We start from the raw sequence: 96,166 nt of genomic DNA on the forward strand, positions 1-96,166 counted from the left end.
TAGGCTCAGGACCTATTAATTTATTGAACTGAGCGAGAGGTTGTGATTCACAGGCTTACCGATGGAGGGTAGGCCTGTGAGTGAGGTATTTTTGTTGTCTGAGCGCCAGATGGAGCGGATTGAGCCGTTTTTTCCTCTGGCGCACGGAGTGCCACGCGTGGATGACCGGCGTGTTCTGAGCGGGATCGTTTATGTCCTCCGCAACGGCCTTCAGTGGAAGGATGCTCCGAAAGCGTATGGTCCACACAAGACTTTATACAACCGCTTTATCCGGTGGAGCCGCCTGGGTGTTTTTGACAGGATCTTTGTCGCCCTGACAGAACAGGCTGGCCGTTCGAAGCGTCTGATGATCGATGCAACACATCTCAAGGCACACCGGACATCGGCGTCCCTGCTCAAAAAGGGGCTTTTCCCCGCCATATCGGACGGACAAAAGGTGGCCTGAACTCAAAACTTCATGCCGTCTGCGATGATCAGGGCCGACCTGTCCGCCTTCATCTGACTGCTGGACAGGTCAGTGACTTCAGAGGCGCAGACATGCTTCTGGCAGACCTCCCCGATGAGACAGAAGAAGTCATCGGTGACAGAGGCTACGATAGCAAGCAGATCAGGTTATCGCTTGCAGACCGGAACATCACAGCCTGTATTCCGCCGAAGAAGAACCGGAAATCAAAGCCACCTTACAATTGGCATCTATATAAAAAGCGCCATCTGATCGAAAACATGTTCGCAAAGCTGAAAGACTGGCGACGTGTTGCGACCCGATATGACCGCTGCGCTCATACATTCATGTCCGCAATCCACATCGCAGCAAGCGTCATCTTCTACCTCAAAGAATGAGTCCTGAGCCTAGATTATCCATCATCCGGGCGAAGATTGCGGGTGCGTTTCAGAACCTGTGGGTCATTCTATATGAAATTCTTCCTCAGCCGGACGGAAATCGCATTTCCAACAATCTGAACAAGAATTGTCAGCACAACAAGAATACTCACCACCCATAACATCATGACTGTATTAAATCGTTGATATCCATAGCGAATTGCGAGATCACCTAGTCCGCCCGCGCCCACGACGCCCGCCATGGCAGAGGCGCTGATGAGTGTGACCAGCGTGACGGTCAGACCAGAGACCAACCCCGGCAGAGCCTCGGGAATAAGAACCGAGCGCACGACTTTCGCCCGTGTCGCACCCATCGCGCGAACCGCGTCAATCAGTTCCGGAGACACCTCTCTCAATGAAACTTCCGCAATCCGCGCGAAATATGGGATCGCGGTAATGGACAGTGGGACGATGGCCGCAGCAGTCCCAAGAGCCGTTCCCATGACAAAGCGCGTAAAAGGGATCAGGACAACAAGAAGAATAATGAACGGCACTGCTCTTGTCAGATCAACCACAACTCCAAGGAGCCGACCGATGAGGCGAACGGGCCATAGTCCTCCCGGCCTCGTGATGGTGAGCAGAACAGCAAGAGGCAGTCCAAAGAGAACGGCAATTGCAGCAGACGCAAAAACCATTTCGAGTGTCGCCAGCGTGGCTTTGAAAAACAGATCAAAAACCTGATGATGCATATTCGGCGGCCTCCATTTCCTCTGCATTATCCGACACACGACTGATGAAGGACCGTGTTAAGGCGTGTTTCGCCTCCCCTCTATTCAGTAATTCATTTGAAATATCTTCAACAATACGCCCCTGATCGAGAACAAGCACTCGGTGAGCCAAACGGCGGATAACATCCATTTCATGCGTAATAAGAATAATCGTGACGCCAAGCTCTTGATTAATGGTTTCAAGAAGGGCGAGAATTGACGTCGTCGCTTCAGGGTCTAGCGCCGACGTTGCTTCGTCACACAACAAAATAGCTGGATGACCCGCCAGCGCCCTTGCAATCCCAACCCTCTGCTTTTGCCCGCCAGAAAGCTGCGAAGGGTGCTTTGTCTCATGCCCTTCAAGGCCGACCAGATGGATCAGCTCCTGAATACGATGTTGCCGCTCTTTTTTGGGAACTCCCAAAATTTCCAGACCAAGAGAAATATTGCCGGCCACAGTCCGGGACTGGAGAAGATTGAACCCCTGAAAAACAAGGCCGATCCGTTGTCGAAGAGCAAGCAGTTCACGTTCTTTAAGAACGCTAAGATTTTTTCCTTCAACGAGAACGTGGCCTGAATCCAGGGTTTCTGCGCCATTCAGGCAGCGAAGCAAGGTCGTCTTCCCTGCTCCCGAACGCCCGATGAGCCCCACAATTTCACCGCGATGAACAGAAAAGCTGATATTTTCCAGCGCATAATGGCCGTTGAAGATCTTGGATAGACCTTCAACTTTCAACATCTCATTCGCTTCAGCCACGCCTGTATTCTGCATTACCATCATATTCAAAGAGAAAGATCAGCCCGAAGATAGTAAAAACCACCCTCTTCAGACAACTGTTGACTGAGTGTATCGTAAAGATTGTTGTTATAATCTGCCGTATAGGACGGCACACGGCTGGGATGGGCGTTTCCGACATTGTTGCCGCCCAGCGCCAGATGAAGTTGAGGAAGAACCTGATAGCCGACTTCAAGATTGGTCACAAAGCGGGGACGGTTGATCTGATGGTAAAAATCCGTTGTCGAAAACGCATTGCTTCCCGAAACGAATGTCAGGTTGGACGTTGTATGCCCATAACGGATTTCGTGAACGGCAACCGTCCATTTTCCCTGACGCCAGATCCCTCCAAAAATCAGCTTGTTGGACGGGTTTTCCGTTGACATCAAACTGATCTGCTGGGCGTTCAGAACCGGAGCGCCTTCCCCGGTCCGCGCAATGTTTTTGACATTGGTATGATTGAAATTGACGGCTGCATCCCAGTCCACTTTTCCATAACGCCCGAAGTCCGAAGAATAACGTGCCGTAATATCAAGGCCGGTTGTCCGGGTACTGGCACCATTTGTAAAGTAGTTTGTACTGACCGCAGATTCATCGCCGGAAAAACCGGACGTATCCACGCCTGCTGCCGCATAAGCTTCTACCGCCCTAGCACCCGAAGCATAGCCTCCGTCAACGATCCGATGCTTGATATAAATTGTATAGCCGTCAACATTGATATGAAGACGGGGCAGCGGGTTCAGGATCATACCCGCACTGAAGTTGGTGGATGTTTCCGGTCTGAGGCCAGGCGAGCCCAAAGCGCGCGCAGCGGGTGAGTTGGCGGCAATCTGTCCGGTTGCATAGTTCGGACTGGAGATGAAAGCCGCAAAATTCTGTTCCGCAAGGGTCGGAGCACGAAAGCCGGTGCTGGCGGTACCGCGAAATCCAATGAAGCGGTTGATATCATATCGCGTGGAGATTTTTCCCGTCCGCGCATTTCCGACATCGTCATAGTGCTCAAACCGTCCGGCAAGATCTACCCGCCAGCGTTTGACGATCTGCGTCGAGAAATCAACATAGGCGGCTGCGACGTGCCTGGCTGCGTTAACGGCATCCTGAGGCGTTTCGCCCTGATATCCCTGCGCACCGCTCAGGTAATACGACAGCGGTTCTCCTGAGCCTATGGAATAGGTATCACGGCGATATTCACCACCAAAGGCGATATTCAAAGGGCTGTACAGAAACGGAAGATCTACGCCACGTCGAATATCGAGGTTGTTCGTCCATTGCTGGTTGGAATAACTGCCAAGATAGAAACGCGACGGGGAATATCCTGTCTCTTTATAAGCGTCCGCGTTCGCAGAATTATAATCCCCCAACGTATCGTGATCTCCACCGATCGTAGAACTCAGATCCCAGTCAAAACCGTAAAGTCTTTTTCCTCGAAACCCGAGCGTGAAGCCATAATCATTCTCAGGCATTGTTTCGACGGGTTCAAACCCGTTCGGATACATGCCCAAAAGCCCGTCAGCCGCAGTAGTGCTCGGAGCACGCAGAAAAGCCCATCGCTCGGCATCGCGGTGCGTGAATGTTCCAAAACCATAAAGCTCTATGGCATCCGTTAAATGATATCCGAAATTCGTTTCGATGGACTCACGCGTTACCTGAGGCTGGCCCGTTGCCAGATCGTTGTTTTTGCCCGTCCGGGGGTCAATCCCGGTTCTCTGTGTGCGGTCCTGATGCTTGAATTCCGCACTGAGGTTCAGGAAACCCCGATTGCCCAGCTTGAAGCCTGCATTCAGGTTTTCACCAGTCGTAAAACCATCTCCCGCAGCATAACCGCCATTGACAGCCTGAAGATGGATACCGTGATTGTTGGATTTCAGAATAACGTTGATCACGCCTGCGATGGCATCCGATCCATACTGCGCAGCCGCACCGTCCTGCAGGATCTCGATGTGATCGACGGCAGAAATCGGGATCATATCCAGATCGACAGGGGTCGTTCCCTGCTGTGACGAGGCATCTACCGCGATGGCGGCTGTCGTATGCCGTCTTTTGCCATTCACCAGCACCAGAGTCTGATCGGCATTCAATCCCCGCAGGCTCAGTGCATCAATGACCGATCCCTGATCCGAACCGTTGACCTCACGGCTGATGGAAGGAGAAAGCTGGACCAGCGCCTCCCGGATATCCGTCATGCCCGTTGCCCGAAGCTGGTTTCCCCCGATGATTGTAATGGGGCTGATGCTGCGGGCCGCCGTCTGAGAAGGGTCCCGGGTGCCTGTCACGATGACCTGCTCCGGTTCGTCAGCCACAGCCTGTTCTGTCCTGACGACAGGCACGGTTTTTTTGACAACAGTCTCTTTTCTGGACTGTTTTTTCACGCCGGAACTATCCTGAGCCGATGTGTTTTCGGCCGCAACGGCCCCCGAAAAGGTCCCGGAAAACGAAAGGCCAACAAGAAGTGGCGCCAGGACATAACCACTACGCATAAACGTTCTTTCAAGGAAATTTGTCTTTTGTTGATTATTTCATAGTGTTTTTTGAGTCAAACAACATATTGATGTGGATTTAATATATATCGCGTTTTATGGAGGACTATATGAGGACGCATGCCCCTGAAACCTGTCGCAAAACAGGTCCCAGAGGCAAAAATTCAGAGCCGAAAGTGGTTACGTGTATGACGCAGAACACTCTTTCTCTTCCGACCATCGACCTGTCCCTATGGCAGGACCATCAGACGCCAGACGAGTTTTTCCTTGAATCTCTGCGCAACGCTGCCCACGAATACGGTTTCTTCTACCTGAAAGGGCATGGGATTCCGGCGGATCTGAATGCTGCTCTCATGGCGCAGGCACAGGAATTTTTCTCTCTGCCGATGGAGCAGAAAGAACAAATTTCCATGGTGAATTCTCCACATTTCAGAGGGTATAATCACGCCGGCAGAGAAATCACACGCGGCAAGGCAGACTGGCGCGAGCAACTCGATATCGGTCCTGAAAGAGGCATTGTGGAAGATCTGCGGGGCAAACCGGCTTATCTGCGCCTACAGGGCCCCAACCAGTGGCCAGCAACACTTCCACAGCTCAAAACGACTGTTCTGTCATGGCAGGAGCAGGTTCTGGATGTTCTCAGGCGCCTGCTCGAAGCGCTTGCGCTCTCTCTGGGGCAGGCGGCAAATGCCTTTCATCCCGTCGTCAGCAAAACGCCTTACCAGCTTTTGAAACTCATCCATTATCCCGGCCAGCATGGCGGCGGAGAAAGGCAGGGCGTGGGCGCTCATAAAGACAGCGACCTCCTCTCGCTCATCCTTCAGGACAATGAAGGCGGGCTGGAAGTGGAACTGGCAAACGGTGAGTGGCTTCAGGCCCCCCCACAGCCGGAGACGTTCATCGTCAACATCGGCGAATTGCTGGAAGTCGCCACAAGCGGATATTTCAAAGCTGCGATCCATCGTGTCGTCAGCCCGAACTCAGGACGGGACAGGTTGTCCGCAGCCTTTTTCCTCGGCGCACAACTCGACGCCACGATGCCAGCCCTCCCGCTGCCGGACGCCTTGGCAAACTCCAGCGCCGGGATCACGCAGGATCCCGACAACCCCCTCTTTTCCCAGATCGGACAGAACACACTCAAAGGGCGGCTGCGCTCTCATCCCGATGTTGCGGCCCGACATCACAGTGATCTTTTCTCTGCCGTTCCCTCGAAAGTCCTGCACCATGCTTAATCGCCCTGTCAGCCAGACACAGCCCATATCCGGTATTTCTCTGGGGCGTCGCAGACTGCTCACGCTCCTCGCTGCCACATCTCTCATTGGAGCATCCGCAAAAGCACAGTCGAAGCCTGTACGGGTCGGGATCCTGTCCGGAGAAGACGAGGATATCTGGCGTATTGTTCAGGAAAATGCCCGCGCGACGGGCCTGACCATCGAAGTCGTCACCTTTTCCGAAGGCAATCCGATCAACGCGGCCCTTGCAGCAGGAGATCTGGACGCCAACGCATTTCAACACGGTCCTTACCTTCAGGCCCAGAATACCGCGCTGGGATCTCATATCGTGCCTGTTGGAAATACCTACTTCGCACCGATCGGCTTCTATTCGAAAAAATGGAAAACACTTTCCACAATCCCTGACGGTGCAACGATCGGTGTTCCCGCCGACCCTACGAACGAGGGACGTGCGCTTAAACTCCTGCAATCTCTTGGATTATTGAAGATTTCACCTGATGCGGGCGAGATGCCAACCGCACTCGATATCTCCGAAAATCCGAAAAACCTGACGATCAAGGAACTGGATGATCCTATTCTGGCACGGTCTCTGCCAGACCTTGATGCTGGCGTCGTAATTACGGAATGGGCCTACAAAGCCGGGATCGACCTCAAATCGGAGCGTCTGGCGCGTGAGAGTATGGACAACAATCCCTACATCAATTTTATCGCCGTAAACGCGCCCGACGCCCATGTCACCTGGGTTCAGCCACTGGTGAGCGCTTTTCAAAAACCCAATGTCCGCGCCAAGCTGCTTGAAGCCTATCATGGGGCCATCATTCCCGCGTGGACGTAATGTCCTTCATCCCGTCCTGACTTTAGATGCACACGCTGGCCGACCTGCCCCTTCATCTGACTGACGATAGAGAACCGTTGATCAGAGCTGCCGGACAAACAGCTCTGATCAACGGTTTCTTCACTCACGCCTCCTCTATTTCAGGCATCAAAGTTATGTGGCAGGACGACCAGATCCCGCACCATGACACCCTTTGAACGGGTCAGAATAAAAATCAGCGCTTCGGCAACTTCCTTGGCTTCCATTAAGGCCCCAGCCTTGATGTTGGCTTCAAGCCGTGCCTGATCCCAGTCTTTCAGCAAAGGCGTGACAACCGGGCCAGGCTGGATGGCTCCTACACGAATCCCATACTTCGCAACCTGACGGCGCACTGTGTGAACAAAGGCCTGCACAGCATGTTTCGAGGCGGTGTAGATGGGTTCAGCCATAATAGGGATTATGCCCGCAATTGAACTGGTCATGACGATATCGCCACTTTCCTGCTTCATCATCTGCGGCAGAACGGCGCGGACCGAGCGGAAGGCTGCATTAATGTTCAGGTGGAGCATGGGGTCCCAGCTGTCAGGATCACCTTCCCAGACATTGCCGCCCACATAAGCGCCAGCATTGGCGTGGAAAATATCAATCCTGCCCTGCTCCTGAACGATCTGTGCAATCGCAGCATCTACAGTTTTGTAGTCAAAAAGATCGACGATAATTGCACGAGCCTGGCTGCCGAGTTCTGCCGTTTTATCTTCGAGCGCTGTGGCGTCACGGTCCAGAAGATAGACCACTGCCCCCGCTTCGATGAGATAGCGGGCACATTCGAGACCGATGCCTGAAGCTGCCCCGGTGATGGCGGCAATTTTGCCCTGAAGAGACTGTGTCATATGCCCTATCCTGTGATGCTGTCTCAGCGTGCGGACGCCGTGCCGCGCTGACGACTGATGAAAATTGCGAGAAGGATGATGGCGCCTTTGATGACGTTCTGAACGTAAGGGGAGACTTCAAGCAGGTTCAGCCCGTTGTTCAGAACACCCAGCAACATGGCGCCAATCAGGGTTCCGATGATGGAACCACGGCCGCCGGAAATTGAGGTGCCACCCAGCACCACGGCTGCGATGGCATCGAGTTCAAAGCCGACGCCTGCGTTCGGCTGACCGCTCATGAGACGGGAGGAGAGAACAACACCAGCCAGAGCGGCGGTGAAGCCTCCGATCAGATAAACGATGATTTTATATTTACGGGAATCAATGCCGGAGAGGCGCACAGCCTCTTCATTGCCGCCTATGGCATAAATATAGCGACCGATCGGCATGCGCTGGAGCAACAGATAGGCCAGCGCATAGACCACGAGCATGATGAGAATGGGCGTCTGGATTCCCAAAACCTTCCCGCGCCCGATAAATGCAAACCAGTCCGGAAGGCCCGAGATGGGATAACCGTTGGTGTAGATCAACCCCAACCCACGGGCGATGCTCATTGATGCCAGAGTGACGATAATCGGCGGCATTCCGAGACGGGCGATGCAAACTCCGTTTCCTGCCCCGAAAAGCGCCCCGACACCCAGCCCGGCAAGAATGGCCAGCCCGGCGTTCAGGCCAGAAACCAACAGGCCAGCCGTGATGGTTCCCGCCAACGCCATGACCGCTCCTACGGAGAGGTCAATGCCGCCCGTAAGAATGGCAAAAGTCATACCCACAGAAATGATGGCGTTGATCGAGACCTGTCTGGCAACGTTTTCGAGATTGCCGAAGGACAGAAAGCGGCTGTTGAGCGCGATCATGCAGGCCACGACCACGAACAGCCCAACCGCCGGGAGAAACGCCGTTGACCGTGCGAATTTCGATGCTCTGTAGCGCTCAAGCAGAGAGTGCATCGACTGCGAACTTTTTAACGCTTGCTGTTGCATGACGCATTACCTCTTCCGAACTGATGGCATCCCCCTCCAGAACCGTCGTAATGACGCCATGGCTGAAAACGGCCACGCGGTCACACATGCCGACAATCTCCGGAAGCTCGGATGAGATCATGATGATGGCGTATCCCTCTGCCGTGAGGTTCCGCATGAGTGTATAGATTTCCGCCTTGGCCCCGACATCGATGCCACGCGTGGGTTCATCGAAGATCAGGATTCTGCTCCGGCGGTTCAGCCAGCGCGCGATTACAACCTTCTGCTGATTGCCACCACTAAGGCTCACCACAGTTGTCTCGTCCGAAGGCGCTTTGATGCGGACGGCAGACATCAGTTCCTGTGTCTTGCGCTTCTCCCGCGCAGTGTCGATCGTGCCGATTGGGCGGGTATATTGCGCCAGGTTATTGATAGAGATGTTGTCCCGGATGCTGAAGCCGAGGATCAGACCCTCGGTTTTTCGGCTTTCGGGCAGAATTCCGATACCGTGACGCAGAGCCTGTGCAGGATTCCCCATGGACACTTCCCTGCCCTCAATCCGCACCGTTTTTCCGGGACATGGCAGTGCGCCGATCAACGCCAGAGCCGTCTCCGTTCGGCCCGAACCGACGAGCCCGGCAAAACCGAGGATTTCACCTTCTCGCAGATAGAAACTGTTGGGGTGTCCGTTACTGACGAAGCGGATATTTTCAGCTTCCAGAATTCGCTCGGCAATATGCAGTGCGGGCTTGGGCGGAAACGTATTTTCAATTTTCCGACCGACCATCCGCTCAACCAGATGATCCATCGTGCACTCGGACGTTTTCAAAACACCCACACGCGCACCATCGCGCAGCACCGTAATGCGGTCGCAGATTTCAAAAATCTCTTCGAGATGATGCGACACGAAGAAAATGCCGATACCCTGATCCCGAAGCTGCCGCATGACGTTGAAGAGCAGCTCGGCTTCTGTCGGCGTCAGGGTCGCGGTTGGTTCGTCGAGGATGAGAACCTGTACATCCAGTGACAGAGCTTTCGCGATTTCCACAAACTGCTGTTCAGCCACGCTGAGACGCGCGACGGGAACGTCAAACCGTGTTCTGACCCCGAGCCGTTCGAAAATTCCCTGCGCGATGCGTGTCATTTCGTTTTTGCGGGAAAATCCGAGGGCGTTCCGCATTTCGCGTCCGAGGAAAATATTATCCACGGCATCAAGTTCAGGAATCAGGCTGAATTCCTGAAAAACAATCCCGATGCCTGCGCTGATGGCATCCTTGTAGCTGGAGAAATGGCATTCTTTTCCGTTGAGAAAGATTTGCCCTTCATCCTGAGACTGAATCCCGCCCATAATCTTGATGATCGTGGACTTTCCAGCGCCGTTCTCCCCCAGAAGAGCATGGATTTCTCCCTGCTCAAGACTGAGGCTGACATTCCGCAATGCCCGGACTCCCGGAAAGCTCTTGGAGATCCCTTCAAGGGCCAGAAGAGGCTCTGACGATATCTGACTGGTCTGTGTCATGATGTTCTCTCCGGAATCCAGCACGTCCCTGGAATTTACCAGCTGAACGTTTTAGCTTTCGTCGCGTCGATCAGTTCGACATCGACGGGCAGAACCTTCGGCACTTCCGCACCCCATTTCTTTGCGAGCGCGAGCGCGAGTGCCAGACGAATTTCCTGCCGGGGGAACTGCGCCGCCGTGGCAATGAAATGGGAACCGGGCTTGCTGATGGCCTTCATGGCTTCCGGATTGCCATCAACGCTAACCAGCTTCACGTCCGATCCATTGGATTCGATGGCCGACAGCACGCCGAGGGACCCATTGTCATTGACGCTGAAAATTCCCTTCAGATCCGGGTTGGCCTGAAGCATGTTCTCCGCCACCGTCAGGGCCTGATCACGCTCCTGCTTGCCGTTCTGGACACTGATAATCTTGATGTCAGAATGCTTGGCAATAGCGTCCCTGCAGCCTTTGACACGCTCCAGAATTGGCACGACCGGAATGCCGTCAATAATGCCGATATTGCCGGTCTTGATCGTCATGGCGAGATACTCGCAGGCCTTGAAGCCAGCATCGTAATTCTTGGAACCGACGAACGCATCCAACGGACCGCCAGCCTGAGCATCCACCGAAACAATCGGGATCTTCTTGTCATGAACGGTCTTTACGACGGACGTAACGCCCACGGTATCGGTTGGGTTAATGATGATGATCTGTGCGCCCTGCTGGATCATGTCCTCAATGTCACTCACCTGCTTGGACACGTCATGATGCGCATCACTGATGATGACGTTGGCGCCGATTGTGGCAGCGGCCTCCTGCAATGCGTCCTTCATGGTGACGAAGTACGGGTTGTTCATTTCCTGAAAAGAAACACCAATTTTCAACGGCGTTCCGGCTGCGGCAGCCGGCTGTGACAGGGTTGTCCCGCCAAGAGTGAGAGACAGAATGGTCAGCGGAAGCGTCTTGATCTTCATGTTACACCTGTTGATCTACCTGCCCGGTGCTGGCCATTTCCTGCACAGGGCCTTGTCAAAGCCGTAAAGTTATCTGTCTCTATTTGAGAACGCGGCGACCTAAAGGGCCGTGTATCCGCCATCGACAAATATTTCCTGTCCGTTGACCATGTTCGATGCATCGGAGGCGAGATACAGAACTGTATCCGCGACATCTTCCGGTGTTGCGACACGACCAGCGGGGATTTTTTCCAGCAGCTTTTCCAGCTTGTTGCCGACGCTCCAGACACGTTCGCCCATGGGCGTCCAGACGACTGTGGGGCAGATGGCATTGGCCTGGATGTTGTGAGCGGCCCACTCCGCCGTCATGACCTTGGTAAGACCATTCAAGCCGGCTTTTGAGGCGACGTAAGCACCATGGTCGATCAGCGCGACAGAACTGGCTTGGGAACTGATGTTGATGATCTTCCCACGTTTGCGTTCGATCATGCCTGGCGCAAACGCACGGGCGAGAAGCCAGGGTGCACGCAGATTGATGGCCTGCACGGTGTCCCACTCCTCGACGGTCTGGTCCACCAGAGGGCGGGGAAAACTGACGCCAGCATTGTTGACGACAATATCCACACCACCCCATGCAGCCCTCACCGTCTGGACTACGGTATCAGGGGCAATCGGATCCCCAAGATCCGCAACAACCGTAAGGCAGCGACGACCATGCCCTTCCACGATCCGGCGTGTTTGAGCCATATCAGCTTCAGAGCGTGCAACGGCGATAATATCGGCCCCGGCAGCACTCAGAACCTCGCAGATCGTGACGCCAAGCCCGCGGGACGCACCCGTGACAAGCGCTTTGCGCCCATCGAGGGAAAATCGTTGTGGAAGTGTTGGCATAGTCTGTTTTCCCCTGTCGATCAGTTCAAAAAATCTGCGGCGTCTGTCGGCGAAAAAGCCGTCATTTCACGGGAATGGCGACGGTATTCGCGTGGAGTGCAGCCCCGCAGACGCAGGAAAATACGGTTGAAATTGGAAAGGTTGTTAAAGCCGGAAGCCGCACCGATTTCGGTGATCGAAAGCCTGGAACTGGCCAGCAGATGGCACGCATGACACACCCGCAACCGATGCAGGAAAGACATAAACGTATCTCCTGTTGCGGCCCGGAACTGGCGCGAGAATGTTGAGGCACAAAGTCCCAGATTCTGTGCCAGATGGTCATGGCGAATTTCGGACGGGTCCATGGCCATGAGGGATGTGATGACGCTGCTCATGCGCTGCATTTCCGGACTATCGAGCCCCTTGCTCTCACCTTTGAGCGACAGTGTTCTGAAAGGTGCAGACGTCAATGTGACGAGAAGATCCAGACAGGCAGCCAACCTCCCAGCGCCTTGGAAAGTGCCAATCGCCTCAAGCTTCTCTCCCAGACCAAGTGCTTCTGGGCCAGTGAACTCGACACCAAGAGTGGATGCCTGAAGCAGATTTCTCAGTCCACCCAGTTCCGGGCAAAGCGTCATCAGAGAGTCGATCCATTTAGCGCTAAACTGAAGGACGACATCGCGTCCTGTGAGCACTTCACCCGGCTTTAAAGGACTGAACCACCCATGCGGCAGATCCGGCCCGACCAGAACAAGCTGGCGTGGTCCGAAACTCCCGATATGGTCTCCGATGATCGCACGACCTTCGCTCTGTGTGATCAGGTGCAGTTCGTATTCCGGATGATGGTTCCAACGGGCCAGCGGGCCGGGATAGTCATGCTGATGCCAGCGAAAACTGGTGTTAGGGTCCGCATGGATCATCTCGTAAACAGGACGCGTATTTCCTTCACTGACCGGCGGTTTTATTGTCAGGGAGCTGATCGTTCCAAGCGCTGATACACGGCTGGAAATCGGAGCCAACGGCCTCTGTCTGGATATTTTCTGTGTTACGGACATGATGGCACCGCTTCTCAGAGAGCAATCTGGAGTTTGACGTCGCTTGGTCGAGCCTCGGCAGCCCGCTCAAACGCGGCAATCCCCTGATCGAAAGGGAATGTTTCCGACACAAGCGGTTTGAGATTGATCTTTCCCGCACTGATGAGCCGAATGGCACGCTCATAAACATTCGCGTAGCGGAACACCGTTTCCATACGGATTTCCTTGGCCTGCGCCGCTACGATGTCGAACGGAACCTTCTGCAGAGGCATACCGACGAAAACAATACTTCCGCCAGGCCGCACACATGCCAGAGCATCGTCATAAGCGCCGGCAAACCCGCTCGCTTCGAAAACAACATCCACGCCCCAGTCAGATCCACAGATGGCATCCACAACATCACGCGACTTTTCGTCACGAACGTTGATGGGCCTGATACCGTCATACTGTCCGGCAATAGCAAGCTTGGCGGGTGCCAGATCCGTGACGAAAACCTGCCCCGCCCCGGAGGCAAGTGCGGCCAATGCGGTCATGATCCCGATAGGGCCACACCCGGTCACAAGACAGATATCACCAGGCTTGATGGCAGCCTTGACCGAAGCCTGTACGCCAACTGCAAGCGGTTCGATCATCGCACCTTCAGCGAAGCTCACATTGTCCGGCAGTTTGAAGGTGAAGGCGGCTGGATGCACGACGGAATGCGTCAGACAGCCGTGAACGGGCGGCGTCGCCCAGAAGCGGACGGCGGGATCTACGTTGTACTGACCCATCAGCGTTGCGCGGGACTGTGGGTCTGGAATGCCGGGCTCCATGCATACCCGGTCACCAACTTTCAGCGATCTGACATGGCTTCCGACTTCCGTTATCGTCCCAGAAGCCTCATGTCCCAGCACCATGGGTTCACGAACAACGAAGGGTCCGATGGCGCCATGTGTATAGTAATGCACATCGCTGCCGCAGATACCGACCGTATGAATGGCAATCCGGACGTCATTTGCGCCAAGTTCCGATGGAAGGTGAATCTCGCGCAGGGAGAGTTCACCTTTCTTTTCGAGCACCAGTGCCTGAGCCATACCCAACCGTCTCCTGCCACACATTCCAACATCAAATGTGATTAAGAGCAGGGATTATATGTTATATATAACAACGTATAGGGTATTTTTTCTTAAAAAGTGATACTTTTTTGATTGGTATAATTGCGGAGGTTAGATCCCCCATCACCAAAACTTTTTATAAAATATTGATATAACTATATTTTATTGAAAATTTTCTATGAAAATCAGGGAATATGCCTCTCTGTAGATTGGAATTTTTCATGTTATAGGTAACAGAAATATGAGGTCTGGGATGCTCCAAAAGCTCCCGATAAAAGGCTCAATCAGTGGCTTGCTCAGTGCCGCATTGAGCATTTCATAAATGACCCGATATTCACATACACAGCATAAAGACTGTGCGACGCAGCCATAAAAAGGCGGTTACGGCGCTGGCCGCCAAAACACAGATTGGCACACCGCTCGGGCAGCGGAAGAAAAGCCCGGGCTTCGCCGTTCTTTCCAAAGACCTTGACGCCATTTCCCTCAGATCCGCCCCACCCACACCAGAGATTTCCAGCGTCATCGCAGCGTAGGCCATCACCCATCCCCTGCGCAGCATCGATCAGAATATGACGATCAGTCACCCGATCCCTGCTCTCATTCAACTGACACGCCCAGATCAGATTTGGAGAAGCCCCGGTATCGATCACATAGAGAATGCTGCCATCGGGAGAAAATGCCAGCCCGTTGGGGTTGAGAAATCCATCGTCAATGAGCTGAATCTCTCCCCTTGGCCCGACCCGGTAAAGGGATGTTGGCAGTTCCTGCTCGCCCCGCCCTCCCCCTTCATAGGCGGATTTGAGCCCATAATCCGGGTCGGTGAACCAGATGGCACCATCTGCGGCGACCACCACATCATTCGGAGAATTAAGCTGGCACCCGCTGAATCTGTCAGCAATGACGGTCATCGTGCCGTCATGCTCTGTCCGCGTGACGCGTCGGGTCTCATGCTCGCAGGTAATCAGCCGCCCCACAAGATCGCGGGTATTGCCATTGGCAAAGCCGGAGGGGCCACGAAACACCGAAACCTGACCGGTCTCTTCCGTCCAGCGCAGGATACGGTTGTTGGGAATATCGCTCCACAGCAGGAAGCGCCCGTCTCCAAACCAGACAGGCCCCTCCCCCCAGGCCATTCCCGTTGCAAGACGTTCCGTATCAGAGTTCGGCAAAAAGCAATCGAACGTCGGATCGTACAGAACAGGCGCATAGTCCACGCGCGAGAGATAATCTTTCTGAGCGGGAACCGCCCCCGAAAACAGTGAGGAATTCATCCGACCACGCGCTCCTCTTCGCCTTCCATCTTTGCGCCAGGAAGAACCGCAGGCCGATAGGCCACAATACCCGCGACCAGAACCGTACCAACCAGAACACTTCCAATAATAGCGGCGGGCAACCCGTAGATCACACCCAGCATTGGCACCAGAAAGCCTGCCACACCCTGCCCCAAAGCCGCGACTGCGTAGCTTGTGCCCATCCCGAGCGACCGCGTCTCGGAGGGGAAGCGCTGTGACAGATAATGCGGAATAAGAGCAAAAATGCTGTTTCCAAACATGCCGACGCCAAACGCTCCAGCCAGCATGACCGTCATGTTATGTGCCGAAATAAACGGCCAGATCCCGAGCGTCGTCAGAGCGAAATACAGCATGAACACCATTCGGTCTCCCAAGCGGGATGCCAGAACTCCGCATAGCGGTTTCCCCAGCAGGGAGCCGATGCAATACGCCGCGATGAACGGAAAAACATCAGCCGGAGACATATGACGGTCTGAGCGCAGGAATGTCGGATAAAAGCTGTACATCGCAGCATTCTGGAACTGAACAAAGGCCATGAAAATCAGAGCCTGAAGCGCTGCTCCATCAAGGCGGAAACCAAACTTCCGCCGCTGGACCTGTTGCTTCGGCATGGACTGAAGCTTGAGCCAGACCGGGCTTTCCGGCACGCCCCGACGAATGAAAATCGCCAGAAGTGCGGGTACGACCCCGATCAGGAACAGCGCCCTCCATCCCCAGATCGGGAGAATAATGGCCTGCGCCGCAGCAGCGGCGAAGAAGCCGCATTCATATCCCGACATCATCAACGACGACGCCAGAGAACGCGCACGCGGCGGCACACTTTCCATGAGAAGGGCTGCAGAAGCGGTCCATTCGCCGCCAAAACCGATCCCGAACATGAACTGGACCACCAGCATGGCCAGATACGTCCATGTCATGGCCGTTGCGCCGGAAAATACCGCAAACCAGATCACACCGATCATAAAGGTCAGCTTGCGACCATACCGGTCCGACAGCCAGCCCCAGCCGGTATTACCCACCACACGCCCGACACTCTGGGCTGTAATGATAATTCCCATGGCCGTCAGGCTGACACCCAGATCCTTTCCGATATCCGGCAGGCAGAGCAAAAGCGCCACCTGATCGAAGGCATCAAGAAACCAGCCCAGAAACGCCGCCAGCGTGACCCGCCAGTATGGACGCAGAAGCTGGAACGCACTCACGTTCTGGTCGGACGCCGAAACGGATTGGGACAGAATGTGCTCATGAGACACGATATTGGTCCTCTTTCGAAACATGCCGGCCTGTCGGCCGCACATTCTGTGTGTTCAAAAAAACGAAAAAAGCAGATGCGAACAGGCTCAGGTCCAGCCGCCATCCACAACAAATTTCTGCCCCGTGCACATCCGGCTGTCATCGGCGGCCAGAAACAGCGCCAGACTGGCAACATCCTCTGGCTGTATCCGGTCAGAAATGCACTGGTTGCGGTCAATCGCCGCTTCCCCTTCGGCATCCAGCCAGAGCGCCTTCTGCTTGTCCGTCATGACCCATCCCGGCACCAGAGCATTGACGCGGATACGCGACGGCCCCAGTTCACGCGCCAGCGCGTTGACCAGTCCATGCACAGCGGCCTTGCAGGTCGCATAGATGGGATATCCTGCGTTCTTCTGCATCCAGCCCGTTGAGCCGAAGCAGATGATTGACCCCCGGCTCTTCTGCACCATGACGGGTGCGACTGTCTGGGCCGCAAAGAACTGCGACTTGATGTTGATATCCGTCAGGCGCTGCCACAGGACTTCGTCCGCTTCTTCCAGCGTGTGTCGACGGTCGTTCGCAGCATTGGCAATCAGAACATCGACCGTTCCAACATACTCCTGCGCTTCCGCAAAAGCTGATCTTGACCGCTCAACATTCGTAACATCGCATGGCACAAAAACGGGAGGAAACGGCGCACCTGCCAGTTCCACAGCCAGTGCTTTACCAGCGGTTTCATCGATATCGAAAAAAGCGACCTTTGCGCCCTGCCGGACAAATGCCCTGACCATGACCGCTCCGATCCCGGTCGCACCGCCCGTAATCAGGACGGCACGGTCGCGCAGACTGGGATAGATCGCCAGATTGTCTGTGAATGTCATGACAGCCGCATCCTGCGTCATGATTTTACCACTCTGCCACAGAGCCGTCGGCATGGCGCCAGACAGGATTTCTCCAGCGATGTCCTTCAGCAGCTTTGGCCTTCACATACTCCTCGTTGATTTCAATCCCCAGACCGGGGCCATCAGGAATGGCGACATGTCCATCCACATACGAGAACACTGAAGGATCGACGATATAATCCAGCAGGTCATTGCTCTTGTTGTAATGAATACCGAGGCTCTGTTCCTGAATGAACGCGTTATAGCTAATGGCATCTAGCTGAAGATTGGCTGCCAGAGCGATCGGCCCGAGCGGACAATGCAAAGCGACAGCCACGTCATAAGCCTCTGCCATGGCAGCGATTTTCCGCGTTTCCGTAATGCCCCCGGAATGAGAGGGATCAGGCTGGATGATATCGACGCAGCCCTGCTCCAGAATGCGCTTAAAATCCCAGCGCGAAAACAGACGCTCACCTAGCGCAATGGGTATGGACGTCTGGGCGGCAATTTCCGGTAGAGCCTCGAAATTCTCGCTCAGAACAGGCTCTTCAATGAACATCAGGTCGAAGGGCTGAAGTTCCCGTGCCAGGACCTTGGCCATCGGCTTATGCACACGCCCGTGGAAATCCACACCAATCCCGACATACGGCCCGACCGCCTCACGAATGGCCGCGACCCGGGCAATCGCTTCATCCACTTTCTGATGGCTGTCGATGAACTGGAGCTCTTCCGTGCCATTCATTTTCACAGCCGTAAAACCGCGATCCACAACCTCTTTGGCAGCGCGTGCGGTATCAGCCGGACGGTCTCCGCCAATCCATGAGTAGACACGAATGCGGTCACGACACTTTCCGCCCAGAAGCTGCCAGACCGGCATATTGAACGCCCGCCCCTTCAGATCCCAGAGCGCCTGATCAATCCCGGCAATGGCGCTCATATGGATCGCGCCACCCCGATAGAAGCCCGCACGATACATGACATTCCAGTGGTCTTCGATCAGGAACGGGTCTTTCCCAATAAGGTAATCGGACAGTTCCTCGACCATGGCCGCCACAGTCGCAGCCCGGCCTTCGACGACGGGTTCGCCCCAGCCAAAGATGCCTTCATCCGTCTCGATTTTCAGAAACAGCCAGCGCGGCGGAACCATATAGGTCTTGAGTGCCGTAATCTTCATGGTGATGTCCTGTCGTGAATTCGGAAATGATGGATTCAGTGGTTGGACGATGCGGGAAGCGCATCGATGAAGGCTCGGGCATTGGCCGCGATTGTGTCCGCGCTGTCGCCCTTGCGATACAGGGCCGATCCCAGCCCAAATCCGGCCGCACCGACGCTGAAATATTCCTGCATCGTCTCAGGCCGGATGCCACCGACAGGAATAAAGGCCGTACCTGCGGGGAACACGCTTTTCCATGCGGCAAGAACATGCGGGCCAAGCTGTTCGGCAGGAAACATTTTCAGCGCATCTGCCCCTGCAGCCAGAGCCGCAAATCCCTCCGTAGGCGTGCAAACTCCCGGCGTGCAGATCAGGCCATGAGCCTTGGCTTCCCGAATAACGGCGACGTCTGCATGTGGCATGACAATCAGTTTGCCATTGTGACGCGCCACATCTCGCACCGCTTCCGGAGATGTGACGGTCCCGGCGCCAATCAAAGCCCGATCGCCAAATGTCTCCTGAAGCAGCGCAATGCTGCGGAAAGGATCAGGCGAGTTAAGCGGGACTTCAATAATGGTGAAGCCCGCATCCACCAGAGCCTGTCCTGCCCCAAGCGCCTCCTCCGGACGGAGCCCGCGAAGGATGGCGATCAGGGGACAGCGCTTCAAAGCATGAGTGAACATATTCATGCACCTACTCCTGAAAATGGCTGGGATCTGGCTCCACCCGGAACCAGTCCTGCCAGATGAGCAATTTTCATCAATCCCGCTGGCGCTGTATTCCCGAGGACCTCGGGTTCAGGCTGACCCAGCAGACGAAAAGCCCTGAGATACCGCGCGCAGAGAGCATCATCGCCGACCAGAACGGTTCTGTGCGACGCCCCTCTCTTGAGACGGGGGCCGGCATAGACCTCGTTCCCGATCAGCAGGCCCGACAGATAATCGGGCACGGCAGCAGGCGAGAGCCGCCCGGCCAAAACGCGGCTCCGTGCAGAAAACAGCAGGGATGAAACACTGTCTTCAGACGCCCCGGTTCGGACACCGTCTTCGAAAGCCATGATGGATTCAGCATCAGACGGCCTTTCTGGAGCGCTAAACCTTCCGAGGATGCTGTGTGCCTTCAGCACAGCGTAGAGTTCGCCCGTCATGAACGTTCGAAACCCGACGATCCGCCCCTGATGGATCTGTGCCCATTTCGAATGGGTGCCGGGAAGAACGATCGTCACGTCATCAGCCAGATCAGAACGAAGGGCGAGAACACCCAGAATCTGCGTTTCCTCGCCGCGCATGACGTCGGGAACTACCCCATCATCCCGAATACCCGGAATGATCGAAAGCACCCCCTGCCCTGTCTGAACCGGCTTGAGGGACGTCGCCAGTGCATCAGGAGAAACAGGACAGGAAAGATAGGGCGCTTCCGCCCATCCATTCGCACTTCCAACCATCCCGCAGGCGATTGCCGGGGGCAGAACGGGAAGACTCCATAAACCCAGAAGGGTTTGAAGAACCGCGGAAAATCCGCCTTCCGGCAGATTCAGAATTCCGTGTTTGCTTTGATACTCCTGCAGGATCTGACCGCTCTCCGTCATCAGCCAGGCCCGGAGAGAAGACGTGCCCCAGTCCAGCGCAAGGAGGGCCGGAAGTCCGGCGAAAGGCCCACTCATATGACGCCACCCTTCCAGCCAAGATGACGGGAAACCGTCTCGGCAGCTTTTTGCACCACCGGAACCAGCTCCGCCATCCGTTTGAGGGGAAGATAGGGCGTTGCACTGGCCACACTGATGGCCGCGACGATATCCCCTGTGACATCACGAACAGGCACAGCAACACAGTTGATGCCCAGTTCATTATCCTCAAGGTCAAAGACACAGCGGTTCGCACGGTAATGCCGCATCCGATCCAGCCAGCTTTTGAACTGAAGCGGATCAGCGCCGGAAACATCGTACAAATGCCTCCACGATGCCTCATCATCATCCATGATAAGGGCGCGACCAACTCCTGTGAGCGCCAAAGGCATGCTCTGCCCGACGCGGGAGCGCATTTCCAACCCTCTCTGCCCGTCAACCTTATCGAGATACAGAACACGGTCTCCCATCCTGATCCCGAGATGGACCGTATCCTGTGTTGCAGCTCCGAGAGATTGAAGAACGGGACGCGCCAGAACCAGAACTGGATGTTCCTGCCGGGCCAGTGCGCCCAGTTCAGCCACTTTAGGTCCAAGCTGATAAGCGCCCGAATGATCCTGAGAAAGCCAGTGCATCTGAACGAGCGCTGACGCCAGCCGATGTGTCGTGCTGCGCGTACACCCCAGGCGATCAACCAGCGCATTCAGCGTATCGCATCCTTCACCGACAGCGCGTAGCAGGGACAGGCCCCGGCCCAAGGCCTGAGTACCTTCAGGCCACTCTGACGCTCCGTCAGGAGACATATCCACTCTGCTGCTGTTGCTATCGGATCTGGTCATACTTTCGCATATACATCCCATAATATGGGATTGAAACCACATATCGGACGATTCGAAACATTTTTATGTGATATTAGATGATTGTGTAACGACACTACATCCCAAGTGATATCTTGCCACCTTGTCCGCACGGCAAGGCCTCAGACACGAAACGCTCAATAAGAAGGCAGACATTGCGCGCCAGAGGGGTTTTCTTCCCATGACTGGCCATCCCGATTTCCGAAAACGTCTCTCCCAAATCCAATGGAATTCGGACAATTTCAGACGGCGCGGTGTAAGTGGCATTGGCAGGAACAATCGCAACGCCGAGCCCTGCCAGAGATGCCAGATGAATGGCTGTTGTGAACTCATGAAAATATTTGATTTCAAGCGGAACCAGACCGTTCTGATAAAAACTGCTGAGCAAAGCGTCATGAAAACCCGGTGCATTTTCGCGCTCCAGCATCAGAAGCGTTTCCGAACTCAGGTCGGACGCAATCAATGAGGCACGCTTTGCCAAGGGATGGTAAGCAGGCAAAACAGCAAAAAACTGCTCTTTCCCAATGGAGCAAATATCAACCTCCAGATGCTGAAGAGGCAGACGTACAAATCCAATATCCAGTCGATGTTCTGCAATCGCCTCAATCTGACGGACCGAATTCATTTCCATCAGATCAAACTGGATAAAGGGGTACCGCTCCGCAAAATGTCGGAAAAGCGTTCCACCAAACATGGGAATAATGGAGGAGACAAAGCCAAGACGGATACTTCCAACAGTCCCGGCAGAAATATGTTTGGTTGATTTCTGTGCTTCATCAAGGATCGAGAGAATACGCCGGGCCTCTGTCAAAAAATTCTGCCCGGCGAGAGTCATAAAAACGTGATTTCGTGACCGATCTACAAGCTGGACACCGATTTCTTCTTCCAGATGTTTGATATGACCACTCAAAGCGGGCTGGACAATGTTCAGCCTTGCCGCTGCACGGCCAAAATGCAGCGTTTCGCCGAGTGTCGAGAATGAACGGAGATGTTTGAGTTCCATGATATGAGTTCCTGATCATGCCCTGTGATCAGTTTCATCGTGAAATAGAATTGGAAGTTTGCCTCGGAACCGGAAAGAACTTCGTGATCACCCGCTCGGTGGAGTAGGAAAACGTGTGACGAGGTCTCTCATGCCCATTGATCTTTCCAGAACACGTCCGTCCGGTCGCTGGTTGCGCATCATGCCGATCGTGTTCGTAACCTACAGCCTTGCTTACCTTGATCGCACAAATTACGGTTTCGGGGCGGCAGCAGGCCTTAACGAGGCTTTGCAGATTTCGCCCAATCGTGCGGCCTGGCTCGCATCGCTTTTCTTCCTGGGATATTTTTCATTTCAGGTTCCCGCTGCGGCTTATGCGCGCCGGCATAGCCCAACAAGAATGATCTTTTTCTGTATTCTGGGTTGGGGCGTTCTGGCGTCTCTGACCGGATTAATCAATAATTTCTGGTTGTTGGCTCTGGATCGCTTTCTTCTGGGTAGTATGGAAAGCCTGATCATTCCAGCAATGCTGATTCTGCTTACGGAATGGTTCACCCGCAGTGAACGCTCTCGTGCGAACACTTATCTTATTCTTGGAAACCCGGTGACCGTCCTGTGGATGTCCGCGATCACCGGATATCTCATTTCGCAATATGGGTGGAGAAACGTCTTCATCATTGAAGGAATTCCTTCCGTTCTCTGGGCATTTGTCTGGATCCTGACGATGTCTGACCATCCAGCACAGGCAAAATGGCTGACAGTTGAAGAGCGCGAAGCTCTTGCGCAACAACTCGCCATTGAACAGCGCGAAATTCCGGAGCGTCACGCAAGCATATGGTCGGTCCTCACAGACGGACGTGTGCTTAACTTGAGCGCTCAACTTCTTTTATGGAGCGTGACTGCTTATGGTTTCATCATGTGGTTGCCCGATATTATCCATAGTGGCGGCTCAAGCATGGGAAATACCGGACTGCTGGCAGCCGGACCCTATGCAGCCTCCGTAGTTCTGATGATCGTCGTCTCGTATATTTCAGATCACTATCAGATCCGCAAAAATATTGTCTGGCCGCTTCTGGTTGTTTCGGCGCTGTGCTTCTTCGGCAGCTATTGGCTGGCCGAATACAGTTTCACCCTTGCCTATCTCTGCATGGTTCTTGGATGCGCCACGATGCAGGCGCCACTTGGGCCGTTTTTTGCCATCGCTCCGGATATTCTCCCCCGCGAAGCCGCCGGGATTGCGATGGGCGTCATCAACAGCGCAGGTGCGTTGGGCGGCTTTCTCGGTTCCTGGATCATCGGATACATTCAGGCGCGAACCCATAGCGTCAGCCTCAGCTTCGCTTTCATGTCTGCATTCATTCTGGCGGCAGCCATTTTAATGGCTTTTTTCAAAAGCCATCCCACCCAGAAAAATCAACGGTCTCCCGAGCTCTCCGGAGCGCACCCGGGTGTTTCCGCTACCTGAATCTGATTATTTCGTCCTCTTTGTAAGGAAAAGACAATGCTGCTCAGACGCTCACAGATTAATTCGAGCATCGATCTGGCAATCGATACCTTTCGCAAACATAGCATCAGCCTCCCTGACTTTGCCTACTGGTCTGCAAAGGACTGGGCCACAAAGGGCCATGAAGCGAATGAGATCCGTGACTGCATGCTGGGATGGGATGTAACGGATTTTGGACAGGGTGACTTTACCCGGATCGGCCGTACCCTGTTCACTCTTAGAAATGGTTCGCTTCGCCGTCCGGGTTACACGAAGAGTTATGCTGAAAAACTGATCCTCGACCCAGAAGGACAACGCTCGCCCGCACATTTTCATCGTACGAAAATGGAAGACATCATCAATCGTGCAGGCGGCGTTATTTTAGTGCAGCTCACAAAAGCAGGCGCAGACAACAAGCCTGCGCAGGAAAGTTTCCCCATCCATGTTGACGGTATTGTCCGTCAGCTCAATCCGGGTGACCTCGTCCGGCTCGAGCCGGGACAGAGCGTCTGTATTCCTCCCCGGACAATCCATCAGTTCTGGGGCGAAGATGGAAGTGGTCTCACGGTCAGCGGTGAGGTTTCGTCTCTCTGTGACGACCATGAAGACAATTTCTTTCTTGAGCCCTCGGCGCGTTTTCCAGAAATAGATGAAGACGAGGAACGGCGTTACTTTCTCTGCAACGAATATCCTGACATTTCCTGAAATATATCACAGGAGAAACGAAGATTTCTTTTCTCCTGTTCTTCAAGATTGACGATGCAGCGTTTGGCCTAACGCCTGTACTCAGGCGGAAATAGTATCAAGATCGTCTTTCAGCGCTTGTGGGTCCAACATTCCTTGCCGACCGATAAAGACAAGCCGGGTATCTGGATCAGACAGAGCTTTCTCGGGCGCTAATCCAATGGTAATTCGCGCTCCCGTCATCTGCAAAAGCAACGCACGCTGCGGAGCTGTAGCGAGATACAGGATCCCTTTCGCCCGAAGCAAAACCGCAGCATGGCGGTCAATTACAGTGCGGAAGCCTGTCAGGTTCACCGGAGAGTTTCGCCGCCATGCAAGACTGATGAAGTCGTCATTCACGTCATCCTCAGCCCGGAAAAAAGATTTTTCTGTTTTCCCTTCGAGAGGACGAAAAAGAGCCTCATGAGTCAGGAGACTGTCCGCACAAGACAGAACGGGTGCCCCGCCATGAAGCGCCTGAAGTTTTGCTTCTGCTTCCTGAATAGCATCCTTCCCAAGGTTGTCCGTATGGGACAGGACGGTCATGTCCGAAGAAAGGATCTGCTCTTTCCACAAAAGATCTCTTGTGATCCCGCTTTGCGCAATCACATCAAGTGCATTGACGACACAGATCACGCCTTCCAGAGCCGCATACTGCCACAAAATAGGATCTGCCAGCGCCCTGCGCATTTCCTGAAGCTTCGAAACCCCACTGCATTCGATAAAAATCGCCTCAGGCACGGGCCTGCGAGACAGAAGCATCTTCAGCGTGGAGAACAGATCCGACTGCACAGAGCAGCAGATGCAGCCGTTCTTCAGCGTCAGAACATCGCTATCCCGCCGCTCCACCAGTAATCCGTCAATATCAATCGCCCCAAAATCATTGACCAGAATGGCCAGACGACGACGTTTCTGCGTTTTGAGCAGCCGATTGAGCAGAGTAGTTTTCCCCGCACCCAGAAAACCTCCGACCACATATATCGGGACTGCCGCAGCCTGTTCCAGACCAGAGCCCTGCCTCATAGTACCCCGACATGCTTACGAACCGGCTGCCCCGGAAAAGCGTCCCGGTTGAGTTCGCCCTCCGAAATCACGCTCTGACCATTGACCAGCAGATGATTTACGCCTTCCGAAGGGCGATTCATGGCTGCGAAATCTGCACGATCCGTTATCGTCCTGAGGTCAAAAACGACAATATCGGCATCACATCCTTCCTGTAAACGCCCCTTCCGCGCCATTTGCGGGCAGACCGTCTCCAGAATCCGTGCTGGCCCAAGCGAACAGCGACGCATGGCTTCACAGAGTGAAACCTTGTGGCGCTCCCGCAGATACTCTCGCAAAAAGCGGGAAAAAGTCCCTGACGAACGGGGATGAGACACGGCCTCCTCCGGAAGAGGCCAGCTTTTGCCCTCGTAAACGGAGCCATCCGGCAGCGTCCAGGGCATGGCATCGGATGCGATCACGCCTCCCGGGTAGAGAACGGATACATCCAGCAGGTCCTGCGCCACCGGGTCACTCTCCACGTCAAGAAAATGCCAGAGCACAAGCGTATCGGGCCGCTCCCGCTGTACGTCCAGAATTTCCTGCCGACTTTTAAACCGATGGCCGTCATCGACTTTCTGGATTGACGTGTATGCACTGCCGGTTCGCTCCCTGAACGCGGCCTCTCCAAACAGGGGCGATCCTATGACGGTAGAGCCTGTCCCATAGGGATAGGCCTCAACGGTAATATTCAGTCCCTGCTTCTGTGCAGTGGAAACAAGCTCGGCCGCTCGGCGGATATCCAGCAGACTCGTGCTGTTAAAGTGACAGATATGCATATGCGCACCTGTCGCGCCCGCATATCCGATCAGACGGGTATAGGCCTCGATGGAACTGCGCGGGTCAATGTTCGAAGAATAGGCAATGTGGGTATAGGTCGGAGCCTCATGCCGCTTTGCGAGCGAGCACAGCTCCACAAGCTCCTTTGCACCGCCTCCGGGCACATAGGCATGCGGGATCCCGATGCCCAGACCGCCTTCCTCCAGCCCCTGTTCGACGAGCGACAGAATAGTCCTCAGTTCCGCAACGCTCGCCGTATTCTCGCTCCATCGGGGGTCGTCATAACATTTCCCCATGAACGAAAGAGACGGATCTACTGGCCGACCGATCATTGCGCTGATCCGCGCGAAGGCCCACGCAACCGAGGCGCCATAATTCAGAACCCGGCCACGCTCCTGCTGGCGAGCATACCAGTCAGAAACCGGTAGAATACCGACCTCCAGTTCCAAAGAGGTCGTCACTCCGTCAAACGCCTGCATGCGATCGGACGCAATACATTGCCCGTGGGCGTGAAGATCAATGAAGCCAGGGGCCACCACGAGCCCTGTCGCATCGATTTCACGCTTAGCCATGCCGGAAACAGCACCAACATGGTGAATAACGCCGTCCCGCACCGCTACATCCCCGATCTGCTCCAGACCTGTTTCAGGATCAACCAGCAGACCGTTACGGATCACGAGATCGAACAAATACTCAACCTCTCACACGATCCGGCCCCTCTCAGTGAGACAGGTCCGGAATTATGACCAGAAGATCTTCCAGAGCGGGCGCAATGCTGGCCACCGGTGTACGTTCATTCAGACCATGCATGAAGGAATCCGAGTTCTTGATGAAAATCGGGCTGATCCCGTAACTTGGTACACCGTGAGAGCGGAACCACATGCTATCACTCGCGCCGGACGACAGCGCCGGGAAGACGGCTACTCCCGGGTAGGCAACCTGCATCCCGTGCTCGATGGCCTTGACCACATCCGGACGCATAGGAGAGGCCGCAGTCTGGACCGATCCCTCCGTTGCGTCCTCAATCTTCATGGACGGGTCCTGCGCGGCCTTGCGCAGTTCTTCCATAATGGCAGCGCGCGGATGGCCCGGGAAAATCCGGCAGTTGATATTCGCCGTCACTTTCTGTGGCAAAGCATTGAGCGCATGACCGCCATCGATCATGGTCACAACGCAGGTCGTCCCGATCCGGCCAATGTAAGATGGATCCGAAGAAAGGGTAAGGATGGCCTTTTCATCCACAGGATTCTTCGCAAAAGCTTTCATGGCCGCAGCCATTTCAGGCTTCTGCCAGCGGGCGGCATTCTGGAAATAGCTACGGCTCAGCTCGTTCACCTCTGGTTTGAAACGATATTGCTGAATGCGCAGAAGGTCTGCCGCAAGTTCGTCAATCGCATTGACCGGTCGCGGTTCAGAGGAATGACCCCCTGGATTGGTCACGGTCAGGCGGAAATCTGCATAATTCTTTTCCGCTCCTTCCCAGGTGAAATAATCCGGCTTGCCCGTTTTCTCACTGAGTGTCCCGTTTGCGCCATCCATGTTCAGAACCAGCTCGGCATTGGAGAGCTTGTCCGCAATGATGGCGCCCGTCGCCATCGTCGTTTCCTCATCCCCGGAAAACTCAAGGATGATATCCCGTCGCGGCTTGTAACCTTCGCGTTTGAGTTCCAGAAGCGCAGCAATGGCCAGCGTGTCATCCAGCTTCATGTCCGTTGAGCCCCGGCCCAGAAGATAGCCGTTTTCAATCTGTGGCTTGAACGGATCATGTGTCCAGTCTGAGGCCTTGGCTTCGACGACATCCATATGTCCCGAAATCACCAGCGGCTTGAGGGACGGGTCCTGACCGGGCCAGCGGGCGATCAGATAGGCCGTATCCTTGTAAGGGGTGATGGTAATGTCCGATGGCGCAAAGCCGCCCTTGATCAGCGCATCACGGAACAATGCGGCCACGTCCGGCGTCTGGTTGCCCGGCCCTGCCACTGAGCGCAAAGCAATGGATTTTTCAGCCAGATCCAGAGCCTGATCGGCTGCGGCCTGATGGATGGTGGTATGATTTTCAGGTGCACCCACCGCCTGCTCGAGCGTCAGATCGCCAGCCAGCAGCAGGAAGCCGCTTTTCAGCACGGCCTTGCCAATCCGCTTCCGGGAAAGCTGCGTCCGTTTGATTACGTTCATGCTCTACTCCTGTTGATTGCCTGAAAATTCAAAGTCGAAACCACAATCCGGCGACATTTTAAAATCGCGCCAGACACATCATTTCGTGGGAAATTTTTTATCTTTTGCATCGCTTCTGGATGCAATTACGTCCACTTCGACAAGCCAGTGAGGATTACTCAGATGCGGAACTTCAATGACGGTTCGTGCAGGAAAAGCGCTTCGGAACCGGGCCCGATAGGCCTGCATCATGCCGTCGAAATCCATATGTCCCAGCCGTGGATCAGCGACCAGATAGACATGCATCTGCACGATATCCTGAAGCGTCATCCCGTAATGTTTCAGGGCCGCCGAGATCTGATCCAATGCACTTTGCATCTGCTCAGCGGTTGTGGTGCCGGATATCCTATCCGCCGCAGGACCCAACCCTGAAACATAAACCGTTGCTGATCCGGCCGGGACCTGGACAGCCGTCGAAATCGGAAAATCATCTTTCGGATCAGAATAACGCTGAACGGACTGCGCAGACGCGCCCTGTCCGCATGCAGTGACCCCGGCAACAAGCAGACCGAACTGACCCCATCGGCGCCAGCCGCCTCGTGACATATCAGCAGGAAGACGTGCGGGAGACATCACCGACGCTACTCCTTCGAGATACGAATGCATAAAACAGAGTGGTCACAATCAGACTGACCAGCCAGGAAACATCCACCTTGTGAACATAAGGAACCAAAAACCCAGTAAAGAATTCATTCTTGAGGAAAGGGATTTCAACCAGAACACCCAGAACATAACTTCCAACAGCGGCCCAGTTTACATAACCATAGATGCCGCCGTCTTTCTGAAAGAACGACTCAACATCATAATCGCCATGACGCAAAATATAGTAATCATACAGATTGATCGCAGTCCACGGCACCATGACGGCCATGAGTATATCCAGAAAAGCGGCATAGGACTTCATGAAGCTGTCCGCCATTCCCAGTGCGAAGAAAAGAGACAATCCAAGCAGCGCGCATGTCAGTATCACCCGGCTTCTTAATGCGGCGCGCCATTCGGGCAGAAAAGTCTGAATGATCGTGATACTCGACAGCGCCCCGCAATAGACACTCATCGCATTGGCCAGGGCGATCGATACGGACAGAACGACCAGAACCGGCCCCCCCCACGTTCCCGCCAGATGTCCCAAGGACTGCACAACGCTCTCCCCGGGCCACTGCAGAACCAGAAAGGCCCCCAGAACCATCGGCAAAATCGTCCCCAGGACCGTGCCCCCGTAACTCGCCCAGAATGTGTTCCTGACGGACAGGCTATCCTCAGGCAGATACCGTGAAGAGTCTGAAACATAAGGCGCGTAGGCGATCTGCCAGAGCGCCGAGATCGAAAACATGCCGAAGAAACCAGCGATCGAGCCGTGCATTTCCGTCAGAAGTGTGACCGGCATATGCCAGAACCCCACGATCAGACAGTACATGACCGCAATTCCAGACAGCCACGTCACGACCTTCGAACAGGCATGGATGGCACCATACCCCAAAATACACGGGACAAGACTGATAAACGCCAGCAGAAGAACTGCGGGAATGCGCCCGAGCAGAGGGAGTGCGTCGTCCAGCGCTTCGCCGCCGACGACACAGTTCGAGGCCGCAAAGCCGATATACATCAGCACGACCAGAACGATAATGGGCACTGCCCCCCAGACACCAAACTGCCCCCGGCTCTGCACCATCTGCGGCACACCGAGCACTGGCCCCTGCGCGGCATGAAGTGCCATGAAAACCGCGCCGACCAGATTACCCGCTATAACCGCCACAATCGCCCAGATCAGGGACAGATCGAAAATCTTTGGCCCTAACGCCCCTGTCACGATGGTCAGGAGCGTCATGTTCGTACTGAACCAGACCGTAAACAGGTCGCGAACACGTCCATGCCGGTGTTCCGTCGGAATCCGGTAGATCGTATGGACTTCGACGGACGGGTTGAACTCAGCCCTGCGACCCTGTGTTATCATCAGAATTCAGCCTTGAGCGTGCCATAATACTGGCGCGGCGCGCCAACGAGAAACGACTGATAATCACCAGACATCGGAATTCCTGTCTCTCCCATCGTAGAAATATATTTCGTGTTCGTCAGGTTATAGACATTGAACTCGAACGTCAGGTTCTGCACGAAATTCAGGCTCTTGGAATATTTTCCAAGATTGCCGAAGCGATACCGGGCCCCCAGCGTTTCAATCCAGTAAGAGGGAATTTTCATATCGCCTGTATAGCTATAATTGCGCGTACCGAGGAACTGGGTATCGAGATGTGCTGAAAAATTCTGCCACTCGTAAGCCAGGCTGGCTTTGTACATGAAGCGCGGATAGGCAACGATCTGCTGGCCTTTGATGTGATAGGTCGTTCCGGTTTCGGTAACGTTATTGTCATAGGTCGCATGATTGTAACTGATACTGTTATACAGCGAGAGTCCCTTGACGGGCATCACTGTGAGCCCGGCATCCACACCGTTCATGGTCACGCCGCCGACGTTTGCAACCGTGGAAACGGGATTGACGATCGAACCCGACGTCACCTGCTGCAAACGATTGTGAAAATTCGTTCTATAGGCATATACCGACGCCAGTGCATATTTGTGCGTGAAGCGATACCCGACGGCAAAATTCCAGTCGGTTTCAGGCTTCAGCCCCCCATGCTGCAACAGCTGGTTATAAGCAGACTGCGAGACGGAAAAGGGCGAGGCCCCTTCTTTGAACGCCTGAACAGGATAGGATTTTACGTTTTCGGCAATATCGAAAAACAGCTCGTGATGCTTCAGGAAATGCCAGTCCCCGCTGAAATGCGGCAGGAACGCCCGGGCGGTCGTGATGCTGCCACCTGCAATCTGCCCAACGCCCGTATAACTCTCGTCATTGGCGTATTGTCCGCCTCTCACGGTCTGCAGAAGTGACTTGAAACCAAAATGCAGGGAAAGATTGGGAAGGACATGGTAAGTGTCCTGCACAAAAGCCGTAAAGCTGTTCGAATTAAAGTTCTGTCCCCATAGCGTGGCATATGGATCGGGAAGTTCTCCCACCGAATTAACAGGTTTGGCCTTTCCGGATTCCACATCCGAAAGCAATGGCTCCTCGTAAGCGAAACGCCCGACATCAGTATGAAAGTTTTCGTACCAGACGCCGCCACTGATATCATTATGTGCGATTTCATAATGAAGCGCAGAGGTAAAACCAAAACGTTGAGAGTGGGTTACGGTCGCCTGATCAATCAGCGGCGCGCCATTCGGGGAAGAAACATACGGGTTCGCCCATGTTCCACGCAAATACTGACCATGCCCGTATACGACACTTTCCCACCTCAGACGATCTGTCAGAGCCAGATTGGCCTTCAGGCCCCCAAGATAATCACGCTCGACCAGTGCGCCATCGTAATAGGAGGCATCCCACGGATCGGACATCTTCGAATAACCCGGCGGCAATGCCCCTCCCGGAAGACCATTTGCCGAAAGCGCGGACAAATACGCTTTCCTGTAAGCATTGGGAGTTCCATAGAAATTATCGATCCTGTATCCGCCGTTCTTCAGCATATCGAAGGACATATCCTGATACAGGTAACTCTGCGTCAGGTTATAATCAAAGAAAGACGAAATACTGCTCCGCTCACCAATAGGCTGAACGAATTTTGCATTAACCTGCTGCCCAAACTGGTCGCCGCCACCTTTCCATTTGTCCTGCGCGTTCCGCATGTAAGAGACGTAAAATCGCGTTCCGCTCTTGTTCAGATCGCCGCTATCCATTCTCAGGAACGTATGAAAACCGTTATTTGAACCAAATGTCTGGGATGCAAGGCCACCCGCTTTGCGCTTGGGATCGGAAGAAATATATTCGACGGAACCACCCAAATTACTTGTACTGGCGACAGATTCAGCTCCGGCCCCCATAGAAACATCCAGACGTCCAACATTCTCAGCCGAAATAGCATTGACGGCATTGAGACCATTAAACGTATGGAACTCCTGATCGCCCAGCGGGATGCCATCCAGCGTCATGCCGATCTGATTTTGCAGAAAACCGTGCATATAAAACTGGGTAGACCAGGTATCCACACCTTGCGGATCGTCAGACTGGAACATTATACCCGGCTGACGTGCCAGAATCTTGAGTGGGTTGGTGCCAGGCACAGCATCTGCCAATGCTGCCGCTGATACCGTTGTAACGGCACCACGAGGAACATGCCGGGCCGTCACCTGCATATTCTCGCTTTCCAGTGCCTCGCGCGCAGTGACGCGACGGGCCCGTACCGTCTTCGGGCGAGCAGGAACCGCCTGTGGTGTCTTGCCTGCATTATGATGGGTCGCAGTATGGGCCTGCGTCTTGGAAACGGCCGCCTGAGCTGAACAACAGGAAAATGCAGTCGTCGCGAGCACCCAGACAAGAAATGAAGATGCCCCCTTTCGTGCCTTGTCCGACTGGAGCCTCACTCCTGAAACGGGAAAACAACAGGTTTCATGGTCCGGTAATGGAATGTTATTTTTAGACATCATCTTCCCGTACTTTCCCAAAGCAGTCGTTGAGGAGACACGATCAGCCGCTGACAGGCCACAAAGAGAACTGAGAGGCATGTCGCCTTTTCAGATTAGACCATGTCATTCCAAAAAAGGGTTGTCTATGTCTATTCTGGTATCGAACCGATTTTTTACTCCCCATGCTGTAGCCGACACCATTCAGACGACTCAGACCACCCTCTGAAAAATCCAGTTAAATCTCATTAAATCAATATTTTAATCCTCCTCCACCTCTTCAGAAGCAGCGCTCCCTCCCCCCTCTGAAAAAGCTATACAAAAGATCAGAAAAACAGCCTTATGATCCTTTCCAGCTCTGGATATCCCAAAGAATCTATGGTTGTCTTTACAAGATAGACAATACCCCCCTTTCTTCCCGTGGAGCTATCGCATGACTGCCGCTTCTGACTGCCGGACATCTTCCCTCTCCCTGGCCCGGACTGAAGTCCGTCACCTCCCAGTCTATAATGCCGGCCTATCGGAAGAGGCTGTCAGGGTAAAATACGGGGTTTCCCGGATTACCAAGCTGGGGAGCAACGAAAACCCTTATGGGCCGTCACCTGCCGCTCTGGGCCACTGGGCCGAAATTGCATCCAGCCTGTTCCGCTATCCGGATGCTTCCGCGGAGGGGCTGCGGGAAGAGCTGTCACGACAGACCGGAATCGACACAAACCGGATTGTTATCGGAAACGGATCCGAACAGATTATCCGTATGATCTGCGAAGCCTTCCTGTCCCCCGCAGATCGCCTCGTCACGGTTCTGCCCTCCTTCGGGCTGCATCTGATCTGGCCACAAATGATGGGAGCCCGGGCAGAGGCGATCCCAATGACGCCAGAGGCCCGTTTCGATCTTCCTGCCCTGCATCAGGCCGTGACATCTGCTCCCCTCAAAGTCCTGATGTTCTCAAACCCCTCCAATCCCGTCGGCTGCATGATGACAGGCGACGCCATGCAGGCACTGATCGACGCCTGCCCGGCGGACACGCTGATTGTCATTGATGAAGCGTACTGGGAATATGCGCGCTCCAGCCAGGATTATGCCGATAGTCTGTCCATTCTCGAAAAACAGTCCCGCCCATGGATGGTTCTGAGAACCTTCTCGAAGGCTTACGGTCTGGCCGGGCTGCGCGTTGGTTACGCGCTAATGTCTGATCCCGAACTTACGGCCGTCATGACGCGGGTCCGCGATCCGTTCAACAGCAATAGTGCAGCGCTGGAAATGGCCCGGTTGAGCCTGCTCGATCAGGACCACATGCTCAGGACGGTAGATGCAACCCTCACCGAAGGTCGTGCCCTGAAATCGGCTCTGGAAAAGCGCGGCTATTTCGTCGCACAGTCCTTCGCTAACTTCCTGTTCTTCGACGCACGCGAATCTGCTTCAAATCTGGCAGGGCGTCTTCTCAAACACGGGATTATCGTCAAACCCTGGAAGGAAACAGGCTACGAGAACTGGATCCGGGTCAGCATTGCGCGCTCTGAAGACAGTCATGCCTTCCTGCAGGCCTTCGACCATGTCCGCAAACCCTTACATTCTTCTGCAGCCTGAAAAGGAAAGCGCCATGATCGGTTCTTCCGCCGCTGAACGCGCCGCCCGGCGTCTCGCCCCTCTTTTCGGAGATCGCCTGACGGCCAACGCGACGGTCCGGGAGCATCACGCCCATGGAGAAGGGTGGCGTCACCCGGATCAAACCCTCCTGCCGGCTTATGTTCTGTTCGCCCGCACCACGCAGGACGTGTCGGACGCCTTGAAAATCTGTCATGAGGAAAATGTTCCTGTCATTCCCTTCGGCGGTGGAACCTCTCTTGAAGGACAACTCACGCCTGTTCCGGAGTGCATCAGTCTCGATCTTTCCATGATGACGGACATCCTCGATGTCTCGACCGAAAACCTGACATGTCGCGTTCAGGCTGGTGTGACGCGGCAGGATCTGAACCTCCATTTACGGACACAGGGCCTCTTCTTCCCGGTCGATCCCGGCGGAGAGGCAACCTTTGGTGGAATGTGCGCCACCCGGGCCTCCGGAACCGGTGCCATGCGTTATGGCACCATGCGGGCGAATGTCCTGGGCCTGACGGCCGTTCTGGCCGATGGGCGCATCCTTCATACAGGCGGTGCCGTCCGCAAGGCTGCCACGGGCTATGATCTGACCGGCCTGCTCATCGGGTCGGAAGGCACGCTGGCCGTGATTACGGAAGTGCAGGCGCAACTCCATCCCATCCCCGAAGCCGTAGGCGCTGCGGTCTGCCAGTTTCCAACACTGGCCAGCGCCGTGGAAACGGCCGTTCTTGTCATCCAGTGCGGTCTGACCGTCGGACGGATGGAACTGCTCGACGACGTCCAGATGGATGCCTGCATTCAGTATTCCCATCTTGAGGGCTATGAGGCCCTCCCCACCATGTTCTTCGAACTGACAGGTTCACCCGCCAGTGTTGCGGAACAGGAAGCCGTGCTGCGAGATCTTGTGGAGGGTCAGGGCGGACAGTCTTTCCGCTGGGCCACCGCTACTGAAGAACGTAACAGTCTCTGGAAAGCACGCCATGATGCTTTCTGGGCCTGTATGGCGTATCGCCCCGGTTACAAAGGCATCACAACCGACGCCATTGTCCCCATTGCCGCCCTGACGGAACTCATGACAGGCGCCAGATCCGATATTGACGCTTCCGGCCTGCTAGCCCCCATTGTCGGCCATGTCGGTGACGGCAATTTCCACACTGTCATTCTGATCCCGCCCAATGACGCGGATGCCGAAAAACGTGCCCTCGAACTGGACCATAAAATCATCCGCCGTGCCCTCTCACTCGGCGGTTCCGCAAGTGGCGAGCACGGAATCGGTCTCGCAAAGCAGCTCTTTATGACAGAAGAACACGACCCCGCAGCCCTCTCCGTCATGCGCGCCATTAAAACCGCTCTGGACCCGAAGAATATTCTCAACCCCGGAAAACTCGTTCCCGCAGACGCCCCATGACCTCGCGCCACATCCGTCTGAACAGCGTCCCAGGCACCCTTTGGAAAAACGGCGCCGGCACAACCCGATTGCTGATTGAACGGCCTGAATGGCGACTGAGCGTCGCCACCATAAGCCAGGCTGCGCCATTCTCCAGCTTTCCGGGTCTGTTCAGACAAATGGGACTCCTGGCGGGAAATGGCGTCCGTCTTCTTCACGCGTCCGACATGCCGCCTCTTGTTTTAGGCCAACTCGGTGACCGCATCCAGTTCGACGGAGGCTTGCCGCTGACGGGTACACCTCTTGACGGTCCGGTCGAGGTTCTGAACCTCATGCGCCCTGCAGACAGAAACGGTCCGAACCTGATCACGATCACACCAGAAAATCCCCCGGCGGGGAGCCTGCGGGGTTTTATCCCCGTCACGGGAGAGTGGAACGTCCTGACGCACCAGCAGCACGACACACTCGCTCCTGGCGACATTTTTCTTAGCGAAACTCCGTTTGAACTGGCCATCCTGAAACCGGGTCAGATCGCCTACGGTATCAGCTAACAGGCCGAAGCATCGCCCTGCCCTGAGACCGAAGCGACGCAACATCAGCCATCCCGCCCAGACGCAGGACATCGCGGATCTCGTCGCCCAGCCCGTTCACCAGACTGCGAACCCCTCTCTCGCCCCCCGCGGCCAGCGCCCAGGCCCAAGGGCGCCCGATCCCTACGGCCTGAGCACCCAGCGCCAAAGCGGTGACAACATCCCCACCCCAGCGAACACCTCCGTCCAGAATGATCTCCGTCTCGCCCTTCAGGGCTTCGGCAACATCCGGCAGGACGGAAAGCGATGACGGGGCCGGGTCCATCTGCCGTCCCCCATGATTGGAGATGATGACCGTCTGCGCGCCCGCTTTCTGACAGGCCAGCGCATCGCCCGCATCCATAATTCCCTTGACAGCAAGATGCCCCGGCCAGACAGACCGCAGCCACTCCAGATCCTTCCAGGTCAGGGTTGGATCAATCTGGGACGCCGCATTTCTTGCCTGTTCCATCAGCGTGTTCCCCATGCCGTAGGGCGCCAGATTGCCGATTTTCGGCATCCCGTTCCTCAGCATCCCCGCTGCCCAGCGCGGATGCGTGGCCATGGACAGGATATGCCGCAGGGACGGACGCGTCAGATTGCGAAAGCCATTGCGGATGTCGCGCAGCCGGAGCGGCGTGATCGGCGTATCAACCGTCAGGATGATGGTCCGGATGCCGCAGTCCTCCGCCCTACGCAGCATGTCGCGGGTAATCCCCCGGTCGCGAAAGACATAAATCTGTGCCGCGAGCGTTACCCCCGGCACCCGGGAGAGCGTCTCCAGCGACTGGATGGCGAATGTGGACACTGCCATCGGCAAACCCGCCGAAGCCGCGACCCGTGCAGCCCGGAGTTCAGCGTCCGGACACATGAGGCCGCCAAATCCCAGCGGTGCGAACATGAAGGGAAGCCGGTGCGTGCTTCCCAGAAAAGGCGTGGACAGATCGCAGGCTGAAACATCAACCAGACATTTCGGAACAACCGCCCAGCGGTCAAAGGCGAGACGATTGGTGCGGACGGTACGCTCCGAATGAGAACCGCCATTTACGTAATCACGAAAAATACGGGGAAGAACCCTATCAGCCCGACGATGCAGCGCCGCGATGCCATGATGGTTCATCCCCGTTATTCTCCCGATCTGATCAGTCTTCAAAAACAGGCAGGGGGATACCCGACCCGACACAGTCTTTCAGAGCGCCGTCGATAATAAGCGTACGGGCCGCTTCCATATCCGGCGTAAACAGGCGGTCCTGCGCAAAGAAAGGCACAGTTTTCCGCAATGTCTTCGCGACGGCAAGCAGTGGCGAAGACGTTTCAAGGGGGGCCAGGAAATCAAGCCCCTGTACAGCCGCCAGATATTCAACCGCAATGATTGTCCGGACATTATCCACGATGTCGCCGACACGACGCGCGGCAAACGTCGCCATGGAGACGTGATCCTCCTGATTGGCCGACGTCGGCAGACTGTCCACGCTCGCCGGATGCGCCAGCGTCTTGTTTTCGGACGCCAGAGCCGCAGCCGTGACCTGTGCGATCATGAAGCCCGAATTCAACCCGCTGTCCTGCACCAGAAATGGCGGAAGGCCACTCATCTGCGCATCGACCAGCAGCGCCAGACGCCGCTCTGCAATCGCGCCCACCTCTGACACGGCAATCGCCATGAGATCCGCAACTATGGCCACAGGCTCGGCATGGAAATTACCACCCGAAATCATTTCGTCCGTATCAGGGAAATGGATCGGGTTGTCCGAAACCGCATTCGCCTCGATCACCAGAACCCGCGCTGCCTGACGCAGATTGTCCAGACACGCTCCCATGACCTGAGGCTGACACCGCAGGCAGTATGGGTCCTGAACGCGCTCGTCATCTTCAAGATGCGACGCGCGGATGGCAGAGCCTTGCATCAGCGAACGATAAACGGCAGCGCACTCGATCTGTCCCCTCTGTCCGCGCAGTTCATGCAAACGCGGATCGAACGGAGCATCCGTGCCGCGCGCCGCATCAAGCGTCAGGCCGCCTGTAATGAGAGCCGCGTGAAACAGACGCTCGGCATCCAGAAGCGCTGCAATCGCCAGCGCCGTAGAGGCCTGCGTGCCATTCAGAAGAGCCAGACCTTCCTTGGCTCCCAGAACCAGAGGTTCAAGTCCGGCAGCTTTCAGAGCCTCATCACCCTTCAGGCGCTGCCCCTCATAAAATGCCTCACCTTCGCCGATCACCACGGCCGACATATGCGCCAGCGGAGCCAGATCGCCCGAAGCCCCGACCGATCCCTTTTCCGGAATGACGGGCACGACCCCCCGGTTCAGCATGTCCAGCAGAAGCTGCACGATCTGCGGACGCACACCCGAATAGCCGCGCGCCAGTCCATTGGCCTTGAGCAGCAGAATGAGCCGGACCACACGCTCCGGCATCGGCTGGCCGATCCCCGCAGCATGGCTCAGCACCAGATTGCGCTGAAGATCCCGCAGGCGATCATCAGGAATACGGGTCTTCGCGAGTTTTCCGAAACCCGTATTCACCCCATAAACTGGCTCGCCACGCCCGACGATACGCTCCACGGATTCCGCTGCACGTTGCAGAACCTCGAAGGTCGCATCGTCAAGGCGAACATCCATCTGCCCGAAATAGAAGCCCCGCAGATCGCTAAGCGTGATCTTGCCAGGCGTGAGTGTAAAAATGCTGGTCGTCATGATGGTCTCAGGCTCCGCGCGTGATCATGGGAAGGTCGAGGCCCTTCTCGCGGGCACAATCTGTTGCAATATCGTAACCGGCATCCGCATGCCGCATGACCCCCGTAGCCGGGTCGTTCCACAACACCCGTTCCAGACGCCGCGCCGCATCGGGCGTACCGTCCGCCACAATCACCATACCGGAATGCTGGGAGAAGCCCATGCCGACGCCGCCACCATGGTGCAGCGACACCCAGGTCGCGCCCGATGCCGTGTTCAGAAGTGCATTCAGCAGCGGCCAGTCGGACACGGCATCCGAGCCGTCCCGCATGCTCTCGGTCTCACGGTTCGGACTGGCCACCGAACCACTGTCCAGATGATCACGACCGATCACGATCGGGCCCTTGAGTTCGCCACTGGCAACCATTTCGTTGAACGCCAGCCCGAGGCGATGACGGTCCCCCAGACCAACCCAGCAGATACGCGAAGGCAGTCCCTGAAAGTGGATCTTTTCCCGTGCCATATCGAGCCAGTTGTGAAGATGCTTATCGTCTGGCAGCAGCTCTTTGACCTTCTGGTCCGTCTTGAAAATGTCTTCCGGATCTCCCGAAAGCGCAGCCCAGCGAAACGGACCGATACCCCGACAGAACAGTGGGCGGATATAGGCCGGCACGAAGCCCGGGAAGGCGAAGGCGTCTTCCAGACCCTCATCAAAAGCCATCTGACGGATGTTGTTGCCGTAATCGAAGGTCGGAATACCCTGACGGTGGAATGCCACCATGGCTTCAACCTGAAGCCGCATGGACTCCCGCGCTGCCTTCTCGACTGCCGCCGGATTAGTAATCCGCATCTTTTCGGCTTGCTCCAGAGACCACCCCGCCGGCAGATAGCCATTCAGCGGGTCATGGGCGGAGGTCTGATCCGTCACGCCATCCGGACGAATGCCGCGCCGCACCAGTTCGGGGAAGACTTCCGCGGCATTTCCGAGAAGCCCCACGGAAACCGCCTCACCTTTCGCACAGGCATCCTGAATGATGGCCAGAGCCTCATCAAGCGTATCGACCTGACGATCCAGATAGCCCGTTTCCAGACGCTTGCGGATACGGGACGGTTCACATTCAACCGCCAGCATGGACGCACCGGCCATGACAGCCGCCAGAGGCTGGGCACCACTCATGCCGCCCAGACCGCCCGTCAGGATCCAACGTCCTTTCAGGCTGCCGCCATAATACTGGCGTCCCATTTCCACGAAGGTCTCGTATGTTCCCTGAACGATACCCTGCGAGCCGATATAGATCCACGATCCCGCCGTCATCTGCCCATACATCATGAGCCCGGCCCGATCGAGTTCGTTGAACTTCTCCCAGGTGGCCCAGTGCGGCACGAGATTGGAATTCGCGATCAGCACACGCGGGGCATCCGCATGCGTCCGGAACACACCAACCGGCTTACCGGACTGCACCAGAAGCGTCTGGTCATCTTCCAGATCGCGCAGCGCCTCGACAATCCTGTCGTAGCAGTCCCAGTTTCGGGCAGCCCGACCGATGCCGCCATAAACAACGAGTTCGGATGGCTTTTCCGCGACCTCGGGATCCAGATTGTTCATCAGCATTCTGAGGGCCGCCTCTGTTTGCCAGCTTTTTGCCGAACGCTCAGGGCCAATCGGGGCGCGGATGGCACGATCATTCGAAAGGCGGTTGCCGGGATCACTCATGGGCTTCATCCTGTATGAACTTGTATATACCAATACTCAAATCGCTCTGCGGAATTGTCAATCCATTTATGAAATGACATCGGGATTTATTTTCCCGAATGTGCCGTCTCCGGCCTCCAGCACAACGCAGTTTCAAGCAGACTGTCGATCATCCGGGACAGGCGCACCGCTTTCTCCAGATCAATCGGCCACGGCGCCTCTTCGCTCCGCAAATAAGTGGACTGCGCAATTTCGAGCTGGATCGCATGGATTCCATGCTCAGGCTGCCCATAATGTCGCGTCGTGTATCCGCCCTTGAAACGGCCATTGACGACGTGGCTGTACCCCACATTCGCAGCCAACCGTTTCTCCAGAAGCGTCTGGAGTTCCCCGCCACAGGACTGCCCGCTATTGGTCCCCAAATTCAGATCCGGAAGCGCACCCTCAAACAGCCGGGGAATCGTGGACTTGATGGAATGCCCGTCCCACAGAACCGCCCATCCCCATTTCTGGCGCAATCTTTCAAGCTCTTGCGCAACAGCATCATGGTAGGGGCGCCAGTACGTTTCCCGGCGCTCGGCGATCTCACTTTCGTCAGGTGCCTGCCCAGCCCTATAAATGGGCTGCCCGTCAAATGTCAGCGCTGGCACAAGCCCCGTGCTTGGGCGTCCCGGATAAAGTGCCGCATCATCCGCGCCCCGGTTCAGATCCACCACATAACGGGAATGATTGGCCTTCAACACGCCCAGGCCCTTCGACAAGGCGCCTGCATAAAGATGCTCCATATACCAGTCGGTATCGGGCAACTGACGCCCGCGCTCTGTCATACGCCGCTCCATGCCAGGGGCCAGATGAGAGCCGGAATGAGGGAAGGTCACGAGCACCGGCATGGTCCCGCGAACAAAGGAAAAAATATCCGTCATGGTCAGGATTTCCTTATGGAATCAGAGATCGAGAAGAACCCGCACGGTACGTCGGAACGCTGCAGTCACGGCGTCATGGTTCAGGTGTCGTCCATCGCGCACGCGCCACTGGCCGCCACACAGCACATCTTTCACGGGGGGCTGGCGTGATCCAAAAACAGCAGCATCAAGAACGGCATCGTCCTGAAGATACGGCAGCGGCAACAGCTCCTCGTCCAGCACGCAGAGATCAGCCCGCGCTCCGACAACCAGCCCCCAGGACTCCAACCCACAGGCACGACGTCCGCCATCCAGCGCCTGCCGATATAGCCATCCCCCCGTAGATCCCAGCGCCTCGGCCGGGAGAGCCGCGCATCGCGTCTGCGTAAAAAGTCTCTGACCGTATTCCAGAGTCCGCAACTCTTCCCAGGGGCTGATCAGCACATTGCTGTCGCTCCCGATTCCGAAACGGCCTCCCGCATTCATATAAGATGCCAGCGGGAACAGACCGTCTCCCAGATTGGCTTCCGTAATCGGACAGAGCCCCGCCACAGCTCCGGAACGCGCCATATCCACAACTTCGGAAGATGACAAATGGGTCGCATGAACCAGACACCACCGCTCACCCACATCCGCCTGAGACAAAAGATATTCCACAGGCCGCGCGCCGACGGAGGCAATGCACTCCTCCACTTCCTTCTGCTGCTCGGCCACATGGATATGCACCGGCCCTGTCTGCGCAGACAGAAGATCTGCAACCGTCTTCAGATTGACCGCACGCAGCGAATGCAGTCCCAGCCCTACAGAGAGTAGCGGCGTTTCCGACCAAGCCGACCGGGTCTCGCTGATGATCTTCTCAATGAGTTCAGGCGTCGTCGCGAAACGCTCCTGCGCCTCCTGCAAAGGACGACCATCAAAGCCGCCGCGCTCATAAAGCGTCGGCAAAAGCGTCAGGCCAATCCCAACCGCATGCGCCGCCTCCCCTAACCGCAAAGACATTTCCGCCACCTGCCCATAGGACGCGCCACCCTGCGCATGATGCAGATAGTGAAACTCCGCGACCTGCGTATATCCAGCCGTCAGCATTTCCATATACAGGTAGCTTGCAATATCCTGCATCTGCTCGGGCGAAATGCGATGGGCAAGCTGATACATCAGCCGGCGCCAGGTCCAGAACGTATCCGCCGGATTCTGACGGCTTTCAGCCAACCCTGCCATACCGCGTTGAAACGCGTGAGAGTGGAGGCTCAGCTGTGACGGAACAACAATCGCTTTGCGTATAGCCCGGTCAGGCATCTCGACGTCCGGGAGGATTGCATCAAACCGTCCGGCAGAAGAAACAGAAATCCTTACATTTCTGCGCCAGCCGTCCGGCAGAAGCGCTTGCTCAGCAAACAGTTCCATAACCTCAACATTCCTTCCCTCAGCACACGGAAAGTCTTTGCTTTTTCCATTGGTTGCATGATGATAATGGAATTATAAGACTTGTATATACCACCACAGCGGATTTGATGCCGCAAGGAAGAAAGCGAATGTGGGATACGCTCTGGACAGACATTCATGTCGCAACTGCCGATCCGGCACTGATGTCGGAAAAGGACGGTTATGGCTGCATCCACAACGCGGCCATCGGTATTGAAAACGGACGGATCTGCTGGATCGGGGCCACCCGCGACCTTCCTGAAGCTCCACAGGCTCTGGCACATGATATCCGTTCGGGACATGGCCTCTGGATGACGCCCGGCCTTGTGGATGCCCACACCCATGTCATTTACGCTGGCGATCGCAGTCTGGAATTTGCGGAACGTCTCAATGGCGTCTCATACGCAGAAATCGCGCGCAAGGGCGGCGGTATTCTCTCGACGGTCAACGCAACCCGCAGCGTATCTGAAAACGAACTCTTCGACGTAACGGCCCGCCGCGTACGCCGCATGATTACCGAAGGCACGACGACCGTCGAAATGAAGTCTGGCTACGGCCTTACTTTGGAAGACGAACTTAAACAGCTCCGCGTTGCCCGTGCCATCGGCAACGCTCTGCCTATACGCGTTCACGCAACCTTCCTCGGCGCACATGCCCTGCCACCGGAATTCAGGAACCGGCAGGACGATTATGTCTCCCATCTCATCACGGACATTCTCCCTCAGGCCGTGGAAGAAAAGCTGATCGACAGCATTGACGGTTTTTGTGAAAACATTGCTTTCACCACCGATCAGATCGAACGCCTCTTCATGGCGGCACATGAGCTGGGAATTCCCGTCCGTCTCCATTCCGAGCAGCTCTCGAACAGTGGGGGAACAAGGCTGGCTGCCCGCTACGGCGCTCTTTCGACCGACCATCTGGAATATGTCTTGGAAGACGATGTCATGGAACTCGCCAAAGCCAGCACGGTCGCCATGCTGCTCCCCGGAGCTTTCTACTTCATCCGGGAGACGCGCATACCACCCGTGGACCTGTTCCGAAAACACAATGTTCCGATGGGACTTGCTACGGATTGCAATCCCGGAACCTCTCCAAGCGTCAGTCTCACCGGTATCATGAACATGGCCTGCACCCTCTTCCGCATGACCCCGGAAGAGGCGTTGTCCGCCGTGACCCGGATCGGCAGTCAGGCGCTCGGCCTTCAGAACATCACCGGCACGCTCACAACAGGAAAGGCCGCGGATATGCTTCTATGGGATATCGCCGGGCCACACGAACTTTCATACTGGATCGGAGGCAGAAGACCGCTTCATCGAATTTTTGACGGTAAACTGGACCCTGTGATATAAAATTACATAACCTTATCCATACAACCTCTTGTCTTAATTACAGTTTCGCCAGGATGTTTTTGGGATTGCCGCTCTCTAGCTGAAGGACAGCCCGCGACATGAAGATAGACGTCTCCCGGGAACGATCTCCTGCCCGTTACGAGCAGGTCAAAATTTATATTACCGAGCGTATTCAGGACGGAGAGTGGAAAGAGGGTCAAAAGCTTCCTTCCGAGAGCGAACTGGTCGAACTCCTCGGCGTCTCCCGCATGACGGTCCATCGGGCACTTCGCGAACTCATGACCGAAGGAATCGTGGTCCGTGCGCAAGGTGTGGGAACATTTGTCTCACGCCCTGCGCCGAAGGCCGATCTGTTGGAACTTCACGATATCGCCGATGACATTCTGAGTTCAGGCCATGTCCACACTGCCCAGGTCATCACACTGGAAGCCATCCGTGCTGACATTGATCTCGCATTTTCCTTCGATATGCGGCCAGGGAGCAAGCTGTTTCACTCGGTGATCGTCCATTTCGAAGATGATATCCCGCTTCAGGTAGAAGAGCGTTTCGTCTCCCCTGCATTCGCACCTGAATACCTTCAGCAGGATTTCACCCTCACCCATCCCCACCGACATCTTTATCATATTTCCGGCCCTGATGAGATTGAGCACATTGTCTTCGCTGTCGCCCCCAGTCAGGAATTGCAGTCCCTGCTGGACATCCCCCCTCACGCCCCCTGCCTCCAGCTTGTACGGCGCACATGGGTCAAAGGCCGCGTCGTCATGAAAGGCATCTTCACCTATCCAGGGAGTCGATACAGCTTGGGCGGCCGACGCAAATCTTCCTCAGACGATTTTTAGGATCCCGATTAGCAGTGAATGCTTGATCAATCAGGCTTCTACCGTACCTGCACCGTCATTGCTCAGAACCAGAGGCGCCGTGGCTTTATTAAAAAGACCTCGACGAATTTGCCCCGAAAGTTGATTGACTGTCGCGGCATGCATTTTGATCAAAGTATAACCTAGCCGAGGCAAAGGTTTAGGACGCTCCTCAATAACCATTGAGGGGGCTGTTCCAAAAGACGTGCAAACCAAAGACTTCATTATGCTTTCCTCGTTCTGAAAAACGTTCGATGGTGACAGGCGGATTGCTGTTGATCGGTTTAGTAATTTTTGAACCGTTCTCTCTTGCAGACGTATTCTCTCAACGAGAGTTCCTTACAAAATCACTCTGCTTTTCTATGGGTCGCCAGGTAGAAGGCGCTCAGAATGACAATCAAAGCGCTCATCCAGAAATTGGCTCTCAATCCGAAATGATCGACTATTGCGCCTCCAAGACTTGAACCGACCGCAATGGCAACCTGCGCGGTAAAGGTGAACATGGCGGCCGCAGCTTCTGAATGGTCAGTCTCGATACTGCGATGCCAGGTATTGAGACACAGGGGCAGTGCTCCCCACGCGACGGCCCAGAGAAGAATGAGTACCGTTTCAAATTTTGGAAAGATCAGCAGCACCGGCAGGAGCAAAAAGGGTATTGCCAGCGATATTTTTGAAGCAAAAAGCGTCGCCTTGAGATTGTTTTCCAAAAAGCGGCTGGCCACGAGGTTGGAAGCAAACCCGATAGCACCATAAGCCAATAACAAGAACGTCACAGCCCCTGAAGGAATACCTGCTTCATGGATAAGAGGGGTCAGGTAAGTATACGCTGCAAAATGGGCCGCAAAAACGGCAGCAATCATAACGATACTTTTCCGCGCTTCAGGCAGCCTGACGAATGCTTTGAAGTCCGTAAGCCGCACATGGCTTTCCGCTGGAACAGCTGGAAGCATTCTCCACTGCATGAGTAAAGCGGCAATGGCGATGATTGCGGCGGCCACGAATGCACCGCGCCAGGATGAGTACTCGGCGACCAGAGATCCCATGGGAACCCCAAGAATCATGGCTGCCGTAACCCCTGCGAAAACAGCCGCGGCTGCCTGATGCGCTTTGTCCTTGGCAACGAGTTCTACTGCAACAGAGAGGCCCATGGCCCAGAATGCGCCCAGACTGATCCCGACCAGTGCGCGACTGAGCAGCATCACGGCAAATGTCGGTGCCATGGTGGCAATCAGACAACCTGCGAGCAGAATAAGGGAGAGCCATAAAATAATCCTGCGACGATCTGTGCGTCCGGAAAACAGCATAACTCCAGGAGCAGAAAGTGCTGCCATCATTCCAGGAACTGTCATGGTAAGCCCCGCCGTTCCCGGACTTACAGAAAATGTTCTCGAAATATCAGGCAGGATACCGACAGGAAGAAATTCGGTGGTGACTGATGCAAATGAACCCAACGCCAGAGACAGAATAGCCAGCTTCTGGCGGGTAGGAGAAATCTCCCGAGAAATCAAATTCTGCATAATGGAAGCATATTTTCTGAAATTTTAGATCAGAAAGATGAATTCCGAGATACATCACTAATAAGATAAAGAATAATAAAATTATTATTTACTGTTACTGATGTATTTATATTCATCTGCGGTACCAATTTCCATATGAATTGGGATGGGATCAATCCACACGAGGAGGATGCAGCCTTGACCTTCCTTGGAGATTTTCCTGTCTTAAAATCGAATTTTCCGCACGACTATAGAGTTTTTCATCAAAAGGTTTATGAGAAAATTTCAGCAATAAATATCTATCAATTATACACTGCTCATGAAATGCTCTGTTGTATGAAGCGGTCCGGGAAATCTCGTATCTTTTACGAGAGACGAAAGATAAGCGCCTTCACATCTGACCGAGATGGCGAGTTATCTGATGGGTACCGAGGCAGACCGCATGCACTTACCTGACAGGAGGTCTTCCATGGCGGATCAGCGTTCCAAAACGTTAAGACTTATTTTCCCTCAGTGGCAGGGCGGCGATAATCCGCCCTATTATCTGGGATCAAAACTTCTGGCTTGGCTGGCTCCTCCTTCTGCAGGCCCTGTTGAGGAGGTTCCGGTTGATGCTCCGACGGACGTCCCTTTACCAGTCGAGGATGAAATGCGGGGACGCAGTGTTCTGATGAAACAGATTCAGGACGCCCGGAAAATCATTGAACGCCATCAGCCGAAGTCACTGGCGGTGCTGGGCGGGGACTGTCTTGTCTCGCTCGTACCTTTTTCGTGGCTATCGGAGCGCTATGGCGACAGGCTGGGTGTGCTCTGGATTGATACCCATCCAGACGTTCAGACCCCAAAGCAGTATACGAACGCTCATGCACACGTTCTGGGGGCTCTGTTAGGTCATGGCGATCCTGATTTGACCAAGGCAGTGACGAAGCCGCTTCCTGCAAAGAATGTGATGATTGCAGGCATCCATGACCCACTTCCGTTCGAAGCCCAATTCATTGCGGATCATGGATTGCGGACATGTTCACCCCAGCAGGTGCGTGATGGTGCACAGCCCGTCATGGAGTGGCTAAAAGACAGCCAGATTGAAGTCCTTGCCATCCATCTGGATCTGGATGTGCTGGATCCGCACAACTTCCGGTCTCTGCTTTTTGCAAAACCGGGTCGTGGCAAGCATGATTTCGGAGACGTTGCCGAAGGCAAGCTCAATATTCCGGATGTTCTGAAATTAATTCAGGAAGTGACGACCGAAAAAGAAGTGGTCGGTATGACGATTGCCGAACATATGCCTTGGGATGCCCTAAACCTGCAGGAAATGCTCAAACAGCTTCCTCTTATCGGCAGTTAAACCTTCGCGTCAGAAAGCCTGTATTCTTAGGAGCAGGCTTTCTTATTTTACTTTCATTTCCTCGACGAACAGCGACAGAGGCATCGAATGGCGGTGATGTCGGGGGTAGAAGAGATGAAACCCGAGATGCGTCGGACAAAATGGCTCCAGAACTGCTATCAGTTTGCCATTCTGGATGTGTTCTTCGACAACGATTTTAGGAATATAGGCGAGGCCAATACCGTCCAGGCAGGCATCCCGTGCGCCGAACACATTATTGCATACAAACTGGCCGACAGGCTGAAACTTCAGGTCTTTACCCTTCTGTCTGAAACGCCACGGATAAATCTTTCCATGGGTTGGTAGACGGACCCCGATACAGTTGTGTTCGTGCAGGCTCGCCGGGGTTTTTGGGACGGCGTGGCTTTTGAAATAGGTCGAGGACCCAACAACAGCAAATGGGATGTCAGGGGACACAGGCACTGAAATCATCCCCTGAGTCACCAGTTCTCCAAGGCGCACACCTGCGTCAAAGCCTTCATCCACAATATCAATCAGGCGCAGATCCGTTGAAACCTCCAAGGAGATTTCGGGGTAGCTCTTTAGAAAATCTGCGATTCGGGGTCGAAGAAAGAAACCCAGAGATTCATCTGTCACGGTGATCCGCAGATTGCCTCTGGGACATTTGCGAAATTCATCTAGGCTGCTCATCCGGTTCTCGATTTCGTCGAAAAGCGGCTGAATATTCTGCAGAAGATAATCTCCCGCAGGCGTGGGAACGACACGACGTGTTGTTCTCGTCAGAAGGGTAACGCCCAGTCGTTCCTCCAGAAGACGCATGGTGTGGCTGATTGCGGAGGGCGTGACGCCTCTGCGAGCCGCTGCTTTTGTAAAGCTTCGTTCTTGCGCAACTGCCAGAAAAGAAAGCAGTTCGCTAAAATTTTCTCGTGACACTTGCTGACCAGAACCCTGTTTTATCGCGTGTTATTAGCGATAATCTTAGTGCGAAATGCCTTTGGGATCATAGTTTATCTTACTCTGGATGATTGGCTTTCACTCATCAATCAGGATCCTTTTAGCTTCTTAGAAGCCCTCTTTTCTATATTCCTTGTACAGAAAGAGAGATTCCGTTTCATCCCAATACACCTATCCGTTCAATGATGCAGGAGCAGCGAAACGGCTGCCGCCTTCACCTCGGACGCTTATTTCCAAGTAAAAATTTTGTTGAAATGAAGCTTGGTCGGTGGATTATTCCGACGTTTTTTGTCAAGGCTGCTAGTAGCGCGGATCGGTCACACCAAAGGCGATATGAATACCAAGCTGCATGCCAGTCACCGATCAGAATGGAGGACCGCTGAGCCTCTTCATGACAGCCGGACAGGTCAGTGATTACACTGGGTCTCTGCTCTGCTGAACAGCCTTCCGATAGCACGACGATCCGTGCCCATCACAATATAGCCGGGAACACGGCTGCAGGGGTCTTCAAAAAAGGAAGGCACACAAAACACCGAAAAGCTTGTGAAGTTTTTGGCCGCTTCTAGGGAAGGACTTGGCAACAAGGTCTGCGTGGAAGCAGATGCTCGTAACAGGGCGTTATCTTGCATGCTTTCGCCCAGTCAGGTGCATGAACTGATTTGCACCCATGTTCTGCTCAACGATACTGACGCAAATTCCGCAAAGATCTCCGGAGCCGGAAAACCGTCCTGTCAACCAGACACGGAAGAATGATCTAGAACTCGCCCGCCCCGAATGAACTTATAGACACCAGTATTTCGTCGAAAACCTTTGGACAAGGATCCAACACTGGAGGCTTACCACAACCCGGTACGAGAAGACAGTTCGTCTCTACCACAGCAGACCAAATCCAGAACCGACAATCCCCAGATATTGATAAACGAAAATTCTATTCTCCGAACATGAAATCATGATTTCATGAAATACAAAAGTTAGAAAATAATTTGAAATGGTATGTCTATTTTTTAATAAAAATATAAATAAAATCACACAAAATTTCTTTATATTTATTTTTTATATTTTTTTCTTGATAACTTCCATCAAGCAAGCATCTTAAAAATTTTAAAACTGAATACAGTTTATTATTTGAAAAAATAGAGAGTCTATTTTTGTATTTTTTTGCTAAACTACAGTAAATAAAAGATGGCCTCTTATCAAGAGATAATCCTTCATTTAAAAATGACTCAGATATTTTTGACATCTTATCACAAGACTGCAGCAATAAACTAATATACTCCTCTCTATCTATGGAAATCAAATGCAATTTCTCTAAAATACGGTTTTTTCTACTTTTTTTACTCCCAAATACATTGTTCCCATGTTGCCTATAACGAGCTAAGGGTTGAGAATCATACGCCATTGATCCGGCTGCTGTCCCCAGAAAATATGCCCATCTATCGTGTGAGAGCTTTTCTGTTCGACAAAACGGATCGGTAGGACGATCGTTGGGATCCACAGAATTCCAGACGCTCCTTTTTATAACTATACTGAAGCCGTAAACCAAATCCCAAGGGTCAAGATCTGCAATGCTATAAGTCCCACTTTGAAGGGAAAGACCGTGGTGGCCAATTATATTACCTTTTTCTGTAATTAATTTACTAGCATGTCCGAAGATCGCAATTTTAGAGTCGAAAAAAGATTTTTGAGCACGCTCTAGTTTATCATTCTCCCAGATATCATCCTGATCGCAAAACGCAATTAAATCGCCGCTACACAAAGAGGCTGCCTTAAAAAAATTTTCGATAAATCCTAATTTTTTGTCATTTTTTATAATTTTCACCGTAAAACTAGATTTTTTTGAGAAATTATCACAAATTTCTATTGTTCTATCAGTTGAACAATCATCGCATATAATAATTTCGATAGGTTTGTATTTTTGATTTTCCAAAGACTCTAGTTGTTTTTGTATATATTTTTCTCCGTTATATGTGGCCATAGCTATAGATATGGTTTTATAATTCTGCATTTACACAACCTCTATAAAATCTTAGTCTTTTCTATAACATACTAAAGAATTATAGCCAGACGGAGTATGCAGAAATATTAGCACTCTGAGCCGCTCCGGAATTGGCGGAGATCTATTCACCCGAGAAAAAGGTTTGATGAGCCATTCTGTTAAAAAATTTTCCCCTGAGGTTCGTCCCGCAACAGTTCGACTGCTTCTGGAGCATGAGGGCGAGCATCCGTCGTATTGGACAGTATGGTATCAATTGCTGGCAAGATTGGCTGTTCGAGGCATACGCTGAACGAATGGGTCGAGAGCGATAAGCGGGCCAGCGTTTTTTCTAAGACTGCAGATCAACCTATCAGCCTACTATGAGCAGTTGCGCAGACGACGCGCGATCAAGGACGAAGATCAGTCCAGAAATAGCATAATGCTACGTTGAAGCCGGAAATTCTGCGGTTTCCTCGGAGCATTTCTGCATCTACGGCGTGTGCAAGGTCTTACGTCAGCTTCTTAAGGCGTGTCGTCATTTAGCTTACGATGTTATAAGGCCTGTTTTCATCTGATCTTTGATATTTTTCTCCGTTTTTTGGAGATGTGTGGATGTGCCGATATAGTCTGAGCGATGATCAGTGAGAGCAGATAAAGGATCTTCTCCCGGGTCGGGAAGGTCATGTCGGCGGGACATCTGCGGATAACCGGCTGTTTGTGGAAGCAGTTTTATATCGTTACCGCGCCGCCATTCCGTGGCGTGACCTGCCATTGCAGTTCGGGGACTGGAAGAATGTTCACAAACGACTGCGTCGCTGTTGCGGAAGCAGTGTGATTGAACGGATTTTCCACCATCTGCTCGCCGATGATTGAGCCAATGAATACATGATGATTGACAGCCCGATTGTGCAGGCTCACCAGCATAGTGCGGGCGCCCATAAAAAAGGGGCGACGATCAGATCATCGGACGATCCCGTGGCGGACTAACCACGAAAATCCATGCCATTGTCGATGCTGCGGGCAAGGCCATGGCTCTTTCGCTGACGCAAAGGCGAGAGCCGACACCACTGAAGCAGAACCTCTCCTCGATGAAATCGATCCCAAAGCCTTTATCGCCGACAAGGCGTATGATGCTGATCCGCTTATTGAAAAGCTTGAAGAACGGCAGCTCACACCCGTCGTCTTCCATTTCCGGATGAACCGGGACTTCCGGTCAATGGAGACGTGGAATTTGTATCCAAAGAACGGGATGACGAGATCTGTTGTAGGGATAGTCCCGTCATCCTGCCGCTTCGCTTTGGTAAACTTCAGCGTCCAGCTTGCATGGCGATCTTTATGAGACAGCTTTGCGCTTGGCCTGCCAGTCTTCGGGAACACGTTTTACCCGGAAATCTGCTTTTTCAGCGTTCATATTGCGCGGCCTGGGAGCGGTTACCAGTACTACATCCAAGATATGGCCGGACATTAGCAGATAACCCGCGTCGCGCAGCGTATTATCAAAACGATCACACAGCCTTTCAATAGCACCCGCCTGGATCAGACACTCGCGAAACAGCCAAATCGTTTTGGCACCTCCATACAATCCTGAATGCAGGCCCTCAAAGGATTCAGGACACAGATACTGCCCGCCTGCGCAGAAGGCATTCCAGCAGACGGACCCCCTCCATGAAGTCATCCATCTCCATGCTTTCGTCTGGATTATGACTTCCGTTGCTATTGCGCACAAAGAGCATTCCCGTCGGGACGTTTTGCAAGGCAAATATCGCCGCATCATGCCCGGCACCGCTTGACATCGAAACAAAGGGAATGTTCAGCGAGGTTGCAAGAATTCTTGCGTCCGCCTGCAAATCTGCATTCATGACGGCAGGTGTACTACAGGTCCTCGGCCCAAGCTCCACACGGACGTGATAATCCTGTTCAACACGACGCGCCTGTTGAATAACCAACCCGTTGATCCGCTCAAGAAGCGCTTCGTCCCGGGAACGGATATCAATCACGAGATCCAGCTTCCCGGGAACCGCCGCAAAATTCGCTTGTGCCTCGTCGGTCCGGCAGACGCCAAACGTCAGAGTCATCTCTTCTCCGTCAGCTTCCGCCTGTTTCCAGGCATCGTGCAGAGCAGTCATCATGCTGGCCCCGGCCATCACGGCGTCTGAACGGAAACGACGCGGCGTCGCCCCGGAATGGGCATACTGACCATGAATAACAGCCGAGCGATACCGCGTGCTCCCACAAATTCCTGTCACGATCCCTACCGGAACGTCCGCTTCCAAAAGAACAGGCCCCTGTTCGATATGCAGTTCGACAAAACAGTCGATTTTCGTGGCATCCAGAACCGATGCTTTTCCGCACAGGTCGGGACTGGCGCCACAGTCCTGCATGTGATGCCTCAGGCTCAAACCATCGTCGCTTCGCGGAGTTTCGAGCGCAGAAGGCTCAAGCAGCCCGAAAGCCGTCCGGCTTCCCAGATAGGACAGCGGAAACCAGACACTTTCTTCTGCACGTGTCACGATCAGTGTCGTGTCCCGTTCCGGCCGAAAACCCGCTTTGACCCACGCACAAAGCACAAGAAGACCAGCCACTGCACCCGCCGCTCCATCGAAATTTCCGCCACATGGAACAGTATCGAGATGCGACCCCGTCATGACGACTGGAAGGGTCCGGTCACGGCCGGGAAGCGTCAGGTAAAGATTGGCAGCCCAATCACGACGCACCTCCAATCCGTATTGCCCTGCCACCTCCATGAACAGGTCATGGGCGAGATTTTCTTCCCTTCCGTAAGACGGCCGCGTCATGCCACGGCCGTCAAAACCGATCTCATACAAACGACTGAAAAGATGATGTCCGAGATCGACATCCACCACAGGCGCGGTCACGCTGTTTGTCTCGGGTTGACCAGAACAGAACAGAACATAAGCAACCCTTTACTGCTTGGCGAAAAGTTGCTGCATATTAGCGAAAGCTTTGAATTCCAACGCATTCCCTGCGGGATCGCAGAAAAACATCGTCGCCTGCTCGCCCGGCAGTCCCGCAAAACGGATCTGTGGCTCCATTCCAAAAGAAATGCCATGACCGCGAACACGCTCCGCCAGAACCTTCCAGTCCTCCATGTCAAGAACAACGCCGAAATGCGGGATAGGCACGTTATGACCGTCCACGGCTCCCCCTCCACCTTCACTCCCACCGTGACAGGCATCAGGAACCAGGTGCGTAACGATTTGATGTCCATAAAGATCGAAATCGATCCAGGTTTCCGTACTCCGTCCCTCTGCACACCCGAGAACAGTTCCGTAAAAGATCCGGGCGGCTGCAAGGTCGTCGACCGGGAATGCGAGATGAAACGGATTAACCATGACTGCACCATGACTTTTCTGGAAAAATCCGCTGATATCATATTCGTCGTCGTAACAATCGTGCGAATATATGACTTCAGAAGAAGGTAAATCCGATGTCTGATCTCTTTCGCTACCTTACGCTGCCCTGACAGACCCTTCGGAGACCTACTCATGGACACACGCTTCCTCGAAAGTTTCCTGATCGTTATCGAACAGGGGTCGCTTGCGGGTGCAGCACGTCAGCTCCGCCTTACCCCAGCCAGCGTTGCTCAACGGATCCGCGCGCTCGAAGACGAAATAGGCTGTCCGATTGTCCAGCGTGATGGGCGGAACGTCCGTCCTACGGAACAAGGGCTAGCCATCATCGAACAGAGCCGGGCGATCGTCACGAGCGTCCGGGATCTCTGCGCCATTGCTGCGAGTGACAAGCCTGTCGGGACCCTGAGGATCGGCGCGATATCAAGTGCGGCGAATGGCCTCCTCCCCCCTTATCTGAAACGTTTTTTCGAATGTTTCCCCGAAATCGAGCTGCATATTACTCCAGGCTCTTCATCCGGGCTGCATAACGCGGTTCTGGAAGGAAATATCGACGCTGCCTTCATCGTGGAGCCCCCTTTTGAAATTCCAAAAACACTAGTCTGGCAGACTTTGCGATCTGAGCCGCTGGTCGTCCTGGCCCCGGAAGCTCTTCAGGAAACAGACCCCCACGAAATTCTCCGGAATCATCCCCTGATCCGCTATGACCGGATGCAGTGGGGTGGCCGCCTTGCTGACGAATATCTCCGAAAATCAGGGATATGGCCCCATGAACGTCTTGAACTCGACTCATTGGACGCCATTGCCATTATTGTCAGTCAGGGAACGGGCGTGTCGCTGGTCCCTGACTGGGCCCGTCCCTGGCCCGCAGGCGTCCATCTAAAAAAAATCCCGCTCCCGGCCCCGGCTCCCTGCCGAAATCTGGGCTTTCTGGTCCAGCGGAACTCACCGCGTCTCAGCCTGTTCAACCGTCTGCTCGAAATCCTTCAGAAACCTCTGACCACGTCGTAAGAGCCGCCAGAGCTGCCCGGCTCCGTGAGAAGCCCGGTTTTCCCATATCGTGAAGATAGGAAAACCATCACCGTAAAGAGCGTCCTGAAACTGGACACCTCACGCATCTTCGATAACCATACCGGAACAGAAATGCTTTTCCCAAAGTATCAATTTTTCAACTGATGTTCCGGACCGCCTGATGAAGATTTGCCTGACGGGTGACAGTATTCTCTTTCGGCAACTCAACAGCCGCACTGACCCCGGACTATCGCCCCTTTTCGACATGATCCGCGCCTGCGATGTTTCGTTCACCAATCTCGAACTGGTACCGAACGATTTCGTGGGTGATCCAGCCCTTGATATGGGCGGCACGCATTTTGGCGCCTCATCCCGGGTTCTGGATGACCTGAAAGAGGCCGGTTTCGACCTTTTTGCAGCGGCAACAAACCACTCGCTAGATTACAGCATCTCCGGCCTGCGCAAGACGCTGGACGAACTCAACCGCCGAAACCTGCATCATGCCGGGATCGGCCTGCATTTGGAAGATGCCAGACGCCCTACATATTTTACGCATCCTGCAGGTACGGTCTCCATGCTGTCCTGCACCTCCACCTTCGCCAGAGGGCAGGAAGCAGCCATGCAGACGAGCGCGATGCAGGGACGCCCCGGCATCAATCCGCTACGCTACAACACGATGCACCACGTCTCTGCCGATGACATGACATCCCTGAGGGAGATCTACCGGAAGCTCGGATTACAGCGGGTCAAGGACGACAAAATCCAGCTTGGTTTCGCCTTTCCCGCCCCCGAGGGGGTTCTCGCCTTCGAAAACCTGAATTTTCAGGTCGGTCAGGAAACGAAAGTCACCACCACCCCCAACCCCACGGACATGCAGGCCCTGCATCGCTGGATCGCAGAAGCACGGATGGTTTCCGATACGGTCATCCTGAGTATCCATGCGCATGAAAGCGGCTACAACGCCAATGGGGAACTCGACGTAGAAATTCCGGCTGATTTTCTCGTAACAGCCGCCCGTCAGGCGATCGACGCCGGTGCGGATATCGTTGCCTGTCACGGACCACATCTGTTGCGGGGCCTCGAAATCCATAACGGCAAACCGATCTTCTACAGTCTGGGCAATTTCATAGGACAGAATGAACTCGTGGAGCGCCTCCCAGTCGAATCCTATATGGCGAACCGCGTAAGTCCGGAGCTAACACCTCATCAGCTTTATAAAGCTCGCAGCAACAACGATGCGAAAGGTTTCCCCGCCGAAAAACGTTTCTGGGAGACCATCATGCCGATCTGCACTTATCAGAACGGAAAGCTCGAAAGTCTCGAAATTCATCCGATCACACTCGGCCTGGGCTTGGCTGCTCACAGACGCGGAGTGCCCTCCCTGGCCTACGGCGAGGAAGGGCGAAACATTCTGGAAACATTTGCCACTCTATCCGGGTCTTTCGGCACCGACTTCCAACAAGCAGGAACCGATAATGCGCCGCTCCTTCTATGGCGTGCGACAGCCTGAAGGCTCTTCATAACATCCGAAACTACTGAGGAGGCATATTGCTGCGGGATGCCTCTTCCAGATACCGGATCAGAGCCTTGCAGCCCTCCGTCATTCGGCCGCGTAAGGTCATCACACCGACATCCCGCACGATCTTCTGGTCTCCTAGAGACAATATACGGATATTCGGTACAACACTAACCGCAAAGATATAGGGAACAATCGAACACCCCATATTATTGGCGACCATCTGCAGGATTGTGTGAAGATCTTCAGTCTCGATGACCTCATGGGGAGAAAGCCCTTGAGTTCTGAGAAATCGATCCAGTGTACGCCCCCCAAAAGAACGACTATCATAGCGAATAAAAGGCTGCCCTTCGAGGATCTGTCGCCAGTCTGCGCCTTCGACATGAGCAGGGACGACCATGACATAGTCCTGTTGGACGACAGGATGCCACTGCATGTATGGCATCAACCCAAAAGGTGGCCGGACGATCAGCGCAGCATCCAGCTCTCCTGCATCCAGACGATCCAGCAAACTCATGGAAGTCCCTGGAACAATCCGTACTTTCAGATCCGGAAGCTCAAGATGCAATCCCGCAATAGCAGGGGCAAGCAAGCTGGTCTGAGCAGTTGAAATAGCGCCCACCCGCAACAGTTCGGTTTCTGGCTTGAGGCGCGACGCCCCCCGAAGCGCCTCAAAGGCCGAGAGGATATCTTCTACCTGACATAAGATGCGACTCCCCGCTGCCGTCAGAGTTACCGACCTGCCTGTGCGCTCAAAAAGATCATAGCCAAACTCTTCTTCAAGCCGACGAATCTGAGCACTGATTGCCGACTGCGTCACCCCGATCGCCTTGGCTGTCGCGGCAAAACTCTCGGTCCGGGCAGCAACAACAAATGTTCTGAGTTCGGGAATCACGACTCGACAGACAAAAAAATTTTCTCTCGTTTCAGTTTTTACTCATTTTTTTTGTCCGTTCAAGCGATGCTGTCTTTTCGACAAACAAACCTCAGCCTTGGACGCTCGGTCAAATCAATTAGATTTCCGAGGAAAATCGGCAGAAAAGAGAATTTGTTCCTTAATAAAAACATTTTAGTTGTCGTTTCGTTATGTGTGTGATTTGTTCATGAAAAGCATATATTTCGAATGGTCAGCCAACACCGGCTGGCAAAGGGGATGCCCATGAGCAAGTGTTTTGGACCCAAGGCTTTCCTGATGTGTGGCGCTGCCTTGAGCTCGCTCGTTTCGCTCTGTCCAACCGCCCAGGCTACGTCCACCAGAGTGACGACGCACACACATTCCACGCACAAACGGGTCACAACCTCGCCTGCAAGGGCCGCCACTACCACTTCTGCAAGACCCTCCTCTCGCAGAACATCCATCATTTCAAGGTCGGGTCCAGAAGAGATGCGCGTCACCGGGACGGCCTCTACCGGCCAATCCGTGATGAATCCCTCCACCCCGGTTCACAGTACCACACAGGTTACGGTAGTATCCGGCAGCCAGCTTCTGGCCACCGGCCAGACAAACGTCATGCAGGCCCTCGCCCAAGCCTCGGCTTCCATTACGTCTCCGCCACAATCCGGCGTCGGAAACAGCGGCTTCATCCAGACCATGCAGCTTCGCGGCCAGTCCGCCGACGATACGCTGATTCTCGTCAACGGACACCGCCGCCATATCGGTGCAAATTTCAACGCCAATGCCGGCCCGAACTGGGGCACCGAACCCACCGACATTTCCCTGATCCCGATTTCGGCAATAGATCATATCGAAGTCATTACCGAAGGCGCGACCGCGCTCTACGGTCAGGACGCTCTGGCAGGTGCGGTCAATATCGTCCTCAAGCAGCGCACGCATGGCGGCTCCATCAATTTCCAAAACAGCGGCTTTTACGCCGGTGACGGGCAGGCGCTGAACGGTTATGCGGATTGGGCCACAGCACTTGGCAAAAACGGCGGCTATCTCGACCTAGCGGCGCAGGTTACTCACCAGCTTCCCACCAACCGCAGCGGCCTTTTCGTCGGACAACTCTATCCGGTTGGGGATTCCCGCAACGAAACAGCCAGCCGCGATGTGCAGCGCGGCCTCGGCATCCCGAAATCAACGCTGGAAACCATCAGCGAAAACATGGCGATCCCGCTGAACGAAAACCTCAGCCTCTACAGCACCTCGACCTTCAGCCATCGTAAGGCCCATGTGGCCGAAACCTACCGAAGTGCTGGGAACAGCCTGACCAATATCAATCTCTGGCCCAATGGCGCACAGCCCTATATCGGCATGGACCAGTACGATTTCGAAACAGACAACGGTATCAAGGCGCATAAATTCGGCTTCGCTTGGGACGCCTACGTCAATTACGGTCGTGACGATCAGGCCTATTCGACCCTCGACAGCAACAACATGTCTCTCGGCGATGCCAGCCCACGCGATTTTTATGACGGCAAAACCATCACTTCAGAGCTTTCGACCGGCATACGAGGCTCGCGCTTCTTCAACACGTCATGGCTCCCCAAACCGATTGCCCTCCGCTTTGGCGGCGAATACCGCCGTGACACCTTCCAGATGACGGAAGGCGAGGAAGCCTCATGGATCGGCCTCGGCGCAACCGACCATGCCGGTAACGTCCCGCTCGCCGTCACCAATCGCGGACGCGACATCTACGACGGCAACGTCAATCTCGATTTCTACGTTACGAAAAAATGGGAATGGTCCCTCGGTGGCCGCGCCACGAGCTACAACCATCTCGCCACCGTCACGACCGGTTCGATCGGAACACGCTACAACTTCAACAAACACTGGGCCATCCGCGCCAGCATCAACACCGGTTACCGCCCGCCAACACTGGGTCAGACCTATTATTTCTATAACGCCCCCTTCGCCAACTACGCCGTGGACCAGCTCCCCAACAGCAGCGCCGCCGCAAAGGCGCTCGGCGCAGGCCATATCAAGGGCGAATATTCCCGCAACTATAGCATCGGCATCGACGCCACGCCCCTCAAGGACTGGAACGTCACCGCAAACCTGTATTACATCGCCATCAACGACCGTCTGGCCAGCACCACGACCCTCGGCGGCGCGGGTGTGGCCGATATTCTCGAAGCGTCTGGCCTGAACAACGTCACCTACGCCTCCTATTACACAAACCCCGTCAATACCCAGACCTATGGCGGTGACATCGACACCAACTACACCCTGCACACCAAACGCGCCGGAACATTCCGCTTCGACTTCACATTCAACTACTCCGATAACGAAATCCGCAGCCGCAACAAGACACCCACTGTACTGGCGAACATGGGCCTGTCCACGTTTAACACCTATGCCGAAGAAATGCTTCTGCACTCCGCGCCGAAGAACCGCGAAAACCTCACGGTCAACTGGAATTACGGCAAGTGGAACGTCATGGTGCAGGAACAGCGCTACGGCTCCATCATTTTCCTCGCCAGCCCCACGGCGGCTCCGATGGAACAGCGCCCGGCTTTCCTGACCAACATGTCCGTCAGCTACAAGATCCTGCCAAAATGGAGCGTCACGGTCGGCGCGAACAACCTGGGCAACAAATATCCGACCCGCGTTCCCAAGGCGACCGCAGCACCGCTCTTCAACGAATACAAATATGCCTACTACTCACCTTACGGCTTCAACGGTGGCATGTACTATATCCAGACCGGCCTGACATTCTGAACGCGAACGGAAAGAGGCGCAGTTTCTTGCAGACAGTTCCAGAAGATCGCCGGCCTTTCCGGTTCGTCATATACGCCCTCACCATCGCCATGTGCGTGATCTGCTACGGAGACCGGGCCGCCCTGTCCGTGGGCATGCCCCAGATCGCCCATGAATTCGCCCTTACACCGGGGGAGACAGGCTGGGTCCTCTCCAGCTTCCTCTGGTCGTACTTCATCCTCAACCTGCCCAGCGCGATCCTGCTGGACCGCTTCGGCGTGCGGATCATTGGCGCGGCCGCCGTGGCACTGTGGTCGCTCGCCATGATCCTTGGCAGCCTGACCGCCACCGTTCCGGCCTTCATCGCCACCCGCATCCTGCTGGGCGTCGGAGAAGCCCCCACCTTCGCACTCGGCAACAAGGTCGTCCGGGCTTGGGCGCCGTTGCACGAACGTGGACTGATGATGACTGCCTTCATCTGCGGCATCCCCATCGGGCTAGCCTGCGGTGCCGCCTCGGGCGGATGGCTGATTGCCCATTACGGCTGGCGCCCGGCGTTTTCGCTGCTCGGCGCGCTCGGGCTGGTCTGGTCCGTGGTCTGGCTCCTGACCCATCCGCGCCCCGCACGCGGCACACAGGCAACGTCCTTTTCCCTAATCTCGGTGCCGACCCTGTTCCGCTCTTCGGCATTCTGGGGCATCGTGATCGCGCAGTGCTGCGCCAATTATGCCAACTTCCTGCTGATGTCCTGGCTACCGATCATCATGCGCCAGACCCTGCATCTCGGCACCGAACAGTCCGGAGCCTATACGGCCTATTGCTATGTCGGCGCGGCCATCCTCTCGATCACGGCAGGAAAGGTTGGCGAAATGCTCGTTCGTGGATCAAAACTTTCTCTGGGAGGACGCCGCAAGGTCGTGTGTCTGTATCTCATACTGGCCTCCTCCATGGGATTTCTGCCGCTCTGCGGAACGGCCGCGACCATCATTACGCTCCTCGCCGTCTCCATGGCCTTCATGGCAGGCGGAACGGGCGCCAACATGGCCCTTCTGGCGGACCTACTTGTGGAAGACGAAATCCTCGGCTCCGTGACCGGCCTGACCCTGACCTTCTCCAACGGCCTCGGCATTCTGGCCCCGGTCATGACGGGATATCTGCTTCAGGCCACCGGTAATTTCCACGGCGTTTTCTACATCACAGGCCTCATTATCCTGTGCGGCGCGCTAGCCGCAGCTCTCCTTCCCCGGCGGCCGTTCCATGGCCGCTCCCAGCCGGATCAGACTGCATGACCCGTATTCACATGGCAGGCGCGGGCGGCCTCCTACTGGACGCCGCCGACGGCCCGTTCAGTGACACAACACAGCGCCGCATCTGGGCCACCAGCCGCGAACTGAACACCCGGCCTGACGTCCTCCAGACAATCCCCGGCGTCAACAACCTTCTCGTCACGTTCGACGCCGTACAGACTGACCCTTCCGTCATGGAAGAGCTGCTCCGGACCGTCTGGACACAGGCCTCCGCCGAAGAGGTGCCGTCCCGCGAGATCGTGGTGCCGGTCGTCTATGGCGGCGCGTTCGGCGAAGATCTGGCGCTCGTCGCCCGCTTCGCCAACCTGACGGAAGAGGAAACCATCGACGCCCACATGGCCGGTCGCTACAGCGTCGCCGCCATCGGCGCCATGGCGGGTTTCGTGTACCTGACCGGACTGGACCCGCGTCTGGCCATCCCCCGCCGCGACTCCCCGCGTTTGAGAGTGGAGGAAGGGGCTGTGGTCATCGGCGGCGGCCACGCAGGCATGATGCCCTGCACCTCGCCATCCGGCTGGCATATCCTCGGCCGGACGGATCTGTGCCTGTTCGACGCCTTCCGTCCCGAGCCCGGCCTACTGCGGCTGGGCGACACCGTCCGTTTTGTGAGGGCCTCATGATCGAAATCCTGACCGGCTCCTCCCTCAACACCATTCAGGATTTCGGCCGCCCTCACGCCATGGCCATGGGCGTGGCGCAAGGCGGCGCGATGGACCGTCTGGCCCTAAGCCACGGCAACCTGCTGCTCGGCAATTCGTTGGATGCTGCCGGAATCGAGATCGTGTTTTTCCCCTTCCGCGTGCGCTTTGAGGCCGAGACGTCATTTGCCATCACTGGTGCCGCCTGCCCCGCCACGCTCGACGATCTGAAACTCCCGCGCGACTGGGCCATCACTGCCAGACCCGGCCAGACCCTGACACTCCGCGCGCCGGAACAGGGCGCACGCGCCTATCTGACGCTGCGGGGCGGTCTGGACGTGCCCCCGGTTCTGGGCGCGCGCTCGACGGATCTGAAAGGCGGCTTCGGCGGCCTTGAGGGGCGCGCCCTTCAGAAAGGCGACCGCCTTTCCTGCCTCGCAGCCTCCACACTGTGCCTGCCCGCCGCAGGCTATGGCCTCGCGCGCGCCTGCCCGCTTCCCCACGCAGACGGCACCCGGATCCGCGTCCTGCCCGCAGCCGAACACGACGTCTTCACACCCGAAAGCCTGAAAACCTTCCACGCCGCAGCCTGGACCCTGACCCCCAGCGCAAACCGCATGGGCTATCGGCTCGAAGGGCAGAATGCCTTGAAACTCTCACGGCCGCTCAGCCTGTTTTCCCACGGCATCCTGCCCGGAACCGTTCAGGTGCCGCCCGCGGGCCAGCCGATCATCCAGATGATGGATGCCAATACCTGCGGCGGCTATCCCAAGATCGCCACCGTCATTGCGCCGGACCTGCGCCTGCTGTCCCAGACAGTCGTCGGCGCGCCCGTCCATTTCGAAACCATCACACGCGATGAGGCGGTGCAGATCATCCGGCAGGAGGCTGCGGATCTGAAGCGCCTTGCCACCGAAATTGCCACACTCCGCACACAGCTCGTTTTCTGATGCCCTGTTATTTCATGTCCGGGAGTTCCAAACCATGACCGCCAAAACCATCGACCTGAACGCCGATCTGGGCGAGAGCTTCGGCCATTACACAATGGGCAATGACAGCGCGATGCTGGACATCGTGACCTCTGCTAACGTCGCCTGCGGCTTTCACGGCGGCGACCCGGAAGTCATGGCCGAGACCTTCCGCATCGCACGCGAAAAAGGCGTCTCCGTCGGCTCCCATCCCGGCTTCCCGGACCTGTGGGGCTTCGGACGCCGCGTCATGCCCTTCACCCCCGCACAGATCGAACGGATCGTGGCCTATCAGATGGGCGCGGCCCAGGCCCTCGCCACCTATTCCGGTCACCGCATGACCTATATGAAAACTCATGGCGCGCTGGGCAACCTGACCGAACGCGATCCCGCCGTTGCCGAAGCCATCGTCAATGCGGTTAAGGCGGTCGATCCAAACCTCCCCATCATGGCCATCGCCCTGAGCCATCTGGACCGTATCGGACGCGAGCGGGGCCTGACCGTGTTCTCGGAAATCTTCGCCGACCGCGCCTATACCGAAGACGGACATCTCGTCTCGCGCAAGGAACCGGGTGCGGTCCTGCATGATGCCGATTTCGCGGCCGCCCGCGCCGTGCGGATGGTGCAGGCCGGCGCCATCGAAACCATCTCCGGCAAAATGCTGCCGACCCGCATTGATACGATCTGCGTGCATGGGGACAACGCAGAATCCGTGGACGTCGCCCGCAAGGTCCGCGCGGGCTTCGAAGCCGCGGGCATCACGTTGCGCGCCCTGACCTGAAGCAGACCGGAAAGCCAACCGCCCCATGATCCCCGATCTCAAGATCCTCGATGCCCTGATGGCCCGGATGCAGGCGCTGGGCATTACCGAACTCGACTATTCCCGCGACGGCGAGCACATCCGTCTGGTGCGCGACACACAGGACAGCAGCCCACAATCGACCAGCCCGGCCCCGGCGGCCGCAGCCTCCACGCTTCCCGTCCTCGAAACCGCCAGCCCTCTGCCCAAAGCCGAAACCACGATCGACGCCCCCATGCACGGCCAGTTCTACGCCTCTCCGGCCCCGGATGCGCCTCCTTTCGTCAAGCCGGGCGACATCGTGGCGGAAGGACAACCGCTCTATATTCTCGAAGTCATGAAAACGCTCTCGCGCATCGAGGCCGAGTTCCCCTGCCGGATCGTCGCCGTGCTGGCCGCGAATGCCGACGCCGTCTCCCCCGGCACGCCGCTCTTCACCGTGGAGCCACTTGATGCCTGAGCCTTCAGTGTCCCAGCCGCGCCGTGTCCTGATCGCCAATCGCGGCGAAATCGCCCTTCGCATCACGCGGGCCTGCCGCCTGCTCGGCCTGCACAGCATCGGTATCCACTCCGAAGCTGATGCCAGCCTCGCCCATCTGCGCCTCGTGGACGAAACGCTCTGCATCGGCCCGGCAGCGGCATCCGGCAGCTATCTGGACGCTGCCCGCGTCCTACGCGCCGCCGAACTGACGAACGCCGACATCATTCATCCCGGCTACGGCTTCCTGTCCGAAAATGCTGATTTCGCCGAGGCTGTGGAACAGTCCGGCCGCACGTTGGCAGGCCCAACCGCCGCCATCATGCGCCTGATGGGTGATAAAATCAGCGCCAAGCAGCAGATGCGTCGCTCCGGTGTCCCCTGCCTGCCCGGAACCGACGACGCCCTGCCGACCGACCTGTCCGAAGCACAAACGATCTGCGACGCCATCGGCTATCCGCTGATCGTCAAGGCGGCAGGCGGCGGCGGCGGGCGCGGCATGCGCGTGGTCATGACCGCAGCAGACCTCCGCGACGCCATTGAAACGGCTCGCGAAGAAGCCGGACGCGCCTTCGGCAATCCGTCCGTGTATGCCGAACGGTTCCTCCAGCACCCCCGCCATATCGAAATCCAGGTTCTCGCCGACCGGCAGGGCAATGCCGTCTGGCTCGGCGCGCGGGACTGCTCCATCCAGCGCCGCCACCAGAAACTGGTCGAGGAAGCCCCAGCCACCGGCATTGACCCGCAGGCCATCGCCGAACTGGGCGAGCGCTGTGCAAACGCCTGCACCCTGATGGGCTATACCGGCGCGGGCACGTTCGAGTTCCTGTACGAAGACGGCGCGTTTTCCTTCATCGAGATGAACACCCGCCTTCAGGTCGAACACCCCGTCACGGAAATGACGACCGGCATCGACATCGTCCGCGAGCAACTCCTGATCGCAATGGGACAGCCCCTCTCCTTCACGCAGGCCGACATCCGCACGCAGGGCCACGCCATCGAATGCCGCATCAACGCCGAAGACCCCGAGAGCTTCCGCCCAGCCCCCGGAAAAGTCCTGAGCTGGCGCGCGCCCGGCGGCCCCGGCGTCCGTATCGATACGCATCTCTATGACGGCTATGTCGTGCCCCCGAATTACGACTCCCTGATCGCCAAGCTGATCGTCCACGGCACGGACCGCACGGATGCCCTCAGCCGCATGCATGCCGCCCTTTCGGAAATGCAAATCACCGGCATCGCCACCACCACGCCCCTGCATCTGCGCCTGATGAACGAGCCCGGCGTGCGCGAAGGCAGCGTCAGCGTGCATTACCTCGAAGCCCTCATGCGAAAGTCCGCCCCATGACTTTTCTTGAAGACCTTCTGAACGACCTGCCCGAACTGGTCGAGCGGATGAGACGTCACGACGTCCGTCATGTCTCCCTGAAAAACGGAGCAGACACGCTTGCCCTGACATTAGCGGAAAGCTTAGGTCAAACGCTTCAGGTACCCCATGTTGCCCCGCCCGCAAAAGCGGAAGGCACGCCCGTTCCCAGCCCCGAGATGGGCGTGTTCCGCTCAAACGGCCTGGACGAAACCCACCCGGTTCGCTCCGGCGAGATAGTAGGATTTGTCGAGGCAGGCCCCCTCCGCCTGCCCGTCACGGCCACAGCGGATGGCACACTCGGCCCAGCACTGGTCGGAGATGGCGACGTCGTGGGCTATCACGACGTGCTCTTCCGGATTCACCCGGATGGCTGAGACGCTGCGTTCAGAGAGACGCGGCGGATCGCGACGCCTGCTCGTAAAATCCCGTCAGGACACGCAACGCTTTAGCGACCTCTGCAATGGTGACGTCCCCGACTTCCCGATTCTGGGGAATGTGCTCCAGCAGGCAGATCCGACGCAGACGCGCATATTCGAGGCAGACGTCGCGCCCTTTTTGTGTCGTGCTGACAAAAACCTCCTTGCCCCGGCGTTCGCGCTGGATCAGCGCGAGTTCGTCGAGCTTCTTCATGGCGTAGTTCAGGTAATGCCGCTCGGACAGGTTGAGAGTGAACATCAGGTCCGAGATGCTCTTCTCCCGGTTCCGGTGATTGACGCTGTGCAGAATAAGCGTGTCAAGCGCCGAGAGATCCGGCAGACCCGCGGCCGCCATCCCCCGAGACATCCAGCGATGAAACGCATGGTTCACGACAGTCAGGGCAAATTCGAATTCGCTCAGATCCTCGTTGCCCGGCACCGCCAGATGCGACGAGGACACGATGAAGGCCCGTTCCATATCCGCAACATCTGGCATCGCCGGCGCAGGGCTCGCGGTTTTCCCGTCCTTCATGGTTCGTCCTCTCCGTCAGCGAACATCTCTTCCCGATATCTTATTGCACTCTAACCCGATACGGAAAACACAGGCATGGTCGACAGCACACAAATCCGTCTCGCCGCTGATATCGGTGGCACCTTCACGGACGTGGTCCTCCAGACGCCGCAGGGACGTCTGACCCGTAAGGTCCTCACCACGCCCGCCGCCCCCGAAGAAGGGGTCATGAGCGGCATCGGCCTCGTGATCGAAGATGCCGGCCTTCGCTTTCCGGACGTGACGGTCTTCGTCCATGGCACGACGCTTGCGACCAACGCCATCATCGAACGCCGGGGCGCCCGCACGGCTCTCATCGGCACGCAGGGCTTCCGCGACATTCTGGAGATCGGCACCGAAAGCCGCTTCAACCAGTATGACCTGATGCTGCAAAAGCCCAGCCCGCTCGTCCCCCGCGACCTGCGCTTCACCGTCCCCGAACGCATGGACGCCCGCGGCACCGTCCAGCTTCCCCTGAATGAAGCCGCCGTTCTGGCGCTCGTGCCCCAGCTTCGCGACGCTGGCGTCGAGAGCATCGCAGTGGCGTTCCTCCATGCCTATGCCAATCCGGCCCATGAACGGCGTGTACAGGCGCTTCTTCAGGAGGCGATGCCGGACACCACCATCTCCATTTCAAGCGACGTCTGCCCCGAAATCCGGGAATACGAACGCACCTCCACCACCGTCGCGAATGCTTACGTCCAGCCTCTGATGGCGGGCTATCTGGGGCGTCTGCGCAAAGCCCTCGACGCCAGGGGCTTTGAAGGCGCACTCTATCTCGTCACCTCTGGTGGCGGTCTGACCGCGCTGGAAACGGCGCGCCAGTTCCCCGTCCGCCTGGTAGAATCCGGCCCGGCGGGCGGTGCCATCTTCGCCGCCCAATGCGCCGAGCGTTTGGCCGAAAACCGCGTCCTGTCCTTCGACATGGGCGGCACGACCGCCAAGGTCTGCCTGATCGAAGACGGCGAACCCGCATCGTCCCGTTTCTTCGAAGTGGACCGCACGGCCCGCTTCATGAAAGGCTCCGGCCTGCCCCTGCGCATTCCCGTGATCGAAATGGTCGAGATCGGCGCGGGCGGCGGCTCCATCGCCCATCTGGATGCGATGAAACGCGTCGTCGTCGGGCCAGAGAGCGCGTCTTCCGTTCCCGGCCCGGCCTGTTATGGACTGGGCGGCAAACGCCCCGCCGTTACGGACGCGGACGTGATACTCGGCCTGATCCGCCCGGAAAACTTCGCGGGCGGCAGCATCCAGCTCCAGCCGGATCGCTCGGCCGAAGCACTCCTGGCCGATATCGGAACACCGCTGGGTCTGTCGGCGGAAATGTCCGCCCATGCGGTTTATGAAATCGTGTGCGAAAACATGGCCAGTGCGGCACGCGTCCATGCCGCCGAACGTGGCGCCGTGATTGGCGACCATACCATGATCGCGTTCGGCGGCGCGGCCCCCCTGCATGCCGCGCGCGTCGCGGAAAAGCTTGGAATCCAGCGTCTCGTCATTCCTTCGAACGCAGGCGTCGGCTCGGCCGTAGGCTTCCTCGCCGCACCCGTTTCGTTTGAACTCGTCCGCTCCTTCCCCATGCGCCTGGACGACAGCTTCAGTTCAGCAGAAGTCTCGGCCCTGCTCGACGACATGACGCAGGCCGCCCACGGCATGGTGCAGGACGACGCCCGGACGGAAACGCTCCACACAAGGCGCGCGGCCTTCATGCGGTATGTCGGACAGGGGCACGAAATCATCGTCACACTGCCCGACGGCGTCCTCAGCAGCGACCATCTCTCGGCCCTGCGGGACGCCTTCGAAACGGAATATGCCCGTCAGTTCGCCCGCGTCATCCCCCATGCCGCCGTCGAGATCCTGAACTGGTCTGTCAGCGTCTCAACCACCCCGCGAAAGTACCCGCCCTTCGAGGCCACCCCGGCCCTGCATGATGCAGTCTCCGCCGACATCCGGAAACTCTTCGACGGCGCAACCGGCACGCATGTCGCCCTCCCGGTCTACGAACGTACGGACATGGGACCAGGCAGCCGCGTTTCCGGCCCCGCCCTGATCGCCGAAAAAGAAACCACGACCTATGTTTCCTCCCGCTACACCGCCCATCTGGACGGCAGCGGCAACATCATTCTGGACATGAAGGACGCCGTCTGATGAGCGCGCACTCCCATAAGGAAATCGACTTCCAGATCATGTGGAACCGCCTGATTGCCGTGGTCGGCGAACAAGCACAGGTCCTGATCCGCACGGCCTTCAGCCCCATCGTCCGCGAATGCGAGGACATCTCGGCAGGCATTTTCGACCTGAAAGGCCGGATGATCGCGCAGGCCGTGACGGGAACGCCGGGGCACGTCAATTCCATGGCGGAATCCGTCGGCCATTTCCTGCGTCACTTCCCCGTCTCGACCATGAAAGAAGGCGACGCCTACATCACGAACGATCCGTGGATGGGAACGGGGCATCTCAACGATTTCGTCATCACGACCCCGGCGTTTCACAAGGGCCGTCTGGTCGGGCTGTTCTCCTGCACCAGCCATCTGATGGATATCGGCGGCCTGGGCAACGGGCCGGAAGCAACAGACGTCTTCATGGAAGGCCTCTCGATCCCCATGCTCAAGCTGATTGATCAGGGACAGGTCAACGAGACGTTGATGGCCATGATCCGCGCCAATACGCGCCTGCCGGTGGATACGGAAGGCGATACCTACTCTCTGGCGGCCTGCAACGATGTCGGCGTCCGCGCCCTGTGCGACATGATGGACGAGTTCCACCTCGACAGTCTCGAACCACTGGCCGATTTCATTATCGAACGCTCCCGCCAGGCCGTCCTCGACAAGATCGCCGCCCTCCCGCAGGGCAGTTGGTCTCACGAAATGACCATCGACGGCTACAATGCGCCACTCACGCTCAAGGCAAAACTCACTGTCGAAGAGGGCCGCGTCAGCGTCAGCTATGACGGCTCCCCACCGGCTGTCGGACGCGGGATTAACGTCCCGATGGCCTATACCCGCGCTTATACAGTCTTTGGGCTGGCCTGCGCGATCTCGCCGGACGTTCCCAACAACGCCGGTTCCCTTGCGCCGTATCATGTCGAAGCGCCGGAGGGTTCCGTCCTGAACGCGCTGCGTCCCGCGCCCGTCTCCTCCCGTCATGTCATCGGACAGATGCTGCCGGACATGGTGTTCGGATGCCTCCGCACGCCCCTGCCCGACCGCGTTCCGGCAGAAGGCACATCCTGCCTGTGGAACATTGCCGTGCGCGGACAGTGGTTCCCCAAGGGCTCAACCACGCCCCAAACCTACGCCCTCGCCATCACGACCAATGGCGGTACTGGGGCTCGCCCCGGCCTGAACGGCCTGTCCGCCACGGCTTTTCCATCCGGCGTACACGGCACTCCGATTGAAATCGCGGAAATCCAGTGCCCGCTCATTTTCTGGGAAAAAGAACTGCGCGAAAACAGCGGCGGTCTCGGCCTGACCAAAGGCGGCGACGGACAGATCATGAAAATCGGCACCACCCAGAAACAGCCCTTCGAGCTTCTGGCCGCCTTTGACCGCGTTGATCACCCGGCCCGTGGCGCACTCGGCGGACAGGACGGCGCGGCAGGCCGGGTCGAAACCGCCTCAGGCCGCAAACTCGCCGGCAAGGGCCTTCAGGTTCTGGAAGCGGACGATGTGCTCGTCCTCATGACACCAGGCGGCGGCGGCCTCGGCGCGCCCTGATTGTCTCCCGCGCCCTTCCCGAAACAGAAGGGCGCGGAACTCAACCATTCAAAGACAATGCGGCGGCACACGCCCCGCAAGCGCGTCCTGAACCTGCGACGCACACAGCATCGCCATACGGCGCAAGGCCTGTTCGGTCGTCGCGCCGATATGCGGCGTCAGAACCACATTCGGCGCCCGCAGCAACGGATCATCCGCCAGCGGAGGCTCGGGCGACATCACATCCAGCCCCGCCCCACCGACATGCCCCGTTTCCAGAGCCTTCGCCAGCGCAGGACCATCCACTTCCCCGCCACGGCTGGTATTAATCAGAACTGCGCCTTTCTTCAGGCGGGATAGCGCATGAGCGTCAATCGTGGGCTGACCGCTCCCCTGCGCCGGACGATGCAGCGACAGCACATCCGAGACGGCCAGAAGGTGTTCAAGGCTCTGCGCCCGCTCCACGCCCGCGGCCTCGAACACCTCCGCCGGAACGCTCGGAGACCACGCCACAACGCGCATTCCCAACCCCTGACCCGCAATCTGCGCGACATGCCGCGCAATGGCGCCGAACCCGACAAGCCCGATCGTCCGTCCGTACAGTTCGGTGCCGTTATTCGTATAACGAAACGCCCAGTTCCCCTCCCGCACGGCGCGATCCGCCTCGCACAGACGCCGCATGACCGCCAGCAGAAGCCCGATCGTCATTTCCGCCACGGACCGACTGTTGGTATTGGGCGCATTCGTCACCAGAACGCCCCGCTCCGCCGCAGCGGCCTTGGCGATCCGGTTCGTTCCTGAACCGTGACAGGAAATGATTTTCAGCTTCGGCGCGGCCCGCAGCGCCTCTTCGCTTAGTCCCAGATCGCGCGTAATCACCGCATCCGCGTCGCCGATTTCGCGAATCACCGCCTCCATCGAAGGTTCCGTAGCATAACGGGTCGTGATTCCGGCCTCGTTCAGACAGGTTACGGCATCGGGATGGATCTGTTGTGTAATGAAACACAGACTCATGGTGCTGGTTTTCCACAGTAAAGAAGCGCAAGGAGCGGAATGATGGCATACCGCTCCCACTTGTCCATGCCCAAAAGCCCCTTCACGCAACCACGGGAAGCTCCCGGATGGCGTAATGGTGCGACAGCACACTCCCGGTCCGCGGATCAGACAGCTCGACGGTCAGCCTCTCCGTCCGGACAATCCCGTTGAGCGTAGGAACGGTTCCACAAAACATCAGACTCCCCGGCCCGAAGACCCGGCCCTCACGCTGCTCCCAGCGCGCCACCAGATCCAGCGGATTGAGCAGGGATGCCGCCAGACCTTCCTGATAGGGCGTTCTTTCAGCCGTAAAGGACCGCAGTACCATCTCGTCCCACCGATCCTCTACATCCGCAAACCGCCAAAACGCCCGACCGCTGACCTTGGGACAGACCTGCTTGGACAACGCCACGCTATAGGCTTCGCTTTCACGATCCGTATGGTCGGACCCCACCCCCACCAGCAGATCGCTCTGTGTACGCAACAGAACCGGCTCGACCTCGCCCGAAGTCTGGCTGCCCAGCACATCAATCACAGGCGCCGTGCTCAGGATTTCATGCCCAACCCGATAAAACAGCGGCACGTCCGAAGGCGGCGCCACACCAAGAGCCGCCAGCTCGTCGATATGATGCTGCACACCCGCCGCATCCCGTCCGGCCCAGCCAGCCACAATAACCTCCCTGACCTCAGTCAGATCGGGATAGAAAATTTCCATGTTTCAGCGTTCCTGTTGGAATCAGTCAGCCACACTCAGCGCGTCCCGCGGGCCAGCATCGCGCCCGCGCCAGAAACGAGAAGTGCCACGACCACATAAAGAGAAATGGACAGTTCGAGATGCGTCGCCCGGAACAGCGTCACCATGATAAGCGGCGCAAAAGCCCCACCCCCCGCAAGACTGCCGCAGGTATAAGCGATCGAAGAGCCGGAATAGCGGACCTCGACCGGAAACTGCTGGCTGATGAGCGCGCCCTGAACCGCATACATGAGAGCGTGAACCGACAGACCAAAACAGATTCCGAAGCCCAGCAGGAGCGCCTGATGGGAAGCCGCACACCAGAAAAACACAAACGCGGCAGGCAGGGCACAAACCGTCCCCACAAGAAAAATCCGTTTCGCCCCCCAGCGGTTGCTGAACCGCCCCGCCAGCAGCGTGACGATCACCCCCCAGGCCGATCCTGCAAACACGGCCATCAGCGTCGCAGACCGCGTATGCTCCCCCGTCTGGGTCACATAGCTCAGGCTAAAAACCGTCAGCAGCGCATACAGAACATCCGGCCCGATCCGGGTACTCGCAGCGATCAGCAGGGAGTGCCCATGATGACGCAGGACCGCGCCCACGGGGTTGGCCAGAACCTCACCCCGCGCTTTGCGTTCGGCAAACTGGGGCGGTTCGGACAGTGAAGACCTGACCACCCATCCCGCCGCCAGAAGCAGCAGGCTCAGAAACAGCGGCAGACGCCATCCCCAGTCCTGAAAAGACGCGGCATCCATGGAGCGCGTCACGCCCCAGATCACACCTGCGGACAGAACCGTTCCAAGCCCCGGCCCTAGCTGGGACCATGTCGCCCCCATGCCCATCGCCGTTTCCGAATTCTGTTCCGCCGTCAGAAGGAGTGCGCCGGCCCACTCTCCACCCAATGCGATCCCCTGCAAAAACCGCAGCAGAACAAGCAGAACCGGACTGATCGCCCCAAGCCGCGCATAACCGGGCAGCAGTGCAATCAGACCCGTCGTCAGCCCCATAAGCGCCAGCGTCAGCATGAGAACATGCCTGCGCCCGGTCCGGTCCCCGAGCCAGCCGAAGATCACACTGCCCAAAGGGCGCGACACATATCCCACGGCATAGGTCGAGAACGCCAGAAGGGTTCCCATCCACGGCAGCGCCTCAGGAAAAAAGACATGGTTGAACACGAGCGCCGCAAGCGTGTTGTAAACCATGAAATCATACCACTCGAACGTGGTCCCGATCGCGCTCCCCAGTGCAAGGCGCACAGGCGACGTCGTCATGCGCCAGAACATCCGCTCACGGAAGATCCAGCCTGCCGGGCGCCTGAGAACCGGTTCGTTTCATGATGCATACAATATCCAAAAGCGTCGGATTTTTATTCCTGAGCATTCATTCTGAACATTCCAATGCAATGCCGTCAAAAGATTTAAGCACAAAAAACGCCCATAACGGATATTTATACCTCAACATTTATTTTGATGATTTGAATCCCGAACGCAACGACTGTTAGCCTTCCGGAACCATCACTGTCATCGCCCGGCCTGTCTGCCGCGAACAAGGACGCAAACGATGTCTGAATCCGCTTTGCCGATCCCTCCCCTTTTCCACACATCGCCCGAAGACGTCCGCGCGCTGTGCCGGTCCAACACGGCTGGAACCGTCACAGCAGGCATGGCCGCAGGTTTCATCCAGGCCAATCTGGTCATCCTCCCCAAAACATATGCCGAGGATTTCTCAGAATTCTGCCGCCTGAACCCCAAGCCCTGCCCCCTCGTCGGCATGTCCCAGCCCGGCGAATATGATACCCCGGCGCTGGGACGTAACCTCGACATCCGGACCGACCTGCCGCTTTACCGTGTCTGGCGGGATGGAGTTTTAACAGACGAAGTGACGGATATTCTGTCGTTCTGGCAGGACGATTTCGTCGTTTTTGCGCTGGGATGTTCCTTTTCCTTCGAAAACGCCTTCATGGCCTGCAACGTCCCGATGCGGCATTTCGAAACAGGTCAGGGCGTGTCCATGTATCGCACGAATATTGTCTGCACACCCGTCGGACCATTTTCCGGCCCAGTCGTCGTCTCGATGCGTCCTTTCCGCTCGCCAGACATGATCAAGGCCACGGAAATCAGTTCCCGCATCCCTCTGGCTCATGGCGGACCAGTCCAGATCGGCTTTCCCGAAGACATCGGCATCGCGGACATCGAAAAACCCGATTACGGCGCCCGCACCGAAATCCGCCCCCATGAACTCCCCGCCTTCTGGGCCTGCGGAGTGACGCCCCAGGCCGTTCTGGCCGCAAGCCGCGTTCCCTTTGCCATCACACATGCTCCCGGCGCCATGCTCGTGACGGATATTCCCATTCCCGATTATGAAAATCTTATCTCGGAACATTCCGGGAAAATAATATAAACCAGCGTTATGCCTTCACATGCTCAGGATGATTCCGTGCCCTCTGATCACACGCTCTTCCGGGTGGCCGTCCGGCGCATCATCCCGCTGCTGGTCGTCTGCTACATGTTTTCCTATCTGGATCGCATCAATCTCAGCTTCGCCCGCGCGGCGATGGAACAGGACCTCCACTTCTCGGATGCAACCTTCGGGCTGGGCGCCGGGCTGTTCTTCGTAGGCTACATCGTCTTTCAGGTTCCCTCCGCGCTCCTGCTCGAAAAATTCGGCCCCCGCCGGACGATCGCCGCGATCATGATCGCGTGGAGCCTGATTTCCTTCCTGTTCGTCATCATCAGTACGGCCTGGGAATTCTGCGCCCTGCGCGTCCTGCTCGGCGCCGCGGAAGCAGGCTTTTATCCGGCCGTTCTGTATTACTTGGCCCTCTGGTTCCCGGACTCGATCCGCGCCCGCATCACCACGGGCTTCCTGATCGCCATACCGCTCTCCGGCGCCCTCGGTGGCCCGGTTTCCACCTATCTTCTGGGCGCCTTCGATCAGGTCCTGTCAGTGCCCGCATGGAAATGGATGATCCTGATCGAGGCAATCCCGCCCCTGCTGCTCGGACTGACCGTTCTGAAACGCCTCGACGACGGACCTGCCTCCGCCTCATGGCTGGATTCCCCCACGAAACAGGCCATCCTGACCCGCCTTCCGGCCCAGAACGCTCCCACCGACGACGCGCCATCCGTATTCGCTGCGCTGAAACAGCCGGAAGTCCTGCTCCTCGTCGTCATCTGTTTCTGTCAGGCCGTCTGCAATTACGGGATCGTCTTCTGGGTCCCGACTTTCATCGAACAGGTTATCGCTCCCGCTCCCGGACAGCTCGGCTTCTATACGACCATTCCCTTCGCCGTCGCAGCTGTGGCCATGCTGCTCAACGCCCGCAGTTCCGACAGACATAACGAACGCTGCTGGCATCTGGCGGGCCCGTTCCTCACGGTCGCGCTCTGTCTGGTCCTGACTTTCCTGTTTCAGGCCCACGGCGCAATCGCACTGGTTTTCCTGACCATCGCACTTGCAGCAGCCCTTTGCGTCACAGCCATGATCTTCACCGTAACGCCCCATGTGCTCGAAAAACGCACATTGGCGACAGGGCTTGCATGGATCAACAGCCTTGGCGCGATCGGCGGCCTTGTCGGCCCCTACGGCATTGGCTGGATGCGCGAGCATCTGCACTCCCCGCTCTCCGGGGTCTTTCTGGTCGCAGCCTGTGCCACCCTAGGCGCCATAACGACGGTCTACACACTCTCTACACCCGCCCGGCGGACAGCCTGACCCTCAGGTCACATTGGCCGACACACGTTCGGCAATGGAAATGACGTCCTCCACAATCGCCGAACCATGACTGATCAACCGCCCTGACACACAGCGCAGCAAAGGAAGCTTCATGCCCGTCTCGAACACCCGGAGTTTCCCGCTGGCCAGATAATCCCGCATGACCGCATAGGGCAGCAGGGCCAGCCCTTCTCCCCCCAGCGTGAGCGCCAGAATGGACGGCAGGGAACTCATGGTGTCCACCCGGTGATGGACGATCCCCTCCCGCGCCAGAAAATTGCGGATCGCCGAATGGGGAATGGTGTTGCGCGACAGGGTCATGATGGAAATCGACGGCGCCTGCCCCAGATCCAGCTTGCCGTTGCTGGGCAGCGCGAAATGCTCCCTGCCAACCATCGCAGTCTCGTAGTTGCACAGCTCGCTTTCGATCAGACGCGGTGAATTGACCGGCCCCAGAAAGAAACCCACATCCAGCATTCCCTTGGTGATTTTCCGGGAGATTTCATCCGAAACCGAAATCTCCAGGTCCACTGTCAGATTTGGATATTTGTGGCGGATCTCGATCAGAAGATCCGAAATCCAGGTCTGGGAAATGGTTTCAATCGCTCCGATACGCAGGATTCCGGTTGCGTCCTGATGTCCTTTGACCGTCTGGATCATTTCATCACGCAGATCGAGGATCTGACGGGCATACTGCACCACCGTCATTCCGACCGGCGTGAGCGTGATGGATTTGGGGGCCCGATGAAAAATACTGGCCCCCAGAAGCGCCTCAAGATGCGAAATCCGTACGGACACCGCTGGCTGCGTCATCCGCAACGCATCGGCCGCCGCCCGGAAACTCCCCAGCCGCTCGATCCACAGAACCGTCTCAAGAGACTTGAAATCCATCATGAACGTCTCTGTCCTTTCCTATGCTCCGACAATGACGCCGATCTTTTTACGATACCGGAACAGGATACCCGCCACCAACCATACCGACAAAAAAATATCCTGCCCCGGAGGGCAGGATATTGCAGAACCGGCGGGACAATGGTTCTGGAACAGCCTCTTAGAACTGAAAGGCCGTCTTGACGTAATACATGCCGCCACTGAAACCATAAGGCGAGTTGTTGGGATAAATAAACGCATTCTGCAGTGCCGCGCGCGAGGCAGCGTTCGCCTTGGCCGGATAATGATTTCCGAGGTTGAAAGCGCCGCCCGCAATATGCCAGCGCTTTGTAATGTCATATCCCAATTCAAGATTGGTGATGTAGGACGGCTTGGCATAGGTCCACTGGGCCTGCGTCAGGGACGGTGCCGCGACCCATGTGTAAGACCCGAAACGCTGTTCCTGCACACGGGCCGAGAACGGTCCGCGATGCCAGACAACCGTCAGGTTCTCAATATTTTTGGGCGAGGAATGTAGCAGATATTCCGCATTCGTCCGGTTGAAGGACGACAGCCCAAGCTGCTGAAGGGTCGCAGGGGTCGCGTTATGATGCGAAATCTCACTGTCCGCGATATTGAGAGAGAAGCGGAAGTCGAAATCGCCAAGATGTCCCGTCTTCAGATGATAGGCCGTCGTGACGTCCCCACCATTCGTAACCGTATTGACCGGATTGCCGTAATAGGCCGCATACAGCACATTTGGCAGCCCGGCCGCAGAGAGCAGGCTTTCCACTTCGGTCCCGCCGAACTGGGTGCTGTTATACAGACGGTCGTTGATGGAAATCCGATAGAGATTGGCCGTCAGCGTCCAGTTCGGCAGCAGCGTGGCATCCACACCGATGCTGTAGCTCCGGGACTGCTCACCCCGCAGCTTCGTTGCGCCCAAAACCTTGGCCCAGTTCGAATTTACCGGAAGCTGCGCCGTCCGGTATGTCGGGAATGTCGTTTCGGCAAAGAACCCTTCCTCCGCAAGCGTCGGCGCCCGGTATCCCGTGTTGACGTTCCCCCGGAACGCAAGGTTCTTGCTCACATTATAGCGTGCTCCGACTGAGCCCGTGGGATGAACGCCAAGATCGTCATAGCTGACCGCATGGCCACCGAGCGTCCATTCCCATTTGGGTGTGACGTAAAAATCCAGGTTGACGTGACCGTCGAAAATACCACGGTTCAGGATACTGCCAGCCGCCGCCGGAATTCCGAATTTATCCACCGCACCTGCAGACGCCATTTTCCCGGCGTTCGGCCCATCGAGAATGGGAACCCCGCCATTCTCCACAGACGCTTCATCACCCTTGCCAACCTGATAGGTATCGAAACGATAATCGAAACCATAACTCAGATTGACCGGACGTGGCAGAAAGGACGTCTTGATGATCTTCGTGCTGTTGAACCCGGCATCCAGCTCGGTAGAGACAAACTGTCCCGTATAAAAACTCGTCGGGCTGTCCAGTCCCATCGTGGGATTGTCTGTATCAACAATATGGTTGATCTGCTGATTGCGGCCGTAATTAACAAAGAAATCCCACTGCATCCCCAAAAAACTGTGTGCACGGATGCCATTATTGACCTGAAAATCCCATTCCTCGGCATGCCACATCGGTTCCATGCCATTCGGATGGAGCGCGCGCACAACGTTATCGTTGGACGGCGCACGATACGTCTCAGGCGCAATGATGTCCTTATGGGCAAAAGTCGAGGTATTGTAGACTTCCCAGTTATCCGTCACCGGATAGGCCATGTTCACGCTGGCCGTTTCAAGCAGCATCCGGATATTGCCCGCCAGACGCTGCACATCCTTGCTGGCGGTGTCGTTACGCGGATCACCCTCGAAATAGAGATTACCCGGATAATCGCCCGACCGGTTGGTGGAAAGCTGGTTGTTGATCTGCGCCGCCACATTCAGATAGCCGCCACGATGCCCCAGAGCAAAACCGTAATCGGCATTGCCATCGAAGGACTGCCCGTCTCCCGCATAAAAGCCGCTGTTCTGGAGATTGATCGAGCCGCCCTTGCTGTCTTTCTTCAGAACAATATTGACCGCACCGGCCTCGGCATCCTGACCGTACAGCGCACTCGCGCCTTCAGTGATGATCTCGACATGGTCAATGGCGCTGACCGGGATCAGCGACAGATCCGCCGGGTCCGTCCCGTAGTTTGGACCGGCCTGATAATAATTGAAATTGGCGTCCACATGCCGGCGCTTGCCGTTGACCAGCATCAGCGTCTGATCCGCGCCAAGGTTTCGCAACTGCATCGTCTTATTGAAGCCGTTGCTGCCCATGCCGCCGAAAGGAGACGACGTCACGGCAGCGGAAAGCTGGGACAGTGCGGCGAGGATGTTGGTCTGACCGGTCTCCTTGAGTTGCTGCGAGGAATACCGGAAAACCTGTGCCGTACTGTGCTCCCGCGTGGAGGGCGAGAAAACACTTTCTCCCGGAACCTGCGTCCCGCGAACGGCAATGCTTTCCGTGTCCTTGGCGCTGACCTGAGTCACCTTCCTACGATCCGTTTTTTTAACGGAACGAGAGGAGGCATCAGCAGGATGAGCAACATGGACGGTCTTTTTCCCGGACGACGAAGTTATATCCCTGCCCTGTAATGTTCCTTGCGCCAGTGCAGCATGACACAGAGACGTCGTCAGAAGACACGCCGTGCTCAGGGAGAGAGAGCGGGAGAGGTATTTCAAGGCGAACATTTTCACGCACTCCTGGGATCTGGGGATCAAAAGGCAGCTTTCCGCCGGAATTTCTTCATATGAGACGCGATTACCTTCCCTCCGGCAGTGTTCATTCCGCCCGGTCAGTTTTTTCGCTTTCATTTCCAGTTGATAATACGGAAACTTGATACGTTATTGGAACGTTTATCTTGTTATCCGCGTCAATAAATTTCTTTTATGCCCCTAGGGTGGGACGGTCACAGCCGCCCCCCGGACAGGAATCAGTCGATTTTGAACATAGCTTCCACCTCGACCGCCATTCCGGATGGCAGCGAGGAGGTCCCGGTCGCGATCCGCACATGGCATCCTGCGTTCCCCAGAACCTCCCCGAACAGATCGGAGGCACCGTTCAGGACTTTGGCCTGCTGTTCGAAGTCTTCCGAACACCGCACCACCCCCGCCACCCGGACGAGCTGCCTGATCCGGGACAAATCTCCCTCCAGAAAATTCCAGACATGCGCCAGAATGTTGAGCCCACACAACCGTGCCGCCTGCTGCCCTTCCTCGATGGAAAAATCCCTTCCCACGACCCCCTTGTAGCGAAGATCGTCTCCCCAGCGTGGTCCCTGTCCCGCGACGAACAGAAAACCGTCACAGGAGAGGATCGGCGTATAATTACCCCGCGGAACACTGACAGGCGGGAGAATCACCCCACCCGGAAGCACAGCCTCCGCCTCACGCACGGATCTGCCTCCAGTCCCCGGACTGGCCCTGCCAGTTGGTGACAATCCCGAGATGACGCTGCAACGTTTTACGGAATACCTGAATCAAACCGCGCCATTCCTCCGCAGCAATTCCGTCCGTCGCAGGCTCCGGCCCCATGAACATCCCGTCCACACCGCCACTCGCCACACAGGCTTCAATACAGCGGACTTCCAGCTCCGGCTCGTGAAAAACAGCCTGATTTTCCACCAGACAGGCCAGAGCCGCCACAAGACCGGTCGCCCCCCAGTTCGAGACATTCGCGACGATAAGATGGTCCGTTGCCGTCTCAGCCGCCACACCACCCCGTCCTTCAATGCCGCAGTCACGGGCCTTGGCGATCTTCTGTTTCAGTTCCGCAGCGATCACACCCATGCCGAGTTCATTGCCGCCATCCCCGATCCCGATGGAACGCAGCCCCCGCACCCGTGCCTGTGCGAACAGGTAGTCCAGATCCGCAACCATTCCATCCAGCGGACGGCCACCCAGACCATGATACAATCCCCTGTCATTGACGCCAGGCCGTTCGATCGCAATCAGGAGGCTCGGCTGAACCTGATCAAGCAGCGCATCGCACGCTTTGCGACTGCCGGCGTCATCCTTGGGCACAGTCGCAACATAAACCGGCCGCAGATAGGGAACCGGTACGATCTTCCCTTCTGCGGGCAGATCGAACGGTGCAAGACCCGCGCCGCGACAGGTCGCGAACATCATCTCCCGCCAGTCCTCGTCCACGACAATGACCGTTTCGCGCGACAGGCCCAGAAAGATCGAGCGCGCAATAAATGCAGCGCCCACAGGCCCATCCGTTTCCGGAACGCCGCCGCCTTCGGGGAAACCCGTGGCGATCAGAACAGGCCCCGGACGCTCCGCCACCTGTCCGACGATCATCTCGGCCGCAGCCATGCACATGCTGCCCGGCTGACGCTTCTGGAGCGCAGCGTAAATCATGCCGATACTGCCAACACCCGTATAATCCAGCACCATGAAGTCATCAATGGTTGCGGACAGACGTTCATACAGCGCTGTTCCACTCTTCAACATCCTGAATACGCCTTTTCTTTACAGTATTGAAGAATAGACAGACGGATCGACATTCCCGCCACTCAGCACCGCCACCGTCACCTTCCCCCGTACATCGAGCTTTCCCGAAAGAATGGCCGCAAGCGGTGCGGCTCCGCCGGGCTCGGCCACAAGTTTGAAATGCTCGAAGCAGTTGGCCATGCCGACCCGGATTTCGGCATCATTCACAACCAGACCGTCCGCCAGCAGGGCGTGATTGGTCGGAAAGGTGAGTGCGCCCGGCGTAGGCACCATCAGCGAATCACACAGCGTGTTCATGCCAGCCGCGTTCTCGACCCGATGCCCGGACGCCAGCGATCTGGCCAGATCGTCAAACCCTGCGGGCTCCACGGAATAGATAGACGTTTCCGGACGACAGGTGCGGACAGCCGTCGCAATCCCCGCCACCAGTCCACCGCCACTCGCACTGGAAAGCACATTGTCTGGCATGATACCCAGCTCCCGGCACTGCTCCATGATCTCAAGACCCACCGTGCCCTGACCCGCCATGACGTTGAAATCATCATAGGGCGGAACAATGACGGCGCCCTCGGAGTCCGCAATCTGCGCGCCGATTTCCTCGCGGTTTTCCGTCGCGCGGTCATAGAGCCTGACCTTGGCGCCATAACGGCGCGCACCCTCGATTTTCATCTGCGGGGCACTCTCGGGCATGATGATATGAGCCGGAATATCCAGCAGCGCACAGACCGCCGAAATCGCCAGGGCATGATTTCCCGAAGACCACGCCACCACACCGCCGCGCCGTTCGCTCGGCGTAAGTTGCAGAATACGGTTGCAGGCCCCGCGAAACTTGAAGGAGCCCGTTTTCTGAAGCATTTCCGGTTTAACCAGAATACGCCCCCCCAGCCTTTCGTTCAGCACGGGACTTTCAAGAAGAGGCGTCCGGACCACATGATCGCGTATGCGACACGACGCTGCGAATATTTCGGAAAAATTCAGCGTTCTGTTTTCAGACTGCATCACAGATACTTTCCCCACTTCTGATGGGGTCATCATTCTTTTCAAACGTTTCTCAAATCAAATATTATCTTTGTATAACCCGCCATAAAGAACGCTTATGCCTAACGCCCCTCCGCACCCAATGCGGCTTCCCTCGTCGCTTGACTGCTTAGTCCCCAGACTTGGTGGTGTATTATTTTCACGCAATTGGAAGGATGCGCTATGGAAACGCCACGGCGGCGGCCGGCCGTCGAGCGACAGCGCAGTCAAAGAGTTGCGGTGAAGCGCTCCGGGCTCGACGCGCCATCCCGAAGGTAGCTTCCTCAGCCGTACCGTAGGATTGATAAAAAAGCGATCGTCATGGCATTCCGCCGCAATACTCTGCTGCCTCTGGACGATTGCCTTTACGCGCTCTAAGGCGACGATCCCACGCCTGAGGGGGTCCTCACTGCATCTCTACCTTCAGCATCCCCTCATTTCCCGTCTGCCCGATACCGAAAGCGACAAGCATAGCTCATCTATTGACGGCATTGAGATGGCGATACCATCAACGTCCTCGTAGCCGCAGGCAATGGCCAGTATGCGGGCGCGCAAAATATCGGCCACGCCGTGTGTCATCAGTCGCAGATTGCGTGGATCGGCGATGAGCCGGGCGGGGCGATCGACGTAGCATTGCCTCAGGAGTTTTTGCATGCCCGAGCGCAGTGTCCCCTTCCCTTTCTCCTGCGCCCGCTTACGCCCCGGCACGCCTGGCCCCCTCCTCTACACCAGCGTATTAAACAGTCGGTTGCAAGTTCATTGGTCCCCGATGTGAACCCATCGGTTTTAAACCCTTAAAAGGAGGATGTATTTGATAGGCGCGGGGAATTGGGCAACAAAAAAAACCCGCCTTAAGGGGCGGGTTCATCGTGTCCTATCAAGGACTTATTTCTGGTTGCGGGGGCAGGATACCAACTTTGGCGAACTTATCCCCTCCCTCTACGATTGATCGCTTAACGGTGGTCTTGCAACGCACACTGCGCCGCCCACAAACCATGAAAAATAATCATCTTTTTTACTGATTTTACTTCGGTTGCGCTTATCGGGACCTAGGTCAGGAAGATCCACTTTCAGAAGGATCGTCCTCTATGCTTGTTCAAGCGCATCGTTTCATCACCCTCAACCAACGCTTGGGAGATGCCAGCATGCTCACACCAGGCGACATTGTCGATCTCGCAGCCTTCTACCAGGCGGGCTTCCCAGGCGAGAAAGCCCAGAACGCGGCTCTTCGCAAAGTCCTGCGACAGATGAACCTTCCCGTAAAGGAGTTCGCTCGGGACCTGCACCGCGTCAAAGCCCTGTATGACCTTTTGAAGGGTCCGTCAGGCAGCACAAAACCCACAACAGACACATCCTTCCTCCCCTCCCTGTCGAGACCGTAATGGAACAGGGGGTAGAAAAATGGGAGGGCGCACTTCAGCGAAAATCTACGATTTTCGCGTGCGAACCCAACGGGCCGAAGGCATGAGCCATGGCTCTGTATTCCTTACAACATAGCAGCATCGCCGCCACTGACGGGATTGGCAAAACAGCCGCACGATTGCGCTACATCTGTTGTAATCGCCAGGAGCTCATCCTGCTCGGAGAACGTCATGGCCTGTCGGCCTATGTCACGACCAACCTTCGTACCCTGGCCGAACGCCATGAAACGATGGCAGGCCAAAACGGCCGAATTGCCGAATGCTTCATTATCGCTCTTCCTCGCGAAGGAACGCCGGAGCTTCACCAGCGTCTCGTTCGCGACTTTGCAGAAAAAGTCACACATGGCGCTGCCCCCTGGATCGCCGCCATCCATTACGACCGACCGGGCAATCCCCATGTCCATCTCATCGCGCTGGAACAAAACAAACCCCGCACCGGAGGAAAAGGACGGCCCAGCAAGGTCATCGGACTTTCCCGCAAAGGGGCGCTGGAACGGGTGCGCGAAGAATGGGCCGAAACGCATAACCGCATCATGGCCGGAACGGGACCACCGATTGATCACCGTTCTCTTGAAGATCAGGGGAAAGGCCATCTCCTCCCCACACTCCATGAAGGGCCAGCCGCCCGGATCATGCAGGCGCAAGGCAAGCGTCCTGGCAGCCAGCCCAAGACCAGAAGAAACGGTCAAATCATAGACTGGCCCCAGATCGATGAGGGCCGCACACGCAGCGAAACAAACACCACCGTGCGGCGCATCAATGCACTCGCAAACCAATTGAAGGAACAGGGATATGAGCGACGATCCGACCGAGTTTTTCCTACGCCTTCAAGAGAGCGTGGACCATGCCCGACAGAACACCGAGCGCGCAGCGTTTCAACTTCGAGAGCGCCTCACGGCAATGGAGCGCATTACAGCACAATGCCAGCGCCTTCTGGGACAGACAGAGAACCTCCTGGACAGTACACAGACCCAACTGTCCCAGCCTCGAATGGAGCGAACACCACCGCCCTCTTCCCAGCCTTGGAAGAGGCACACACTGATGGGCGTCTCATTATTCCTCACGGGGATGATATGCGGGTGGCTGATGCCTTGAAATCCACCCCATGGCGTTACTCCACCCAAGCCTTGCATGAACATGAGCTCCACCTGATCGCTCTTCTGCGTCATGGTTGGGACACTATGCGCAGTCGAGTGCGCCACTTGATCAATACCGTAGACTGGTCACGCCTTGCGCCACACAGCCCGCCACAGCCCCAGAAAACGTCAACTCCCAGCTCATGGCCAGACATCCCCAAACATCATCAACCACGCAAGGACCGCACAAACATGCTGCGAGGCCGCTAGTAAGGAGCCCTAACAGCCTGACGAACACGTTTATCCGAAAAGACACCTACGAAGGGGAGTAGAATCTCCAGTTTCAGTGAGAAAGTCCAGAAAGCCGGCGTCTCCGCCAATCTTGGGACGGTTCAATCGGCTCAAGGCGCTGGAATGCAAGAACCGCGAACTGCGCCAGGCAAACGAGATCCTGCTTAAGGCATCAGCGTATTGCGTCCAAGCGGAGCTCGACCACCCGTTCAGGAAATGACGACGTCTGTTGACGAACTCCGCACCCATTATGACGGGCAGCCGATTTGCAAAATGCTGTAGCCCCCCCTTTCAGACTATTATGAGCGGCTACCAAACGGCGCGGACCATAGCGATCGTTTGGTGCTGTGGAATACGCCACTCTCGAGTGGGTGGACTGGTTTAATAACCGCCGTTTCCTTGAGCCGATCGGCAACATTACGTCGGCCGAAGTAGAAAAACAGTTCTACGCAGCTATGGACCACATCCTCATGACTGCGTATTTTGTACAAACTGGTCTCCGTCAATCTTGACGCTGTTCAGTGAAAACCGAGGGGAATAACAGCGGACATGGACATTCAGGCCTATCTAAACGAAATCCGCACCCTCTACGCCAGTGGCCAGACAACCGAACACAGCTTCCGTCCTGCGCTGGCCAAGCTCTTTAAAGCGATTGATCCGGCCCTCACCGTCATCAACGAGCCAAAACATATTACCGATGTTGGCGCGCCCGATTTCGTTTTCAATCGGGGGGATATCGCTATCGGTTGGTGCGAGGCCAAGGACATCGGCAAGGATGTCCGCAAGTTCGCTGCCAACGATTACAGCAAAGCCCAGAAGGAACGATACAAAAAGGGCCTGCCTAACCTGATCTACACCAACGGACTGGATTTCGAGTTCATCCGTGAGGGTGAAGTGGTGGACTTCATCACCATTGCGGACCTGATGCCAACGCTACCCGCGCGTGTAGAAAACTTCCCCGCGTTGAAAAACCGCCTGCATGATTTCGCTACCGTCACCCCCCTTAGCATCACGTCATCGAGACGATTGGCTGAGATGATGGCGGGCAAAGCGGCAATCATTAAGGATATAATGGGTCGTGCTCTGATCGCCGACCTCAAGGCGCGAGATGACGGTGCGCCGCCAACTGATCTGATAGGCCAATACGAGGCATTCAAGTCGAATCTGATTGAGGATATCAAGGTTGAGGATTTCGCTGACATCTACGCGGAAACCATCGCCTATGGTCTATTCGCTGCCCGCTTACATGATGAGACGTCAGGCAGCTTTACGCGCGCCGAAGCGTTGGAGCTTTTGCCCAAATCCAATCCATTCCTGCGCCAGTTGTTCATCTACATCGCAGGGCCAAATCTGGACGAACGCCTGCGCCGGGTGATCGACGAATTGTGCAACGTCTTCTGTGCAACCAATATGGCCAAGGTGCTGGCCAATTTCGGCAAGGTGACCGCTCGGCAAGACCCTTTCCTGCATTTCTATGAAGTGTTTCTGGCCGAATATAACCCCGCCAAGCGCAAAGCGCGGGGCGTTTGGTATACGCCGGAACCGGTAGTGAATTTCATCGTCCGTGCGATGGACGAAGTGTTGAAAGCTGAGTTCGGCCTTGCGGACGGATTGGCTGACACCAGCCGCATCACCATCAATTGGGATACCGGGCAGCACGACAAGAAAAGCAAGCCGGTCACCATCAAGAAGCAGGTTCACCGAGTCCAGATTCTCGACCCGGCTACCGGCACGGGCACTTTTCTGGCCGAAGTGGTGAAGCTGGTTGCCGAACGTGTGAAGGGGATCGCGCCGGGGCAATGGTCCAACTATGTCGAAAAAGACCTGATACCGCGCATCCACGGCTTCGAGCTGCTGATGGCCAGTTACGCCATGTGCCACATGAAGCTGGATATGACCCTGACGGGCTTGGGCTACAAGCCCTCGGCCAAGCCGCCCCGCCTTGGGGTCTATCTGACCAACAGTTTGGAGGAAGGCGAACGGGTGGAGCAGACCCTGTTTGGCCTGTCCCGCGCCATTGCCGAGGAAGCCAAGGCGGCAAGCGACATCAAACGCCAAACCCCCATCATGTGCGTGATCGGCAATCCGCCATATTCGGGAGAGAGCAATAACAAAGGTCCATGGATCATGGGCTTGATGGAAGCCTATAAGAATGAACCGGGCGGAAAACAGAAACTAAAAGAGCGGAATCCCAAGTGGATTAACGACGATTATGTGAAGTTCATTCGCTTCGCCGAACACATGATCGAAAAAAACGGGGAAGGTGTTTTGGGTTTCATCACTGCCCATGGCTACATCGATAATCCTACGTTTAGAGGAATGCGATGGCATCTTATGGACGCTTTCGATCAGATTTATGTGGTTGATCTTCACGGTAACACTAACAAGAAGGAGATTAGCCCAGACGGGTCGCCTGATAAGAATGTATTCGACATCAAACAGGGAGTCGCCATCATCATTGCGGTCAAACATCGGCACGACAGCAAGAAATCCAAACCACTAGCAAAGGTTATGCATGGCGAGTTGTGGGGTAGCCGTGAGTTCAAGAATGTACGGCTGGGGCAGCTCGATTTTCGCGCAGCTTCACCAACAGAAGTAGTAGTCCGGGCACCACACTTTGGACTTGTGGGCAGAGATGGCTCCCTTGAGACACGTTATACAGATTGGATTTCAATTAACGATCTATTCGAGATTGGTGGAACAGGCGTCGTAACCAAGCGAGACAAGCTAACAATTCACATGGACCGGCAAGGTGTTTGGCAAGCGGTGCAAGATATGTTGAATCTCCCGGAAACGCAGGTTCGAGAAAAGTATCAGCTGCCTGATGATGTTCGAGATTGGCGCTACCCGTGGGCGGTCAAGGACTTGCGCGAATCTCCATCCATGGAGAAAATACAGCCAATATCTTACCGACCGTTCGATAGTAGATTCATATACTTCACAGGGCAGTCGAGGGGATTCGTCGGTTGGCCGGTTGAAAAATTAATGCGCCACTTTGTGGTTGGCCCAAACATCGGTCTAGCTACAGCCCGCAGCAACAAAAATCCCGCACCAGATCATTTTTTTATCACTCAACATATGATGGAAACTAAGTGCGCGGAAAGTAGCACACAATCAGCTGTTTTTCCGCTTTATCACTACCCAGATGAAGGCGCGCTGGATCAAGCCATCCGCGTCAATTTCGACCCAAAGCTTTACGCCCGTCTACGCAAAGCGGCTGGACTGACAGGTCCGTTCATCGTGCCCGATGGCACCGACACCTTCCGTCGCTCTATCGGCGAGGCTCGGCCGGATGAGGTCAAGGTGTTCGACTATATCTATGGCGTACTGCATTGTCCGGCCTATCGGGAAACGTATGCCGAATTCCTGAAAATCGGATTTCCGCGGATTCCCATCCCGGCATCACCAGAGGTGTTCCATAACGTGAGCGAACAGGGGGAGGCCCTACGCCGCCTGCACCTGACGGAAGATGCTGCCGTCGGTGATACACCCTATCCCTTCCACGGCGAGGGCGATAGCGTGGTGGAGAAGCCGCGTTTCGACGCGGGGAGCGTCTGGATCAACTCCACGCAGCGTTTTGCCAACGTGCCAGCCGTCGCATGGAACTTTCCCATCGGGGGCTACCAGCCTGCGCAAAAGTGGCTCAAGGATCGCAAAGGGCGAGCATTAGAGTGGGACGATATTCGCCACTACCAGAAAATCCTCAAAATACTTGTAGAGACGGACCGCATCATGCACGAGATCGAGCTTCCGAATCTTTGAAGTTTGAAAGCTTTCAGCGCGTCCGCATGATTGTTATAATGGAATAGTGTAAACGTAGTAATCATCACTACCGGTCGTGGTACGCCTGATGAAATGCGAATTTTGAGTGTGTAGGATGCATACGCAAGTTCGCGATCCGCAGTTACCAGAAGAGCGTTAGATTTATTATGTCGGCTTTCGGGAAACGCTCCCAACCACCTGTATGTCTGGCATGTAGGCGAAGGTGGCCATATATTCGGAACTATCCGGTCCAGCTCCCATTTTGCAGACGCGTTGCTGACGCGTTTATTGGCCGATAATCCGCAGCAGACCGGCACTTTCTTGAATATGCAGACGCTGACGGGGGTCCCCATCGTCGCGGGTATTATTCCCTATCCAGAATAAAAAACGCTCAGCTGGCATTTTTTTGACGTCATCAGCTTCCCTCGCCCCCGTTCTGGACCCAGGTGTCCTGTACGGCGCATGCGTCGCCGTATCACCCCCCTCATCCAGCATAAGGAGCGCCCCTGATGGCCCGTCATCCCTCTCGCAAAAAGAAAACCCGACGATTACCCGCATCTGAACAAATCTCTATCTTCGATCAGATCCCAGAAAACCTCACGGAAGCCCAACAAGAAACACTCCGAGGCTTCCTCAATTTAAAAACGACCAACACCAAATGGCGTGGCCGTGACATTGTCCCACCCGATACATTCCTGGCGACTGTCATTGATCGCTTTCACTACGGCTGCGATGTGCCGCTGGAAATTCCAGCCTTTACCGCCCTGCACGGCATTGCAGCCTGGCTCCTCGACCAAAATGTCCAGATCTCCGTCGCCGGAAGTACGGTCCGTCCAGACCTCTGGACCACGGTTCTGGCCGAAAGCGGCGCGAGCAAAACCTATGCCACCCGCATCCTGCAAAATATTATGACACTTCGACGCTTCCCCGAGGTCACAACCGCCGCACAATTCGTCGCAGACCTCCAAGAGCACAACCATGCCGCCTGGTTCCAAGATGAGTGGGGCCAGTTGATCAAACGGATCAACAGCCAAACCTACGCGGATGAAATCCGCGATTACCTGCTGCGCCTGTATGACAACCAAACCATTTCACGCCGCACCCGAAGCCAGACCATTGAGGTTGAAGATCCGGCCCTGGTAATTTTGGGAACAACGGTCACAGACACATTCCTCCAAAACGTCACCCTGGAAAGCATGCTGGATGGGTTCATGCAGCGTTTCCAATATGTCATTGCCGAACGCAGGCCCGAGCCGCCCATGCCGCTCTACACCATGGACGACGCACCCACATCCAAGGCCTTAACGGAAGCCTGGGACAGGGTGCGCAGGACGACCATTCACCCGCTTTATACCGCCTCCCCCGAGGCCATAGAGGCCTATTGCACGCAATTTCGGAGGCTCTTTCGAGACCATAGCACCGTCCCCGTCAGTTTCTTCCGTCGGGTCCTGTGGCGGAGCTTCAAATATGCGCTCGTCTACCATGTGCTCCTGGGAAAGGAGACACCGGAAATTGACGCCGGGGATTTAGGCTGGGCCATCCGTGTCGCCGAACTGCATCTTCAAGACGCCCGCAACCTCCTGGACCGCTACAATATGTCGGACCTGGAAAAAGTCGTGTGCAAGGCCGAAGCCCTGGCACAGCGCCTGGGGCACGCGCCTTCCCCACGAGAGCTCATCGCGGGGGTTCGAGACATTAAAAACGCCCCGATGGCGCGCTTTGTGCAGGAACTCATGCGCCCGCAAGAGCCGCAGCGTGATGCCAACCCGACATCACGTCCGATGGCGACCTAAGGCGGCGGGGCCTTTCTTCCCCGCCCTGTTATTAGCGCAGATAGAGCCAGGACTCCCTGATGATTTTGGCCTTTTGTTCGGCCGAAATCACGCCATCGGCCTGCATGATTGTGGCAAGGCGCCGCAAGAAACGGTACATTTTCACCCCCCTCCCGAAGACGACGATTTGGTTGTTCCTAATCGTTTCTATGGATGAACTCCGTACTTTGCAGAACGGCAATTGCCGCTCCAACGTAATGCGATAGGCATGGCGCTCGTAAAGCGGAGCTGCATGAGACCCACAGTTATCGTCTGGCCCCAGCGTCACGAAGATCTTGCGCCCATCTCGTTCCACTTCCCGTAGGGCCTGTTCCATGAAGCACGCCCAGAGCCGCTGGCTATACGGTGGGTTGATCCAGAAGAGCGTTCCCTTCCAGGGACGCATAAGCGCCCCAAACGGTCCCTCGTCCGTATAGCGATCATTCGCTGGAACCGGAGCCAATTGCGCTGCGATGTCATCGCGGTACTGCGCGGGAATAGCGCTCCATGAAATCTTCCGCCATGCAGCCGGGGACAGCGGCGCATTGTAATGGCCCGTGTTACTCATCGAGCAAACATCAAGGTCATACAGTGACCTCTTTGCGGCTTTCAGCCCCCATTCGTAGATGAACCTGAGCGTGTAGCATTCATCCCCCGCTCCTTTCGCCCTGAAAGCTGTCCATTTTGCGAGCAGGAGGCGTCGTGCGAGCCCCGTCTGGGTACGGTGGTCCAGCGTTTGGAGATCTTCCAAGGCCAGCGGCCCGCCAGGCCAAGGCATGAAGAGGTCCTCCGCCTTTTCATCTTCATTTGGTTCATACCGGACTGGGCTGAGGTAAACCGGCTTTTGCGAACAGAGGCTGGCCTGCGCATCCCGCACGCGAATACGGCAACCCTCCCCATTTGCTTCGACCTGCACGGCTCCCTGCGTCCCACGCTTGACTCGACGTACACTGACGGCCTCCACGATTTTCGCGAAGTAAGGATCGGTGACCACGATGACGGAGACCAGGACATATTGATCCGCCTTAATGTTAAGGGCGCTCGCATCAGCCTGGCTCATCGATAGGATGATGCGTGGCGACCCTTGTTGTTCTTGGACGACCGACAGGTACGATTCCAGAAAGACGGGACGACGGTGTTTCGCAGGGAGCTCAGGTGCATGATTATCGTTAGCTGAGGCGGATGCTGTGGCAGCACCGTTGTCATTGGCGGCAGCGTTGGTCATGCAGCCACGGACCCAGCCTGAGATCACGCATCTGATGCGTCGGTGATGCAGGTTCTGCATGACCTGATCCATGATCTTGTTTGTGTAGTCGGCGACGCGCTTACGGCTTTTTACGGAGAGTAGCATGATGTGTCCTCCCCTTAGCGTGCGCAAGCGACGTGGACGCGCTGTGCGTCGTTGCCGTTGTCGTTGGTTGCGACGAACTCGCGGACGGCCTGACGGGCCAGCAAGTCTATGAAGGGACGCAACGCGAGAAGCAGCTCCGCAGCGGGGTCGAGGGTATCGTTGGCCGGTTTGGCGGTGAATTGGGACATAACATGTCTCCTTAACTAGGGGTTGCGAGATGTGTCCCCACCGGCTTTCCACTATTTTTTCTAAGCGGGGAGCTTTCTGGGGACTTAGGGGCCCCCAGGAAGCATCCCGCTGGTTTCTTTTTTCCTTTTCTGACGCTGAACGTTTTTCCTATTCAAGAAGCTATACAAGAACCATAAGGTTCTTGATTAGTGAGAAGAAGAAGGAGAAGATTTTTACGCCTCAACGGAGCGGTCAAAGCCATGCCAGAAACACCGTCCCAGTCCGCACAGGAGATGCCTTCAATGGAGCCAGCCACGCCCTCAGACGTGACGGATAGTCCCGCCCCGCTGTGGCAAACCATCGACGTCATCAATGTTCAGGAAGTGGAATGGCTTGTCCCAGATGTAATTCCCAAAAAGGCGCTCATCTGCCTCTATGGCGCGCCCAATTGTGGGAAAACATTTCTTGCCCTGCACATTGCGCTTTGCCTGATCATCGGGGTTGATTGCTTCCCGTCTGAGGCGGCAGACCCACCCCCGACGACGCCACCGACACCTCTCAAACCGGCGCTGCCTGCCGCCCCACAGCGTACGGTTGTGTATATGCTCGCCGAAGCGCCAGACAGCATCGGCCGGAGAATTGCCGGTTGGTTGGAGCATTTCCATTATGATCGGGTCACGGCTCAGCCGATTATTTCACAGGGTCTTTTTGCATCGAGCTACACCCACCGCGTCAAACTGACATCGAGCACGCAAATCGAGACGTTTGCCGCAGAACTCGATAGGATGAACATTCATCCGGATCTCATTATTTTTGATCCGTTAATCAGTGCACTCGAAGGCGATGAAAATGATGCCACTCAAATGGATCGCCTCATCGCCGGCATGGACGCTCTGAGACAAAAATTCGACTGTTCTATCATGGTTATCCACCACCCCGGCAAAGATGCACGCATGATCGAACGCGGCAGTTCAGCCCTTCGGGGCGGCGTCGATACCCATATCGCTGTCCATAACGAAGCTGACCTTGTCGACGCGGAAGGTGGGCAAGTCGCCCATCGTATTCGCATTGACATTGAGAAGCAGCGCGAAGCGCCACGGTCTCCGTTTTTTTATCTCTCCATGCACCCGACCCGAGGGCCGCTCAATGCCCGAAATCGAGACTCAAAAAACGTCGAATTGGGACGCGCACCCAATCCCAGCCATGCCCCCACACGCCTGGAAATCACCGCCAACAAGCGCGTCCGTCCGGACCGGCAACCCATACACCGTCCGCGCAAAACTCTTCCAGCACCGCTGACCGGGGCTCTCGCACTCCGCCCTGTCATTAGCAACAAGGCCTATCAAGAAGCCTTACGGTGCTGTCAGGCTGCAAGCAAAGACGGGGATGGTACCTTCACAAAAGCAGATGTTTGGCGCGCCCATAAAGAAAAGGCGATGCAGAATGGCAAGCCGTCCTATTCCGAACCGTATTTTTACAAAATTATGGATCGCGTTCTCGAGCAGTCCGGCAAAGTTTCCCGCATTGATGAAGGGCGAAAACTCCACCTGAATAAAGCCCACAAAAACACTATCGTCCAAAAGCAGACATCTACCCCAGACCCAAATGCGCCAGATGACAACACAGACCACCAATAGCGCTTCCTATTGGCACGACTTGGTCTGGACATGTCACGGAAGATCGCGCTGAGTGGTTTTGAGCGGAAGAAGCGGACGAGACAAAACGATGACGGAACGTGTTGCCCTGTATGGTCGGTTTTCAGATGACCGACAGAACGCATCGAGTGCTCAGGACCAAATCCGTCATTGCCGTCGTCGCGCAGAAGCTGAGGGCTGGACCATCGTCGCCGAATATACCGACGAGGCCATTTCAGGAACCGTCAGAAACCGCCCCCAATATCAAAAACTCCGTCACGCCATCGACGATGGTGAGTTTACGATTGTCATGGCGGAATCTTTGGACCGGCTCTCCCGCACCCAAGAAGAGACGGCCAATCTTTTCGAGATGTGCCGCTACCGAACGGTCCGTATCTTCACGCTGTCAGAGAACTGGATCACCGAACTCCAAGTTGGGTTTTCATCGACGATCAACGCGGTCTATCTGCGACAACTGGCCGAGAAAACTCATCGCGGGCTGAGCAGCCGGATTGAGTCGGGGCGCTCGGCAGGGGGCTTGTCTTACGGCTATCGGGTTCCCATCCAACCCAACGGGCTCCCGCAAACCGGACAGCTTGAAATTGTCCCAGAACAGGCCGTGGTGATCCGGCGCATTTTCGCGGAGTATGGGCGCGGTGTCTCTCCCCGCAGCATCGCCGCAGCCCTAAACGCCGAAGGAGTCCCTGTGCCCCAACACGGGGCGCGTCGTGGGGATGGGACCTGGCGGGCCAATGCGATCCAGGGCAACAGAAAACGCGGCACCGGTATTCTCAATAACGAACTCTATATCGGCCGACGCGTCTGGAACCGGCTGCGCTACGTCCACCCGCCAGGCGAGAGCAGACGCGTCTCGCGACTGAATCCCGAAAGTGACTGGAAGATCGAAGAGGTCCCGGCCTTGCGCATCGTGGACCAAAACGCCTGGGACACGGCCCGAGAGCGTCAGAGGCGGATTGATGCCGCCCGTGCGGAGAAAGACACTGGCGATGCCACCCATCTGAGTGGAACCCATGCCAGCCGTCGTCCCACCTACCTCCTCTCGGGCCTGGTCCGGTGTGGCGCATGCGGCGGCACGATGAACATCGCAGGCAGCGGCGTGCGCCGTTTTTATTGTTCCAATGCACGAGAAAAAGGCCGCACGGTCTGTCAGGGCATGAAGGGCCTGCGTAAGGACGTTCTGGAACACACCATCGTCCACGGCCTCAAAGAGCATTTGATGCAGCCCGAAGCCGTCCAAGAATTTTCTGACCGCTATGTTGCCCATCAGCGGAGTTTGGATGCAGGTCGCGAAGAAACCGTGCGCCATCTGCGAACCTCTCTCGCCCGGACGGAAAAGGAAATCGCGAACGTGATGACCGCCATCAAAGCCGGGATCTTCACCGAAACAACAAAATCCGAACTGGAAGCGTTGGAAGCACGGCGGAAACAACAAAGCGAGGCTGTGACGCAAGCCCAAACGGCTGCACCAGCTCTACCCCCCAATCTGGCTGAGCTTTACCGTGCCACGATTACCAATCTGACCGAGAGCCTCACCCATCCTGACACCGTGCTGGACTCATCGGAGGCCATGCGGGGCCTGATCGATCGCATTATTGTCTCTTGGGACATCGAGCGTGCGGAGCACCGGATCGCATTAGAGGGCAAGTTGGTTGCGCTCTTGAACGCGGGCCGCACGGCAAAAGCCCAGAACGCGAAAAACGCCCCGAGCGTTGGCTCTGAGGCGTTGGGTGAGAGTTCGTTAAAGTTGGTTGCGGGGGCAGGATTTGAACCTGCGGCCTTCAGGTTATGAGCCTGACGAGCTACCGGGCTGCTCCACCCCGCG

The 96,166-nt window shown here is 56.2% G+C and carries 78 protein-coding genes, 1 tRNA gene and 6 pseudogenes; 35 read left to right on the forward strand and 50 right to left on the reverse strand.

The features are described 5' to 3' along the window. Nucleotides 1-76 precede the first annotated feature (76 nt). Nucleotides 77-840, forward strand: a protein-coding gene (locus JK208_RS13835) for an IS5 family transposase (protein WP_211576449.1) whose coding sequence is annotated in 2 segments (ribosomal slippage) — nucleotides 77-410 and nucleotides 410-840 — 765 coding nt in all. Because the reading frame shifts where the segments join, the coding sequence is not laid out codon by codon here. A 68-nt stretch (nucleotides 841-908) separates the two neighbouring features. Here JK208_RS13835 and JK208_RS13840 read toward each other — a convergent pair. The 3 genes and pseudogenes from JK208_RS13840 to JK208_RS13850 form a co-directional block, all read right to left on the reverse strand. Further along, complete coding sequence (locus JK208_RS13840) at nucleotides 909-1,568, reverse strand: methionine ABC transporter permease (protein WP_211576450.1); 660 nt, start codon at nucleotides 1,566-1,568, stop codon at nucleotides 909-911. Nucleotides 1,569-1,677: 109 nt separating this feature from the next. Beyond that, nucleotides 1,678-2,325 (reverse strand): annotated as a pseudogene (locus JK208_RS13845) (methionine ABC transporter ATP-binding protein); the annotation flags it as partial. Between the two features lie 44 nt (nucleotides 2,326-2,369). After that, the gene (locus tag JK208_RS13850) at nucleotides 2,370-4,661 is read right to left on the reverse strand and encodes a TonB-dependent receptor domain-containing protein (protein ID WP_349291999.1); all 2,292 of its coding nucleotides are present in this window, start codon (nucleotides 4,659-4,661) and stop codon (nucleotides 2,370-2,372) included. Between the two features lie 365 nt (nucleotides 4,662-5,026). Here JK208_RS13850 and JK208_RS13855 point away from each other — a divergent pair, with 365 nt between their 5' ends. Beyond that, complete coding sequence (locus JK208_RS13855) at nucleotides 5,027-6,070, forward strand: isopenicillin N synthase family oxygenase (RefSeq protein ID WP_211576452.1); 1,044 nt, start codon at nucleotides 5,027-5,029, stop codon at nucleotides 6,068-6,070. Continuing rightward, nucleotides 6,063-6,905 (forward strand): MetQ/NlpA family ABC transporter substrate-binding protein, encoded by an 843-nt coding sequence (locus JK208_RS13860; RefSeq protein ID WP_211576453.1) that lies wholly within the window; start codon nucleotides 6,063-6,065, stop codon nucleotides 6,903-6,905. The genes JK208_RS13855 and JK208_RS13860 overlap by 8 nt, the downstream gene beginning before the upstream one ends. 140 nt (nucleotides 6,906-7,045) lie before the next feature. On the opposite strand, the gene JK208_RS13865 is transcribed toward JK208_RS13860, so the two are convergent. The 15 genes from JK208_RS13865 to JK208_RS13935 form a co-directional block, all read right to left on the reverse strand. Further along, a complete protein-coding gene (locus JK208_RS13865; RefSeq protein ID WP_211576454.1) occupies nucleotides 7,046-7,774 on the reverse strand; it encodes an SDR family oxidoreductase in 729 nt (242 codons plus the stop codon). A gap of 23 nt (nucleotides 7,775-7,797) precedes the next feature. Then, on the reverse strand, nucleotides 7,798-8,763 hold the full coding sequence (locus JK208_RS13870; RefSeq protein WP_211576455.1) for an ABC transporter permease: 966 nt from the start codon (nucleotides 8,761-8,763) through the stop codon (nucleotides 7,798-7,800). Then, nucleotides 8,747-10,294, reverse strand: a complete 1,548-nt coding sequence (locus tag JK208_RS13875) for a sugar ABC transporter ATP-binding protein (protein ID WP_211576456.1) — start codon at nucleotides 10,292-10,294, stop codon at nucleotides 8,747-8,749. Before JK208_RS13875 ends, JK208_RS13870 begins: the two co-directional genes overlap by 17 nt. Before the next feature lie 35 nt (nucleotides 10,295-10,329). After that, nucleotides 10,330-11,250 (reverse strand): substrate-binding domain-containing protein, encoded by a 921-nt coding sequence (locus tag JK208_RS13880; RefSeq protein ID WP_211576457.1) that lies wholly within the window; start codon nucleotides 11,248-11,250, stop codon nucleotides 10,330-10,332. Nucleotides 11,251-11,349: 99 nt separating this feature from the next. Continuing rightward, entirely contained in the window at nucleotides 11,350-12,120 is a 771-nt protein-coding gene (locus JK208_RS13885) for an SDR family NAD(P)-dependent oxidoreductase (RefSeq protein ID WP_211576458.1), read from the reverse strand. Nucleotides 12,121-12,140: 20 nt separating this feature from the next. Beyond that, a complete protein-coding gene (locus JK208_RS13890; RefSeq protein ID WP_211576459.1) occupies nucleotides 12,141-13,154 on the reverse strand; it encodes a helix-turn-helix domain-containing protein in 1,014 nt (337 codons plus the stop codon). A gap of 14 nt (nucleotides 13,155-13,168) precedes the next feature. After that, a complete protein-coding gene (locus JK208_RS13895) occupies nucleotides 13,169-14,206 on the reverse strand; it encodes an NAD(P)-dependent alcohol dehydrogenase (RefSeq protein ID WP_211576460.1) in 1,038 nt (345 codons plus the stop codon). Between the two features lie 317 nt (nucleotides 14,207-14,523). Continuing rightward, nucleotides 14,524-15,498 (reverse strand): SMP-30/gluconolactonase/LRE family protein, encoded by a 975-nt coding sequence (locus JK208_RS13900; RefSeq protein ID WP_211576461.1) that lies wholly within the window; start codon nucleotides 15,496-15,498, stop codon nucleotides 14,524-14,526. Further along, entirely contained in the window at nucleotides 15,495-16,772 is a 1,278-nt protein-coding gene (locus JK208_RS13905) for an MFS transporter (protein WP_349292000.1), read from the reverse strand. Before JK208_RS13905 ends, JK208_RS13900 begins: the two co-directional genes overlap by 4 nt. A gap of 87 nt (nucleotides 16,773-16,859) precedes the next feature. Then, nucleotides 16,860-17,633 (reverse strand): SDR family NAD(P)-dependent oxidoreductase, encoded by a 774-nt coding sequence (locus tag JK208_RS13910; RefSeq protein ID WP_211576463.1) that lies wholly within the window; start codon nucleotides 17,631-17,633, stop codon nucleotides 16,860-16,862. A gap of 25 nt (nucleotides 17,634-17,658) precedes the next feature. Then, complete coding sequence (gene dgoD / locus JK208_RS13915; protein ID WP_211576464.1) at nucleotides 17,659-18,807, reverse strand: galactonate dehydratase; 1,149 nt, start codon at nucleotides 18,805-18,807, stop codon at nucleotides 17,659-17,661. Between the two features lie 35 nt (nucleotides 18,808-18,842). Then, entirely contained in the window at nucleotides 18,843-19,475 is a 633-nt protein-coding gene (locus JK208_RS13920; protein WP_211576465.1) for a 2-dehydro-3-deoxy-6-phosphogalactonate aldolase, read from the reverse strand. After that, nucleotides 19,472-20,449: a 2-dehydro-3-deoxygalactonokinase gene (locus JK208_RS13925; protein ID WP_211576466.1), complete on the reverse strand. Its 978-nt coding sequence runs from the start codon at nucleotides 20,447-20,449 to the stop codon at nucleotides 19,472-19,474. The genes JK208_RS13920 and JK208_RS13925 overlap by 4 nt, the downstream gene beginning before the upstream one ends. Beyond that, nucleotides 20,446-21,213 carry an IclR family transcriptional regulator gene (locus JK208_RS13930; protein ID WP_211576517.1) on the reverse strand — a complete coding sequence of 256 codons (768 nt, stop codon included), beginning with the start codon at nucleotides 21,211-21,213 and terminating at the stop codon, nucleotides 20,446-20,448. The genes JK208_RS13925 and JK208_RS13930 overlap by 4 nt, the downstream gene beginning before the upstream one ends. 130 nt (nucleotides 21,214-21,343) lie before the next feature. Beyond that, nucleotides 21,344-22,270, reverse strand: coding sequence for a LysR family transcriptional regulator (locus JK208_RS13935; protein WP_211576467.1), 927 nt, complete (start codon nucleotides 22,268-22,270; stop codon nucleotides 21,344-21,346). Nucleotides 22,271-22,385: 115 nt separating this feature from the next. Between JK208_RS13935 and JK208_RS13940 the strand changes: the two genes are divergently transcribed. Together JK208_RS13940 and JK208_RS13945 are read left to right on the forward strand one after the other, a co-directional pair. Then, nucleotides 22,386-23,714, forward strand: a complete 1,329-nt coding sequence (locus JK208_RS13940; protein WP_349292001.1) for an MFS transporter — start codon at nucleotides 22,386-22,388, stop codon at nucleotides 23,712-23,714. 36 nt (nucleotides 23,715-23,750) lie between these two features. Next, nucleotides 23,751-24,437: a D-lyxose/D-mannose family sugar isomerase gene (locus JK208_RS13945; protein WP_211576469.1), complete on the forward strand. Its 687-nt coding sequence runs from the start codon at nucleotides 23,751-23,753 to the stop codon at nucleotides 24,435-24,437. Nucleotides 24,438-24,518: 81 nt separating this feature from the next. On the opposite strand, the gene JK208_RS13950 is transcribed toward JK208_RS13945, so the two are convergent. From JK208_RS13950 to JK208_RS13975, 6 genes are all read right to left on the reverse strand, one after another. Then, the gene (locus tag JK208_RS13950; protein ID WP_211576470.1) at nucleotides 24,519-25,478 is read right to left on the reverse strand and encodes a GTP-binding protein; all 960 of its coding nucleotides are present in this window, start codon (nucleotides 25,476-25,478) and stop codon (nucleotides 24,519-24,521) included. Then, nucleotides 25,475-26,965: an amidohydrolase family protein gene (locus JK208_RS13955; RefSeq protein WP_211576471.1), complete on the reverse strand. Its 1,491-nt coding sequence runs from the start codon at nucleotides 26,963-26,965 to the stop codon at nucleotides 25,475-25,477. The genes JK208_RS13950 and JK208_RS13955 overlap by 4 nt, the downstream gene beginning before the upstream one ends. A gap of 31 nt (nucleotides 26,966-26,996) precedes the next feature. Continuing rightward, nucleotides 26,997-28,451 carry a M20/M25/M40 family metallo-hydrolase gene (locus JK208_RS13960; RefSeq protein ID WP_211576472.1) on the reverse strand — a complete coding sequence of 485 codons (1,455 nt, stop codon included), beginning with the start codon at nucleotides 28,449-28,451 and terminating at the stop codon, nucleotides 26,997-26,999. A gap of 78 nt (nucleotides 28,452-28,529) precedes the next feature. Continuing rightward, entirely contained in the window at nucleotides 28,530-29,063 is a 534-nt protein-coding gene (locus JK208_RS13965) for a Rid family hydrolase (protein ID WP_211576473.1), read from the reverse strand. Beyond that, complete coding sequence (locus JK208_RS13970) at nucleotides 29,038-30,441, reverse strand: cytosine permease (protein ID WP_211576474.1); 1,404 nt, start codon at nucleotides 30,439-30,441, stop codon at nucleotides 29,038-29,040. The genes JK208_RS13965 and JK208_RS13970 overlap by 26 nt, the downstream gene beginning before the upstream one ends. Then, nucleotides 30,441-32,966, reverse strand: coding sequence for a TonB-dependent receptor domain-containing protein (locus tag JK208_RS13975; protein WP_211576475.1), 2,526 nt, complete (start codon nucleotides 32,964-32,966; stop codon nucleotides 30,441-30,443). The genes JK208_RS13970 and JK208_RS13975 overlap by 1 nt, the downstream gene beginning before the upstream one ends. Before the next feature lie 409 nt (nucleotides 32,967-33,375). Here JK208_RS13975 and JK208_RS13980 point away from each other — a divergent pair, with 409 nt between their 5' ends. The 3 genes from JK208_RS13980 to JK208_RS13990 are packed head-to-tail and all read left to right on the forward strand — an operon-like array spanning nucleotide 33,376 to nucleotide 36,480. After that, entirely contained in the window at nucleotides 33,376-34,530 is a 1,155-nt protein-coding gene (locus JK208_RS13980; RefSeq protein ID WP_211576476.1) for a histidinol-phosphate transaminase, read from the forward strand. 13 nt (nucleotides 34,531-34,543) lie between these two features. After that, nucleotides 34,544-35,950 carry an FAD-binding oxidoreductase gene (locus tag JK208_RS13985; protein WP_211576477.1) on the forward strand — a complete coding sequence of 469 codons (1,407 nt, stop codon included), beginning with the start codon at nucleotides 34,544-34,546 and terminating at the stop codon, nucleotides 35,948-35,950. Then, on the forward strand, nucleotides 35,947-36,480 hold the full coding sequence (locus JK208_RS13990) for a HutD family protein (RefSeq protein ID WP_211576478.1): 534 nt from the start codon (nucleotides 35,947-35,949) through the stop codon (nucleotides 36,478-36,480). The genes JK208_RS13985 and JK208_RS13990 overlap by 4 nt, the downstream gene beginning before the upstream one ends. Here the strand turns inward: JK208_RS13990 and JK208_RS13995 are convergent. The 5 genes from JK208_RS13995 to JK208_RS14015 form a co-directional block, all read right to left on the reverse strand. After that, nucleotides 36,473-37,618 (reverse strand): alpha-hydroxy acid oxidase, encoded by a 1,146-nt coding sequence (locus tag JK208_RS13995; RefSeq protein WP_211576479.1) that lies wholly within the window; start codon nucleotides 37,616-37,618, stop codon nucleotides 36,473-36,475. The two genes, JK208_RS13990 and JK208_RS13995, sit on opposite strands and share 8 nt — an antisense overlap. Before the next feature lie 22 nt (nucleotides 37,619-37,640). Continuing rightward, nucleotides 37,641-39,188 carry a histidine ammonia-lyase gene (gene hutH, locus JK208_RS14000; RefSeq protein ID WP_211576480.1) on the reverse strand — a complete coding sequence of 516 codons (1,548 nt, stop codon included), beginning with the start codon at nucleotides 39,186-39,188 and terminating at the stop codon, nucleotides 37,641-37,643. Between the two features lie 7 nt (nucleotides 39,189-39,195). Then, nucleotides 39,196-40,881: a urocanate hydratase gene (gene hutU, locus JK208_RS14005; protein WP_211576481.1), complete on the reverse strand. Its 1,686-nt coding sequence runs from the start codon at nucleotides 40,879-40,881 to the stop codon at nucleotides 39,196-39,198. Nucleotides 40,882-40,967: 86 nt separating this feature from the next. Beyond that, nucleotides 40,968-41,783 carry an N-formylglutamate deformylase gene (gene hutG, locus JK208_RS14010; RefSeq protein WP_211576482.1) on the reverse strand — a complete coding sequence of 272 codons (816 nt, stop codon included), beginning with the start codon at nucleotides 41,781-41,783 and terminating at the stop codon, nucleotides 40,968-40,970. 21 nt (nucleotides 41,784-41,804) lie between these two features. Further along, entirely contained in the window at nucleotides 41,805-43,166 is a 1,362-nt protein-coding gene (locus JK208_RS14015; protein ID WP_211576483.1) for a formimidoylglutamate deiminase, read from the reverse strand. A 128-nt stretch (nucleotides 43,167-43,294) separates the two neighbouring features. On the opposite strand from JK208_RS14015, the gene hutI reads away from it, so the two are divergent. Further along, entirely contained in the window at nucleotides 43,295-44,533 is a 1,239-nt protein-coding gene (gene hutI, locus JK208_RS14020) for an imidazolonepropionase (protein ID WP_211576484.1), read from the forward strand. A gap of 98 nt (nucleotides 44,534-44,631) precedes the next feature. Next, on the forward strand, nucleotides 44,632-45,372 hold the full coding sequence (gene hutC / locus JK208_RS14025; RefSeq protein WP_211576485.1) for a histidine utilization repressor: 741 nt from the start codon (nucleotides 44,632-44,634) through the stop codon (nucleotides 45,370-45,372). Between the two features lie 30 nt (nucleotides 45,373-45,402). Here the strand turns inward: hutC and JK208_RS14030 are convergent, their stop codons facing one another. Together JK208_RS14030 and JK208_RS14035 are read right to left on the reverse strand one after the other, a co-directional pair. Further along, the gene (locus JK208_RS14030; RefSeq protein WP_211576486.1) at nucleotides 45,403-45,615 is read right to left on the reverse strand and encodes a hypothetical protein; all 213 of its coding nucleotides are present in this window, start codon (nucleotides 45,613-45,615) and stop codon (nucleotides 45,403-45,405) included. Nucleotides 45,616-45,737: 122 nt separating this feature from the next. Then, a complete protein-coding gene (locus JK208_RS14035; RefSeq protein WP_211576487.1) occupies nucleotides 45,738-46,907 on the reverse strand; it encodes an MFS transporter in 1,170 nt (389 codons plus the stop codon). A gap of 448 nt (nucleotides 46,908-47,355) precedes the next feature. Here JK208_RS14035 and JK208_RS14040 point away from each other — a divergent pair, with 448 nt between their 5' ends. Then, entirely contained in the window at nucleotides 47,356-48,231 is an 876-nt protein-coding gene (locus JK208_RS14040; protein ID WP_249202157.1) for an arginase family protein, read from the forward strand. Between the two features lie 42 nt (nucleotides 48,232-48,273). Here the strand turns inward: JK208_RS14040 and JK208_RS14045 are convergent, their stop codons facing one another. Beyond that, entirely contained in the window at nucleotides 48,274-49,164 is an 891-nt protein-coding gene (locus tag JK208_RS14045) for a LysR family transcriptional regulator (protein ID WP_211576488.1), read from the reverse strand. 333 nt (nucleotides 49,165-49,497) lie between these two features. Between JK208_RS14045 and JK208_RS15940 the strand changes: the two are divergent. Continuing rightward, nucleotides 49,498-49,641 (forward strand): annotated as a pseudogene (locus JK208_RS15940) (IS5/IS1182 family transposase); the annotation flags it as partial. 541 nt (nucleotides 49,642-50,182) lie between these two features. Here JK208_RS15940 and JK208_RS14050 read toward each other — a convergent pair. Then, nucleotides 50,183-51,190, reverse strand: a complete 1,008-nt coding sequence (locus tag JK208_RS14050; protein ID WP_211576489.1) for a glycosyltransferase family 2 protein — start codon at nucleotides 51,188-51,190, stop codon at nucleotides 50,183-50,185. A gap of 621 nt (nucleotides 51,191-51,811) precedes the next feature. Here JK208_RS14050 and JK208_RS15945 point away from each other — a divergent pair. Further along, nucleotides 51,812-52,343, forward strand: a pseudogene (locus JK208_RS15945) (IS5 family transposase); the annotation flags it as partial. On the opposite strand, the pseudogene JK208_RS15950 reads toward JK208_RS15945, so the two are convergent. The 3 genes and pseudogenes from JK208_RS15950 to JK208_RS14070 all read right to left on the reverse strand — a co-directional run. Continuing rightward, nucleotides 52,337-52,730: pseudogene (locus tag JK208_RS15950) on the reverse strand (IS5/IS1182 family transposase); the annotation flags it as partial. The pseudogenes JK208_RS15945 and JK208_RS15950 sit on opposite strands and share 7 nt — an antisense overlap. Before the next feature lie 37 nt (nucleotides 52,731-52,767). Further along, on the reverse strand, nucleotides 52,768-54,036 hold the full coding sequence (locus JK208_RS14065) for a Zn-dependent hydrolase (protein WP_349292002.1): 1,269 nt from the start codon (nucleotides 54,034-54,036) through the stop codon (nucleotides 52,768-52,770). Nucleotides 54,037-54,084: 48 nt separating this feature from the next. Then, nucleotides 54,085-54,513, reverse strand: coding sequence for a VOC family protein (locus JK208_RS14070; RefSeq protein WP_194268960.1), 429 nt, complete (start codon nucleotides 54,511-54,513; stop codon nucleotides 54,085-54,087). A gap of 153 nt (nucleotides 54,514-54,666) precedes the next feature. On the opposite strand from JK208_RS14070, the gene JK208_RS14075 reads away from it, so the two are divergent. Next, a complete protein-coding gene (locus tag JK208_RS14075) occupies nucleotides 54,667-55,542 on the forward strand; it encodes a LysR family transcriptional regulator (protein ID WP_194268961.1) in 876 nt (291 codons plus the stop codon). Nucleotides 55,543-55,723: 181 nt separating this feature from the next. Continuing rightward, nucleotides 55,724-57,052: a CapA family protein gene (locus tag JK208_RS14080; protein ID WP_211576491.1), complete on the forward strand. Its 1,329-nt coding sequence runs from the start codon at nucleotides 55,724-55,726 to the stop codon at nucleotides 57,050-57,052. 22 nt (nucleotides 57,053-57,074) lie between these two features. On the opposite strand, the gene JK208_RS14085 is transcribed toward JK208_RS14080, so the two are convergent. Continuing rightward, a complete protein-coding gene (locus JK208_RS14085) occupies nucleotides 57,075-57,953 on the reverse strand; it encodes a LysR family transcriptional regulator (RefSeq protein WP_211576492.1) in 879 nt (292 codons plus the stop codon). 264 nt (nucleotides 57,954-58,217) lie between these two features. On the opposite strand from JK208_RS14085, the gene JK208_RS14090 reads away from it, so the two are divergent. The 8 genes from JK208_RS14090 to JK208_RS14125 are packed head-to-tail and all read left to right on the forward strand — an operon-like array spanning nucleotide 58,218 to nucleotide 66,628. Continuing rightward, the gene (locus tag JK208_RS14090) at nucleotides 58,218-60,719 is read left to right on the forward strand and encodes a TonB-dependent receptor domain-containing protein (protein ID WP_211576493.1); all 2,502 of its coding nucleotides are present in this window, start codon (nucleotides 58,218-58,220) and stop codon (nucleotides 60,717-60,719) included. Nucleotides 60,720-60,745: 26 nt separating this feature from the next. Then, a complete protein-coding gene (locus JK208_RS14095; protein ID WP_211576494.1) occupies nucleotides 60,746-61,987 on the forward strand; it encodes an MFS transporter in 1,242 nt (413 codons plus the stop codon). Continuing rightward, nucleotides 61,984-62,625 (forward strand): 5-oxoprolinase subunit PxpB, encoded by a 642-nt coding sequence (gene pxpB, locus JK208_RS14100; protein ID WP_194268964.1) that lies wholly within the window; start codon nucleotides 61,984-61,986, stop codon nucleotides 62,623-62,625. The genes JK208_RS14095 and pxpB overlap by 4 nt, the downstream gene beginning before the upstream one ends. Next, on the forward strand, nucleotides 62,622-63,593 hold the full coding sequence (locus JK208_RS14105) for a biotin-dependent carboxyltransferase family protein (protein ID WP_211576495.1): 972 nt from the start codon (nucleotides 62,622-62,624) through the stop codon (nucleotides 63,591-63,593). The genes pxpB and JK208_RS14105 overlap by 4 nt, the downstream gene beginning before the upstream one ends. A gap of 34 nt (nucleotides 63,594-63,627) precedes the next feature. After that, nucleotides 63,628-64,392: a LamB/YcsF family protein gene (locus JK208_RS14110; RefSeq protein ID WP_153431349.1), complete on the forward strand. Its 765-nt coding sequence runs from the start codon at nucleotides 63,628-63,630 to the stop codon at nucleotides 64,390-64,392. A 25-nt stretch (nucleotides 64,393-64,417) separates the two neighbouring features. Beyond that, nucleotides 64,418-64,870, forward strand: a complete 453-nt coding sequence (locus JK208_RS14115; RefSeq protein WP_211576496.1) for a biotin/lipoyl-containing protein — start codon at nucleotides 64,418-64,420, stop codon at nucleotides 64,868-64,870. Further along, nucleotides 64,863-66,233, forward strand: a complete 1,371-nt coding sequence (gene accC, locus JK208_RS14120) for an acetyl-CoA carboxylase biotin carboxylase subunit (protein ID WP_249202158.1) — start codon at nucleotides 64,863-64,865, stop codon at nucleotides 66,231-66,233. The genes JK208_RS14115 and accC overlap by 8 nt, the downstream gene beginning before the upstream one ends. Then, nucleotides 66,230-66,628: a hypothetical protein gene (locus JK208_RS14125; RefSeq protein ID WP_211576497.1), complete on the forward strand. Its 399-nt coding sequence runs from the start codon at nucleotides 66,230-66,232 to the stop codon at nucleotides 66,626-66,628. Before accC ends, JK208_RS14125 begins: the two co-directional genes overlap by 4 nt. A 10-nt stretch (nucleotides 66,629-66,638) precedes the next feature. Here the strand turns inward: JK208_RS14125 and JK208_RS14130 are convergent, their stop codons facing one another. After that, complete coding sequence (locus JK208_RS14130; RefSeq protein WP_099287350.1) at nucleotides 66,639-67,202, reverse strand: winged helix DNA-binding protein; 564 nt, start codon at nucleotides 67,200-67,202, stop codon at nucleotides 66,639-66,641. Between the two features lie 75 nt (nucleotides 67,203-67,277). On the opposite strand from JK208_RS14130, the gene JK208_RS14135 reads away from it, so the two are divergent. Together JK208_RS14135 and JK208_RS14140 are read left to right on the forward strand one after the other, a co-directional pair. After that, nucleotides 67,278-69,368, forward strand: coding sequence for a hydantoinase/oxoprolinase family protein (locus tag JK208_RS14135; protein WP_211576498.1), 2,091 nt, complete (start codon nucleotides 67,278-67,280; stop codon nucleotides 69,366-69,368). Next, a complete protein-coding gene (locus tag JK208_RS14140) occupies nucleotides 69,368-70,936 on the forward strand; it encodes a hydantoinase B/oxoprolinase family protein (protein WP_211576499.1) in 1,569 nt (522 codons plus the stop codon). The genes JK208_RS14135 and JK208_RS14140 overlap by 1 nt, the downstream gene beginning before the upstream one ends. Nucleotides 70,937-70,984: 48 nt before the next feature. On the opposite strand, the gene JK208_RS14145 is transcribed toward JK208_RS14140, so the two are convergent. The 3 genes from JK208_RS14145 to JK208_RS14155 form a co-directional block, all read right to left on the reverse strand. After that, the gene (locus tag JK208_RS14145; RefSeq protein ID WP_211576500.1) at nucleotides 70,985-71,929 is read right to left on the reverse strand and encodes a hydroxyacid dehydrogenase; all 945 of its coding nucleotides are present in this window, start codon (nucleotides 71,927-71,929) and stop codon (nucleotides 70,985-70,987) included. Between the two features lie 82 nt (nucleotides 71,930-72,011). Then, complete coding sequence (locus tag JK208_RS14150; RefSeq protein ID WP_211576501.1) at nucleotides 72,012-72,665, reverse strand: DUF2848 domain-containing protein; 654 nt, start codon at nucleotides 72,663-72,665, stop codon at nucleotides 72,012-72,014. Nucleotides 72,666-72,700: 35 nt separating this feature from the next. Next, nucleotides 72,701-73,957, reverse strand: coding sequence for an MFS transporter (locus JK208_RS14155; RefSeq protein WP_211576502.1), 1,257 nt, complete (start codon nucleotides 73,955-73,957; stop codon nucleotides 72,701-72,703). A 289-nt stretch (nucleotides 73,958-74,246) separates the two neighbouring features. Here JK208_RS14155 and JK208_RS14160 point away from each other — a divergent pair, with 289 nt between their 5' ends. Further along, on the forward strand, nucleotides 74,247-75,086 hold the full coding sequence (locus JK208_RS14160; protein ID WP_211576503.1) for a putative hydro-lyase: 840 nt from the start codon (nucleotides 74,247-74,249) through the stop codon (nucleotides 75,084-75,086). 36 nt (nucleotides 75,087-75,122) lie between these two features. Continuing rightward, the gene (locus JK208_RS14165; protein WP_349292003.1) at nucleotides 75,123-76,400 is read left to right on the forward strand and encodes an MFS transporter; all 1,278 of its coding nucleotides are present in this window, start codon (nucleotides 75,123-75,125) and stop codon (nucleotides 76,398-76,400) included. 3 nt (nucleotides 76,401-76,403) lie between these two features. Here the strand turns inward: JK208_RS14165 and JK208_RS14170 are convergent, their stop codons facing one another. The 6 genes from JK208_RS14170 to JK208_RS16120 all read right to left on the reverse strand — a co-directional run bounded on the left by JK208_RS14170 (nucleotide 76,404) and on the right by JK208_RS16120 (nucleotide 83,517). After that, nucleotides 76,404-77,294: a LysR family transcriptional regulator gene (locus JK208_RS14170; protein WP_228125660.1), complete on the reverse strand. Its 891-nt coding sequence runs from the start codon at nucleotides 77,292-77,294 to the stop codon at nucleotides 76,404-76,406. A gap of 157 nt (nucleotides 77,295-77,451) precedes the next feature. After that, nucleotides 77,452-79,824, reverse strand: coding sequence for a TonB-dependent receptor domain-containing protein (locus tag JK208_RS14175; protein WP_349292004.1), 2,373 nt, complete (start codon nucleotides 79,822-79,824; stop codon nucleotides 77,452-77,454). A 443-nt stretch (nucleotides 79,825-80,267) separates the two neighbouring features. Next, nucleotides 80,268-80,729, reverse strand: a complete 462-nt coding sequence (locus JK208_RS14180; RefSeq protein WP_211576506.1) for a RidA family protein — start codon at nucleotides 80,727-80,729, stop codon at nucleotides 80,268-80,270. Beyond that, entirely contained in the window at nucleotides 80,722-81,792 is a 1,071-nt protein-coding gene (locus JK208_RS14185; protein ID WP_211576507.1) for a DUF4392 domain-containing protein, read from the reverse strand. Before JK208_RS14185 ends, JK208_RS14180 begins: the two co-directional genes overlap by 8 nt. A gap of 18 nt (nucleotides 81,793-81,810) precedes the next feature. Further along, nucleotides 81,811-82,827, reverse strand: a complete 1,017-nt coding sequence (locus JK208_RS14190; RefSeq protein WP_408872114.1) for a threonine/serine dehydratase — start codon at nucleotides 82,825-82,827, stop codon at nucleotides 81,811-81,813. A gap of 405 nt (nucleotides 82,828-83,232) precedes the next feature. Then, nucleotides 83,233-83,517, reverse strand: a complete 285-nt coding sequence (locus JK208_RS16120; RefSeq protein ID WP_211576509.1) for a hypothetical protein — start codon at nucleotides 83,515-83,517, stop codon at nucleotides 83,233-83,235. Between the two features lie 380 nt (nucleotides 83,518-83,897). Here JK208_RS16120 and JK208_RS14200 point away from each other — a divergent pair, with 380 nt between their 5' ends. The 6 genes and pseudogenes from JK208_RS14200 (at nucleotide 83,898) to JK208_RS14220 (ending at nucleotide 91,152) form a co-directional block, all read left to right on the forward strand. Further along, nucleotides 83,898-84,191, forward strand: coding sequence for a hypothetical protein (locus tag JK208_RS14200; RefSeq protein ID WP_211576510.1), 294 nt, complete (start codon nucleotides 83,898-83,900; stop codon nucleotides 84,189-84,191). Nucleotides 84,192-84,460: 269 nt separating this feature from the next. Continuing rightward, entirely contained in the window at nucleotides 84,461-85,576 is a 1,116-nt protein-coding gene (locus JK208_RS16215; protein WP_408872115.1) for a MobA/MobL family protein, read from the forward strand. Between the two features lie 127 nt (nucleotides 85,577-85,703). Next, nucleotides 85,704-85,876, forward strand: a pseudogene (locus tag JK208_RS15970) (IS3 family transposase); the annotation flags it as partial. Nucleotides 85,877-85,929: 53 nt separating this feature from the next. Continuing rightward, nucleotides 85,930-86,055, forward strand: a pseudogene (locus tag JK208_RS16220) (IS3 family transposase); the annotation flags it as partial. Between the two features lie 91 nt (nucleotides 86,056-86,146). Beyond that, nucleotides 86,147-89,359: a type ISP restriction/modification enzyme gene (locus JK208_RS14215; RefSeq protein WP_211576512.1), complete on the forward strand. Its 3,213-nt coding sequence runs from the start codon at nucleotides 86,147-86,149 to the stop codon at nucleotides 89,357-89,359. Between the two features lie 509 nt (nucleotides 89,360-89,868). After that, a complete protein-coding gene (locus JK208_RS14220) occupies nucleotides 89,869-91,152 on the forward strand; it encodes a DUF3987 domain-containing protein (RefSeq protein ID WP_211576513.1) in 1,284 nt (427 codons plus the stop codon). A gap of 31 nt (nucleotides 91,153-91,183) precedes the next feature. Here the strand turns inward: JK208_RS14220 and JK208_RS14225 are convergent, their stop codons facing one another. Further along, nucleotides 91,184-92,521, reverse strand: a complete 1,338-nt coding sequence (locus JK208_RS14225; protein WP_211576514.1) for a hypothetical protein — start codon at nucleotides 92,519-92,521, stop codon at nucleotides 91,184-91,186. Between the two features lie 14 nt (nucleotides 92,522-92,535). Continuing rightward, a complete protein-coding gene (locus tag JK208_RS14230; protein ID WP_211576515.1) occupies nucleotides 92,536-92,709 on the reverse strand; it encodes a hypothetical protein in 174 nt (57 codons plus the stop codon). Nucleotides 92,710-92,949: 240 nt separating this feature from the next. On the opposite strand from JK208_RS14230, the gene JK208_RS14235 reads away from it, so the two are divergent. Both JK208_RS14235 and JK208_RS16225 read left to right on the forward strand, forming a co-directional pair. Next, complete coding sequence (locus JK208_RS14235; protein WP_211576516.1) at nucleotides 92,950-94,326, forward strand: AAA family ATPase; 1,377 nt, start codon at nucleotides 92,950-92,952, stop codon at nucleotides 94,324-94,326. 88 nt (nucleotides 94,327-94,414) lie between these two features. Further along, complete coding sequence (locus tag JK208_RS16225; RefSeq protein ID WP_408872116.1) at nucleotides 94,415-96,133, forward strand: recombinase family protein; 1,719 nt, start codon at nucleotides 94,415-94,417, stop codon at nucleotides 96,131-96,133. On the opposite strand, the gene JK208_RS14250 is transcribed toward JK208_RS16225, so the two are convergent. Continuing rightward, nucleotides 96,090-96,166 (reverse strand) — tRNA-Met (locus JK208_RS14250). The genes JK208_RS16225 and JK208_RS14250 overlap by 44 nt on opposite strands.

The organism is Gluconobacter sp. Dm-74 (assembly GCF_018256135.1).
GTDB classification, from domain to species: domain Bacteria; phylum Pseudomonadota; class Alphaproteobacteria; order Acetobacterales; family Acetobacteraceae; genus Gluconobacter; species Gluconobacter cadivus.

Coding starts and splice junctions, on each gene's coding strand:
- JK208_RS13840 (WP_211576450.1), bottom strand. CDS start 1,568: ATGCATCATCAGGTTTTTGATCTGTTTTTCAAAGCCACGCTGGCGACA.
- JK208_RS13855 (WP_211576452.1), top strand. CDS start 5,027: ATGACGCAGAACACTCTTTCTCTTCCGACCATCGACCTGTCCCTATGG.
- JK208_RS13860 (WP_211576453.1), top strand. CDS start 6,063: ATGCTTAATCGCCCTGTCAGCCAGACACAGCCCATATCCGGTATTTCT.
- JK208_RS13865 (WP_211576454.1), bottom strand. CDS start 7,774: ATGACACAGTCTCTTCAGGGCAAAATTGCCGCCATCACCGGGGCAGCT.
- JK208_RS13870 (WP_211576455.1), bottom strand. CDS start 8,763: ATGCACTCTCTGCTTGAGCGCTACAGAGCATCGAAATTCGCACGGTCA.
- JK208_RS13875 (WP_211576456.1), bottom strand. CDS start 10,294: ATGACACAGACCAGTCAGATATCGTCAGAGCCTCTTCTGGCCCTTGAA.
- JK208_RS13880 (WP_211576457.1), bottom strand. CDS start 11,250: ATGAAGATCAAGACGCTTCCGCTGACCATTCTGTCTCTCACTCTTGGC.
- JK208_RS13885 (WP_211576458.1), bottom strand. CDS start 12,120: ATGCCAACACTTCCACAACGATTTTCCCTCGATGGGCGCAAAGCGCTT.
- JK208_RS13890 (WP_211576459.1), bottom strand. CDS start 13,154: ATGTCCGTAACACAGAAAATATCCAGACAGAGGCCGTTGGCTCCGATT.
- JK208_RS13895 (WP_211576460.1), bottom strand. CDS start 14,206: ATGGCTCAGGCACTGGTGCTCGAAAAGAAAGGTGAACTCTCCCTGCGC.
- JK208_RS13900 (WP_211576461.1), bottom strand. CDS start 15,498: ATGAATTCCTCACTGTTTTCGGGGGCGGTTCCCGCTCAGAAAGATTAT.
- JK208_RS13910 (WP_211576463.1), bottom strand. CDS start 17,633: ATGACATTCACAGACAATCTGGCGATCTATCCCAGTCTGCGCGACCGT.
- dgoD (WP_211576464.1), bottom strand. CDS start 18,807: ATGAAGATTACGGCACTCAAGACCTATATGGTTCCGCCGCGCTGGCTG.
- JK208_RS13920 (WP_211576465.1), bottom strand. CDS start 19,475: ATGAATATGTTCACTCATGCTTTGAAGCGCTGTCCCCTGATCGCCATC.
- JK208_RS13925 (WP_211576466.1), bottom strand. CDS start 20,449: ATGAGTGGGCCTTTCGCCGGACTTCCGGCCCTCCTTGCGCTGGACTGG.
- JK208_RS13930 (WP_211576517.1), bottom strand. CDS start 21,213: ATGTCTCCTGACGGAGCGTCAGAGTGGCCTGAAGGTACTCAGGCCTTG.
- JK208_RS13935 (WP_211576467.1), bottom strand. CDS start 22,270: ATGGAACTCAAACATCTCCGTTCATTCTCGACACTCGGCGAAACGCTG.
- JK208_RS13945 (WP_211576469.1), top strand. CDS start 23,751: ATGCTGCTCAGACGCTCACAGATTAATTCGAGCATCGATCTGGCAATC.
- JK208_RS13950 (WP_211576470.1), bottom strand. CDS start 25,478: ATGAGGCAGGGCTCTGGTCTGGAACAGGCTGCGGCAGTCCCGATATAT.
- JK208_RS13960 (WP_211576472.1), bottom strand. CDS start 28,451: ATGAACGTAATCAAACGGACGCAGCTTTCCCGGAAGCGGATTGGCAAG.
- JK208_RS13965 (WP_211576473.1), bottom strand. CDS start 29,063: ATGTCTCCCGCACGTCTTCCTGCTGATATGTCACGAGGCGGCTGGCGC.
- JK208_RS13970 (WP_211576474.1), bottom strand. CDS start 30,441: ATGATAACACAGGGTCGCAGGGCTGAGTTCAACCCGTCCGTCGAAGTC.
- JK208_RS13975 (WP_211576475.1), bottom strand. CDS start 32,966: ATGATGTCTAAAAATAACATTCCATTACCGGACCATGAAACCTGTTGT.
- JK208_RS13980 (WP_211576476.1), top strand. CDS start 33,376: ATGACTGCCGCTTCTGACTGCCGGACATCTTCCCTCTCCCTGGCCCGG.
- JK208_RS13985 (WP_211576477.1), top strand. CDS start 34,544: ATGATCGGTTCTTCCGCCGCTGAACGCGCCGCCCGGCGTCTCGCCCCT.
- JK208_RS13990 (WP_211576478.1), top strand. CDS start 35,947: ATGACCTCGCGCCACATCCGTCTGAACAGCGTCCCAGGCACCCTTTGG.
- JK208_RS13995 (WP_211576479.1), bottom strand. CDS start 37,618: ATGAACCATCATGGCATCGCGGCGCTGCATCGTCGGGCTGATAGGGTT.
- hutH (WP_211576480.1), bottom strand. CDS start 39,188: ATGACGACCAGCATTTTTACACTCACGCCTGGCAAGATCACGCTTAGC.
- hutU (WP_211576481.1), bottom strand. CDS start 40,881: ATGAGTGATCCCGGCAACCGCCTTTCGAATGATCGTGCCATCCGCGCC.
- hutG (WP_211576482.1), bottom strand. CDS start 41,783: ATGACGGATATTTTTTCCTTTGTTCGCGGGACCATGCCGGTGCTCGTG.
- JK208_RS14015 (WP_211576483.1), bottom strand. CDS start 43,166: ATGGAACTGTTTGCTGAGCAAGCGCTTCTGCCGGACGGCTGGCGCAGA.
- hutI (WP_211576484.1), top strand. CDS start 43,295: ATGTGGGATACGCTCTGGACAGACATTCATGTCGCAACTGCCGATCCG.
- hutC (WP_211576485.1), top strand. CDS start 44,632: ATGAAGATAGACGTCTCCCGGGAACGATCTCCTGCCCGTTACGAGCAG.
- JK208_RS14030 (WP_211576486.1), bottom strand. CDS start 45,615: ATGAAGTCTTTGGTTTGCACGTCTTTTGGAACAGCCCCCTCAATGGTT.
- JK208_RS14035 (WP_211576487.1), bottom strand. CDS start 46,907: ATGCAGAATTTGATTTCTCGGGAGATTTCTCCTACCCGCCAGAAGCTG.
- JK208_RS14040 (WP_249202157.1), top strand. CDS start 47,356: ATGGCGGATCAGCGTTCCAAAACGTTAAGACTTATTTTCCCTCAGTGG.
- JK208_RS14050 (WP_211576489.1), bottom strand. CDS start 51,190: ATGCAGAATTATAAAACCATATCTATAGCTATGGCCACATATAACGGA.
- JK208_RS14070 (WP_194268960.1), bottom strand. CDS start 54,513: ATGGTTAATCCGTTTCATCTCGCATTCCCGGTCGACGACCTTGCAGCC.
- JK208_RS14075 (WP_194268961.1), top strand. CDS start 54,667: ATGGACACACGCTTCCTCGAAAGTTTCCTGATCGTTATCGAACAGGGG.
- JK208_RS14080 (WP_211576491.1), top strand. CDS start 55,724: ATGAAGATTTGCCTGACGGGTGACAGTATTCTCTTTCGGCAACTCAAC.
- JK208_RS14090 (WP_211576493.1), top strand. CDS start 58,218: ATGAGCAAGTGTTTTGGACCCAAGGCTTTCCTGATGTGTGGCGCTGCC.
- pxpB (WP_194268964.1), top strand. CDS start 61,984: ATGACCCGTATTCACATGGCAGGCGCGGGCGGCCTCCTACTGGACGCC.
- JK208_RS14105 (WP_211576495.1), top strand. CDS start 62,622: ATGATCGAAATCCTGACCGGCTCCTCCCTCAACACCATTCAGGATTTC.
- JK208_RS14110 (WP_153431349.1), top strand. CDS start 63,628: ATGACCGCCAAAACCATCGACCTGAACGCCGATCTGGGCGAGAGCTTC.
- JK208_RS14115 (WP_211576496.1), top strand. CDS start 64,418: ATGATCCCCGATCTCAAGATCCTCGATGCCCTGATGGCCCGGATGCAG.
- accC (WP_249202158.1), top strand. CDS start 64,863: ATGCCTGAGCCTTCAGTGTCCCAGCCGCGCCGTGTCCTGATCGCCAAT.
- JK208_RS14125 (WP_211576497.1), top strand. CDS start 66,230: ATGACTTTTCTTGAAGACCTTCTGAACGACCTGCCCGAACTGGTCGAG.
- JK208_RS14130 (WP_099287350.1), bottom strand. CDS start 67,202: ATGAAGGACGGGAAAACCGCGAGCCCTGCGCCGGCGATGCCAGATGTT.
- JK208_RS14135 (WP_211576498.1), top strand. CDS start 67,278: ATGGTCGACAGCACACAAATCCGTCTCGCCGCTGATATCGGTGGCACC.
- JK208_RS14140 (WP_211576499.1), top strand. CDS start 69,368: ATGAGCGCGCACTCCCATAAGGAAATCGACTTCCAGATCATGTGGAAC.
- JK208_RS14145 (WP_211576500.1), bottom strand. CDS start 71,929: ATGAGTCTGTGTTTCATTACACAACAGATCCATCCCGATGCCGTAACC.
- JK208_RS14150 (WP_211576501.1), bottom strand. CDS start 72,665: ATGGAAATTTTCTATCCCGATCTGACTGAGGTCAGGGAGGTTATTGTG.
- JK208_RS14155 (WP_211576502.1), bottom strand. CDS start 73,957: ATGACGACGTCGCCTGTGCGCCTTGCACTGGGGAGCGCGATCGGGACC.
- JK208_RS14160 (WP_211576503.1), top strand. CDS start 74,247: ATGTCTGAATCCGCTTTGCCGATCCCTCCCCTTTTCCACACATCGCCC.
- JK208_RS14170 (WP_228125660.1), bottom strand. CDS start 77,294: ATGATGGATTTCAAGTCTCTTGAGACGGTTCTGTGGATCGAGCGGCTG.
- JK208_RS14185 (WP_211576507.1), bottom strand. CDS start 81,792: ATGTTGAAGAGTGGAACAGCGCTGTATGAACGTCTGTCCGCAACCATT.
- JK208_RS14190 (WP_408872114.1), bottom strand. CDS start 82,827: ATGATGACCCCATCAGAAGTGGGGAAAGTATCTGTGATGCAGTCTGAA.
- JK208_RS14200 (WP_211576510.1), top strand. CDS start 83,898: ATGCTTGTTCAAGCGCATCGTTTCATCACCCTCAACCAACGCTTGGGA.
- JK208_RS16215 (WP_408872115.1), top strand. CDS start 84,461: ATGGCAGGCCAAAACGGCCGAATTGCCGAATGCTTCATTATCGCTCTT.
- JK208_RS14215 (WP_211576512.1), top strand. CDS start 86,147: ATGGACATTCAGGCCTATCTAAACGAAATCCGCACCCTCTACGCCAGT.
- JK208_RS14220 (WP_211576513.1), top strand. CDS start 89,869: ATGGCCCGTCATCCCTCTCGCAAAAAGAAAACCCGACGATTACCCGCA.
- JK208_RS14225 (WP_211576514.1), bottom strand. CDS start 92,521: ATGCTACTCTCCGTAAAAAGCCGTAAGCGCGTCGCCGACTACACAAAC.
- JK208_RS14230 (WP_211576515.1), bottom strand. CDS start 92,709: ATGTCCCAATTCACCGCCAAACCGGCCAACGATACCCTCGACCCCGCT.
- JK208_RS14235 (WP_211576516.1), top strand. CDS start 92,950: ATGCCAGAAACACCGTCCCAGTCCGCACAGGAGATGCCTTCAATGGAG.
- JK208_RS16225 (WP_408872116.1), top strand. CDS start 94,415: ATGACGGAACGTGTTGCCCTGTATGGTCGGTTTTCAGATGACCGACAG.